Here is a 111,437-nt window from a genome sequence, read left to right on the forward strand (position 1 = left end):
GTAAAAAACTTTCACGGCTAATCGCCTGGCCTTTCCAAAGCTTACATGCAAAGCATTTCGGCCTCGCCACGGTTAACGGTTAAACTAGCGCCCTCGCCCACCATCTCCGAGGTCCGTGATGAGCTCCCACCTGCTATCCGTCGATTCCCTGAACCGTGAAAGCGTCGATCATCTTCTGCGCGTGGCCGCGCAGATGGAGCCGATCGCCAGCCGCCGGCAGGTTACCCGCGTACTGGAAGGCGCGGTGCTGGGAAACCTGTTTTTCGAGGCCAGCACCCGCACACGGGTGAGCTTCAACGCCGCATTCTGCCGGTTGGGAGGGAGCGTCTGCGACACGACGGGCTTCACCTTCTCTTCCATGGCGAAGGGTGAGTCGCTTTACGACACCAGCCGCGTGATGAGCGGCTACTGCGACGCGATCGTGATGCGCCATCCGGAGCAGGGGTCGGTGGCCGAGTTCGCCGAGGCGACCAATGTACCGGTGATCAACGGTGGCGACGGCCCGGGCGAGCACCCAAGCCAGGCGCTGCTGGATCTTTATACGATCAACAAGGAGTTCGAGCGGTTGGGTAAACGCCTGGGCGGCGCGCATATCCTGCTGACCGGGGATTTGAAGTACGGGCGCACGGTGCACTCGCTGATCAAGCTGCTCTCACTCTATGATCCGCTGCGTATCACGCTGGTGTCGCCGCCCGGCCTCGAAATGCCGACCCGGCTGGTGGATCTGGTCACTTCTCGCGGCCACCGGGTCGAGATGCGCGAACACCTGGGCGTCGATTTCAGCGATCTGGACGTGGTCTACACCACGCGCATCCAGAAGGAGCGCTTCACCGAGGAGATGAACGAGAGCTTCAAGGGCGTCTCCGACGACTTCGTGGTCAACAAGCACTTTCTCGATCAGCACTGCGGGCGCTCTACCGTCGTCATGCACCCGCTGCCTCGCGACAGCCGCCCCGGCGTGAACGATTTGAACGTGGATTTGAACGGCGACCCACGGCTTGCGATCTTTCGCCAGACCGATAACGGCATCCCGATGCGCATGGCGATCTTCGCCACGCTGCTGAAGGTCGATGAGCTGATCAAGGATAACCTGCGCCCGGTGCGCTGGTTCGTGCCGTCTCAAACCGGCACGCTGGATCGTTAGGCGTTAAAGCGACGCCCGCCCGCCGGGGAGGCCTTCCCGGTGGGCGAACCAGCCTTCCAGAATGAGCACCGCAGCGATGCCGTCGACGCTCTCTTCGCGGTAGTTGCCGCGGTGGCCGGCGTCGCGGGCGATACGTTTGGCCTCGCGGGTCGAGCCGCGCTCGTCGACCATCTCGACGGGTTTGCCAAAGCGCCCGTGAAGCCGATTACCGAACTTGCGCGCGCGCTTGCTCATGTCCGATTCGCTGTCGTCCATATTGAGCGGCAGCCCGACCACCAGCAGATCCGGCTGCCACTCTTTCAACAGCGCCTCGACGCGCTGCCAGTCAGGAATGCCGTCGCGGGCGGTGAGTGCTTCGAGCTCGCGGGCGCTTTGCAAAAGCTCGTTGCCCACCGCCACGCCGATACGCCGCGTACCGTAGTCGAAGGCGAGCACCAGCCGCTGGCCCGGTTGCGCCACTAGGCGTGCCCCGCGTCACGCGTCATGAGGTTAAGATCCACGCCGAGAATGCCCGCCGCGCCAGCAAGGCGCTCCGCCGGCGGCGTGTCGAAAATCACGCCTTCGTTTCCTTCCACGGTCAGCCAGCTGTTCTCCTTGAGCTCCTCTTCGAGCTGGCCGACTTCCCAACCGGCGCAGCCCAGGCAGACCAGAAACTGCTCGGGTCCTTCACCGTCGGCCAGCGCCTTGAGGATATCCATCGAGGTGGTGAGCGCGATGTTATCGTCGACCTGAATGCTCGAATCCCACTGCTGGCTATCGCCGATATGCAAAATGAAGCCGCGGTCCTTGTGCATCGGGCCGCCGTAGTATACCGGCGCATTGCGGTGCGGGCTCTCGTCGCCGCCCAGCGAGAGCTGCTCGAACAGCGTGTCGAGGGTGATATCGAGGGTATGGTTGACGATCACGCCCATGCAGCCGTTGTGATCGTGATCGCACAGGTAGATCAAACTGCCGGCGAAGTTGGCATCGTCGAGATGCGGCATGGCCAACAAGAAGTGGTGCTTTAAGCTTTGCATGCGTCTCCTACGGCGCGCCGAACGTCGGCGCGCCTCGCGTGATGGGCAAATGGTGGGCGCTACGAGGCAAGCCGGCGCTCGACGGCGTCCAGCAGCAAGCCCGCGATATCGGTACCGCGCTGATCGTCGATTTCGCGCACGCAGGTGGGGCTGGTGACGTTGATCTCGGTGATGTAATCGCCGATCACGTCGAGCCCCACGAACATCAACCCCTTCTCCTTGATGATCGGCTTGACCTGATCGATCAGCCAGTGATCGCGCGCAGTGAGTTCGCGACTCACGCCGCGCCCGCCAGCGGCCAGGTTGCCGCGGGTTTCACCGGCGGAGGGAATACGCGCCAGACCAAACGGCACCGGCTCACCGTCGACCAGCAGAATGCGGGTGTCGCCATCCTTGATTTCAGGCAGATAGCGCTGAGCCATGATCTGGCGCTGGCCGCGCAGGCTAAGCTGCTCGATCACCGCGCCGATGTTGCGCCCGTCCGGGCCGATATGAAAGATACCGGTGCCGCCCATGCCGTCGAGCGGCTTGAAGATGACGTCGCCGTGCTCGGCGTGGAAAGCGCGAAGGACGTCATCGCGGCTGGCGACCACGGTCGGTGCGCAGCACTCGGGGAACTGCTGAGCGAAGAGCTTCTCATTGCACTGCAAGAGCGCCTGGGTCGGGTTGACGATCAGCACGCCTTCGCGCTCGGCGAACCCCAGCAGGTGCACCGCATTGATGAACTCGGCGTCCACCGGCGGATCCTTGCGCATCAGGATCGCATCGAGGCTTGCAAGCGGGCGTGACTCGGTGTCACCCAAATCGAACCAGTGACTGGGGTCGCGATGCACGCTCAGTGGGCGCATACGCGCGTACGCCTTGCCCGCTTGCAGGAAAAGGTCGCTCTGCTCCATGTAGTAGAGCGTATAGCCGCGCTCCTGGGCCGCCCACAGCATGGCCAGGGTCGTATCCTTCTTGTAGGCGATGTCGCCGATGGGGTCCATGACGACGCCCAGCTGCAGATTCGATTGGCTCATCAAACACTATCCATTGGTAAGCGGTTAAAAACGCAGTATGCCGCACCCACGGGGCGGCGCAAACCTCACGGGGCGAGCGCCCCGGGCACCAGGCGGATCGCATGGGGCTCGAGCGAAATCAGCTCCTGCTTGTAAAGCCGACCGATCGCCTGCTTGTAGGCGCTCTTGCTCACCCCCAGCCGCGCCTTGATCGCGTGAGCGTCGCTCTTGTCGCCCAGCGGCAGGTAGCCGCCGCTCTCTCTCAGCGCGGCGAGCACCTTCTCGCCCACCACGTCCAGCCGCGCCGCGCCCGGTGGCAGCAGCGAAATATTCACCCGCCCATCGTCGCGGCGCTGCTTGACGTAGCCGGTCACCGCTTGGCCTCGGCGCAGGGGTTGGGTGATGTCGTCCTGGTAGATCAGCCCCCAGTAGCGGTGGTTGACCACGACCTTCAGCCCAAGGTCGGTGCGGTCAGCGACGATAATGGCGACCTCCTCGCCATTTTCAAGGCTTGATGCCTCGTCGCTGAGAAAACGGTCGAGCCGCTGGGAGGCGACCGGGCGGCCCTGGTCGTCTTCGTAGAGCATCACCAGCACGCGCTTGCCCGGGTCCGGGCGAAAGCGCTGCTCGCTGTAGGGTAACAGCACGTCCTTGGGCGGTCCCCAGCGCAGAAACGCGCCGGTATTGTTGACGGTCGCCACCGTCAGATAGGCCACCTCCCCGATTCGAGCACTCGCATCGCTTGCCGAGCGGGGAACGGGGCGCGCGTCATCAGCCATGAGCACTTCCTCGATAAATGAGCCTTTATTATGAGCCCAAGGCGATACCGGGGCAAAGCTGGGTAAAAAGCGGGATACAGCAGGGACCGGATCGTAAGGCGAGACACCACTCCGGGCCTTCAACAAGTAAGTAAGCCCTTACAAGTCGCCAAAGTGATGCTGGAGAAGGGTCAGCGCCACGACGGGGGCAGTTTCGGTGCGCAGCACGCGCGGGCCGAGAGTGAGCGGCGTGAAGCCGTGGGACTTGGCGGCGGCGATATCCTGCTCGGTCAGCCCGCCTTCCGGGCCAATCAGAAGCGCCGCGCGTTGGGGGCGCTCGGCGCGCGCGAAGCCGTTGCCGGTGGCCAGGTGCAGCATCAGCTTGAGCGGCTCATCGCGCTGCTCGAGCCACTGGGAAAGCGCGATGGGCGGGTGCACCACGGGCACCGTGGCGCGCCCGCACTGCTCGCAGGCGCTTTCGGCCACCGCCTGCCAGTGGGCGTGCTTTTTGGCTTCGCGCTCGTCTTTCAAGCGCACGTCGCCCCGCTCGGTATAGAGCGGGGTGATCGCCGCCACGCCGAGCTCCACGGCTTTCTGGATGGCGTAATCCATCCGGTCGCCCTTGGAGATCGCCTGACCCAGATGCACCGCGAGCGGCGACTCGCCTTCGCCTGGCCAGACGCTCTCCACCTGAGCCAGCACCCGCTTGCGCCCCGCCTCGGTGATCCGCGCGCCCGCCTCGGCGCCCCGGCCGTCGAACAGCACCAGCGGCGCGCCTTCACTCATGCGCAAAACGCGGCTGACGTGGCGCGCCGGGCCCTCGGGCAGTTCCACCTGCGTACCCACCTCGAGAGTGGCCGGGACGAACAGGCGGGGCATCTTGCCGTGTCGGGCGTACCAGTCGGCTTTCATGGCGTGGCGGGTCACTCGGCTCAGTGGGTGTTTTCAGCGGCGCCCTGGGCCTGCTGCGCTTCGCGCTTTTTACGCTGCGCGTACATGGCTTCGAAGTTGACCGGCGCCAGCATCAGCGGCGGGAAGCCGCCCCGGTTGACCAGGTTGTCGACGCACTCGCGGGCGTAGGGGAACAAAAGGTTCGGGCAGAACGCACCGAGGGTCTGCTCGAGCTGGGCGCCTTCGATGCCGGAGATGCGGAAAAGCCCCGCCTGCTCCACTTCGGCCAGAAAGGAGGTAGTGCCGGATTCGCTGTCGTTGACCTGGGCGGTTACTTTCACCACGACTTCGTACTGGTCGTCATCGATTTTGGTGCTGGTGGTGTTCAGGTCCAGATTGACCTTGGGCTTGAACGACTGCTTGAACACCGCCGGCGAGTTCGGCGCCTCGAAGGAGATGTCCTTGACATAGATGCGCTGCAGCGAAAATTTCAGCTGCGGCTTTTCGCCTTCCGCTGCGCCGGCCTGGGGGGCGTTGTTCTCTTCCGCCATGGGAGTTCTCCTGATAGATCGTTGTTACGTGAATAAAGGGATTAAGTGGATAAAGAAGTGACGAAAAGCGTCGTTACGTCACCAATAGCGCTGGCCTCAAGGCACGCAGGCGGCTTTGCGCTTATTTCTTCACCACCGGAAGGCTATCCGCCTGCCACTGGGCCATGCCGCCCTTGAGCTTGTAGGCGCGCTCAAAACCGGCCTTGCCGAGTTTGGCCTGAACCGTGCCAGCGCTCTGGCCGTGCTTGCACACCACGATGATGGGCTTGTCCTTTACCTTATCAAGCTCCTTCATGCGGGTGTCCAGGTTACTTTGCGGAATGTTGCGCGCCCCGGCGATGTGGCCGGCCTTGAACTCCTTGCTCTCGCGCACGTCGACCACCACCGCGTCTTCGCGGTTGATGAGCTGGGTGGCCTGCGAGGAGGTCACGGCGTGAGTGGACGCACTGCGGGTTTCGTAGATAAGCCACGCCACCAGCACCAGTAAAAACGCGCCCACCAGCAGCGGGTGGTTCATTACGAATTCGAACAGCTGATCGATCATCGCGAACACAATCTCTTGGTCTATGCAAAAAAAGCGGCCAGGCCACCGTCAAACCCGACAAGTATACACATCACGGGCGCCCGCGCGCAGGTCATGACGTCTGGCGAGTGGCTGCGTTATGATGCCCCAAGCGCGCGAGCGTCGCGACCCCGATCCAAGCGGTGTTCGAAAAGGCCCGACCGCCCGGCGCCTTCTCCAACACCTCTTCTTGCGCCGCGCTTTCAAGCCACTTTTTTCGATACCTTTTTCACTACCCTTTTCAATACCTTTTTCACTACGACGAGGTTTCAATGGCGACCACGACCCCGCGCCCGGTAGCGCTGATCATTCTGGATGGCTATGGACACAACCCCGATGCGGCGCACAACGCCGTGGCCGCCGCGCACACGCCGGTGATGGATGCGCTGTGGGCCAAGCGCCCCCACGCCTTTGTGCACACCGACGGCGAGCACGTCGGCCTGCCCGAGGGGCAGATGGGCAACTCCGAGGTCGGCCACATGAACCTGGGCGCGGGGCGCGTGGTGTACCAGGATTTCACCCGTATCACCAAAGCGGTTCGCGACGGCGAGCTTGCGCGCATCGAGGCGCTCACCGCGCCGATCGACGCGGCAGTCGAAAGCGGCCGCGCGGTGCATCTGCTCGGGCTTCTTTCCCCCGGCGGCGTGCACAGCCACGAGGATCACTTTCTGGCACTTGCCGAGCTCGCCGCTGAGCGCGGCGCCAAGCGCATCTACCTGCACGCCTTTCTCGATGGCCGCGACACCGCGCCGAAAAGCGCGCTGGCCTCCATTGAGCGCGCCAACGCCAAACTCGCGGAGCTGGTCGGGGCACAGAACGGCTTCGTCGCCTCGATCATCGGGCGCTTTTACGCCATGGACCGCGACAACCGCTGGGAGCGCGTGGAGAAAGCCTACCGCCTGCTCACCCGGGGCGATGCCGAACACACCAGTGATAGCGCCGAAGCGCTGCTGGAGGCGGCCTACGCCCGCGGCGAAACCGACGAGTTCGTCGAAGCAGGCCAGGTGCGCAAGGGCGATCACGGCGCGGCCATCGAGGATGGCGACGCGGCGATCTTCGTCAACTTCCGCTCCGACCGCGCCCGTGAGCTGACCCGCGCCTTCACCGAGCGCGACTTCGACGGCTTCGAGCGCCAGCGCCGCCCGGCGCTTGCAGGCCAGGGGCTGGTGACGATGACCCGCTACGCCGCCGATATCGACGCCCCCGTCGCCTTCCCGCCGACGGATCTCACCGACACCCTGGGCGAGATAGTGGCCAAGCGCGGGCTCGCTCAGCTGCGCATCGCCGAAACCGAGAAGTACCCGCACGTCACGTTTTTCTTCTCCGGCGGCGTCGAGGCCGAATACGAGCGCGAAGAGCGCATCCTCATCCCCTCGCCGCGGGACGTCAAAACCTACGATGAAAAGCCCGAGATGAGCGCCTTCGAGATCACCGACGCGCTGGTCGAGGCGATCGACGGCGGCACCTTCGATCTGATCGTGTGCAACTACGCCAACGGTGACATGGTCGGCCACACCGGCGACTTCGACGCTGCGGTGAAGGCGATAGAAACCGTCGACACCTGCGTGGGCCGCGTGGTCGAGGCGATCGAGCGCGCCGGTGGGGCGTGCTTGATCACCGCCGACCACGGCAATGCCGAGCAGATGGTTCACCCGGAGACCGGCGCGCCGCAAACCGCCCACACCACCTTCGTGGTGCCGCTGATCTACGTCGGCGAGCGCCAGGCAACGCTTGCCGATGGCCGCCTGTGCGACCTGGCGCCAACGCTTTTGACCATGATGGAGCAGGACGTCCCCGAAGCGATGACCGGCACGCCGCTGCTTACCGTGAAGTCGTGATGCGCTTGTCCGGTGCCTGGAGCGCCGCCGTTCGCTGCGCGCTGCTGTGCATTGGGCTTGCCGGGGCGCTGATGCCCCCGGCCTTTGGGCAGAGCGAGCGCGAGGCGCAGCAGGCGCTCGACGCCCTGGGGCGCGAGATCGAATCGCTCGGCTCGCAGCTTCAAGACACCGGTCAGGCCCGCGACAGCGCCGAGCGCGAGCTGCAAACGGTGGAGACCGAGCTTGCCGCCACCCACCAGCGCCTGGACCAACTGCAGGCCGACCGGCGCGCCCTCGAGGATGAAACCCAGGCGCTGCGCGAGCGCCGCGGCCGCCTCGAAGCGGCGCGCAGCGCCCAGGTCGCAGCGCTGGCCCAGCAGTTCGCCGCGCTCTACCGCCTGGGGCCGACGCCGCAGCTGAAGCTGCTGCTCAACCAGAGCGACCCCGCCGAGCTCGACCGCATGCAGGCGTATCTCAACCGCCTGACCCGGGCGCGCCAGGCAAAGCTCGATGACATCGCCACGCTCGACACGGCGCTGGCCGACAACGAAGCCGAGCTCGATCAACGCCAGGTGCAGCTGGCCGCGCTGCTCGATGAGCTCGAGGCGCAGAGCGCCCGGCTTGCCGAGGCCAGCGCCGAGCGCCAGAGCGTGGTCGCGACCCTTGACGACCGCTACGAAAGCGAAGCCGACCGGCTGGCGGATCTCAACCAGACCCGCGAACAGGCCGAGGCGCAGCTTCGCCGCCTTCAGGCGGAGATGGCACGCCAGGCCACCGCTACGCCCACCACCCATATCGGGCGCACCCAGGGCGATCTGCCCTGGCCAGTGCAGGGCGCGATCAGCGCCGGGTTTAACGGCCAGCAGGGCGTGCACTACAACGGCATCGTCATCGAGGCTAGCGCCAACACCCCGGTCACCGCGGTGCATGCCGGCCGGGTGGTGTTCGCCGACTGGATGCGCGGTTTTGGCAACCTGTTGATCATCGACCACGGCGACCAGGTGATGACGCTCTACGCCCACCTGCAGCAGTTCAACGCCCGCACGGGCCAAGCGGTGAGTGCGGGCGAGGAGATCGGCCGGGTGGGAAATAGTGGCGGGCAGAGCCGCGCCGCGCTTTACTTCGAAGTGAGAAATCGCGGCGAGCCGATTAACCCGCAGCGTTGGATTGCGCGGCGCTGACGGGATAAGCTGACACCAACCGATACACGCGGCGCCCCGGCGCCATTTGCCTTGCGGAGTCTGCATGACGCGAACTGTTAACGAGGTACTGGCCCCCGCCGGGCGGCTGATGGCACGCGGCGTCACGCTGGCGCTGCTGGCCGCACCGCTGCCGCTTCTGGCCCAACCCGCCGCCAGCGGTGACCCGGACGAGCTGCCGCTGGCGGAAATCCAGACCTTCGCCGAGGTGTTCGAGCGCATCAAGCGCGGCTATGTCGAGGAGGTCGACGACGCCACGCTTTTGCGTAACGCCATGCGCGGGCTTCTAAGCGAGCTCGACCCCCACTCCGCCTACCTCGACGCCGACGATTTCCAGAGCCTGCGCGAATCGACCCAGGGCGAGTTCGGCGGCATCGGCATCGAGGTCGGTACCGAAGATGGTCAGCTGATGGTGATCACCCCGATCGACGATACCCCGGCCTCTCGGGCCGGACTGCTGGCTCGCGATCTCATTCTCACCATCGACGGCACGCCCACCGAGTCGCTTTCGCTGCAGGAGGCGGTCACGCTGATGCGCGGCGAGCCGGGAAGCCCGCTGCGCCTCGAGATATTGCGCAGTGGCGAGGAGGCGCCGCGGGAGATCACGCTGACCCGCGAGGTGATTCGAAGCGAGAGCGTCCGCCAGGAGCTGCTGGAGCCGGGCTACGGCTATCTGCGGATCAGCCAGTTTCAAACCCGCACCCCGGAGCAGGCCGGAGAAGCGCTTTCGCGCATGAGCCGCGAGCAGCCGCTCCAGGGGCTGGTGCTCGATCTGCGCAACAACCCAGGCGGGGTGCTTCAATCCGCGGTGGGCGTGGCGGATCTGTTTCTCGACAGCGGCCGTATCGTCTACACCGAAGGGCGCCTGGCCAACACCGAGATGTCGTTTTCCGCCAACCCGGCAACGCCGGCCCGGGACACGCCGCTGGTGGTACTGATCAACGGCGGCAGCGCCTCCGCCGCCGAGATCGTCGCCGGCGCGCTGCAGGATCAGCGCCGGGCGATCATCATGGGCACCGAAAGCTTCGGTAAAGGGTCGGTGCAGCAGATCATGCCGCTGGGCAACGGCGAGGGGCTCAAGCTCACCACCGCGCTCTACTACACCCCCAACGGCCGCTCGATCCAGGCCCAGGGCATCGTCCCCGATGTCGAAGTGCTGCGCGGGCGCCTGGAAGTCGCCGAGCAGCGCCGCGGCATTCGCGAAATCGACCTCGAAGGCCATCTGGATAACCAGAGCGACCGCGCGCTCGAGCGCGGCGAGCTTTCAGAGCGGCTTCGCGACGACTATCAGCTCAGCGAAGCGCTCAACTTGCTCAAGGCGCTCAACGTGGTCGACCGGCGCCGTTGAGCGCCGGCACTTTGCAGGTAGAGACTTCACAGAAAGCGCTAGCGACACGAGCGCGGAAGCCTTCCGCGCTCGCCGGTGGCCTGGCGCATGATCAGCCGCTTGAGCGGCACCGCCTGACTCACCGCGCTCATGCCGAGATTGCGCGCTAGCGTCAGCGCCGGCTGGCGGCTACCGAACAGCGTCTTGAAGCCCTTCATCAAGGCGAGCATCGCGGCGTTATCCGGGCGTCGACGCCGCTCGAAACGCGAAAGCGTCGCCCGCTCGCCAATGCTCGCCCCGCGCCGCCAGGCGTGAATCACCTCGTCGGCCAGTACCGCCGCGTCCATCAACCCCAGGTTCACCCCCTGGCCTGCCAGCGGGTGAATCGTATGGGCGGCGTCGCCCACCAGCGCGAAGTGATCGAGGGTATAGGTCTTCGCGTGGCGCTGAATCAGCGGGAAACGATGCACCCGGTCGATCACCTCGACGCGCCCCAGGCGGTGATCGAGCGTCTCGGCCATTGCCTCGCCCAGCGCTTCATTGGAGAGACCTTCCAGGGTGTCGGCGTGGCGGGCACTGGTCGACCAGACGATCGAGCAGTAGTGCTCGTCGCCCTCCAGGCTCAACGGCAAGAATGCCAAGGGCCGGCCGTCGACGAATACCTGGCGCGCGCAACCGCCGTGAGGCTTTTCGCAGCGCACCGTGGTTACCACCGCATCCTGTTCCATCGCCTGCTCGGCCACTTCGATACCCGCCAGCGCCCGCAGCGCCGAGCGCGCGCCGTCGGCGGCCACGACCAGCGGCGCGTTGAGCTCGCGCCTATCCTTCAAGATCACGCTGCGCCCCTTCGACGCCGTCTGCAGCGCTGCCACCTCGACCCCGTAATAGGCTTGAAGCGTTGGCAGGGTCAACACCTTCTGATTGAGCGCGGCGAGGGTGACGCTGTTTTCGACGATATGCCCGAGCACCGCCGTGCCCGCCTCATCGGCGGAAAAATCGATGTGGCCGCTGCCCTCGCCGTCCCACACCTGCATATAGCGGTACGGCGTCACTCGGGTGCTGGACATGGCCGGCCAAGCGCCGAGGTGGGTCAACAGCCGCTGGGAAACCGGCGTGAGCGCGCTCACCCGCGGGGTGAGCGTTGAGGTGTCGAGGGTTTCAATCATAAGCGGTGCGACCCGGGATTCGACCAGCGCGGTGCGCAGCCCGGCGCCGGCCAAAAGCCCGGCCAGCGCCGTGCCCACCATGCCGGCGCCGACGATGACCGCGTCAAACTGCTCGAAACTCGTGTTCGATGGCGCCTGTTGGCTCTGCATTGCGCTTCCTGTGGTGAGTCGTGAGTCGTGAGTCGTGAGTCGTGAGTCGTGAGTCGTGAGTCGTGAGTGACAGTATAAGCGTTAACGCTCGAGGCCCATGGCGCGGCGCGCGAGGCCCCGGCGCAGCGGGCCGACCAGGTTGAGGCCGATCAGGCCAGCGGCGCGGGCGTGGGGCAGAAGCGGAAACGAAGCGCCGAACAGGCGCACCAGGCTATCGCTGAAGCGGATCACGTTGGCGCGATCCCGGGCGCGATGTCTCTCGAAAGCGAGCAGCGTGTGCATATCGCCTACATCGCGCCCCTGCTGGCGGCCCTCTTCCAGCGCTTCGACCAGGTCCATCACCGAGCGCAGCGCCAGGTTGAAGCCCTGCCCCGCCACCGGATGCAGCGCGTGGGCGGCGTTACCCAACACCGCGAGCCCCGGGCGCACCGTTTCGCGCGCCGTCACCAGCGAAAGCGGATAGCTAAATCGCTTGCCGACTTTAGTGAACCGCCCGACCCGGTCGCCGAAGGCGCGCTGCAGCTGCGCCAGAAACGCGCCGTCGTCGAGCGTTAGCCGCGCCTTTTCATCGCCACTCTGGTGCGTCCAGATCAGCTCCATCGCCTGGTTGGGCAGCGGCAGCAGCGCCATCGGCCCTTCGTCGGTGAAGCGCTCGAAGGCCACGCCGTGGTGGGGCTGGCTGATACCCACGTGGGCGATCAGCGCGGTCTGTTCATAAGAGCGCCGCTGGCTCTCGATACCGAGCTGCTCCTTGAGTCCGGAGCGCCCGCCATCGGCGAGCACCGTTAGCCCGGCGCTCAGCGTCTCGCCGGTAGAAAGCGCCAAGCGGTGGCCGTTTTCCACCGCGGTCATGGTCTCGACCCGCGCCGGGCAGTACCAGTCGATGGGCAGCGTTTCGAGCTTCTGGTGCAGCACCCGCCCCATCCAGGCGTTGGGAATCACGTAGCCCAGCGCCTCGACCCCCATCTCGGAAGCGTTTAGCCGTGTAGCCCCCAGCCGGCCGCGCTCGCTGATATGGATGCGCGCGATCGGCGAGGCCTCTCGCTGCATCGCCTCCCACACACCCAGCTCGCGAAAGCGTTGCGCGGAGCCGGCGGCGATGGCGCTTGCCCGCGCATCGAAGCTCGGCTGCCAAGCCTGCTCGCCGCTATCCGGCAGGGCGGCGGCCTCGATGATCGCCACGCGCAGATTAGAGCGCGCCATCATGGCGGCCAGCGCGCAGCCCAGGCTCGACCCCACCAGCCCGCCACCCACGATAACGATATCGTAAGTCTTCGTTTTAGAAGATTTTTCAGGCATCCGCGTGGTCATCAAACGCTCTCCGCTCACTCGATGTAATTTCGTAAAACATTACATAATAAATATTTTCAGTATTTCGATTCGATCACTTATTGACCATCAGGGCCTCGATTTCTTCCACCTGCTTGGGCACTTCCGAAGTGAGCACCTCTCCGCCGGTCGCGGTGACCGCCACGTTGTCCTCGATACGAAGTCCGATGCCGCGGTAGGCAGCGGGAATGTCATCGTCTTCGGGGATGTAGAGACCGGGCTCGACGGTGACCACCATGCCCGGCGCCAGCGGGCGCGGCGTCTGTTCGTCCAGCCGGTAGGTGCCCACATCGTGCACGTCGAGCCCGAGCCAGTGCGAAGTGGAGTGCAGGTAGAAGCGCCGGTAGCTGTCGTCGTCGATACGCGCCTGCACATCGCCGGAGAGAAGGCCAAGCTCGATGAGCCCGCGGGTCAAATCCTCGACCACACCGGCGTGGATATCGGCAAGCGTGGCGCCTGGAGCAATGGCGGCCACGGCGCGCTCCTGAGCGCCCAATACCACGTCGTAAAGCGCGCGCTGGGCTTCATTGAAGCGCCCGGCTACCGGAAAGGTGCGGGTGATATCGCCGGCGTAAAGGTCGAACTCGGCGCCGGCGTCGATCAGCACCAGGGCGTTCTCTTCGAGCACCGCGCTGTTTTCAATATAGTGCAGCACACAGGCGTTGGCGCCGCCGCCGACGATGGTGCTGTAGGCCGGGCCGCTGCCGCCCTGCCAGACGAACTCGTGTTCGAGCTCGGCCTGCAGCTGATACTCGAAGAGCCCCGGCGTACAGGCGCGCATCGCCCGCCGGTGAGCTCGGGCAGAAATGCGGCAGGCGTGGCGCAAAAGCGCAAGCTCCGCCGGGCTCTTGATCAGCCGCTGGGCGTGGATCAGTTCGCGGCTGTCGAACCAGGCCTCGAGCGCGGGCTTGCCGCGGCGCCGGCCCGCCTGGGCGTCCGCCAATGCGTCTTCGGCAATCGCCATCGCCTCGGGCTCGCCGAGCGGCAGGTAGAGCCGTGTGCGCCCTTCGAGCAGCCCCGGCAGACGCGTTTCGCGCTCGGCGTTCTCGAACGCCTGGTCGACGCCATGCTCGGCCAGCACGCCGCTGGCACCGAGGCGCCGGCCGGTCCAGGCCTCGAGGGTGGCGTCGCGGTCCTGGCAAAACACCACGCTCTGGCCAGAGTCACGCCCGGGCAGCAGCAGAAGCAGCGCATCGGGTTCGAGAATGCCGGTCAGATAATAAAAGTCGCTCTGCTGGCGAAACGGGTACTCGCTGTCGTTCGAGCGGGTCTTGAGCGCGCCGCCGGGCACGATCATCACCGCCCCTTCTGGCAAGTTGGCCATCAGCGCCTCGCGGCGGGCGCGGTACTCATCCACGGTGATCGCGGCGGGGCGCGAAAGCGTATCGGGTAACATCACTGCTCCTTGAAAAAAGCGGTCAGCCGGAGGCCATCAGTGAACCGGGGCGTCGGTCTGCTCGACCTGGGGGCGGCCCGGGTGCTGCTCGGTGTAGAGCAGCATCGCCGCCATGCGCGCGTGCTCGGAGAGCGCAAAGAGGTCGTTCTCGTTCTCGGGGCTGTCGTCGATCTCGGTTTCGATCTGGCCAAAGCCCGCCAGGTCGTCGACCGCCTCCTTGAGCGGCTGCGACCAGCGCTTCTTGAGCGCTTCGTCGGCGACCTCCTCGACGACCTCGGTAAAGCCTAGCGCCCACTCCTTGAGCCCCTGAGCCTGCTCGCCGAGCGAGAAGAGCTCATCGGGTAGCAGCGGCGCGAAGTTCAGATCGCTGGCGCTGAGCGCCTCCAGGGTCTGGCGGCGCCAGCCGAGCAGGCGCTCGGCGCTTTCCGGGTCCCGGGGCTGCTCGACGCCCAGGCTCATGCAGACTTCCTCGAGCCAGGCCTCGGCGGTGACATCCTTGAGCGCCAGCAGCGCGCAGAGCCGGCCGTCGAGAAAGGCGGGCGACTGCATGCTGCCATGAAGAAGGAAGACGTCGGCCACGTCGGAAAAGTCCTGGCGCTGCTCGATGAGGGACATGGTGTTCTCGCTTTGAACTTGAAGATGAACTTGAAAAATGAACGTGAAAAGAGGGTACACGCGGGCGGCGGTCAAGGGGCGAGCCGCCGGCGCGTTGACCCCGCGCAAGCGGCTCTCTTATAGTGAACGCCGACCCGCCTTCCTTGTACCGTGATGTTAACGCATTCGGGCCCTGACGTGCCCGTGCCGGAGTCTTCGATGAGTAACGCCAAGCGGCCGACCAAAGAAATCACCCTGCTGGGTCGCAGCTACATGATCGCCTGCGATACCGGGGAGCAGCCAAAGCTCGAACGCGCCGCTCGCTATCTCGATCGTGCCATGCAGGGCATCCACGCCCAGAGCAGCGTGCTGGGCAGCGAGCGCATCGCCATCATGGCGGCGTTGAACATCACCCACGAGCTTCTGGAGGCGCTCGACGAGCACCGCGCCGGCGAAGCCAACTTGAACCGCTTGCACGACCGCCTGGAAAAGGCGCTACAAAGCGCCCGCCCGGTCGAGGCTAGCGCTGCCACGAAAAACGAACCTGCGGGTTAAAGCCGGGCTGGCCCTATGGCAGCGGCGCGCGCTCTGTTAAGATGAAGGGGTTCTCTGGAGTGTGCGCCAGTCGTTATAGTCCCTCGAGCCTATGCGCAGTACCCAGGGGGCCAAATGCTAGCCAGGCCCGTGTGCATGTCCGTGCGTCGGAAAGCCTGACGGTCTGGCTGCGGCCACCCACCTGAACCAGTAGGTTCAGGGCCAGAACGACAGCGGCACTCTGGGGAACACCTCGATGGATCCTACCGATACGCACTCTCTTGACGAACGTGCTCTCGATAAACGCGCCCTGCGCCGTGAACTTCGCCGCAAGCGCCGCGCCCTGAGCGACGCCGAGCAGCAGACGGCGGCCCATTCGCTTTGTCAGCGCCTCAAGCGACTCCCCGAACTCCAGCGCGCCCGCCGCGTCAGCCTCTACCTGCCGGTCGGCGGTGAGATCGACCCGACGCCGCTTCTGAGCTGGTTTCAAAAGCGCCGCGTGACGGTCTATCTGCCGGTGCTGCGCCCGTTGAGCGCCAACGCGCTCTGGTTCGTTCGCCTGGACGACGACACCCCCATGGTCGAAAACCGCTTCGGCATTCGCGAGCCCAGCACGCGCTTTGGCGCCCGGCGGCAAAACCGGCTGCCCGCCTGGGCGCTGGATACGCTGATCGTGCCATTGGTGGGGTTCGATCATAAGGCCAATCGAATGGGCATGGGCGGCGGCTTTTATGATCGTACGCTTGCCTTCATGCGCCGCCCCGGACCCAGGCCGTCGCTGATCGGCGTGGCCCACGCCTGCCAGCAGGTAGCGCGGCTCGACGTCGAGCCCTGGGATATCCCGCTGGATGCGGTGGTGAGCGACGCGGGTATCGTGCGGCGCGCTGGAACGAGCGACTAAAACGACGAGGGGCCGATCAATGTCGGCCCCTCATTGCGGTGCTTGCGCGCCGCGTATTCAGTTCTTCTTCAGCGATCTATCTTCAACTACCCGATAACGCCTGAGCGTACCCGGTGGCCAACACCCCCAATAAAAACACCACCGTCAACGCCATTACTACGTCAGGCTTCCTGCGCCGCATGCCTTGTCTCCAACGTTTTTTTGGTTACCGATGCCTGAAAGCCAGTCATCGACGTTTTATTTTCAGGATGGCTGGCTTGACTATTTTTCAAAGCCGACTATAGGGCCATAGGCAGGCCGGTGACAATAGCCTTTTACCCCCTTTTTCGCCACTTTTTTTAACGCTGGAAACCTGGCAGCCGTGAGTGCTGGCGTTAGTCAGCGCTTACCTGGCGGCCTTCGAGCATCACGCCATGAACAGGCGGTAGGCAGGGTTGTCGCTTTCGCGCCAGTAGCGGTAGCCAATCGCGTCGAGATGCTCGGCGACGTGAGTGCGATCATCGCCCGGCACCTGCATGCCGACCAGCACGCGCCCGTAGGCGGCGCCGTGATTGCGGTAGTGAAACAGCGAAATGTTCCAGTCATGGGGGAGCTGGGTGAGGAAGTTCATCAGCGCCCCCGGGCGTTCGGGAAACTCGAAGCGGTAGAGCTCCTCCTCGAAGCGCTCGCTGGGGCGCCCGCCGCTCAAGTGGCGAATGTGCAGCTTGGCGAGCTCGTTGTCGGTAAGATCTTCCACCGGATAGCCCGCCTCCACCAGCCGGTCGATGACCGACTGGCGATCCTCACCGCCGGGCTTGACCTGCACGCCGACGAAGATATGAGCATCGTTATCGTCGGCGTAGCGGTAGCTGAACTCGGTGACCATGCGTCGGCCCAGCGCCCGGCAAAATTTCTTGAAGCTGCCGGGTTTCTCCTCGATGGTCACGGCCAGAATCGCCTCGCGCTGCTCGCCAAGCTCGGTGCGCTCGGCGATGTGCTGAAGCCGATCGAAGTTGGTGTTGGCGCCGGAATTGATGCACAAAAGCGTCTCGCCCTCGGCGCCGGTCTGCTGCACGTACTTCTTGAGCCCGGCCAGCGACAGCGCCCCGGAAGTTTCCGACACCGCCCGGGTATCCTCGAAGATATCCTTCACCGCCGCACAGATTTCATCGGTCGTGACGGTGATCACGCCGTCGACCAGCTCGCGGGCCAAGCGAAAGGGCACCTCGCCGATCTGCGACACCGCCACCCCTTCGGCGAAGGTGCCGACCTGGTCGAGCACCACGCGCTCGCCGGCCTCGAGTGCGGCTTTCAGGCAGGCGCTATCCTCGGCTTCGACGCCGATCACCTTGATATCCGGGCGCAGGTACTTAACATAAGCGGCCACGCCCGCGATCAGCCCGCCGCCACCGACGGGCACGAAGATCGCGTCCAGCCGGCCGCTGTGCTGGCGCAGAATCTCCACGCCGATGGTGCCCTGGCCCGCCACCACGTCGATATCATCGAACGGCGGAATGTAGGTGTAGCCGTGCTCTTCGATCAGCTCAGCAGCGTGAGCGGCGGCATCGGCGAAGGCGTCGCCCTTGAGCACCACCCTGGCGCCGCGGGCGCGCACCGCCTGCACCTTGATCTCCGGGGTGATACGCGGCATCACGATGGTCGCCTTCACGCCCATCAGTTTGGCCGCCATGGCCAGGCCCTGGGCGTGGTTGCCGGCGGAGGCGGCGATCACGCCGCGCGCCTTCTGCTCGTCGGAAAGCTGGGCCATCTTGTTGTAGGCGCCGCGAATCTTGAACGAGTAGACCGGCTGCAGATCTTCGCGCTTGATCAGAATCTGGTTGTGAAAGCGACGCGACAAAAAGGGGGCGGGGGAAATCGGGGTCTCGCAAGCCGCTTCGTAGACGCGGGCCTGGAGGATCTTTTTGACGGTAGCTTCGAGCATGCGGATATCCAGAGTTTGAAAAAAACGGCCGGAGCCGAGAAAAGCCTTTATTGGTAGCAGATCAGGCAAGCCAGCGTCCAGCGTTATGCGAGCCCATCAACACGCGTGGCCCAGGGCGTTATACTAGCCGCGCCCCCTACAACCCCGGAGCCCCCATGACCCAGGACGAGCTGAAAGCCGCCGTCGCCGACGCCGCCATCGCCGAAATCACCCCGCATCTCGAGAAGAGCACCGTGCTCGGGATCGGCACCGGTTCGACGGCGAATCTCTTCATCGACCGCCTCGCGCCGCTGCGCGACCGCTTCAAGGGCGCGGTGGCAAGCTCCGATGCCTCGAAAGCGCGCCTTAAGGCGCTGGGTATCGAGGTGTTCGAACTCAACGAGGTCGGTACCGTTCCCTTCTATATCGACGGCGCCGACGAAGTGAACGCTCACCTTCACATGATCAAGGGCGGCGGCGCGGCGCTGACGCGGGAAAAAATCGTCGCCGCCTGCGCCGAGCGCTTCATCTGCATCGCCGATGGCTCCAAGCGCGTCGAGACGCTCGGGCGCTTTCCGCTGCCCATCGAGGTGATCCCCATGGCGCGCTCTTACGTCGCCCGCGAACTGGTCAAGCTCGGCTTCGAGCCGGTCTACCGCCAGGGCGTGGTGACCGACAACGGCAATCAGATCATCGACGGCTTCGAGCGCATGATCGAAGACCCGGTGGAAATGGAGAGGCGCCTGAACGCCATCGTCGGCGTGGTCACTAACGGCCTGTTCGCCAGCCGCGGTGCCGACGTGCTGCTGCTGGGCACCGACAAGGGCGTCGAGCGTAGCGAGCGCTAACTGACTCTCGGCCCGCCGCGCTGTGGCAGCAGCACGTTAAGCCCGTCCAGGGTGCGCGTAAGCGCTCCCTGATGGGCCAAAATAACGGCCCGCCCCGCCTCTCCCCGCCTTTTGGCAAGCACAGGGTCGGCCAGCAGCGTTGCCAGCGCCTTTGCCAGCGCGTCCGGCGTATCGACCCGTTCGAGCGCCCCGGCCTGCAGAAGCGGCTCGGCCACATCACTGAAGTTCTCCAGCGACGGCCCGCAAAGCACCGGCCTCCCTAAAGCCGCCGGCTCGAGCACGTTGTGCCCGCCAAGCGTTACCAGCGAGCCGCCGACGAACGCGACGTCGCCTGCGGCGTAGAGCGTTGCGAGTTCGCCCAGCGTATCGCCCAGATAGACCTCGACGTCGCCCGCGATCGCGGCCTGCTCGCTTCGGCGCACCGTAATAAATTCCTCGCGCCGGCAGAGCGTCGCTACTTCGTCAAAGCGCTGCGGGTGGCGCGGTACGAGTATCAACAGCGCCTCGGGAAAGCGCTGGCGAAGCACTCGGTGGGCTTTCAGGACGAGCGCCTCCTCGCCGTCGCGGGTGGAGCCTGCAACCCACACCGGGCGGCTGCTCTCGCCGAGAAGTGAACGCTTACTGTTTTCGAGATCCGCCTCAGGGAGATCAACGTCGAACTTGAGCGAGCCTACTACCGCCACCCCCCTGGGCGCGCCGAGGGCTTGAAAGCGCTCGGCGTCCACGCGAGATTTCGCCGCCAGCCAGTCGATCTGCGAAAGGGCTGCGGCCATCAGCGGGCGAATCTTCAGATAGCGCGCCAACGCCCGCTCGGAGAGCCGCCCATTGACCACGGCCACCGGCACCCCGCGCCGGGCGCAGGCGTGAAGCAGGTTCGGCCACAGCTCGGTTTCGAACAAAAGCGCCAGCGAAGGCGCTACGCGGTCGATAAAGCACCGCGCCGCGCCGGGAAAATCGAGCGGCAGAAAGCGGTGGGCCAGGCGCGGTTTCACGGCTTCGGTCTGCGCCTCGATCAGCGCCTGAACCTGGGCTGCGCCGGTGGCGGTCATGGTGGTGATCAAGAGGCTATGGCGTGGGTAGCGCGCCAGCAGCGCCTCGATTAGCGAGCGGGCGGCGCGCACCTCGCCGACTGAGGCGCAGTGCAGCCAAAGGCGGGGCGCAGGGGGAAGCGTGCCGAGGCCCACGCCCAAGCGCTGACGGCGCGGGTAAGTGGGCACTTGCTCGCGCCAGATGCGCCGAAAAATCAGCGGTGAAAGCGCGTAGAGCGCCGCCGAGTAGAGCCCCCGGGCAAGCCGGTGCTGGCCCCTGGCCTTGGCCGGCGGCGCCGGCATCAGCGCCCGCGCTCGAGAATGGTGTCGATCATGTTCGAGGTCGAAACGCCGTCTTCGAAGCCGAGCACCTTCACCTCGCCGCCGTTTTCGAGCACCGCTTCGCTGCCGGCAATTTCGTCGACCCGGTAGTCGCCACCCTTGACCAGGATGTCCGGCAGTACCGCTTCGATCAGCCGTGCCGGGGTGTCCTCGTTAAAGGGCACGACCCAGTCAACCGCGGCGAGCCCGGCGAGCACCTGCATGCGTCGATCCAGCGTATTGATCGGGCGGCGCTCGCCCTTCAAGCGGCGCACCGAGGCGTCGTCATTGACCGCGACGATCAGCCGGTCGCCCAGGCGCCGGGCCTGCTCCAGGTAGCTGACGTGGCCGGCGTGGAGGATATCGAAGCAGCCGTTGGTCATCACCACGCGCTCGCCGCGCCGGTGGGCGGCGTTCACCGCCTCGCACAGCGACGCCTCGGCGGTCACGCCGAACTCAGGCGGGCGTTCGCCGTAGTGGGCGCGGGAAAGCTCGGCCACACTCAGCGTGGCGGTACCGGGCTTGGCCACCACCAGCCCGGCGCCAAGGTTGGCGAGCATCATCGCGTCCGGCAGTTCGCTTCCCGCCGCCAACGCCAGCCCTAAAAGCGCGATGACGGTGTCGCCGGCGCCGGTCACATCGAACACTTCCTGAGCCCGGGTGGGCAGGTGAAGTGCGCCGTGGCCTTCGCGAATCAGCGTCATGCCCTTTTCGCTGCGGGTGATCAGAAGCGCCTGGAGATCGAGCTCGGCGCGCAGCGCCTCGCCCTTCTGCTCCAGCGCCGCATCACAGTCGCAGACGCCGGCCACCGCTTCGAACTCGGCCAAATTCGGTGTGATCAGGCTCGCCCCGCGGTAGCGGGTGAAGTCGGTGCCCTTGGGGTCGATCAGTACCGTCTTGCCCTGACGTCGCGCCAAATCGATCAGCCGCTCGACCTGGCTGAGCGTGCCCTTGCCGTAGTCCGAGAGGATCATCACATCGGCCTCGACAAGCGCCTCTTCAACCCGGGTCAAGAGCTCGTCGGTGTCGACCCCGGCCAGGCTCTGCTCGAAGTCGAGCCGGATGAGCTGCTGATTGCGGCTCATCACGCGCAGCTTGGTGATGGTCGGCAGCGCCTCGCTCACCTGAAAGTGAGTGCTTACCTTGGCGTGATCGAGCGCGCTTTTCAGAAGCTCGGCGTGCTCGTCCTGCCCGACCACCCCGGCAAGCCCGGCGTGGGCGCCGAGTGAGGCGACGTTGAGCGCCACGTTGGCCGCCCCGCCCGGACGGTCGTCGGCGCCGTCCACGCGCACCACCGGCACCGGCGCTTCCGGCGAAATGCGTGAGGTGCTGCCGTGCCAGTAGCGGTCGAGCATGACGTCGCCCACCACCAGTACGCGGGCGCAGGCAAGCGCATTCAGATCAACTTTCATTCAAGGGCCCCGTGGTTGGCTGGGTCGCGGTGTGGGCGAGCAGCGCGTCGAGTTTGTCGATGACCTCGTCGGTTCCGATCAGGTCCATGGCGTCGGCGTGGCGCACGCGCTGGCCCCAGTTCACCTCGTCCACCGACTTGTCGAGATAGGTACGCACCGCCCGCGGGTAGGCGTTGACGGCGAAGTCGCGCCACAGATAGGGCGCGGCGCGCTGCGGGTTGGTCGTGGCGTAGAGCCCGAGCGTCGGCGTGCCGAGCGCATTGCCCATGTGCGCAGGGCCGGTATCCGGGGCGATCACCGCCCGCGCCCGGTCGATCAGCGCCAGCACGCCTTTCAGGGAGGTACCGCCTATGGCGTTGATGACGCTGCCGGGCTGGCACAGCGCCTCGATCGCATCGCCCATTTCGCGCTCGGCGGCGCTGCCGCCGCCGGTCAGCACGCTCTTGAGCCCGTGGTACTGGTAGGCATGGTCGATGACGCTGGCGTAGCCCTTTACCGACCAGTTGCGAAAGTTGCGAAGCCGTGGGTTGCTGCACGGGTTGATGACGATGTAGGGCGCTTCACCCGCCAGCGCCTGGGCCTCCTGGTAGGCGGTCGCCGGTACCGGCAGATCCCACTCGAGCCGGTCATCCTCGACGCCGAGCAGGCGGGCAAAATCCATGAACGACTCGAGCACGTGCGGGTGCTCGCGCGGCGCGATCTGGCGCTGGGTGAACCAGTGCTGGAAATCCTTGGCGCGGGCCTTGTCAAAACCCACGCGCAGTCGGGCCTTGAGCCCGAGCGAGAGCACACTTGCGCGAATCGCCTGCTGCATGTGCAACAGCACGTCAAAACGGGTGTCCGAGAGTTCACGCCAGATTCTGCGCATACCGGCAAGGCCGGTCGCTTTGTCGAAGACGACGAACTCGACCCCGGAGAGCCCCGCCAGTAGACTGTGCTCGCCCTTGCCGATGATCCAGGTGATGCGCGCCTTCGGCCACTGGCGCTGCAGCGCGCGCACCGTGGGCACGAGGTTGCACACGTCGCCCAGCGCGGAGAGGCGCAGGATGGCGATATGACGAGGATTTTCAGGCAGAGAGGGCTTCATGCGCTTGGCGGCACTCCGGCAACAAAATTGGCTGATTCTACACGATGTGGACAGTTTAAGTGACGAGGCTCACTCGCACCAACCCGGGGCCTGGCTGTTCGACCCCGAGCACTGGCGTCGCCAGCAGCGCGTGACCGGCCAGGCGCCGGGGCGCGGCGAGAGCCTGTTCATCGACCGCGGCGCCGAGCAGTGGGTGCTGCGCCCCTACCGGCGCGGCGGGCTCGCGGCCCAAGTGAGCGAAAAGCGCTACCTGTGGCTCGGCGCCGAGCGCACCCGCGCCTTTCGCGAGCTGCGCCTGACCGCCGCGCTTTTCGATCAAGGCCTGCCGGTGCCGCGCCCGGTCGCCGCCGGGGTGAGGCGCCTGGGCGCAAGCTACGAAGCGGCGCTGATCACCGTGCGCATCGAAGGCGCCCGGGCGCTCGCCTCGCGCCTGTCCGAGGGCAGCGCCGATGAGGCGCTGCTCGAGCGGGTCGGCGAGATGATCGCGCGCTTTCACAACAGTGGGCTCGATCACGTCGATCTCAACGCGCGCAATATCCTGATCGACGACCAGGACGCGCCCTGGCTGATCGACTTCGACCGCTGCCGGCTCAGAGCGGCGGGCAGCTGGCAAACGAGCAACCTCGAGCGTCTGACGCGCTCGGTGGCCAAATTCAGCCCCGCCTGTGATGCGGCCATGTGCGCGATTTCGGCGGGCTACGACAGGGCGTCGTAGTAGGCCATCAGCCGTTTGACGTGCTGCTTGTGGCTGAAGTGGCGCTCGACCCGCGCGCGCGCCGCGGCTCCCATCGCCCGGCGGCGCGCGTCGTCTTCGATGAGCGAAGCCTGGGCGTCGCGCCAGGCGTTGACATCGAAGGGGTCGACCAGCACGCCGCACTCGGGGCTGACCAGCTCCGGCAGTGAGCCGGTGTTGGAGCCGATGATCGGCATGGCGCAGGCCATCGACTCGATGATGGTCAGGCCAAAGGCTTCGTTTTCCGACGGAATACAGACCAGATCGAGCACCGGCAAAATCTCGGTGAGATCCGAGCGGTGGCCGAGAAAACGGATCCTGTTGGCGAGCGGCGTGCCCTCGATCATCTTCAGAAGCGTTTGATAGAACGTCTCGGTGCCGCCGGAGGCGTAGTCGGTGCCGCCGATCGACACCGCGAAGAAGTCGAGCTCCTCGGGTAGTTGTAACAGCGCCTTCACCCACACGTCCTGCCCCTTGCCCGGCGTCACCCGCCCGGGCAGGCCGATCGCCACCGCCGACTCGGGAATACCGAGCTCAAGGCGTTTGGCCTTGATCGTGTCGGCATCGGTGACCGGGCGGTAAGTGTCGGTATTGACCCCGTGAGGCAGGCAGATCACCCGCTCGCGCGCCACCGGCAGGTTCCTGACGTTGCGCGCATGGGTCGCTTGGCTGATCGAGAGCACGCGGTCGACGTTACCGTAGGCGAAACGGTGATAGGGGCTCTTCTTGGCGCGCTGGCCACCGACGTGGTCGGTATAGAGCACGCGAATGCTCGGCAGCAAAATCTTCAAAAGCGCGGTAAGGCGCAAGTCGCTGGACTTGTGGCAGTGGATGACGCGCACGTTCTCGTCGATCAGCCAGCGGCGGATACGCCACACATTTCTGAGCGCCTCACCGTTGCTCGAAAACGCCTTGAAGGCTACCTGGTTACGTTCGAAGTAGGTCTCGATGCGGGTCTGGCCCAGGCAGATGCCGATCACCTCGACGCCCTCCTCTTTAAGGTCCTCGATCACCCGGTCGACGTAGAGCTCCATACCGCCCTTACCGTCGGACAGGCAAATCTGCAGCACCTTCGCCACCTTGCTGCCCGCGTCGTTGACAGCGTCCGTTTCCACACCCTTGGCCATTACGCCCCGCCTTCTTCGCGCCGTTAAACAAGTTTGCCGTTGTCTTGTAGTATACAGGCTGCAATCAACGGGGTATTCACCATGGCACACAGAGTGCTGGTCGTGCGCAACGACAAGATCGGGGATTTCATGCTCGCCTGGCCGGCGCTCGCCTGCCTGAAAAGCGCCTCACCCACACCGCACGTCAGCGTGCTGGTGCCCGCCTATACCGAGGCGCTTGCCCGCGCCTGCCCCTGGGTGGACGAGGTGATCGTCGACCCGGGTAAGAATGGCGGGAAGAGCGCGCAAAAGGCGCTGCTGGCAACGGTCAAGGCCGCCCGCTTCGATGCGCTGCTCACCCTCTACTCCACCCCACGTATTGGCTGGCTTGGCCTTCGCGCGGGGATTGCGCTGCGCCTGGCGCCGGCGACCAAGTGGGCGCAGATTTTCTATAACGCGCGCATCACCCAGCGCCGCTCGCGATCGATAAAGCCCGAGTATCAGTACAACGTCGATCTCGCCTGCGCGCTTCTGGAGCGGCTTTCGCTCACGCTGAACCGCCTGCCTACGCCGCCCTTCTGGCCACTTGCAAAGGAAGTGATCGCTCACCAACGCCAGGAACTGGCAGGGGAAGCCAACGTCTGCGCGGTGGTCGTCCATCCGGGCAGCGGCGGGTCAGCGGTGAATCTTTCCCTCGAGCAGTACGCCGCGCTGGTGGCGAAGGTGAACCTGCGAACCGATGCCGCCCCGGCCTGGTGGATCAGCGCCGGGCCCGGGGAAGAGACCAAGGCCGACGCTCTGGTCGAGACGCTCACCGCCCAGGGCATGGAGGCCAGGCGGCTCGCGCCGAGCGACAGCATCGAGGCGTTCGCCCACCAGCTGGCAGGCGCCGATCTGTTGATCGCCGGCTCCACCGGGCCCCTGCACATCGCCGGGTGTTTGAACACCGCCACCGCCGGCTTCTACCCGGCCAGGCGCTCGGCCACACCGCTTCGCTGGCAGACCTGCAACGACGCCGACCGGCGCCTCGCCTTCTGCCCGCCAGCAGGTGCCGGCGAGCAGGAGATGGCGGCGATCGATCTCGACACCGCCGCCGAAGAGATCTCAGCGCTCGTGCGGGCCGGGCTTGCCGCGCACCCAGAGCGCGGCGTACTTGTTGAAGGTGGAGTGAGCCGAGAGAATCGCCAGTAAGAGGCCCTGGCCGCCGTCGCGAAAACCTGCCTTGAGCACGTACATCTTGAGAAAGCAGCCCAGCGCGTGAACCACGCCTTGGCCGATGGAAGCCGTCTTGCCCCGCGCGGCGCGCTGCTCGGCCCAGGCGTCGGCGTAGTGGGCGGATTTTTCCAGGTAGTGGCGCACGTCGCGGTAGGTGTAGTGCAACAGGTCTCCTTCGAGCGGCAGCGTCTCGAGCGTGTCCGGCACCACCAGCTTCTCGTGCACCAGCGCCGCGTTGTAGGAGGCGCGCCCGCGCGGATAAAGGCGCTCCACCCGATCCGGGTACCAGCCCGAATGGCGAATGAAGCGCCCGAAACACCAGGAGAGCCTGGCCAGGCGATAAACCGCAGGGCGGCGCTCGACCGCCGCGAGAATGCTCTGGCGGAGCTCGTCGGTGACGCGCTCATCGGCGTCGATCATCAGAATCCACTCACCGTGCGCCAGCGCCTCGGCGCGCTGGCGCTGAACGCCAAAGCCCTGCCAGTCGGCGTTGACGCTGACGTTGTCGGTGAACTCGCGGGCGATCATTAGCGTCTCATCACTGCTTCCAGCGTCGAGCACGACGATCTCGTCGGCAAACGTCAGCGTTTCCAGGCAAGCGCGCAGGTGGTGCGCTTCGTTCTTGACGATCAGTACGGCAGAAATGGCCACAAAACACCCTTGCACAGACCGAGGCCGCGCCTTTTCGATGGGACGGTTCAAAGCCGGGGCGCGCTAATCCAGCCCCCACCCACGGCACATTTGGTAAGCTAGCATACTCATTTGGACAACGATGGAAAGGGATGATGGAAAGGGATACGGCATGGCGTTGATAAGGATCCATCGACTCACCCCGTGGCTGCCGCTTTTGATCATTGGCGCAAGCCTTGGCTACGCCGTCACGGTGGTGACTCGCCTACCCTGGTGGTCGCTTTTTCCGATGGCCGGTGTTTGGCTGGGGCTCGGTGCCTGGCTTCGCTGGGGTAGGCCCCGGCGAGCGCGCTACAAGCGCGTCTGGCCCTGGTCGCTTTTGCCACTGAGCCTTCTCGGGATTTACGTTTATCTGGCCGATAGTTTCGGCAACGTGGATCTGGGCGCGGTGTTTTTCCATCTGCAGGCGGGCATCACCGACCACGGCGGCGGCGGCAAGATGGTCATCGCCGTACTCTACGTGCTGACCATGCTCGCGCTTCTGGCCTCGGTGACCTGGATGAGCCGCCGCGACCCGCGCTGGCGGCTGGCCGAGCGCTTTTTCGCGCTGGCGCTGCTGGCCATCAACCCGCTGCTCTACGGTTTGGGTCAGCGCAGCGCGGCGATCGTCACCGACGACGGCGAGTGGCTCGACCGGCGTTACGTCGCCCCGCCCGTGGTCAACCAGACCGACCCGCCCAACCTTTTGTTGCTGTACCTGGAAAGCCTCGAGCGCACCTACGAAAACGAACAGTTCGGCGACGCCTACGCGGATCTGACTGCGCTTGGCGAGCGCGGCGTGGTGTTCGAAGGCGTGCACCAGATGGACAACACCGGCTGGACCATGGCCGGCATGATCGCAAGCCAGTGCGGCGTGCCCTTGATGCCCGCGGGGCTCTTGCACGACACCCAGTTCGAGCCGCTCCAGCAGGTGGTGCCCGGCGTCGACTGCCTGGGCGATCTGCTCGCAGGCCAGGGGTATCGGCTGAGCTATCTGGGCGGGGCGAGCTCGCAGTTCGCCGGCAAGGGGCTTTTCTACCGCGGCCATCAGTTCCAGACGGTGAAGGGCAAGGAGGATTGGCTCGCCGAGCTCGACGACCAGGAGTACGTCAACAGCTGGGGCGTGTATGACGATACCCTTTATGAGCAAACCGAGCGGGAGATCCGCCGGCTCGCCACCGAGGACGATGGCCCCTGGGCGGTGGTCAACCTGAGCCTCGCCGGCCACGCGCCCCACGGCTTTCCCTCGCAAACCTGCACCGACCGCCAGGGCGATTTCGACGGCCAGGACATTCTTTATTCGGTGAAGTGCTCCGCCTGGCAGGCGCGGGACCTGATCGAGCGTCTCGAGGCCGAGGGCCTGCTCGACAACACCCTGGTGGTCCTGCAAAGCGATCACTTGACCATGCGCGTCTCGGTGTGGGATCAGCTTACCGCACTTGACCGGGACAATACGCTGATCATGCTGGGCGACGGCCTCGAGCCGCAGCGCATCCGCCGCAACGCGACCATGCTTGACGTCTTCCCGACGATTCTGGAAGCGATGGGTATCCCGCTCGATGACCACCGCGCGGGCCTTGGGGTATCGCTGTTCGGCGACCGCTCGACGCTGGCCGAAGCCCACGGGCTGAACGTGATCAACGAGCGCCTGCGCGAAGAGACCGCGCTGCAGCACCGGCTGTGGGAAGGGCTCGCCCCCCAGCGCCAGCGCGCCCCGGCAGGCCCTGCCGAGCAGGTCGTCGAGACCCCGGCGGACAGTGTTTCTGAAGATATTGTTTCTGAAGCGGACACCCTCAGCCGCTGACCACCACGCCCGGCGGTGCGTCGTCCTGCACCGCCTTGAGCGCGTGATATACGCTTTCATCGGTAAGCTGATTCAAACAGTTGGTATGGCCCAGCGGACACACGCGCTTGAAGCAGGGTGAGCAGGAAAGCCCCAGGTAGTGAACCGTGGCGCTGTCGCTGAGCGGCGGCGTATAGCGCGGCGACGACGAGCCGTAAAGCGCATGGATCGGTACGCCCACGGCGGCGGCCACGTGCATCAGCCCGGAGTCGTTGGTGATCACCTGGCGGCAGTCGGCGAGTAGATCCACCGCATCGGCAAGCGCCGTTTGCCCGCACAGGTTGTGCACGTGGGCAAGCTCGCCGCGAATCTGCTCGCCCACCGGCTGATCCTTGGGCCCACCGAAAATGCGCACCTCGTAGCCGTCGTCGACCAGCCGGCGGGCCAGCCCGTGAAAGTACGCCGGCGGCCACTGCTTGGCCGGGCCGTACTCCGCGCCGGGCATCATCCCGACCGCCGGGCGCGACGACAGCTCATGCTCGAGGCGAAGATTCACCAGGTTATCGTGGTCGACCGTAAGCCTGGGCGGGGCGATGGCAAAGTCCCCCTGGCGCGCCGCGTCATCGGGCACGCCGAGCGACACGAAGCGCTTCACGGTCTGGTCGAGCACGCCTTTATCGAGCTTGCGCGCCTCAGTCAGAAGCCCGTAGCGGTACTCGCCCAGAAACCCGACCCGCTCGGGGATGCGCGCCAGAAACGGTATCAGCGCCGCTTTCCAGGAGCGCGGCAGCACGATGGCGCGGTCGAACCGGCCCTTCAGCTTTGCGGCCAGCGCTCGGCGGCTTTTGAGCCCGAACTCGCCGTGGCCGACCGCCAAAGGCAGCACCTCGTCGACCTGAGGCATGCGCTCGAGAATCGGCTGCGACCAGGCGGGCGCCACGACGCCGAGCGTCGCCTGCGGGTGGCGCGCCTTGAGCGTGATGAACAGGCTCTGGGCCATCACCATATCCCCCACCCAGGAGGGCCCCACCACCAGCAAACGCGGGGCGCTAGCCATTGAGCCACTCCAGGTAGGCTTTTACGCCCTCGGCGACGGTCTTGAACTCGACGTCGCAGCCGGCCTCGCGCAGGCGGGAAATGTCCGCGCGGGTGTAGCTCTGGTAGCGCCCCTTGAGCTCGTCGGGGAAGTCGATGTACTCGATGTTGCCCTTGCCGTAGTAGTCGATCACCGCCTCCCCGATCGCCTTGAACGGCTCGGCGCGGCCGGTGCCCAGGTTGAAGATGCCGGAAACGTTCGGGTGGTCGAAAAACCACAGATTCACGTCCACCACGTCGCCGACAAAGACGAAGTCGCGGCTCTGCATGCCCGCCTCATAGCCATCGAAGGCGCCGAAGAGTCTCAAGTCGCCGCCGGCGCTGACCTGGCCGTGGTTATGGAAGGCGACGCTCGCCATCTTGCCCTTGTGCTGCTCCCGCGGCCCATACACGTTGAAGTAGCGAAAGCCGACCACCTGGGTGGTGAGCGTATCCATGCGCGCACGCACATGCTGGTCGAACAGAAGCTTCGAGTAGCCGTAAACGTTGAGCGGTTTTTCGAACTCCGGCGACTCCTTGAATACTTCGCTGCCGCCGTAGGTCGCCGCCGAGGAGGCGTAGAGAAAGGCGATGCCGTGCTGCTCGCAGTACTCGAGCAGCACCTTCGAGTACTCGAAGTTGTTCTCCATCATGTACTGGCCGTCCCACTCGGTGGTGTCCGAGCAGGCGCCTTCGTGAAAGATCGCCTCGATGGCGGGCAGGTCATTGGGCTCGCCGCGAAGCGAAGCCTGAACCTCCATCAAAAAAGCGTCCTTGTCGCGGTAGTCATACAGCGTGCAGTCGACCAGGTTCACGAACTTCGTGCCATCGCTTAAATCATCCACCACGATGATGTCGGTGCGCCCGCGCGCGTTGAGCGCCTTGACGATGTTGGCGCCGATGAAGCCGGCCCCACCGGTGACTACGATCATAAGAACTCCTTGAAAAGCGGCTGGGTTGGCCTGGGTGCCTATAACCCATCTGCCTGGGATTGTATACTTGACGGCTTCTGAATTCATGGCCAATGGTGCTTTTTGCGATGAGTGTCTCGACGAACCAATCGACGCCGGATGTGTCGACTTTTCAAGGCTTGATCCTTGCGCTGCAGCAGTACTGGGCGGAACAGGGCTGCGTGATTCTTCAGCCGCTGGACATGGAGGTGGGCGCGGGGACGTTTCACCCGGCCACCTTCCTGCGCTCGATTGGCCCGGAGACCTGGAACGCCGCCTACGTGCAGCCTTCCCGGCGCCCCACCGACGGCCGCTACGGTGAAAACCCCAACCGCCTGCAGCACTACTACCAGTTCCAGGTCGTAATGAAGCCCTCCCCGGCTAACCTGCAGGATCTCTATCTTGGCTCGCTCAAGCGCCTCGGACTCGACCCGCTGGTGCACGACGTGCGCTTCGTCGAGGACAACTGGGAGTCGCCCACCCTCGGCGCCTGGGGCTTGGGCTGGGAGATGTGGCTCAACGGCATGGAGGTGACCCAGTTCACCTACTTCCAGCAGGCCGGCGGCATCGAGTGCTATCCGGTGACCGGCGAGCTCACCTACGGCCTCGAGCGCATCGCCATGTACCTGCAGGATGTCGACAGCGTCTATGACCTGGTCTGGGCGATCGCCCCGGACGGCAGCAAGGTCAGCTACGGCGACGTCTATCTGCAAAACGAGCGCGAGCAGTCCGCCTACAACTTCGAGCACGCCGACGTCGACCAGCTCTTCGCCAACTTCGACCATCAGGAGAAGGAGTGTGCGAAGCTGCTCGAAGCGCAGCTCGCGCTGCCTGCCTACGAGCAGGTGCTCAAGGCCTCGCACACCTTCAACCTGCTGGATGCCCGCCACGCGATCTCGGTCACCGAGCGCCAGCGCTTCATCCTGCGCGTGCGCACCATGGCCCGCGACGTGGCCCACGCCTATTACGCGTCGCGCAAGGCCGAAGGCTTCCCCATGGCCCCCGAGGCACTTCGCCGTGAACTACTAGACGACCAGGGAGACGCATAAATGGCCGTTGATACGCTGTTACTGGAGTTGGGCGCCGAAGAGCTGCCCCCGACTGCCCTCAACGCCCTCTCGGACGCCTTCGCCGCCGGTATCGAAAAGGGTCTTCAGGAGGCCGAAATCGACTTCGGCCGGGTTGTTGGTTACGCCACGCCGCGCCGGCTGGCCGTGCGCGTCGAGCAGCTTGCCGACAAGCAGCCGGACCGCGAAGTGGAAAAGCGCGGCCCGGCGCTCGCCGCCGCCTTCAAGGACGGCGCGCCGACCAAAGCCGCCGAAGGCTTCGCCCGCTCCTGCGGGGTGAGCGTCGACGAGCTGATCCAGCTGGAAACCGACAAGGGTACCTGGCTTGGCTACCGCGAGCGCCAGAGCGGTGAAAGCGTGCAGGCGCTTTTGCCGGACCTTCTACGCAAGGCGCTGAGCACGCTTCCGGTGCCCAAGAACATGCGCTGGGGCGCTTCGCGCATCGAATTCTCGCGCCCGGTGCACTGGCTTTTGGCACTCTATGGCAGCGAAGTGATCGCTGCCGAAGCGCTGGGTCTGGAATCGAGCCGTACCACCTACGGCCACCGCTTCCACGCCCCGGACGCCATCCAGCTGACCCACGCCGACGACTATCTCGAGGCGCTCGAAAACGCCTACGTGCTGGCGGATCGCGCCAAGCGCCGCGAGCGAATCCGCGAGCAGGTGCTGGCGGAAGCCGAGGTTCAGGAAGCCACCGCGGTCATTGATGAAGATCTGCTTGCCGAGGTGAGCGGGCTGGTGGAGTGGCCGGTGGCGCTGACCGGCACCTTCGATGAGCGCTTTCTCAAGGTGCCTGACGAGTGCCTGATTTCGTCGATGAAGGCGAACCAGAAGTACTTCCACCTGCTGGACGATCAGGGCAAGCTCAAGCCGCTGTTCATCACCATTTCCAACATCGAAAGCCAGGACCCGCAGCAGGTGATCGCGGGTAACGAGAAGGTGATCCGGCCACGCCTGGCCGACGCGGTGTTCTTTTATGACACCGACCGCAAGCAGCGTCTGGCGTCGCGCATTCCTCAGCTCGAAAGCGTCGTGTTCCAGAAAAAGCTCGGCACGCTGGCGGACAAGGTGCGCCGCAGCACGGCGATCGCCACCTTCATTGCCCAGAAGATCGGCGGCGATACCGGCCACGCCCAGCGCGCCGTGGCGCTGGCCAAGTGCGACCTGGTCACCGAGATGGTGCTCGAGTTCCCCGAGCTTCAGGGCATCATGGGCCGCTACTACGCCGAGCAGGACGGCGAGCCTGCCGAAGTCGCCCAGGCGCTCGAGGAGCAGTATCTGCCCCGCTTCGCTTTGGATGACATTCCACAAAGCCAGGCGGGCATGGCGCTGGCGCTGGCGGATCGTCTCGATACGCTGGTGGGTATTTTCGCCATCGGCCAGCGCCCCACCGGCGCCAAGGACCCTTTCGCTTTGCGCCGCGCTTCAATTGGCGTGTTGAACATTCTGATCAAGGGCGAGCTCGATCTGGATCTGGCCGAGCTTCTTACCGTGGCCGCGGAGCAACATCGCGACGTTGCAGGAAGCGAGGTAGCCGACGAGGTGCTGACCTACATGCTCGACCGCTTCCGCGCCTGGGGCCAGGACGAGGGCATTACCGCCGAGATGTATCTTGCCGTACGTGCCCGCCCGGTGACGCGCCCGCTGGACTTTGCCCGCCGCCTGCGCGCGGTGAAAGCATTCACCCAGCGCGAGGAAGCCACCGCCCTGGCCGCGGCCAACAAGCGGGTGTCCAATATCCTCGCCAAGCAGGAGCACGACGGCAGCACTCGCGTCGATAGCGCGCTTTTGCAGGAAAAGGCGGAACGGGCGCTGTTCGAAGCGGTCTCTCAAAGCCAGACCCGCGTGGCGCCGCTGTTTGCCGAAGGCCGCTATCAGCAGGCGCTGGACGCACTCTCGTCGCTCAGAGCACCGGTCGACCGGTTCTTCGACGAGGTCATGGTCATGGCGGAGGATCCCGCTGTCCGCCAGAACCGTCTTGCACTGCTGGCGAGCCTTCAGGCGCTGTTTCTGGAAGTGGCGGATATTTCGCTACTGCCCCAGTAGGTTTTCCGTTGTTATCTCAGGGGGCCTCGCGCCCCCTTTTTTTGTCTTTTTCCCTATAGCCCTCGCTGACGAATCCACTGTTTCACGTGAAACACCGGGTATAATCTGGCACCTTGTACTCCTTCGAGCCCCGCCGGCAGCGCAGCATCCCCATCGACGAAAAGAGAGATTCGATGTATCAGGAATTTCTGGAAACCACCTACCCGAACCAGCAGGCGACGATAGCCGCGTATACGCTCGCCGGCGAACAGGTGTGGCTCAAGCGCGCTGCCAAACGCAATTCGCGGCTGGCCTATGCACCGCTCACCTGGCTTGCCACCCTGATGCGTGTCGAGGCGTTGAGGCCGGTACCCAACCTGGGCGGCGAGCAGAGCATTCGAACCGAGGCGGCGCGACTGCGCGCGCTGGCAGACGCCGGTATCCGCGTGCCGCCGCTGCTCGCTACCCACCCCCAGGCGCTGCTGTTGGCGGATGCCGGCGCTCCCGGTGCGCCGGCGCCTACGCTGCTCGAGGAGCTCAAACGCGCCCCGAGTGAGCAGGAAATAGACGCGCTATTGGCACTGGCGACCGATGCGCTGATCGACGTTCATCGCAAAGGCGCCTACCTGAGCGAAGCCTTTGGGCGCAACGTGCTCGTGACCCAGGGGCGTGTCGTTTTCATCGACTTCGAGACCGACCCGGGCGAGGTACTCAGCCCGGTGAACTGCATGGTGCGCGACTGGTACTGCTTCATCTTCTCGCTCTATGGCAGGTTTCATAAAAAGCCACTTCAGCGCGAGTGCCTGGCGCCGGCGCTGCGCGACGCGCTTTCCCATGAGCGCGAAGACGTACGCCAACGCTTCAAGGCCGCACTGCCCTCGCTTTTACGCCTGAAGTGCCTTCCGTTTCGCTACTTCGGTAGCGATGGAAAAAAGATTCACGTTACGCTGGCCGCGCTTGCCGAGCTGAACGATCATCTTCCCTGACCCTGCCCGAGGATCCCCATGCCGCTTTCCGCCGACCGACTGGTCATTCTCGACCGTGACGGGGTCATCAATCAGGACTCCGATCACTACATCAAATCGCTCGAGGAGTGGATCGCCTACCCTGCCTCGATTGCCGCCATCGGCGAGCTGACCCGCGCGGGTTATACCATCGCCATCGCTACCAACCAGTCGGGCCTCGGCCGGGGCTATTTCGACGAGCAGACGCTCACGACCATGCACGACAAGCTCGAAGGGTTGGTCGAAAACGTGGGCGGCCGCATTGCCCGTATCGCGTACTGCCCCCATGAGCCCGGTGACGACTGTAAATGTCGCAAGCCGCTGCCGGGGCTTCTGTTTCAGATTCAGCAGGCACTGGGGCTCGACACCCTGGAAGGCAGCTGGATGGTCGGCGACAGCCTGCGCGACTTGCAGGCCGGCGAAGCGGCGGGTAGCCGCCCGGTGCTGGTCAAGACCGGCAAGGGCGCGGCGACCCTGGAAAAAAAAGAGCTTCCCACGGGCACGAAGGTCTTCGACGATCTAGCGGCATTCAGCCGCTGGCTGCTCGGAATCGAATAGCGCGATTTCATATTTTGCGAGCTGCCATAAAGATCACGCTGCGCTTATCAATGAAGGAGTTCCCATGTATCGGTCCATTCTGATGGCCCTGGCGCTATCTACGCCGTTAATGTCGCTGGCGGACAGCAATACGCCCGTGATCGACGCGGTCGAGCGTACCGCCGCCGAGCTCGACGCGCGTGTAGGCTTCGCCGCCCACGATCTGCAAACGGGGCAGCGCTGGGCGTACAACGCCGATCACCGCTTTGCGCTCTCCAGCACCTTCAAGACGCTCGCCTGCGCCGATCTGCTCTACCGCGTTGACAAGGGTGAACGCGTGCTGGATGAAGAAATCGTGATTTCCCGTGAGGATCTGGTGACCTACTCCCCGGTCACCGAGCACCGCGTCGATGAATCGATGACGCTCGATGCGCTCTGCGAAGCCACACTTACGACCAGCGATAACACGGCCGCCAACCTGATCCTGCAAGCGCTCGGTGGGCCCGGCGCCGTCACGGCATTGACTCGTGTTTTAGGCGACGATACCACCCGTCTCGACCGCTTTGAAACGCAGCTCAATGAGGCCCAGCCGGGAGATATCAGAGATACCACCACCCCCAACGCGATGGTGCATAACCTGACCGAACTGTTACTGGGCGATACTCTATCGAGGGGCTCGCGAGAGCAGCTTCGCGAATGGCTTGTGGGGAATCAGGTAGCGGATGACCTGTTTCGCGCCTCTCTTCCCGATGGCTGGGTGATCGCCGATAGAACTGGTGCCGGCGGTTTTGGCTCTCGCTCGATAACGGCGGTAATCTGGCCGCCCGAGCGCGAGCCGCTAGTCGTGGCTTTTTACATTACCGAAACCGGGGCATCTTTTGAGGCGAGAAATGAGGCGATATCGCGGGTCGGCGCCGCCCTTGTCGAAGCCATTCAGGCGGCTCAATGAACCCCGTATAGGTAGGCCGTGTAAGCTAAAGGCGGCTTACTTGATCGGCACCAGCGCTTCGCTTACTACAGATTTCAATCCAAAAAAACGCCGCGATAAACGCGGCGTTTTTGATGTTTCACGTGAAACATCGGATCAGATATCGAGGTTCGCAACCAGCGCGTTGGTTTCGATAAAGTCGCGCCGCGGCTCGACCTCGTCGCCCATCAGCGTGTTGAACATCATGTCGGCGGCGACCGCGTCTTCGATGGTGACGCGCAGCATGCGGCGGCTGTCCGGGTCCATGGTGGTTTCCCACAGCTGGTCCGGGTTCATTTCACCCAGGCCCTTATAGCGCTGCACAGAGAGCCCACGCTGGCCTTCCAGCATCAACCACTGTAGTACTTCAGCGAAGTCCGCTACCGGCTTCTGGCGCTCGCCACGAGCGATATAGGCGCCCTCTTCCAGCAGGCTATTGAGTGTGTCGCCGAGGCCGGACATGGCGCGGTAGTCGGTGCTCTCGAAGAAGTCGAGCCCCCAAACGTACTCGGTGGTCACGCCGTGAGCGATCAGCGACACCGCCGGCAGCTGCAGGCCGCGCTCGCTGTCCTCCTTGAGGTAGAACTGGTAGCGCGGGCCGCCTTCGTAAGCCACGCGCTCGTCCATGGCGGTTTGTAGCTCGCCAATCCAGTTCTCCATGGTAACGCGATCCTTGAGACTCGCCTCGCCCTGCAGGGCGCTTGCGTAGATCGTCTGGCGCAGCACCTCGATCGGGAAGACCCGGCCGAGACGGTCGATGCGCTTCATCACGTTGCGGTACTGGTTCACCAGCGCTTCGAGCTGCGAGCCGGTAATCGCCGGCGCGTCGGCGTTGACGTGCAGTCCGGCACCGTCGAGTGCGGTGGTGGTCAGGTAGTCGATCATCGCCTGCTCGTCCTTCAGGTAGAGCTCCTGCTTGCCGCGCTTGATCTTGTAAAGCGGCGGCTGGGCGATGAAGACGTGGCCGCGCTCGATCAGCTCCGGCATCTGGCGGAAGAAGAAGGTCAGCAGCAGCGTACGGATGTGCGAGCCATCGACATCGGCGTCGGTCATGATGATGATCGAGTGGTAGCGCAGCTTGTCCGGGTTGAACTCTTCGCGGCCGATACCACAGCCAAGCGCGGTGATCAGCGTGCCCACTTCCGCAGAGGAGAGCATCTTGTCGAAGCGCGCCTTCTCGACGTTGAGGATCTTGCCCTTGAGCGGCAGGATCGCTTGGGTACGCCGGTCGCGCCCCTGTTTGGCGCTACCGCCGGCGGAGTCACCCTCCACCAGGTAGAGCTCGGACTGGCTCGGGTCTTTCTCCTGGCAGTCAGCGAGCTTGCCTGGCAGCCCCGCGATATCGAGCGCGCCCTTGCGCCGGGTCATGTCACGTGCCTTGCGCGCGGCCTCGCGGGCGCGGGCGGCGTCGAGCATCTTGTTGACGATCGCCTTGGCTTCGTTGGGCTTTTCGACCAGATAGTCGGCGAACAGCCGCCCCATCTCCTGCTCCACGGCGGTCTTGACCTCGCTCGAGACCAGTTTGTCCTTGGTCTGAGAGGAGAACTTCGGATCCGGCACCTTCACCGAGACGATTGCGGTCAGGCCTTCGCGGGCGTCGTCGCCGGAGGTATTGACCTTGGCCTTTTTCAACAGGCCTTCGGCTTCGATGTAGTGATTGAGCGTACGCGTGAGCGCGGCGCGAAAGCCGGCCAAATGGGTGCCGCCGTCGCGCTGGGGAATGTTATTGGTGTAGCAGAAGATGCTTTCAGTGAAGGAGTCATTCCACTGCATCGCCACTTCCACCTCGACCCCGTCTTCGCGGCTGGCGGTAAAGTGGAACACCGGGTTCAGCGTCGACTTGTTCTTGTTGACGTGATCGACGAAGGCCTTGAGCCCGCCTTCATAGTGGAAAAGCTCTTCGCGGCCGTCGCGTTCGTCCATCAGGCGAATCGCCACGCCGGAGTTGAGAAACGAAAGCTCGCGCAGGCGCTTGGCCAGGATGTCGTAGTGAAATTCGATGTTGGCAAAGGTGTCCGGCGACGGGCGAAAATGCACTTTTGTCCCGCTCTTCTCGGTCTTGCCGACCACATCGAGCGGTGCCTGGGGCACGCCGTGGCTGTAAAGTTGCTCGAACACGTCGCCCTGACGCCAGATGGTCAGCTTGAGCTCGGAAGAAAGCGCGTTGACCACCGATACGCCGACGCCGTGCAGACCGCCGGAGACCTTGTAGGAGTTGTCGTCGAACTTGCCGCCGGCGTGGAGCACGGTCATGATGACCTCCGCCGCGGACACGCCCTCTTCTTTGTGAATCTCGGTCGGAATACCGCGGCCGTTGTCGCTCACGGTGATGGATTCGTCCGGGTGAATGACCACGCGAATTTCACTGCAGTGGCCCGCCAGCGCCTCATCGATGGAGTTATCCACCAGCTCGAAAACCATATGGTGCAGCCCGGTGCCGTCATCGGTGTCGCCGATATACATGCCGGGACGTTTGCGTACCGCATCGAGCCCTTTGAGCACCTTGATGCTTGATGAATCGTAAGCCTGCTCGCTCATTGACCACTCCGTCGTGAAGTCTGTCTCGTTCCGTGTCGTCTACCCGTCAACGCTTAGTCGACCGATGCCCTGATCGTCCTGTTTCACGTGAAACATCTTGAGCCGGGTTGGCGCCTGCCATATGCGGCTCAATACGTCCGGGTCGACGCTGGTAATAAACATCTGGCACTGCATCTGTTCAAGCAGCTCGCAAAAAAGCGCGCGGTGCTTTGCGTCGAGCTCTGCCGGTAAATCGTCTATCAGATAAATACAGCGCCGTCCGACACTGCTTTCCAGAAGCCGGCCCTGGGCGAGCTTCAGTGCGCTGACAACCAATTTCTGCTGGCCTCTGGAAAGCACTTCGATGGCGGGCTGTTTGCCTACGCGTATTCGCAGGTCCGCCCGCTGCGGCCCCTGCTGGGTGAAGCCCATTTGCTGATCCGATTCACGACCGGCCTTGAGTACCTCGGCAAGCGAGCGTTTGACGTCCCAGCCCCGCGCGTAGCGCAATCCAAGCGAATCGACACCTATCAATCTTGCCAGAGTCTCTTCGAACACCGGCAAAAAAGCGCTGAACCAGGTGTGGCGAAGCCGATCCATACGCTCGCCGGATTCGCTGAGCTCCTGCTCCCAGACGCTCATTTCGGCATCGGTTATTCTACCACGCCTGAGCAGCGCATTCCGATGTTTCACCGCGCGGCGGGCGCGCTTCCATGCATCGAGAAACTCGTGTTTCACGTGAAACACTCCCCAATCCATGAATTCGCGCCGGCCAGCCGGAGAGCCTTCGAGCAGGCGGAAGGCATCTGGGTTGATCAGCTGCAGCGGCATGGCATCGACCAGCTCCGCCAGACGCACCCCTTTCTGCCCCCGCAGGCGCAGCTCCAGCTCGCGCTCGGCACGCAGGCGGCGTAGCCCTAGCGCCACCTCCGGATCACCTGACAGGCGCCCATACAGCGTCATGTGTGGGGCATCGGCCTGAATGGCGTGCTTGAGCTGTCGGGTGCGAAAGGAGCGCCCCATTCCGAGAATGTGAATGCCCTCCAGCAAGCTGGTCTTGCCACTACCGTTGGCGCCGTGAATCAGGTTCACCTGAGGGGACGGTGCCATATCCACCGGCGCCAGATTGCGAATGCCTTGTAGATTGAGCTGGATCAGGCTCATGAACGTTGACTGCCCTTATATCGCGCGGAGAAAAACGGCGCCTTGTCAAAAGGCGCCGCGAAGAGAAGGATCAGAGGCGCATCGGCATGACCACGTAGAGCGCGTCGCCGCCGCCGGGTTCTTCCAGCAGTGCACTGCTGTTGGGATCGGCCAGGGTCATCTGCACGCGATCCTCATTGAGCACCGCCAGCACGTCGACCAGGTAACCCACGTTGAAGCCGACCTCCATGGTCGGGCCGGTGTACTCGATCGCCACGTTCTCCTCGGCCTCTTCCTGCTCGGGGTTGTTGGCCATGACCTTGAGGTTGCCCTCTTCCAGATAGAGCCGTACGCCGCGGTACTTCTCGTTGGAGAGAATCGCGGTGCGCGATAGCACTTGCCTGAGCTCGGCGCGCTCGGCGATGAGTACCTTGTCGCCGTTTTTCGGCACCACGCGCTCGTAGTCCGGGAACTTGCCGTCTATCAGCTTCGAGGTAAAGGTGAAGTCGCCGGTGTGGGCACGCAGGTGCGTGGCACCGAGGGTCAGGCTCACCGGCTCGTCGCTATCGTCGAGCAGGCGCGAAAGCTCGAGAATACCCTTGCGCGGCACGATCATTTTCTGCGGCTCGGCGACGCTGACATCGACTTCCCGCGAGCACATCGCCAGCCGGTGGCCGTCGGTAGCCACGGCGCGCAGCAGCTGGCTCTGGATATCCAGCAGCATGCCGTTCAGGTAGTAGCGCACGTCCTGCTGCGCCATGGCGAAGGAGGTCGCCTCGATCAAATGCTTGAGCGTGCCGCGGGGAATGCTCAGCTCCTGGCTACCCTCGCCATCCTCGATATTGGGAAACTCCGCCACCGGAAGCGTAGAGAGCGTAAAGCGCGAGCGACCGCTACGCAGCACCGCGCGCCCCTCTTCGAGGGCCAGCTGGATCTCGGACTGATCCGGCAGCGACTTGCAGATGTCCATCAGCTTGCGCGCGGGAACGGTCGCGCCGCCCTCCTGCTCTACCTGGCTTGCCACCGTGCGACCCACCAGCTCGACTTCCAAATCGGTACCGGTCAGCGCCACCTGGTCGCCTTCGACCTGGATCAGCACGTTGGAAAGCACCGGCAGCGTCTGACGGCGCTCGACCACGCCGGCCACCAGCGTCAAGGGGCGTAGCAGCGCCTCTCGGGAAATTGAAAACTTCATCACTACTCCGGGTTAAAGGGTCGTCAGCCGCGTGCGGCCTGTTGATGGATGGATATCGATGCCATGTTCCTACGGATCAGCTGGTGAGCAAACGCAGAAGATTCTTGTAATCCTCGCGAATGTCCGCGCTCTCTTCCTGCAGCGTTTTGACCTTACGACAGGCGTGCAGCACCGTAGTGTGATCACGCCCGCCGAAAGCGTCGCCGATTTCCGGCAGGCTATGGTTGGTCAGCTCCTTGGCCAGCGCCATCGCCACCTGGCGCGGCCGCGCGACCGAGCGCGAGCGGCGCTTGGAAAGCAGATCCGCCACCTTGATCTTGTAGTACTCCGCTACCGTGCGCTGAATGTTGTCCACGCCCACCTGCTTGTCCTGAAGCGCCAGCAGATCCTTGAGCGACTCGCGGATGAAGTCCTGAGTAATCGGTTTGCCCATGAAATGGGAGTCGGCAATTACCTTCTTGAGCGCGCCTTCGAGCTCGCGCACGTTGGAGCGAATTTTCTGGGCAATGAAGAACGCCGCGTCGTGGGGCAGATCGACACTCGCCTGGTCGGCCTTTTTCATCAGAATCGCGACCCGGGTCTCGAGCTCCGGTGGCTCGATGGCCACGGTCAACCCCCAGCCGAAGCGCGACTTCAGACGCTCTTCTACACCGTTGATTTCCTTGGGGTAGCGATCCGAGGTCAGGATCATCTGCTGGCCACCTTCGAGTAGCGCGTTGAAGGTGTGGAAAAACTCCTCCTGGGAGCGCTCCTTGCCGGCAAAGAACTGAATGTCATCGATCAAGAGCGCATCGACGCTGCGATAGAAACGCTTGAAATCGTTGATGGCGTTGAGCTGAAGCGCCTTGACCATGTCGGCGACGAAGCGCTCGGAGTGAAGATAGACCACCCGCGCGTTTTCGCGCTTGCCCGCCAGCGCGTTCCCCACCGCGTGCATCAGGTGAGTCTTACCCAGACCCACGCCGCCGTAAAGAAACAGCGGGTTATAGGCGCCGCCCGGGTTTTCCGACACCTGCCGGGACGCAGCGCGGGCGAGCTGGTTCGATTTACCCTCGACGAACTTGTCGAAGGTGAAGTTCGGGTTGAGCCCGCTTGAGTGCTTGAGACTGCCCTCGACCTGTACCTGGCGCTCGCCGGGGCGTTTGCTTGCGGCCTCATCGCGCTCGCTATCGATTTCGCGCTCGTCGGCAATATCACCGCGCGGCGGCGTATGCACCGCCGGTGCTGCCGGACGTTGAGGCGTCGCGGAGACCGGATTACCCAGATCCCGGGGCGCAGGTGCGGCGGCCACGCGGCGGCTACCGACGGTCAAGCTGACCTTGGGCGGCTTGGCCGGGGAGAGCTCTCGTATCAGCTCGCTGATCCGCTTGGCGTATTTATCGCTCACCCAGTCGCGCACGAAGCGATTGGGCGCCAGCAAGCAGAGCTCGTTGGCACCTCCCTCTTCGGCCTGCAGGGGGCGAATCCATGTATTGAACTGCTGGGAGCTTAGTTCGTCCTGCAGATAATCCAGGCACTGCTGCCAAAGCGCGAGTGACACTCATCTCACCATCAGTTGAAAACGGCCGACTATTGTAGCGTCCAGGGAAGCGGTTATCCACACGTGCAAGCGTCCCTTTTAAGCCTGTGGACAACTCATCATGAGCCGTTGGGACAAACCGCGCACCGCCTGAGGACAGATCGTCGCAGGGGCGATTTATCCCGCCTCGTCCACACACCGCACACACCTTCCACGCCTCTTTTCTACTGTTTATACACACATTTTTTATCGTTTTAAGCATTTGTTAATAAATAGCAAAAATGACTTATCCACAATAAGTATCCCCACTATTAATAACAACAGGTTTTAAATAACTTCATTAGTAATGATAGTGGTGGCATAGCGGGCGTTTGAAGACACGTTGCGGGGCGTTAGCCAGTTTTTAGCGCTTTTTGTACGCAGAAAAATTGCACCTTGACCGCGAAGTCTCTACAATTTCCGGTCTTGAATTGGATCTCCCCGGCTAGTTGCTCACTGGACCGGGTCGTTTGGAATTCACTTTCGTCCTAAACCACGTGGGAATAACGAGTTATGAAACGCACTTTTCAACCCAGCGTTCTCAAGCGCAAGCGCGCGCATGGCTTCCGTGCTCGTATGGCAACCAAGAACGGCCGCGCCGTGATCAACCGCCGTCGCGCCAAGGGCCGCAAGCGTCTGAGCGCCTGATTTCAGATTGCGTGTGTCGCATCAAGGCTTTCCCCGGGATTTGCGCTTACTGAATGCCGGGGATTTCAGCCACGTATTTGAGCAGGCAGACCTCAAGGTTCACGGTAAAGGCATGATGGCGCTCGCACGATTCTCCACTCGAGGGCATCCTCGCGTCGGTTTCGTGGTCAGCAAGAAAAACGTCAAGCTCGCCGTTGATCGTAACCGCTTCAAGCGTCTCGTTAGAGAATCCATCCGTCTTCGTCAGCAGCGCCTTCCCTCGATGGACATCGTGGTACTGGCCAAACGCGGCGTACAGGATATCGACAATGACACCCTTGCCCGCCAGCTACACGGCATGTGGAAACGACTCGCGCGCGAAGCCTCGGCTGCTTCTCCATCACCTCCCCCGCTTGCTAACGCTACGCATGGCGCTTGATACACTCTCTCGCCGCTCGGTCTCGGCCTGCCTTCCGGCAGGCTTTCGTGTGTATTGGGCCGAGTAAACGACGCTGCGCCATTGGCATGTTCACCACCCATCGGGCAGAACCCTCATGGACGTAAAACGACTTTTATTGCTGATTCCACTGGCTGTACTGGCCTACCTACTGGTGATTCAGTGGAATCAGGACTACGGGCAAACCAGTTATGATTCGACCCCGGAAATCACCCAGCGCGGCAGCGCCGGGCCCGCGGGTGAAAACGATGCCAGCGATGAGCTGACCGTTCCCAGCGCCGGCGCCCCTCAGGGCGAGGTCGATAACGCAATACCGGCCCAAACCGCCGACGAGTCTGCCAGTCGTGACTTCATCGCCGTCACTACCGACGTGCTCGACGTACGCATCGACCCCTACGGTGGTGACATCGTCTTTGCCGCCCTCCCCCAGCATGAAATGACGCTGGACTCCGGGCGCAACTACGTGCTGCTCTCGGACAACGCCACGCGCAGCTATGTGGCGCGCTCGGGTATTCAGCTCGACGGCCAGGCGAGCCGCATCGCCTTCACTCCGGAGCGTACCGAGTACCGCCTGGGCAACGACGAGCAGTCCCTCGAGGTGGATCTTCGCGCCGAGGTCAACGGCGTCGATGTCACCAAGCGCCTGACCTTCGAGCGCGGCAACTACGCGGTCGACGTCAGCTATTTTGTCGCCAACAACACCGAGAATCCGGTGACCGCGCGCTTCATTGGTCAGCTCGCTCGCGACAATAGCCCCGACCCCTCCAGCGGCGTGACCCTGGGCATGAACTCCTACATGGGCGCGGCGTTCTCGACCCCGGATACGCGTTACGAAAAGATCGACTTCGACGATATCAGAAGCCGTAACTTCCAGAACCGTGAAGCCGAAGGTGGCTGGATCGCGATCATTCAGCACTACTTCGTTTCCGCCTGGGCGCCGCAGCAGAATCAGCAGAACCTTTTCTATGTCACCACCGACGCCCGCGATCGCAACGTGGTGGCCTTTGCCGGCCCCAACAGCACCGTCGCCGCGGAGGGCACCGCCACGCTCGGCGCGACGCTCTACATGGGCCCGAAGGTGCAGGACTACCTCGAGCAGGTAGCGCCGAACCTTCAACTGACCGTGGATTACGGCTGGCTCTGGTTCATCGCCAACCCGCTGTTCTGGCTTTTGGATCATATCCAGAACATCGTCGGCAACTGGGGATGGTCGATCGTGCTTCTGACCGTGCTGGTCAAGGCCGTGCTCTTCCCGCTCTCCGCCAAGGCGTACAAGTCGATGGCGCGGATGCGCAAGCTCGGCCCGGAGATGCAGCGCCTCAAGGAGATGTACGGCGACGACCGTCAGAAGATGTCTCAGGAGATGATGAAGTTCTACCAGAAAGAGAAGATCAACCCGCTCGGCGGCTGTCTTCCGATTCTGGTGCAGATGCCGGTGTTCATCGCGCTCTACTGGATGCTGCTGGAGTCCGTCGAACTTCGCCACGCGCCGTTCATCTTCTGGATTCAGGATCTCTCGGTGAAGGATCCTTACTTCATCCTGCCGATTCTGATGGGCGCTTCGATGTTCGTGCAGCAGATGCTCAACCCGACCCCGCCGGACCCGATGCAGGCGAAGATCATGCGGCTTCTGCCGATCATCTTTACCTTCTTCTTCCTGTGGTTCCCCGCGGGTCTGGTCATCTACTGGGTGGTCAACAACATCATCTCGGTGGCGCAGCAGTACTTCATCACCAGGCGCATCGAGAACGACCCGAGTGTCGGCAAGGGCATGCGAACCAGGTAATCGCCCTTCTCGCCTGAACCACTAGACCCCCGCCCCGTGCGGGGGTCTGGCGTTTTGGGTGCGGCGAATTCACACTAGCGCCATTTATCCAAGAGACGCGTCATGGCATCAAGACTCTACACCCAGGATACGATTACCGCGCTGGCTACCCCGCCCGGGCGCGGCGGCGTCGGCATCATTCGGGTCTCCGGGCCCGCCTGCGGCGATATCGCCAACGCCATGCTGGGCAGCCGCCCGGCCAACCGCTACGCCCACTACGGGCCGTTTCACGGCGCGGATGGCATCATCGACGAAGGCATCGCGCTGATTTTCCAGGGCCCGAACTCCTTCACCGGCGAGGACGTGCTGGAGCTTCAGGGCCACGGCGGGCCGGTCATCATGGACATGCTGCTCGAGCGCTGCGTGGCCCTCGGTGCGCGCCTGGCGCGGCCCGGCGAGTTCTCCGAGCGCGCTTTTTTGAACGACAAGCTCGACCTCGCCCAGGCCGAGGCGATCGCCGATCTGATCGACGCCTCCTCCCGCTCGGCGGCCGAGAACGCGGTGCGCTCGCTGCAGGGCGAGTTCTCCCGCCGCGTGGCCGCGCTGGTCGAGCGCCTGATCGAGCTACGCGTTTACGTGGAAGCCGCCATCGACTTTCCCGAAGAGGAGATCGACTTTCTCGCCGACGGCCACGTGGCGGCGCGGCTGGTGGCCGTACAGCAGGAGCTATCTGAGGTGCGCCGCGCCGCAGGCCAGGGGGCGCTATTGCGCGAAGGAATGAGCGTGGTGATCGCCGGGCGGCCCAACGCCGGCAAGTCGAGCCTCTTGAACGCCCTGACCGAGCAAGAAACCGCCATCGTCACCGACATCGCCGGCACCACCCGGGACGTGCTGCGCGAGCATATCCACATCGACGGCATGCCGCTTCACGTCATCGATACCGCCGGGCTCAGGGACACCCCGGACGCGGTAGAGAAAATCGGCGTCGCCCGCGCCTGGGCAGAGATAGAAAAAGCCGACCGGGTGCTGCTGATGGTCGACGCGGCGACGACCGAGGCCACCGACCCGATGGCGATCTGGCCGGAGTTCGTCGAACGCCTGCCCGATCAAACGCGTCTGACCCTGGTGCGCAACAAGGTCGACGAAAGCCAGGAAACCCCGGGTATCGACTTATCCACAGCCACCCCGACGCTGCGCCTCTCGGCGAAAACCGGCGCGGGTGTGGATAGTTTGAAAGAGCACCTGAAGAGTGTAATGGGCTTCGCCGCGACTACCGAAGGTCGCTTTTCGGCGCGCCGGCGCCACCTGGACGCACTGGATAGGGCCCGCGCCGCGCTGCACGCTGGCCGTGCCCAGCTAGAAGGCATGGGCGCCGGCGAGTTACTCGCCGAGGATCTGCGCGACGCCCAGGCCTCGCTTGGCGAGATCACCGGCGAGTTCAGCGCCGACGACCTGCTGGGTGAGATCTTCGGCAGCTTCTGTATCGGCAAGTGAGGCCGTTAACTCCGGGCCCTACCGAAGGAGTGATTCATCGTTTCAGGCTGACTCGGCGGCACCCGCCGGGTAAGCAACACTCTGCTCCTTCCGGCTGGCATGCCAGCAAAGTACCAGCGCCAGCGCGCCGCAAAGCGCAATGGTGGCCGGCAGCTGGCCGGGGCTGATCACCGTCAGGCTGACCACAAAGCCGACCACCGCAGAGAGCAGGTACTGAAGCACGCCCATCAGCGCCGAGGCGACCCCGGCGGGTGAGTCCGCCGCGTTCATGGTCAGCGCCATCACGTTGCCGAACACCATGCCGAGCGAAGCGATCGCGAGCCCCAGAATCAGACCGTAGGTAACAAGCGTCGTCGCGATGAGCGTATTGACGCCCCAGAGCACCGCACCGGCCAGGGTATAGATCATCGTGCCGGCCATCATGACGCGAAACGTCGACCACCCGCGCTTGATGAGCGCATTACTGACTGCCCCGCCGACCACCAGACCCACGGAGTTGGCGGCGAAGAGCTGGCTGTACTGAGTGGAGCCGAGCTCGAAATGTTCCATGAACACGAACGATGAGCCGCTGATATAGGAGAAGAACGCCCCTAGCACTAGCCCGCCTGCCACGCTGTAGAGCATGAATACCGGCTGTTTGAGAAGCCTTGCGTAGCCTTTGACGATGCTCGCCGCGCTGAGTGCCACGCGCTGCTCATGAGCAAGCGTATCCGGCACGCTGACAAGCCCCCATATCAGCGTGATCAGCGCCAGCGCCGCCATGGCCCAGAAGATCATGTGCCACTCGGCGTAGATCAGAATCAGTCCGCCCAGTACCGGCGCGACGATCGGAGCGACCATCATCACCTGCATGAGGACGGATAACTTCTGCGCCGACTCCTTGAGCTCATGGACGTCATCGATGATCGCCCGTGGCGCTACCAGCCCCGCGGAAGCACCCAGCGCCTGCAAGAAGCGTGCGGCAATCAGGGTTTCAAAGGAGTGGGCCAACGCCGCCAGTATTGATCCCGCGATGAAGACGCAAAGCCCTATCAGCAGCGGCCAGCGCCGCCCGAAGCGGTCCAGCAGCGGGCCGTAAATCGCCTGCCCCACCGCCAGGCCGATCAGAAACACCGCCAGCGTCTGCTGGATGTGGCCTGCCGATACGTTCAGATCCTCGGCGATGTCCGGCATACCCGGTAAATACATGTCGATCGCCATGGCATCCAGCGCGGTGATCAGTGCCAGCAGGATCAAAAGCCCCGTACCGATGGCGACTTGTTTGTTGTCACGTGTCATGGCGTATTTCCACTCTTGCAGTGCTGAATCAGGGAATCTTCGAAAATGCTCGAAAGCGCCTCAAGGCGCGCTAGAGCGAGCTCGGCGGTGGTGTAGATCAGTTTGACCTGAAGGCTATCGACGATACCGAGATAGGCCAGCGCGAAGCGCTCGCGCTGCATGGCACAGAGCGCTCCCTGCGCCCCCTGCCAGTCATCGAGCCTTGCCAGAAAGCGGTCATTGAGCTGGGCCAGGTACGCCTCGTGCCGCGCATCGACCCATTCGGCCAGCGTGCCTGGCGGCATATAGCCCGCGCGCAGTAAAAAGCGCAGGTGGGCGCTTTCACCGAAGCGGCGAATGAGCGCATGGCAGTAGCGCAACCCGGGAAGCGCCCGGTCGCTTTCATCGTTGAAACAGTCGTCGGCGAAGGTGCGCTCGATGCCCAGCGCCTCCTCGAAGGCGGCCATGAACAGCGCCTCCTTCGAGGCAAAATGCGCATACAGCGACGCCTTGCGAATACCCACCGCCTCGGCGATGGCGGAAAGCGAGGCACCGTCGTAGCTCGCCTCGGCGAAGTGCGCGACCGCAGCACAGACGATGCGCTGGGTAGCGGGTGAGCGTGTCATGCTCGGCTCCTCTTGGCATGTAAGGCGACGCACAATACTACCTACCGATAGGTAGGGCAACGATTTGAAGGTAACTTCAACGAGTCGGGTGCCTCAATGCAGGGAGCATGGCGATAAAAAACCCCGCCGGAAGGCAGGGTTGGAGCACAGCGGGAAGAGCGCCGTGGGCTTTGTCCGGGCGCTATTCGCCCCAGACGTCGCGAGCGACCTGGACCACCAGCGCGAGCTTGGCCTGCTGCTCGGCCTCGGTCAGCGAGTTGCCCTCCTCCGTAGAGGCGAAACCGCACTGAGTGCTCAGGCAAAGCTGATCGAGGGGCACAAAGCGCGCCGCCTCGAAAATACGCGCCTTGATCGCCTCCGGATCTTCGAGATCGCCGCTCTTGCTGGTCACCAGGCCCAGCACCGCCTTCTGATGGCCGGGCTTGATGAAGCGCAGCGGAGCAAAATCGCCGGCACGGTCGGTATCGTACTCGAGAAAGTACGCATCGATGTTCACCGAGCCGAACAGAAGCTCGGCCACCGGCTCGTAGCCGCCTTCGGAGATCCAGGTAGAGCGGAAGTTGCCGCGGCAGACGTGCATGCCGACCACCAGGTCGTCGGGCTTTTGCTCGAGCGCCTTGTTGATGGTGCGCGCGTAGGCGTTGGCCAGCTGGTCCGGATCCTCACCGCGCTCGACGACGAGCGCTCGCTGCTCGTCGGAGCACAGGTACGCCCAGACGGTATCGTCGAGCTGCAGGTAGCGACAGCCCGCCTCATAAAACGCCTTGATCGCCTGTTGATAGACCAGGGCCAGGTCATCGAAAAAGTCGTCGATATCCGGGTAGACCTCGGCGCTGACCGCCTTGCGCCCGCTTCGAAAGTGCAGCACGCTGGGGCTTGGAATGGTCATCTTGGGTGTGGCGCTGCCGCTGACGCTGGCGAGATACTTGAAATCCTCGAGCATCGGATGCTCGCCAAAACCGAGCTTATTCGTCACTTTCACGCTGCGCGATTTGGTCTGTACCCCGTTGAACTGGATACCCTGGTCAGCCTCATACCCTTCGACGCCTTCTAGCCCCTCGAAAAAGTCGAAGTGCCACCAGGCGCGTCGAAACTCGCCGTCGGTGACCACCTGGAGGCCGCACTGGCACTGGCTTTCGACGGCGTGGCGAATGGCATCGTCCTCCACGCGGCGAAGCTCGCGGGTATCGATCTCGCCAGTCTGACGCGCCAGGCGGGCCTTCCTGATCGAATCCGGACGCAACAGGCTGCCAACGACATCGGCGCGAAAGGGGGCGGTCTGGGCGTTCATGGTGTTCTCCTTCAAACTTTGATTAGTCGGCTAAACATTAGCGTTATCTTCCCGCAAGCCAACTTGTCGGAAAAGTGATCTTTTCGCGATCACGTATGAATACGATTAATGCTGGACCTTTTGCTTCTTTACCAGCTTACTCCTCCACCAGCCAGCGCGTATCGAAGCGGCTCTCGCCGCCGAGCAGTGTGGTGATCTCGGTCATCGCGCCTTCCATCCGCTCAGAGAGTCCCCAGGGTGGGTTTACCACCAGCATTCCGCTTCCGTACATGCCGTGGCGCTCGGTTTTGGGCTCGCGAAGCTGGAGTTCGCTTTGCCAGATCTTGCGCACGCCGCTGGCTTTCAGCGCGTCGAGCAGCGTGTGATGAGCGCCTGACGGCAACAGCGGGTACCAGATCAGAATCACCGCGTGGCGCGCCTTCTCGAGCGCGTAAATGACGCTATCCGCCACTTCCTGATACTCCGTCTTGCGCTCAAAACTCGGGTCGATCAGTACGCACAGCCGGGGCGTTCTCACCGGCACGCGCCTTTCGAGTTCGGCCAGCCCATCGCCGTGGATACGCAGCGCCGCCTCGGGCAGCGTTTGGCCGTCGAGTTCGGCGTGCTCGCCCGGGTGCAGCTCGCAAAGGCGCAGCGCATCCTGTTCGCGAAGCTCAAGGCTTAGCCACCAGGGCGACCCCGGGTAGAGGCTCAGTTCGGCGGCGTTGGGCTGCGCGCGAGCAACGCTTGAAAGCCACTCGGACAAGAGCGGGTCACTCACGCCTTTTCGCGCGGCCCATAGCGGCTCGATGCCTTTGCGATGCTCCTGGAGCTTCAGCGCCTCTTTCGACGCAAGTGGATAGAGCCCTCGACCCGCATGGGTGTCTATATATGTAATAGCGCTTTTTTTACGTAATAGATGATTATTGACTGCGTAAAGGGTCAAATGCTTGTGAACGTCGGCAAAGTTACCGGCGTGATAGGCGTGTTGATAGGAGAGCATGGCGATCCGCATGGAGTAATAAAAAAGCCCGCTATCCATGATAGCGGGCTCGAGGGTTAGACCCTACCAATCAAATCAGCTATCGATCAGTAGTTGCCCTGGCCTTGCATCTGGCCTTGACCCTGGCCGTCGCCGGTAGGCGTCAGGGTGATTTCGACACGGCGGTTCTGCGCACGGCCCTGGTCGTTATCGTTACTGGCGATCGGCTGGGTCGCGCCGTAACCACGGGTGACCAGGCGTGACGAGGAGACGCCATTCTGGCTCAGGTAGCTGCCAACGGACTGGGCGCGGCGCTCGGAAAGGCGCTGATTGTAGTCGGCGGCACCGGTGCTGTCGGTGTGGCCGGCGATGTTGACGCGGGTATCGGTATACTGGGTGAGGACGTTGGCGACTTCGTTGAGCGCGCTGCGCGCCTGGCCGGTCAGCTCGGCGGAGTCGAAGCCGAAGGTCACGCTGCTGGGCATGTTGAGGACGATGTCGTCGCCGCGACGGTCGATCTCGATGCGCGAGCCCTGCAGGCTTTCGCGCAGCTGATTCTCCTGACGATCCATGTAAGCACCAACGCCAGCACCGGCGGCCGCACCTACGGCGGCACCAATCAGCGCGCGGTCGCGGCGGCTGGTCGCGCCGTCACCGGAGAGCGCGCCGGCCGCGGCACCTACCGCAGCGCCGATGCCGGTACCGATACCGGTGTTGGAGCGCTGCGTTTGGCCACCGTAGGGGTCAGAGGTTGCACAGCCCGCAACGAGAAGGGCGGCGGCCACCGGGGTCAGCAGTCGGGAAATACGCATCACTCACTCCTTTTGAAGCTTATTGGGTTAAACCAAACCGTGGGTCAATCGTCACTGATCAACGCCAGCAGCTCGTTCAAGAATAATAGACCATGAGGCGATGCACGCAGTCTTTCCGGCATTTCCATCAAAAGTCCTTTTTTCTCGGCGCTTTGTAATCGCTCTAAAAGCACTTCAGGCGCCTGGCCGGTGTGCGCGGGCCATAGCGCCATATCCACGCCTTCGGTCAGGCGTAGCGCATTCATGGCAAACTCGAGCGCCATCTCCTGCTCCTCGATGGGGGCCTTGCCGGCGATGAATCCGCGCGGGTCGTTCAAACGGCGAAGGTAAGCCTCGGGCTGGCGGGTCTTCCAGCGTCGCTCGATCGAAAGGCGGCCCTGCTCGTCGATGCGCGAAAGCTTGCCGTGAGCACCGGCGCCGATACCCAAATAGTCGCCGAACTGCCAGTAGTTGAGGTTATGGCGGCTCTGACGATTTGGCCGAGCGTAGGCGGAGATCTCGTAGCGCGAAAGCCCCGCCTCGCTCAGCCGCTGGTGGCCCAGTTCCTGGATATCCCAGAGCGCCTCTTCCTGGGGCAGCGTTGGCGGGTGTGAGTGAAAGGCGGTGTTGGGTTCCAGCGTCAGCTGATACCAGGAGAGGTGCTCCGGCGATAGCGCCAACGCCTGGTCGATGTCGGCAAGCGCCAGCTCCGGCGTCTGACCCGGCAGGCCGTGCATCAAATCGATATTGAGATTATCGAAGCCCGCCGCCCGCGCCTGGCCGACCGCCCTGATCGCCTCGTCGGCGCTGTGAATCCGGCCAAGCGCTTCAAGCTGCTCGCCTTGAAAACTCTGGGTACCGATGGAGAGCCGGTTGATGCCGGCGTCCCGGTAGCCAAAAAAGCGCGCCTGCTCGGTGGTACCGGGGTTGGCTTCGAGGGTGATCTCGATGGTCGGCGCGAAAGGCAGCCGAGCGCGCACTTCAGCCAGCAGGCGCTGGTAAAACGCCGGCGACAGAAGACTCGGCGTGCCGCCGCCAATGAAGATCGACTCCAGCCTGCGCCCATTTGCCAGCGCCAGATCGCCATCCAGGTCAGCAAGCAGCGCCTTGAGATACGCCTGTTCGGGCAGCTCGCGGCTGCCCGGCTCGTGAGAGTTGAAGTCGCAGTAGGGGCACTTTCTGACACACCAGGGGGTATGGATGTAGAGCGACAGCGGCGGGGTGTCACCCATGCGCCACCTTTAAAAGCTCCACCAGCCCCTGTAACGCGCGGCCGCGGTGGCTCAATCGATTCTTGGTTTCCGCGGGTAGCTCGGCCACGCTCATGCCCTGCTCCGGCAGCCAGAAAAGCGGGTCGTAGCCAAAGCCGTTGTCGCCGCGCGGATGGGCGAGCACCTCGCCTTCCCAGCTGCGCTGGACAATGATCGGCACCGGGTCGTCGGCATGGCGCAGATAGACCAGCACGCACCAGTAGCGCCCGGTGCGCTGGCCTTCGGCGCAGTCGGCCAGCGCCGCCAGAAGCTTCTCGTTATTGCGCGCGTCGCTTTTGGGTTCGCCAGCGTAGCGCGCCGAATAGATGCCCGGTGCGCCATGAAGCGCATCTACCTCGAGCCCCGAGTCGTCGGCCAGTGCCGGCAGGCCGCTGACCCGGCTCGCCTCGCGCGCCTTGAGCAGCGCATTCTCCACGAACGTAAGACCGGTCTCCTCGACGTCGTGAACGCCAAACTCCGACTGCAGGCGTACATCGAGCATGAGCGGCGTAAGAAGCTGTTTGAACTCTTTCAGCTTGCCAGCGTTGGCGCTGGCCAGAACCAGGGTATCGGCCGAGGACATGAGTAATCTCCAGTAGGAACGCGTCAGTTTACGCCGAACGCGGCTCCGACTAAAGATGCCTTGAGCGTGGAAGACGATGAGTCGACCCACTATTATTAATCAGTCCTGACTCATACTTTCGGGTCAGTTTTACCTAAGGAAAGTGAACATTCGGTTACCCTTAGGAACATTTTTAGTAACATATCTTTACTAAAATAGTCTTCTGGGTAACAATCTGCTCAATAGCGTCTCACACTTTATTTGCAGCTGGAGGGTTTATCGATGGTGCAGGAGAAAACCTCGGGCGTGGTGTATATCATCACCGAAAAAAGCCCTCAGTCTCAGTTATTTGCCGAGTACCTGAATAAAAAGACGGGGTATACGATCCACCTCTACTCCCCGGACACCGCACTTCCTAATTCCGACATCGAAAGACAACTCCTGTTGGTAGACGCCGATCATATCAACGTCGATGCGATTCCTGACTGGCAGGACAAGTTGCCGGATTCTCTGGCACGCATGCCGCTGGCGGCGTTCAACATCCGCGATATGGACCACGCGCTCGAGGCGCTTTCGTGCTCGCAGCTCAAGGGGGTTTTCTACCGTAACGAGAACCTCGAGGTGATCTGCAAGGGGATTCACGCGCTGCTCAACGACGAGCTCTGGATGTCACGGGATTTGATGGCGCGGCTGATCATGTTCTATCGCAAGTATCAGAGCAACGCCTTCCGCCCGGCGTGTGGTCTGACCAACCGCGAAATGGAGATCATTTCACTTCTGAGCGCGGGCTCCTCCAACCAGCAGATCGCCGAAAAGCTCTTCGTCAGCGAGCACACGGTCAAGTCGCACCTTTACAACATCTTCAGAAAGATCAACGTGCACAACCGTATTCAGGCGCTGAACTGGATTCATCAGAATCTGGGGCCGATTCTGCCCAATATCGAGACCGCGCGTAGCCTTCAGCGCGGACGCTAACTCTCTACCGAGTACACGGCCATGGTCATGTATCGCACGCTACTGCTACTGGGTGCCCTGACGGTTTCGCTGATGGCTCATGGCAGCGAAGAGCTGCCCACTCAGCCGGTATCCCCAAATCAACCGGCCTCGCCAAGCGAGACGCTGCCGGAAAACGAACAGGAAGCGGTGGATGCGATCAACCGCCTTTCCGGCCCCGACGGCGCCGAGGTCGAGCCCCGTGGCTACGGCAGCAGCGAACTGACCGGTGTCATGATCGATCGCACCATCACCATGGCCGGGCGCTCGTTCTATCGCGCGTTCAGCCAGCGCGCCATGGACAATCCGCTGATCAACAGCGCCACGATTACGATTCAGGAGCGCCCGGACGCCCGCTGGGGAAGCCAGCTCTGGATCACGCAGGGCAATCAGATGTATTTCCGCACGCAGCTTTCGCCCAGGATCACGCAGGCGGATGAAGTTGCCGATGAGGCGGTACAAGTGGTTCAGGAGGCGCTACTGCAGGAGCAGTTGGCAACGGCGCTAACGTCGGACAAAGACCTGGGAAGCGAGGAGTTACGATAATGAAAGGCAAACAACGTGGTTTCGTATTGGGCGCTATCACGGCGCTGGCGCTGGCGGGCGGTACACAAGCCCTTGCGGGGGAGCTGGTATACCAACCGATGAACCCCTCCTTTGGCGGCGACCCCTTCGTGGGGAATTACATGCTGAACAAGGCGCAGGCCCAGGACACCAACACCGACCCGAACGCGCGCAGCTTCGACCGGCTCTCGTCCACCGACCGCCTGGTGCAGAGCCTGGAAAGCCGGCTCATCTCGCAGCTGATCAACGATGTCGGCGCGGGCAACGTCAACCAGGGCGCCTTCGACAGCGGCGAGTTCAACGTGGTGGTCAGCGATGATGGCGGTCAGCTCTCGGTGCGGGTAGTGGATAAACTCACCGGCGACGTAACCAATATCAACGTCGGCGGGTTGTTCAATCCATAATCGAACGATCAACAAAATTACCAAAAAAATCAATCGTCCAGGCTGTCATAACGCTTGATAGCGTCGTCAGGGGATCACAATGAAAATCATCGCTTCACTCATGCTGGCTGCGCTCTTGAGCGGCTGTGCTGGCATGGTCGCCAATTCTGAAAACCTCGAGGGCGCCCAGGCGACGCTCACCCCGCGCGGGGCCACCTACCAGGACCTGGTATCGCTGCCGCCACCGGCGGGCAAGATCTTCGTCTCGGTCTACGACTTCCGCGACCAGACCGGTCAGTACCGCCCGGCCCCGGCCAGCACCTTCTCCACCGCCGTAACGCAAGGGGCCGCGGCGATGTTGACAGGGGCGCTTGCAGACTCCGGATGGTTCATTCCGCTCGAGCGGGTGGGGCTACAGAACCTTCTGACCGAGCGGCGCATCATCCGCGCCGAGTTCGAGCGCTTCGGCCAGCCGGATACGCTCCCTTCGCTGCGCGCGGCGTCGGTGATGCTCGAAGGCGGCATCATCGCTTATGAGTCGAACGTACGCACCGGCGGGGCGGGCGCCGAGTACTTCGGCATCGGTGCCTCGGGTCAGTACCAGGTCGACCAGGTCACGGTGAACCTGCGCGCCGTCGAGATCTCCACCGGCGAAATACTCGCCAACGTCACCACGACCAAAACCATCTACTCCCAGGAGCTTCGCGCGGGCGTTTACCGCTTCATCGACTTCCGCCGCCTGCTGGAAGCCGAAGCGGGTATCACTACTAACGAACCGGTGCAGATGGCGGTCATGTCCGCCGTGGAGTCTGCGGTCATTCACCTGATCGCCCGCGGGGTGGAAAACAACCTGTGGAACCTGGCGAGCGGCAATAACATTCAGAATACGGTTCTTGCAGATTACCTGAATGCGCCCATTCCCGCTTTGTAAAGATACGTGACCGGTGTTTCTGGTATCCACTTTCCATAAATTGCTCTATTAGCCTGCTTACAATAACGCGATATTTAGCTCGATTACCTTAAAAAGCGGTACTGCTCTCCTGCAGTACCGCTTTTTATTCGTAAAAATAATAACTTGCATGAATATTATAAAACTAGTACCCGCCTTCTTTAAAGCGCTTAAAAAGTTAATCGCATCTCCAGGAAAAAAGCTGATAGCGCATTTCTACAGATAAGCCAAACTCAACCTCATAAATACATTTTGATACAAAAAATTTCAAAGGGTATGAGGATGGCTACCAATCAGGCGTTTTCAGCAGGTGAAGCGCGCGCTACCCAAGCGGTGCCGATGGCCCTCGCGCTGTCGCTGATGGCCCTCACCCTGGCGCTCTCGCCAGCGGCAAACGCCGCTCAGGATCATCGCGTCGAGCAGTACGTACACAGTATTCAGACACCGATGAGCGCTGCCAACGTCAGCGTCATCAGTCAGGTCGGTAACGATAACCGGGTATCGGTTTCGCAGTCCTACTCGGCCCAGTATCAGCGCGGCAATTTTTCGAGCATTCGACAGATCGGCAATGGCAACGAAGCCTCCATCACCCAGATCGGCGGCAACAACGTAAGCCAGGTGGCGCAAAACGGCAACGGCCACATCGTTTCGATCGTACAGGACTTTGGCCACCAGGGGGCGGAAGCCTTCGTCAATCAGTCAGGCCAGCAGAGCAATATCGCGATTTCACAATCGGGTAGTGGCTACCGCAGCATCAGCGTCGAGCAACAGTCGTTCTCGGGCAGTGCGCTACCGGTCACTGTCGATACCTACTGAGCAAACCATCTTGCTCAGTCACCACCAAAGCAAGTCATCGTCATAAAGGGGAATTAAATGAAAACTCAAATCACTACCATCGCCGCCGCTATCGCTCTTGCACTGAGTACCGCTGCTTCCGCTCAAGTCGCCAGCGACTCCTACATCAACCAGACTGGTAACGATAACGTCAACAACATCGAGCAGTACGGTCACCAGGAGTCGCGCGTTCAGCAGAATGGCGGTAACGGCAACCGTGCCACCGTAACTCAGGACGACGTGATTGGCAGCGCTCCGACTCCGTTCGGTACCGCGAACGTGTCTACCATCGACCAACACGGTCATGAAAACGACACAACCGTTAGCCAAGTGGGCTACGGCAACGACAGCTACGCTATGCAAAGAGGTAACGGCAACGAAGCCACCATCACGCAACGCGGCGATGCCAACGAATCGGTTTCCAACACTGACGGCCACAATAATGAAGTGATGGTTAGCCAGAAAGGCGACATGAACGACAGCACCATCAACATTCATGGCAACGATAACTACGCTGACGTTTCCCAGAACGGTGATGAACTCCTGAGCGTTATCGAAAACCAGGCTGGCTACAACAACGAATACAAGGTCATGCAGAGCGGCGACCGTCATGACTCTTACATCTTCACCAACGGTTCTGATAACTATCAGCAAGTTAGCCAAAGCGCCCTGTACACTCAGAACGCACACAAGTCTGTCATCCAGACTTACGGCAACGGCAACCACAACGTTGTAACTCAGGCCCGCTAAGCTCTAACGCTTGAATGCCTGAACATGTGAAACCGCCCTTCGGGGCGGTTTTTCGTTTGTTAGTAAAAAAGGCACTTTATGTGCCTTTGATCGTTTTAGGTTTGAGGGGATCACTTAACGTATATGCAGCGTTAGCTTGCCACCCTTGCCCTGGGTCGAGGAGCGCGAGCGGTTGCTGCCCTTGAGAATATCCACCTCGAGACGCTCGTTGTCGGTCAAAAGCGTCACCTCGCCTTCGAGCTCGGAGCCTTCGTAATTGAACTCTGCCGGCACGCTCATACGCTCTTCCGAGTACTCGGTGACCTCGTCGCCGTCGCTTACCCGCCAGTGGGCGGAGAACTCCGCACCTTCCGTGCCGCTGATATTGATCTGAATCCGGGTCATGTCCTGCTCCTGAAAGGCCAGTGCGCCTGTGGATAAAACACCCATCAACGCCGCAACGCCCAATGTGTAAGACCAAACCGATCGCCGTTTCATGGTGCGTAACCTCGTCAACCATAAACGCCGCCATCGTGGGCGGCGCTTTGAGTGTAGCAGGCATTTGCCTCTGACTTTCCGACTACTCGCAGATCAGAGCAGCGCAAACGCCTTCTCGGCGGCGTCCAGGGTTTTCTGGATATCCTCCGGGGTGTGGGCGCTGGACATGAAGCCCGCCTCGAACGCCGAAGGGGCAAGATACACGCCGTGATCGAGCATCGCGCTGAAAAAGCGGCGGAAGATTTCCGGGTCGCAGGCGGTCGCCTGGGCAAAGTTATCCACCCGCGACTGCGAGGTGAAAAAGAGCCCGAACATGCCGCCGGCGGACTGGGTCATCATCGGCACGCCTGCAGCATCGGCGCGCTCCTGAAGGCCATTGCACAACGTCTGCACCCGCTGAGAGAGCGCTTCGTGGAACCCGGGTTCACGCAGCTTTTGTAGCAGCGTAACGCCGGCGGCCATGGCCAGCGGGTTACCGGAGAGCGTACCCGCCTGGTAGACCGGGCCCATGGGCGAGATGTTCTGCATGATATCGCGCTTGCCGCCAAAGGCGCCGACCGGCATACCGCCGCCGACGATCTTGCCAAGGCAGGTCAAATCCGGGGTGATCCCGTAATGCGCCTGGGCGCCACCGAGTGCGACGCGAAAGCCGGTCATTACCTCATCGAAAATAAGCAGGCTGCCGTGCTCGTTGCACACCCGGCGAAGGGTTTCCAGAAAGCCGGGCTGGGGCGGAATGCAGTTCATGTTACCCGCCACCGGCTCGACGATGATGCAGGCGATCTGGCTTCCGATCTCGGCAAAGCAGGCTTCCACGCCTTCCGGGTCGTTGTAGGAGAGCGTGATGGTGTGCTCGGCAAGCGAGGCCGGCACCCCCGGTGAACTCGGCTCGCCGTGGGTCAGCGCGCCGGAGCCGGCCTTCACCAAAAGCGAGTCCGAGTGGCCGTGGTAGTTACCCTCGAACTTGACGATCTTGTCACGGCCGGTGCTGCCGCGGGCCAGGCGAATCGCCGACATGGTCGCCTCGGTACCGGAGCTGGTCATGCGCACCATCTCCATCGAGGGGATCATCTCGCAGATCAGATCCGCCATGGTGGTTTCGATCGCCGTAGGCGTGCCGAAGGAGAGCCCATTATCGAGGCGCGCGCGCACCGCGGCCAGCACGTCCTGGTCGGCGTGACCGGTGATCATCGGCCCCCAGGAGCCGACGTAGTCGATATATCGGTTGCCCTCGACATCGAACAGGTAGGCGCCCTGGGCGCGCTCCATGAACACCGGCGGCCGGTGCAGGCCCTTGAACGCGCGCACCGGCGAGTTGACGCCACCGGGAATGTGGCGGGTGGCTTGCTCGAAGAGTTCGGCTGATGTGGTCATGGCATCCTCAACGTGAGTGGCTCGGTGACAAAAGCGTCATTGGCAGAAAGATGGGGGCGCAGTCGTTGAACTTAAACCGGCGCTTGCGGGCGCGCATCACAGTCGGCTACGCGGCAAGCGCCCGGGCAGGTGCTGCCCGCTTGGCGGCTCGAACGCGTTCGACAGCGCCTGCCAGGTATAGTGCTGGGCCTGTTCGCAGGCGGTGGGTAAGCGCTCACCCACCGCCATGCGCGCGGCAATGGCGGAAGCCAATGTACAGCCGGAGCCGTGAAAACGCTGAGCAAGCCTTGGCCACTGCCACTGGCGGGTGGTGTCCGGCGAGTGCAGCGTATTGACGACCTGGCCTGAATTACCCGGCAGCGGATCGTCGGTGGCGGTCACCAGCACCGCCTGACAGCCCCGGGAGATCAGCGCCACCGCACGAGCCGTGTCGTCTTCACTTTCGTCGATTTCAGGCGCCAGCTCGGCCAGCTCGAAGCGGTTGGGTGTGAGGATATCCACAAGCGGTAGCAGCCGGTCGACGTAGAGCCGTTTCAAAGCGGCGGTGGATAACTCGGCGCCGCCGCCGGCCTTGAGCACCGGGTCCGCGATCACGGGCACGCCGGGAAAGCGGCGGATGATGCGCTCGGCGGCCAAAAGCGTCGCCTCACTAGCCAGAAGCCCCAGCTTGATCGCGCCGATGGAGAACGCCTCGAGGGCGCGGGCGGAGTGGCACATGAGTTCCGGGTCGGCGGGCAGCACGCGCTCGACGTCGTGACAGTTCTGCACCGTGAGCGCGGTGGGTACGGTCAGCGCCCAGCCGCCGCAGCCGGTAATGGCTTCGCTGTCGGCGATCAGGCCCGCGCCGCCGGTCGGGTCATGGCCCGCCAGTACTAGAACGGTAGGAGGAAGCGGGCGACTCATCAAAAGGGCTTCAACACGGCGAGCAGCACTACCGCGATCAGCGCAATCACCGGCGCTTCATTGAAAAAGCGAAAAAATCGGTGACTTTTGGTGCAGCGCCCCTGGGCGAACTGCTTGAGATAGATCAGACACACGTGATGGTAGGCGATCAATAGCGCCACCAGCGTCAGCTTGGCGTGCATCCACCCCTGGCTTAGCCAGCCGGGCACAAGATAGAGCATGGCCCCACCGAACACCAGCACCAGAATCATCGACGGCGTCATGATGCCGCGGTAGAGCTTGCGCTCCATGGTCGCGAAGTAAGTAATCGCTTGCTCATCGCCCTTGTCGCGGGCCATGGCGTGGTAGACGTAAAGCCTGGGCAGATAGAACAGCGCGGCAAACCACGTCACCATGGCCACCAGATGCAGGGCCTTCATCCACAAATACATGGGGTCTCCTTACGCGGTAGGCTCGTTGTCACGGGGGTCCGAGTAGTAATAGTAGCGCTCGATCGCCCCCCGGGTAATGATACCTGAAATTCGCTGCTGCTTCGGTCGATAGCCGTGCACCACGTAAAGCCCGCCCAGCGCCTTATCCTGAAGTTTGACGAAGGCCTCTGAAAGCGTGGCCTGAAGCGCGATCGGCGCCATTTCGATGCGCTGGCCGGGTATCTCGAGAAGATCCACCAGCTCGTCCTCCGGCGGCGGCTTGACCTCGAGCGCCTCGTCGTGCTCCAGAAGCCAGCGCGCCAGCGCCGCCGCCTTCATCCCCAGCGCCGGCTTCTCTTCGCTGGAGCGCTCTATCAGAAGCCACACCGGGTTGGTTTCCAGAAGCTTGCGCGCCTGGTCCGGCGTCACTACGCGCGGCGTGCGCACCAGCTGGCGCTCCATTACCGCCGGCACCGATACGCGGGAAAGCGCCTGCATCAAGGGCTGCTGTAAGGGGTGCAGGCCGTAGCGCACCGAGCTTACGAAAAAGCCCTCGCAGCCGGTGAGCTGGCGCGAGGTCAGACACGCCACCACCACCACCAGCATCCCCGGTAACATGATGTTCGGCGTATGGGTCAGCTCCAGAAGCGCCATGAGTGCGGCCAGCGGCGCCTGAAGCACCGCGCCCATCATCGCCGCCATCCCCAGCATGGCGAACACGCCGGGGTCGGCGGCGGGCGCGGGCCAGAGCCAGAGCCCTAGCGAGCCGCTGAGCGCCCCGGCGGCGGCGCCCACCACCAGCACCGGGCCGATGATACCAATCGGCACGCCGCCAGCCACGGTCAGCGCGGTGATCAAAAGCTTGGTCACCACCAGCCCCAGCAGCACGCCGACGCCCAGCTGGTTATTGAGCGCCGCCGCAAGGCTGTCGTAGCCGATGCCCTGCACCTGGGGAAACCAGAAAGCAACGGCGCCGGTAGCCAGCCCCACCGCCGCCAGGCGCAGCCAGAGCGGCAGCCGACTCAAGCGCTGGTTATGTGCGATATGGATGAAAAGCCCGGCAAGAAGTCCGATGAACAGCCCGGTAATCACCACCCAGGGCAGGTTCATCAGCGAGCCCAGGGTGACTTCGGGAATGCGAAAGGCGGGTTCACTGCCGTAAACCACCTGGGCGACCACCGCCCCCATGGTCGAGGCCAAAATCACCGGCATGAAGCTCATCAGGGTGTACTCCATCATCACCACTTCCATGGCGAAGATGACCCCGGCGATCGGCGTATTGAAGGAGGCCGAGATGCCCGCGGCGGTACCGCAGGCTACCAGCACACGCAGGCTGTTGTTGGGCAGGCGAAGCTTCACCCCGAGCCCGCTCGAGGCCGCCGCGCCCAAATGAATGGCGGGGCCCTCACGCCCGGCGGAGAGCCCGCCTAGCACCGAAACCACGCCCACCCACCACTGGTTGAGCCAATTGCGCAGCGGAAAGCGGCCCTGATGATAGGAGAGCCGCTCGATCACGTGGCCCACGTCGAGCTTTTGCGCCGCCGCCTTCTGGCGATAGAGAAAGATCCCCATCAGCGTGACCGCAAAAAGCGGCAACGATGCGCGAAGCCAGGGCGCCAGGCCCTCGAACGCCTCGGGGTCGGCGCCTGGCATGTAAAGCGCCGCGCCCGCCTCGAGCAGCAGGCGAAAGCCCACCATGACCGCCCCGGTAATGAGGCCGGACAGAAGCCCCAGCACGCAGAGCTGCGGCAGCGCATCGACATTGGCCAACTGACGCCGAAAGGCCTCGAGAGTGAAATCAGTGCGTGAAAAGCGTGCCACGACCGCGATCCTTGCCTTCAGCTTTTTATAAAAGACGGCATTCAACGCCGACCCGTGCGACGAGTAAGCATTTACCAACGCCGCCATGATCAATGATCGTGACACTTGTGTATCATGGTTTGCGGCGCTTAGACAGCCCGCCGCCGGTTTATTAGGCTGTTAACGACGAATTCGAATCAACGTGTGAAAACGACGAGAGGTGGCTTGTGATCAAGGTCGGCATCGTGGGCGGTACCGGTTACACCGGCGTGGAGCTTCTGCGCCTGCTCGCCCAGCATCCAGAGGTAAGCGTCGAGGCGATTACCTCGCGCTCGGAAGCCGGGGTCAAGGTCAGCGACATGTACCCGAATCTGCGCGGCCACTATGATGCGCTCGCCTTCAGCGAACCCGATGCCCGCGCCCTTGGCGCGCTGGACGCGGTGTTCTTCGCCACCCCCCACGGGGTGGCCCATACGCTGGCCGGCGAGCTTTTGGACAACGGCACCCGCGTGATCGACCTTTCAGCGGATTTTCGCCTGCGCGACGCAGATGAGTGGAGCCAGTGGTACGGCCAGCCCCACGGCGCACCGGCGCTGCTCGAGGAAGCCGTCTACGGGCTGCCCGAAATGCACCGCGAGAAGATCAAGACCGCGCGGCTGATTGCGGTGCCCGGCTGCTACCCCACCGCGGTGCAGCTTGGCTACCTGCCGCTGCTGGAAGCGGGGCTGGTCGACCCGACTCGGCTGATCGCCGACTGTAAATCCGGGGTGACCGGCGCCGGGCGCGGCGCCAAGGTACCGTCGCTTCTCGCCGAGGCGAGCGAATCCTTCAAGGCCTACGGTGCCTCGGGCCACCGCCACCTGCCGGAGATTCGTCAGGGCCTTGGCGACATGCAGGCAGGCGCTGTCGGGCTCACCTTCGTGCCGCACCTGACGCCGATGATTCGCGGTATCCACGCCACGCTCTACTCCACGCTTAATGCTGGCGCCGAGGACCTGCAGGCGCTTTTTGAAGCGCGTTACAAGAACGAGCCCTTCGTCGACGTAATGCCCGCCGGCAGCCACCCGGAAACCCGCAGCGTTAAGGGTAACAACACTTGTCGCATCGCCGTTCACCGCCCGGAAGGCGGCGACACCGTGGTGGTACTCTCGATCATCGACAACCTGGTCAAGGGCGCCTCGGGCCAGGCGATTCAGAATTTGAACCTGATGTTCGGCTTCGACGAGAAGCTCGGCCTCAACGCCCCGGCGCTTATGCCTTGAAGGCGTGCTCTTGCGATAGGGTTCTTTGCGATAGGGTCGAGCAATAGTTGACCCTTTTGCTGGGAATTACCCATAATTGCGCTTTCATTCAGTCATTCAAGCTCGCGGGAGGTACCCATGAGCGGTGCAGAAGCTTTCGTACCCACCCCTTTGCTGCTCTCCGACAGCGCTCGCAAGCGCATTCAGGCGCTCAAGGCCGAAGAGCACAACGCCGCGCTGAAGCTGCGCGTTTATGTCACCGGCGGGGGCTGTTCGGGCTTTCAGTACGGGTTCGACTTTGCCGAGAACGTCGCCGACGACGACACGCTGATCGAATTCGGCGACGCCACGCTGGTGGTCGACCCGCTGTCGTATCAGTATCTGGTCGGCTCCACGGTCGACTTCGAAGAGGGCTTGGCCGGCGCGCGTTTTCGTGTGCAAAACCCCAACGCCACCACCACCTGCGGTTGCGGCGCCTCGTTCATGGTTTGAGCGCCGGCCCCGGCGCCTGCGTTTACACCTCGCACTCCCCGCGACTTGACGCCTTGGCGGTTTCTCGCCAAGGTTGATAGGTCGATAACGGCAGCCGCGGCGGGCAATTCATGTCCGTCTCGCAGGCCTTACATAACAGTACGGGGAAACACATGAACAAATCGCTTACCTACGGCGCCCTTACCGCCGCCTTGACCCTCGGTCTTGGCAATACCGCTGCATTTGCCCAGACCCCTTCGGTCAACGTTGCCACCGACCCAAGCTTCGTTCCCTTCGAGATGATGGACCCGGACTCCGGCGAAATGATCGGCTTCGACATGGACATCATCAACGAAGTCGCCGAACGCGCGGGCTTCGAAGTCAACCTCACCACCATGGAGTTCTCCGGTATCATTCCGGCGGTGCAAACCGGCAGCCAGGAGATCGCCATCGCCGGAACCACGATCACCGACGAGCGTGCCCAGGTCGTCGATTTTTCCGACCCCTACTACGACTCCGGCCTGCAGATCATCGTGCGCGCCGACAATGACGAGGTCGAAGGCGTCGAGGATCTGGAAGGCATGAGCATCGCCACCAAGATCGGCTCGACCAGCTACAACTTCCTGCAGCAGGAGCTCGGTGAAGACGCCGACATTACGCCTTACCCCGGCACCGCCGACATGTACATGGCGCTTCTGGGCCGCAACGTCGACGCGGTGCTGTATGACGCGCCCAATGTCGCCTACTTCTCCCAGACCCGCGGCGAAGGCCGTACCAAGGTGGTCGGCCCGCTCTACGAAGGCCAGCAGTACGGCATCGTTTTCCACAAGGGCAGCGAGTGGCTCGAGCCGACCAACGAGGCGCTGGCCGCCATGCGCGAAGACGGCACCTACGACGAGATCTATGAAAAGTGGTTCGGCGAAGCGCCGACCGCCGACTAAGCCGCACGTTCAACGCAGCCAAACTCCTGCAGGGTCGGACGGATTCGTCCGGCCCTTTATGTTGTGACTTCCATTTGGAGATAACGCGTGGACGTTAACTTTGAGTTCGACTGGTCAGCGGCGTTCGCCTCGATCCCTCATCTGCTGCCCGGTATCCCCTGGACGCTGGCGATCTCCTTCGGGGGCTTGGCCATCGGCTTTTTCATCGGCATCTTCTTCGGCCTTCTGCGCATCAGCCCCGTCGCCTGGATGCGCTGGGTGGCGAGCATCTATATCGAGGTGTTTCGCGGTACGCCGATTCTGGTGCAGGTGCTGTTCATCTTCTACGGGTTGCCCCAGCTTCTGGGCGGGCCGATCAACGCGCTGGTCGCCGGTATCGCCGCCATCGCGGTCAACTCCGGCGCTTACATTTCAGAAATCGTGCGCGGCGGCGTGCAGTCGATCGAACGCGGCCAGCGCGAGGCCTCGTTGTCACTCGGGCTCTCCCGCGCCCAGGCGTTTCGCTACGTGATCTGGCCTCAGGCGCTCAAGCGCATGGTGCCGCCGCTGGGCAACCAGGCGATCATCAGCATCAAGGACACCTCGCTTTTCTCGGTAATCGGGGTGGGCGAGCTGGTGCGTCAGGGCCAGATCTACATCGCCACCACCTTCACCGCGCTCGAGGTCTACTTCATGGTGGCACTTCTGTATCTGGCCATCACCTGGACGCTCTCCATGGTGCTACGCCTGGTCGAGCGCTCGAATCTCGCCGGACAATAAGGAGCGCGCCATGACAGCGAACCGATCCTCAAGCGATCACACCTCCAGCAATGCCCCCATCGTGCGCATGGAAAAGCTCAACAAGCACTTTGGCGCGCTGCACGTTTTAAACAATATCGACCTCGAGATCACCGCCGGCGAAGTCGTGGTGATCATCGGTGCCAGCGGCTCGGGTAAATCCACCCTGATCCGCTGCATCAATGGCCTCGAGGAGTTTCAGGCCGGCCGGCTCGAGGTGGATGGCAAGAGACTCGAACCCCATGGCAAGAGCGCCAGGGCACTGCAGGCCATTCGTACCGAAGTCGGCATGGTGTTTCAGCAGTTCAACCTGTTTCCGCACCTGAGCGTGATCGATAACGTCACCCTGGCGCCGGTCAAGGTGCGCGGCCAGCGCCGCGATCAGGCCGCGCATACCGCCAAACGCCTGCTCGACCGGGTGGGTATCGCCGACCAGGCGAACAAGTACCCAAGCCAGCTTTCCGGCGGCCAGCAGCAGCGTGTGGCGCTGGCACGTGCCTTGGCCATGGAGCCTCGACTGATGCTCTTCGACGAGCCTACCTCGGCGCTCGACCCGGAGATGATCGGCGAAGTGCTCGACGCCATGCGCGAGCTGGCCAAAGAGGGCATGACCATGGTGATCGTCACCCACGAAATGGGCTTTGCCCGCGAGGTGGCCGACCGGGTGATCTTCATCCACAAGGGTGAAATCACCGAGCAGGGGCCGCCGGAGCAGCTGTTCGACGCGCCCCAGCACGAGCGGACGCAATCGTTTCTGGCGCGGGTTCTCAAGCACTAACATTGGCGCTTTGAGCGCACTTCAATCGCTTTAATCGACCGCTCTAACGGGCCTGTCATCACGACAGGCCCTTTTTTGTGCCTGTGGATACTATTTTTTCGAATTTCTTCATCCATTGCTGTACCGCCCGCCATCAGCGCTTTTGGTGGATTCAATGTAGTGTGACCGCCTTGTTCACAGTCAGGCGCACAGCGTCGGTATGCATCGGTGGATAACCCGTGCTTTTCTCACGCTGTGTATAACCCGCCATTCGATCCACAGCCTCGTCACCGCTTGCGCGCAGCCACTACGCCGTTTAATCACTGTTCGGTCAACAATATAGTGTTTTGAATATGTTGGATAAAAATGCCTTATTCACAGATTTTATCCACACCAGTAGTTACAACATCAACAGAACTTCTTTCTCTATTTTTTATTTTGTTATTAGTAAGAGAAGTGACCCGAAAGCGGGGTGTGGAAAAACCTGACTGTTATTCACAGGAGGTTTATACTGGCGGGCTTATCGAGGCCTGCCTCGTTCTCAAACGATCCATCGGCGCTCTTTGAAGGGCCAAGTTGAGGTGCCAATTGAATTACCCCGACCGCTTTGACGTCATCGTCATCGGCGGTGGCCATGCGGGAACCGAAGCCGCGTTGGCCTCTGCCCGCATGGGTTGTCAAACCCTGCTGCTCACCCACAACATCGAAACCCTGGGCCAGATGTCGTGTAATCCCGCCATTGGCGGTATCGGCAAGAGCCACCTGGTCAAGGAGATCGATGCGCTGGGCGGTGCCATGGGGCTTGCCACTGACCTGGGCGGTATTCAGTTTCGCGTGTTGAACGCCCGCAAGGGGCCCGCGGTGCGCGCCACCCGTGCCCAGGCGGATCGTATTCGCTACAAGGCCGCCATTCGCGGCATGCTGGAAAACCAGCCGAACCTGACGCTCTTTCAGCAGGCGGCCGGCGACCTGATCGTGGATAACGACACCGTGCGCGGCGTGGTCACCGAAACCGGCATTCGCTTTTTGAGCGACACCGTGGTGCTCTCGACCGGTACGTTTCTGGGTGGGGTCATCCACATCGGACTCGATCAAAGCCGCGGCGGCCGCGCCGGTGATCCGCCCTCCAACGCCCTGGCCGAACGCCTGCGTGCGCTACCGTTTCGCGTCGACCGGCTCAAGACCGGCACGCCGCCGCGCATCGACGCCAAAAGCGTGGATTTTGGCCAGCTCGAGGAGCAGCCCGGCGACACCCCGACGCCGGTGATGTCCTATCTCGGTACCCGGGAAATGCACCCGCAGCAGGTAAGCTGCCATATCGCCCACACCAACGAGCGCACCCACGAGATCATCATGGCGAACCTGGATCGCTCGCCGATGTACTCCGGTGTCATCGAAGGCGTGGGACCGCGCTACTGCCCGTCGATCGAGGACAAGGTCCACCGCTTCGCCGACAAGTCGAGCCACCAGGTCTTCATCGAACCCGAAGGCCTCGACACCCACGAGCTCTACCCCAACGGTATTTCTACCTCGCTGCCGTTTGATGTGCAGCTTCAGGTGGTGCGCTCGATCAAGGGCCTGGAAAACGCGCACATCACGCGCCCGGGCTACGCCATCGAGTACGATTTCTTCGATCCACGCGATCTCAAGCACTCGCTGGAAACGAAATTTATCCACAACCTGTTTTTCGCCGGGCAGATCAATGGCACCACCGGCTACGAAGAAGCCGGTGCCCAGGGGCTTCTGGCCGGACTCAACGCTGCCCGCCGGGCGAAGTCCCTCGAGGCCTGGCACCCGCGCCGCGACGAGGCGTATCTGGGCGTGCTGGTCGACGACCTGATCACCATGGGCACGAAAGAGCCCTACCGCATGTTCACATCAAGAGCGGAGTACCGCCTGATGCTGCGCGAGGACAACGCGGATCTGCGCCTGACCGAGAAGGGTCGCGAACTTGGCCTGGTCGACGACGCGCGCTTTGAAGCGTTCAGCGAAAAGCGCGAGGCGATCGAGCGCGAAAGCGCGCGGCTCAAGGCGGTGTGGGTACAGCCCAATACCGCCGCCGCCGAGAAGCTTGCCGAGAAAACCGGCCACCCGCTCAATCGCGAGTACTCGCTGGCGGATCTCTTGAAGCGCCCGGAGCTGACCTACGCCGATATCACCGCACTGCCCGGACTCGAAAGCGACGCGGTGCAAAGCGGTGCCGTTGCCGAGCAGGTGCAGATCCACGCCAAGTACCAGGGCTACATCGACCGTCAGCAGGACGAGATCGACAAGCTCAAGCGCCACGAGGCGACCCCCCTGCCGGCGGAGCTTGACTACCAGAAGGTCGAAGGGCTCTCCAACGAGATTCGCCAGAAGCTTTCCGAGGCGCGCCCCGAGACGCTGGCCCACGCCGCGCGCATCTCCGGCGTCACCCCGGCGGCGGTGTCGATTCTGTTGATTCACCTGAAAAAGCGCCGGTTGATCGACATTAGCGAGGTGGCGAGCGCATGAGTTCGCTCGACGCCCTTTTGAAAACGCTGCCGCTCGAGGCCGCTTCAAGGCTGGACCAGGGGCTGGCAACGCTCGGTCTCGACGTGACGGCGGCCCAGCGCGAGCGGCTTCTGGGGCTGGTCGCGCTGTTGCACAAGTGGAACCGGGCTTATAACCTCACCGCGGTACGCGACCCGCTCGAGATGGTGGCTCGCCACGTGCTCGATAGCGCCGCGATCGCGCCTTTCGTACGCGGCAAGGCGCTTCTGGACGTGGGCGCAGGCCCAGGCCTTCCGGGGCTGGTCATCGCTATTTTAAAGCCCGAGGTCCACGTCACGCTGGTCGACAGCAACGGCAAGAAGGTGCGCTTTCAGCGCCAGGCGGTGATGGAGCTTGGCATCGACAACGCCACCCCGACCCAGACCCGGGTCGAGGCCTTCGAGGGCCAGACCTTCGATCAGCTGGTGTCGCGCGCCTTTGCCAGCATCGCGGATTTCGTCGAGCTGACCCGCGCGCTCATCGGCCCCGGCGGGCAGTGGCTCGCCATGAAAGGCCCCGGCGCCGACGATGAACTGTCGGCACTTTCCGCCGATGTCGTGCTCAGCGCGCGGCACCGGCTCGACATCCCCTTTGAGACGGCGAAACGGCAGCTGTTGATTCTGACCCCTGAAGGAGCCTCGTAGTGAGCCAGATCATTGCCCTGACCAACCAGAAAGGCGGCGTGGGCAAATCCACCTCGGCCGTCAACCTCGCGGCGAGCCTTGCAAGCCTGGATCGCCGCGTGCTGCTGGTGGATTTGGACCCCCAGGGCCACGCCAGCATGGGCAGCGGTATCGACAAGTACGAGCTCGACAAGAGCGTGCTGGACGTACTGCTCGGCGAGGCGAGCGCTAGTGACGCCATTATCAAGGGGCTGCCGGTCAACTTCGACGTCCTGCCGGGCAACGGCGATTTGACCGCCGCCGAGGTCGAGCTTCTGGATCGTGACGAGCGCCAGAGCCGGCTCTCCACGGCGCTGGCCTCGGTGGCCGAACACTACGATGTGGTGCTGATCGATTGCCCGCCGTCGCTGAACATGCTGACCGTCAACGCGCTGACCGCCGCCGACGGCGTACTGATTCCGCTACAGTGCGAGTTCTACGCCCTCGAAGGGCTTTCGGCGCTTCTCGATACCGTCGAGCAGATCAAGGAGAGCGTCAATCCAGCGCTGTCGATTTCGGGTATATTGCGCACCATGTACGACAAGCGCACGAGCCTGACCCGCGAAGTGGACAAGCAGCTGCGCGACTTTTTCGGCGATGCGCTGCTCAAGACCACCATTCCGCGTAACGTGAAGGTGGCCGAGGCGCCGAGCCACGGGCTGCCGGTCACCCACTACGCACGCTTTTCGCGGGGCAGCCAGGCATATCGCGTGCTGGCCAAAGAGATGATTCGCAAGCTGTCGCTTTGAAAGCGATGGGCGGCCGGCGATAGGGCCAAACGCCTTTGGCCGCGTTCTTTTCGATGTTCATGATTCGACGTTCATGATTCAAAGTTCAAGGGGAAACGCATGACGCGTAAACGCGCGCTGGGACGCGGCCTGGACGCCCTCATCGGAGCGGGCGCTCGCCGCCGTGACACGCTGGAGCTGACCAGCGACGAGACGTTTGAAAGCGTCGACGCCGAAGCGTCGAGCGTGTTGTCCGAACCCGCCGCCGGCGAGCGCCTGGAGCGGCTGCCGCTGGGGCAGCTGAGCCGCGGCAAGTACCAGCCGCGCCGCGATATCCAGCCCGAAGCGCTCGAAGAGCTGGCCGACTCGATCCGCGCCCAGGGCGTCATGCAGCCGATCGTGGTGCGCCCCGTTGGCGAGGCGCGCTATGAGATCATCGCCGGTGAGCGCCGCTGGCGCGCCGCCCAGCTTGCCGAGCTCGACGTCATTCCCGCGGTGATCCGCGAGGTCAGCGACGAGGTGGCGCTGGCGCTCGCGCTGATCGAGAACATCCAGCGCGAAAACCTCAACGCCGTGGAAGAAGCAATGGCGCTTAAGCGCCTGGGCGAGGAGTTCGAGCTGACCCAGCAGCAGATCGCCGACGCAGTGGGCAAATCGCGCACCCAGGTGGCGAATCTGCTGCGGCTTTTGAGCCTGGACAGTGAGGTGCAGACGCTTTTGGAGCGCGGCGATCTCGACATGGGCCACGCGCGGGCGCTTTTATCGTTAACAAGCGCTCAGCAGCGGCGCATCGCCCATGAAGTGGTCAATGGGGATCTGACCGTGCGCGCCACCGAAGCGCTGGTCAAGAAGCTCGGTAGCGACGAAGCGGCGAAAGCCGCTCCCAAACGTACAAGAAAGACCGCCGATGTCACGCGGCTCGAGACTCAGCTGGGCGAGCTGCTCGGTGCGCCGGTGTCGATCGACCACGGCCAGCGCGGCAAGGGTAAGGTCACCATCCGCTATACCAGTCTCGAGGAGTTGGACGGGATTCTTGGGCATATCAAATAGGCCACATAAGTAAATAGCAGGCTCATTAAATAAGCGCACGATAGGCTCATTTTTTCGCCCTTTGGTCACATCTGCGCGCGTAAACCCGCAAATTAGACGCAACTTCGGTTGAAGGTGCGATAGCGCTTCCCTATAATCGCGCAAGATTTGTGCAGGCCGTTTCGATCGACGAACGGCCTGGCCCGGATGAAACCACTCGTGGCTCTATGCCTGAGTACAGGTGCCGAGACGTCATGCAGCGATTTGAAATACGGCGCCGCAGGGCCTATAGCGTGGCGCTTTTACGTGCTCAGCTGGGGCTTTCGCTTCTGGGAACGGGCGGTGCGTATTGGCTTTCCCAGACCGGCGGCGCTATCTCCTTCGCGCTTGGGGCGCTGGTGGCAGTACTGCCCTACGTGTTTTTCATCCAGCGAATGGGTATTTTCTCATCGCACCGGGTGCGCGGCGCCAATGTCTTGCTGCGCGCCGAGGCGGGCAAGTTCGGTTTGACGGTGGCTCTTTTTACGCTGGTTTTCGTGGCAGTGCCTCCCTCAAACCCAACTTTATTTTTTAGCGCTTACGTTGCGGTCATTTCGACGCATTGGCTGGCCCCCTGGCTGATGCTCGATAAACCGCACAATCAATTGAGGTGACATCTCCATGGCCGCAGGAAACGAAGTCTCGACGACTTACTATATCCAGCACCACTTGCAGAACCTGACCTTCGGGCATCATCCGGTCAACGGCTGGTCGCTGGCGCACTCGTCCGAAGAAGCGGTGGAGATGGGTTTCTGGGCGATCCACCTTGACACCATGGGCTGGTCGATCGGCATGGGCCTTCTGTTCATCTGGCTGTTTCGCAAGGCCGGTCGTGTCGCTACCTCCGGCGTACCCGGTGGGCTTCAAAATGCCGTCGAGATGGTCGTCGAGTTCATCGAGAACCTGACCCGCTCCACCTTCCACGGGCGCAACCCCAATATCGCGCCGCTGGCGCTGACGCTGTTCGTCTGGATCCTTCTGATGAACACGCTCAAGATCATCCCGGTCGATTTCTTCCCGGTGCTGTTCGCCAAACTCGGCGTCGACTACATGAAGATCGTGCCGACCACCGACGTCAACGCCACCCTCGGTATGGCGCTGGGCGTGTTCGGTCTGATCCTCTATTACAACTTCAAGGTGAAAGGCGTAGGTGGCTTTGCCCGCGAGCTGTCGCTGACTCCGTTCAACCACTGGGCGCTGATCCCCTTCAACCTGGTGCTCGAGATCGTCTCTCTGCTGGTCAAGCCCTTCAGCCTCGCGATGCGTCTGTTCGGCAACATGTTCGCCGGCGAGGTGATCTTCATCCTGATCGCGATGCTGCCCTTCTGGGCCATCTGGGTGCTGGACGTGCCCTGGGCTATCTTCCACATTCTGGTCGTCACGCTGCAGGCGTTCATCTTCACCGTACTGACGGTGGTGTACCTGAGCGCGGCGCACGAGCATCACTAGACGTTTACTCAACGTCAACGATTTCGAATCACCCGTAACTTCAACCCTCAACCCTTAACCACCACTTGAACTCAGGAGCAACATCATGGAAATGGTTTACCTCTCAGCTGCCATCATCATCGGTCTGGGCGCTCTGGCTACCGGTATCGGCTTCGCCATTCTGGGCGGCAAGCTGCTCGAATCCACCGCGCGTCAGCCGGAACTGGGCGACCAGCTGCAAACCAAGACCTTCATCATGGCCGGTCTGCTCGACGCCGTGCCGATGATCGGTGTCGGTATCGCGATGTACCTGATTTTCGTTGTCGCCGGTTAAACAAGCCTGACCGGGCGGATCACCGCTCGGTTTTGTTTTACCCCGGTCGCCACGAACTTGTCAGAGGTACAGTCCTGTGAATATCAACATGACGCTTATCGGGCAGACGATCGCCTTCGCGATCTTTGTCTGGTTTTGCATAAAGTACGTGTGGCCTCCGATCAGCAACGCGCTTCACGAGCGCCAGAAGAAAATTGCTGATGGTTTGGACGCAGCCAGCCGTGCAACGCGCGATCTCGAGCTCGCCCAGGAGCGCTCCGAGCAGACGCTCAAGGAGAGCAAGGAGCAGGCTTCACAGATCATCGAGCAGGCCAACAAGCGCTCTGCCCAGATGATCGAAGAGGCGCGCCAGGAAGCGCGGGCCGAAGGCGAACGCATCGTTGCCAGCGCCCGCTCCGAGATCGAGCAGGAAGTCAATCGCGCCAAAAACGAGCTTCGCGCTCAGGTGTCTCACCTGGCGATCATCGGCGCCGAGCGTATCCTGCAAGAGTCGGTCGACGAGTCTGCGCACCGCAAGTTGCTTGATGAGCTTGCCGCCGAACTGTAAGGAGGTGATCCATGGCGGAACTACTGACCGTCGCTCGTCCTTACGCCAAGGCGGCGTTTGAATACGCGCGTGACCAACAAGCATTCGATAGCTGGTCCCAGGCGCTTGGTTTTCTAAGCGTGGCGGCTGCCAACGACGACCTGCGTCGTGTGTTGGGTAGCCCCAGAATCGCCAACGAGCAGAAGGTCGCGCTTCTGGCCGATCTTTTGTCGGAAAAGCCCGACGGTATCGAGCGCTTTCTGGCCTCTTTGGCGTCTCAGGGGCGCTTGTCGGCCTTGCCCTCCATCGCCGATCAGTTCGAGCGCCTGCGCGCCGAATTCGAACAGCGGGTCGAGGTACTGGTCACATCGGCCTACAAGCTGACGGCGGCGCAGAAGACCAAATTGGCAAACGCGCTTAAAAAGCGTCTGAATCGCGAAATCTCCATTACTACTCAGGTCGACAAGTCGCTCATTGGCGGTGTCATCCTGCGTGCCGGCGACACCGTCATCGACGGGTCGGTACGCGGTCGATTGAACCGCCTTTCTGACGCGCTCACCGCCTGAGTTCGAGGGACATGGCATGCAGCAACTGAATCCTTCCGAGATCAGCGACATCATCAAGCAGCGTATCGAGAAGCTTGACGTCGCATCCGAAGCCCGTAACGAGGGCACCATCGTCACCGTTTCCGACGGTATCGTGAAAATTCACGGCCTCGAAGACGCGATGTTCGGTGAAATGATCGAATTCCCGAACTCCGTGTTCGGTATGGTGCTCAACCTGGAGCGCGACTCCGTGGGCGCCGTGGTACTCGGCGACTACCTGCTTCTCGAAGAGGGCATGACCGCCAAGTGTACCGGTCGCATCCTCGAAGTGCCGGTGGGTCCGGAGCTCGTTGGCCGCGTGGTCGACGCACTCGGTAACCCCATCGACGGCAAGGGCGACATCGACGCCAAAATGACCGACGCGGTCGAGAAAGTCGCACCCGGCGTCATCACGCGTCAGTCCGTCGACGAGCCGATCCAGACCGGCCTGAAGTCGATCGACTCCATGGTGCCGATCGGTCGCGGTCAGCGTGAGCTGATCATCGGCGACCGTCAGATCGGTAAGTCGGCGATCGCCATCGACGCGATCATCAACCAGAAAGGCAAGGGCGTCACCTGTGTCTACGTCGCGATCGGTCAGAAGCAGTCGACCATCGCCAACGTGGTGCGCAAGCTCGAAGAGCACGGCGCCATGGGCCACACCATCGTCGTCGCCGCCGGCGCCGCCGACCCGGCCCCGATGCAGTTCCTCGCCGCCTACTCCGGCTGCACCATGGGCGAGTACTTCCGCGACCGCGGTGAAGACGCGCTGATCGTCTACGACGATCTCTCCAAGCAGGCCGTGGCGTATCGTCAGGTATCGCTGCTGCTGCGCCGTCCGCCGGGCCGTGAAGCCTACCCGGGTGACGTGTTCTACCTCCACTCGCGTCTGCTGGAGCGCGCCGCGCGCGTCAACGCCGACTACGTCGAGAAGTTCACGAACGGCGAAGTGACCGGCAAGACTGGCTCCTTGACAGCACTGCCGATCATCGAGACCCAGGGCGGCGACGTCTCTGCGTTCGTACCGACCAACGTGATCTCGATCACCGACGGTCAGATCTTTCTGGAAACGAACCTGTTCAACTCCGGTATCCGTCCGGCGATCAACGCCGGTCTCTCGGTATCGCGCGTTGGCGGCTCGGCCCAGACCAAGATCATCAAGAAACTCGGTGGTAGCGTGCGTCTGGCGCTCGCCCAGTACCGTGAACTGGCGGCGTTCTCGCAGTTCGCATCTGACCTGGACGAAGCCACGCGCAAGCAGCTCGAGCACGGTCAGCGCGTCACCGAGCTCATGAAGCAGAACCAGTACTCGCCGATGTCCGTGGCCGAAATGGCACTCACGCTGTACGCCGCCAACGAAGGTCATCTGGATGACGTCAGCGTCGACAAGGTGCTGGACTTCGAACGTGCCCTGCACGACTACATGAAGTCCGAGCACAGTGACCTGATCGACAAGATCAACCAGACCGGCGACTACAACGACGAGATCAAGAGCGGCTTGAAGTCGGGTCTTGAGCAGTTCAAGGCGACTCAGAGCTGGTAATGGTCGGCCCGCCTACGGGCGGGCTTCGCTACTTTCTGAGAGCCACGAACGAAGGGTAGATCGCTATGGCAGCTGCAAAAGAGATACGCACCCAGATCGGGAGCATCAAGAATACGCAGAAAATCACCAGCGCCATGGAAATGGTCGCTGCGTCGAAGATGCGTAAAGCGCAAGATCTGATGAAGGCCGGCCAGCCCTACGCCAGGCAGATCCGTAACGTGGTAGGCCACATTGCCGACGCCAACCCCGAGTACAAGCACGACTACATGGTCGAGCGCGAGGTTAAGCGCGTAGGTTACATCGTGGTCTCCACCGACCGCGGGCTGTGCGGTGGCTTGAACGTCAACCTCTTCAAGGCCGTGCTGAAAGACGCTGCGGGCTGGAGAGAGCAGGGCGCCGAGCTCGACTTCTGCGCCCTGGGCTCCAAGGCCAGCGCCTTTTTCCGCAAGTACGGCGGCAATCTGGTGGCGGCGAAGAGTGGGCTTGGCGAGAAGCCGACCGTCGAAGGTCTGATCGGAAGTGTCAAGGTCATGCTCGAAGCGTATGACGCCGGCCGTCTTGACCGTCTGAACGTGGTGTACAACGAGTTCGTCAACACCATGACGCAAAAGCCGGTGGTTCGTCAGCTTCTGCCGCTTTCGCCCGATATGGGCGAAGACGCCGGACATGACAACGAAGAAAACGCCCGTCCCGGAAGTTGGGACTACCTGTATGAACCGGATGCCAAGGCGTTGCTGGACAGCCTGCTGGTTCGTTTCATCGAATCCCAGGTGTATCAGGCGGTGGTCGAAAACGGCGCGTGCGAACAAGCCGCCCGGATGATCGCCATGAAAAGCGCAACCGACAACGCGGGCAATCTGATCGACGATCTGGAGATGGTCTACAACAAGGCCCGCCAGGCCGCCATCACCCAGGAAATTTCCGAGATTGTCGGCGGCGCTTCAGCCGTATAACGCCTTTAAAGCCGCCAGGCGGCTCAGGCAGACAGGTTTCATTTGCAGGTTTTAAAGAGGAACCAAGATGAGCGGACGTATCGTACAAATCATCGGCGCGGTGATTGACGTAGAGTTTCCGCGGGACTCCGTGCCCAAGGTCTACGACGCGCTGAAAGTCTCCGACAAGGAGACCATCCTCGAAGTCCAGCAGCAGCTGGGCGACGGCGTGGTGCGCACCATCGCCATGGGCTCCACCGAAGGGCTCAAGCGTAATCTGGACGTGACCAACACCGGAGCCGCCATTTCCGTGCCCGTGGGTAAAGAGACCCTGGGCCGGATCATGAACGTGCTCGGCGAGCCGATTGACGAAGCCGGTGAAATCGGCGAAACCGAGCGCATGCCGATTCACCGCAAGGCGCCGAGCTACGCCGACCAGGCCGCATCCAACGAACTGTTGGAAACTGGCATCAAGGTCATCGACCTGGTCTGCCCGTTCGCCAAGGGCGGTAAGGTGGGTCTGTTCGGCGGCGCCGGTGTAGGCAAGACCGTCAACATGATGGAGCTCATCCGTAACATCGCCACCGAGCACAGCGGTTACTCCGTGTTCGCCGGTGTCGGTGAGCGTACCCGTGAGGGTAACGACTTCTATCACGAGATGACCGAATCCAACGTTATCGACAAGGTATCGCTGGTCTACGGTCAGATGAACGAGCCGCCGGGCAACCGCCTGCGCGTGGCGCTGACGGGCCTGACCATCGCGGAGAAATTCCGTGACGAAGGCCGCGACGTGCTGCTGTTCGTCGATAACATCTACCGCTACACCCTGGCGGGTACCGAGGTATCGGCGCTTTTGGGCCGTATGCCGTCGGCGGTAGGTTACCAGCCGACCCTGGCCGAAGAGATGGGCGTTCTGCAGGAGCGTATCACCTCCACCAAGAACGGCTCGATCACCTCCGTGCAGGCGGTCTACGTCCCCGCGGACGACTTGACCGACCCGTCGCCGGCGACCACCTTCTCGCACCTGGACGCCACCGTGGTACTGGCGCGCTCCATCGCCGAGCTGGGTATCTATCCGGCGATCGACCCGCTGGACTCCACGTCGCGTCAGCTCGACCCGCTGGTGGTCGGTGAAGAGCACTACAACATCGCCCGCGGTGTTCAGGGTGTGCTTCAGCGCTACAAGGAGCTCAAGGACATCATCGCCATCCTCGGGATGGACGAGCTGTCCGACGAGGACAAGCAGGCCGTGGCCCGCGCGCGTAAGATCCAGCGCTTCTTGTCCCAGCCGTTCTTCGTCGCCGAGGTGTTCACCGGCTCGCCGGGTAAGTACGTGTCGCTGAAAGACACCATTCGCGGCTTCCAGGGAATTCTCGCCGGCGAATACGACGATATGCCCGAACAGGCCTTCTATATGGTCGGCTCCATCGACGAAGCGGTCGAGAAAGCCAACCAGATGAAGAAGTAATCCCGTTGACCAGGGGGATTCGCTATGGCGAATAGCTTCACTTGCAACATCGTCAGCGCCGAAGCGTCCATTTTCTCGGGCAGCGCCGAGCAGGTCATCGCCTCCGGGCTGATGGGTGATCTGGGCATTCTGCCCGGTCACGCGCCGCTTCTGACCGAGCTTCAGCCAGGGCCGATCCGGGTAATCATGGACGGCGGCAAGGAAGAGAACTTCTTTGTCTCTGGTGGCTTCATGGAAGTCCAGCCCGACGTGGTGACGATTCTGGCCGACGCCGCAGCGCGGGCGGGCGATCTCGACGAGGCCGCCGCCGAGCAGGCGCGTCAGGACGCGCTCAAGGCCTTCAACGAGAAGTCCGCCGAGCTCGACTACACCCGCGCCTCGGCGGAGCTTGCCGAAGCCGTGGCCCAGCTGCGTACCATCCAGCAGCTGCGCAAGAAGGCGGGCAAGGGCTGATAAAAAGGTCCGACCCAGAGCGCCCCTCGAACCTCCGGGTTCCTGGGGCGTTTTTTTTCTCTGCTACTATAGTCTCGTCACTTGGATAGAGTCTCGTCGCCTGGAGGCGCGTTGACCTGGCCAGGTCGAACGCCTCTGGCGATAACCGAGCCGGCGCCACGTTAAGGGCGCCGGCATTTCAACGTTAAACCTTTTGCAAACAACGGCACTGACAGGGAGATTGCGATGTCGCTGAACGAAGAAACCCTGCGGGCGCTGAAATCAGAGCTACTGGACGCGCTGGAGCACAACGACGCCCAGCAGGAGCCGCTGGCCGGGCGGCTGGCGGAAATTCGCTCTGCGGATATCGGTCAGGTACTCGAGGAGTTCATCGAGGATGACGAACAGCTGCACGCGGCGATCGCCATCCTCGATGTGCTCTCTACCGAGCGCGCTGCCAACGTGCTCGGCTATCTGCCCGGTGAAAGCCAGCTCGAGGTGGTCGGTGAGCTCTCCGACACCCAGGTACTGAAGCTGCTCGAAGAGATGGGCTCCGACGAGCGGGCGGATCTTTTCAACCTGCTCGACGACGACCGCCGCGAGGCGCTCTTGCGGCGCATGGCCCACCAGGAGCGCGAGGATCTCAAGCGCCTGGCAAGCTACGAGGAGGGCACCGCCGGGGCGATCATGACCTCCGACTACGTGGCGATCGCCAGCGGCATGACGGTCTCGCAGGCGCTGATGCGCGTTCGCCAGACCGCACCGGACGCGGAAACCGTCTACCAGCTCTACGTGCTCGACGGTGACGGCGAGTTGGTCGGCACCATGTCGCTGCGCCAACTGATGGTGGCGCGCCCGGGCGCGGTAGTCGACGACATCATGATCAAGGATGTGATCAAGACCGCGGTGGACAAACCCCAGGAGGAGGTGGCGCGGGTCGTCGCCCGCTACGACCTTCTGGCGCTGCCGGTGATCGACGTCGACGGGCGCATGGTCGGCATCGTCACTCACGACGACGCCATGGACGTGGCGGAGTCCGAGGCGACCGAGGATATTCACAAGGGGATGTCGATCGGCCAGCTCGAGGATGGCGTCAGCCGAGTCAAGCTCTGGAGCCTCTATCGCAAACGGGTGACCTGGCTGGTGCTGCTGGTGTTCGCCAACCTGTTTTCCGGCGCCGGGATCGCCTACTTCGAAGACGTGATCGCTTCTCAGGTGGCGCTGGTGTTCTTTTTACCGCTTTTGATCGGCAGCGGCGGCAACGCCGGTGCCCAGGCGGCGACGCTGATGGTGCGCGGCATGGCGACCGGGGATGTCGGGGTGAAGGACTGGAGCAAGATGCTCGGCCGGGAGCTTCTGGTGGCGGGCTCTTTGGGGCTCACCATGGCGATCGCCGTGGCGCCGATCGGCATCATGCGCGGCGGTGAAGCGGTAGCGGTGATCGTGGCGCTGAGCATGGTCGCGATCGTGCTGTTTGGCAGCCTCATCGGCATGTGCCTGCCCTTCGTGCTCGAGCGCTTCAAGGTCGACCCGGCCACCGCCTCGGCGCCGCTGGTGACCACGCTGATCGACGCCACGGGCGTGCTGATCTACTTCACCATCGCCACGATGATTCTCGCCTCGGTCTGAATCAACGGCGCTGCCCATGTTGCAAAAGGCAGCGCCCCCACTACCCTCCCTGGATTCACGACTCACGACTCACGACTCACGACTCACGACTCACACCTCAGCGAAGCGCACTACTCGCCGCCCGCGTAATGTAAAGAATCTCGACGTGGCCCAACCACTCGATGTCGCTGGCCATGGCCTTGAGCTGGCTTGCCAGGCACTGGGGCGGTTGGTGGACCGGGTCGCTGATGATGAGTGACACCGATACCTTGCTGTCCAGGTAGTGAAGCTGTAGCTCGGTTAGTGTGCGCCAGACCGGATGGGCGTACCAGCGCGCGTCGAGCGCGGCTTCCACTTCCGGGCGCAGCGGTAGCCCGGGTAGCTTGCTCGGGTCGCCTTCGCCGGCGTCGTCTTCCGGGTCGATGTGGAAAATCACGTCGGTGAGCAGCGGAAACTCGTGGCGCAGCCGGCGGCTCACTTCGTTGCCGATTTCGTGGGCTTCCGACACGGTGATCGTCGGCCCGACCACGATATGCAGATCGACCATCACCCAGCCCGCCGACTGGCGCGTGCGCAGATCGTGGACGCTGTCGACGCCGGCCACGCTGCAGGCCACGTCGTGCATTTGCTGCTGGACGTTTTCCGGCAGTGCGGTGTCGACCAGCTCGCGGGCGGATTGCCACAAGAGATCCCAGCCCACCTTGCCGACCAGAAGCCCCACTACCACGGCAGCCACGGCGTCCAGCCAGCCGGCGCCGAACTGCGCGCCGAGAAGCGCTACCAATACCACGGCGGTGGAGAGCGCGTCGCTGCGCGAGTGCCAGGCGTTGGCCTCTAAAAGTTTCGATTTCACTTCTCGCGCTACGCGCATGGTGTAGCGGAATATCCACTCCTTGCTCGCGAGCGCGGCGACGGTAATGGCGATCGCGACCACCCCCGGGGCGTTGACGACTTCGCCGGTGATCAGCCGGTCGACGCTCGACCAGGCGATTGCCCCGGCCACGAAGATCAAAATACTGCCGAGTAGCAGCGTGGTCAGCGTTTCGATGCGCCCGTGGCCGTAGTGGTGGTCGTCGTCCGGCCCCTGACGGCCGTAGTGAATACCGGCGAGCACGAAGCCGTCGGTGACCAGATCCGAAAGCGAATGGATACCGTCGGCGATCAGCGCCGCCGAGCCGACCAGAAAACCAACCGCGACCTTCACTACGCTCAGAAGGGCGTCGAGCCAGGCGCCGACGTAGGTCACCCGTTTGGCTTTCTGGTGATCGAGTGTATGGTTTTGAACCACTGGCGATTCTACGGTCTCAGACATGGGGTCCCTGCAGGGGCGTACACGTTTGATGGCTCTTTTCTTGATAGATCTTTGTCGATAGCGCTTTGTTGATAGGGCTTGATCGACAGGGATCCATTGTAGCGTAAAGCGGCGTTATCCATACCCCCGACGCTTGTTTCCGGACGGACAAACGCCGGGGGTATGTGTATTCTTGCGCCTCTGCAGGGGCATGTCGATTAGATAAAGAAACGCAATAGGATCCTCGATGGATTGGCTTCAGGTGGTAGTGCTGGCGGTCGTACAGGGGCTGACCGAATTCTTGCCCATTTCGAGCTCTGCTCACCTCATTCTGGTTCCGGTATTGACCGACTGGGACGATCAGGGCTTGGCCTTCGACGTCGCCCTTCACCTGGGCAGCCTGAGCGCCGTCATCGTCTACTTTCGCCATGAGCTATGGCGAATGACCGCCAGCACGCTGGCAACGCTTGGCGGGCGCGGCGTCAACCGTGACGCTGCGCTGGCGCTCTGGGTCGTGGTGGCAACGCTTCCGGTCTGCGTGGTCGGCTTTCTGCTTCAGGACGTGGTCGAAGGCTACATGCGCTCGACCCTGGTGATCGCCGCGGGCCTGATCGTCTTCGGCCTGGCGCTGGGCTACGCCGATCTGAAAAAGCGCGGCGCTCGCTCGGAGTACGACATGGGCCTGAAAGACGCGCTGGTGATCGGCGTCGCCCAGGTACTGGCGCTGATCCCCGGCACCTCGCGCTCGGGCATCACCATCACCGCCGCGCTGATGGTCGGGATGAGTCGCGAAGGCGCCTCTCGCTTCTCGTTTCTGCTCTCCATTCCTGTCATCATACTCGCCGGCGGGCTCGAGGCCTTCAAGCTGGCAAGTGCTCAGGTGGCGGTCGATCTCACGGCCATGTTCTGGGCCACGCTCCTCTCCGGGGTAAGCGCCTACCTGTGCATCCACTACTTTCTGGCGGTGATCAAGAAGCTCGGTATGCAGCCCTTCGTGATTTATCGCGTATTATTCGGCCTGTGGCTTTTATGGTTTTTCTATTTTTAACCGCCGATGTCAGCGGCTGATTTTTCCAAAAGAGATTCTGCATGAACACATCTTCGCCGAGCGCTGCCCGGGTCGCGCGTACTCTCCCCCTCGTTTGGCTTCTCGCGCTCGGGCTCCTGGCGGGCTGTTCGGAAAGCGACCGGCCGCTCGAGTCGCCGGTACGCCTGGAAGGCGGCATCTTCGGCACCTTCTATCAGGTCACTTTGGTCGACCCGCTTACCCAGGGTGAGGCTCAGGCGCTCGAGGAAGGCATTCTCGCCGAGCTCGAAAGCGTCGATCAGGCGATGTCGACCTACCGCGACGACTCGGAGCTGATCGCTTTCAACCAGGCGCCGCTCGACGAGTGGCAGCCGCTCTCCAACGAGCTGATCGAGGTGATGGCGATCAGCCAGTCGGTGGCCGAGGCGAGCAACGGCGCCTTCGATATCACCATTGGCGAACTGGTCAATCTGTGGAGTTTCGGCCCCGAAGCGCGCCCTCAGGAGATACCCTCCGAGCAGGAGCTCGATGAGCGGCTTTCGCGTATCGGCTTCGATGCCCTCGAGGTGGACACCCAGGCCATGCAGGCACGGCGTACCCGCGATGTCTTCGTCGATCTTTCCGGGGTCGCCAAGGGCCACGCCACCGACCGGGTGGCGGCGTATCTCGACCGCGAAGGGATCGAGGACTACCTGGTCAACCTGGGCGGCGATCTGATCTCTCGCGGCCATCGTAACGAGGCCGACCAGGAGCCCTGGCGCATCGGCATCGAAGTGCCGCGCGACGGCCGGCCGGAGGCTCAGCACATCATTCCGCTGGAGTCGCTGTCGGTGGCCACCTCCGGGGACTATCGCCACTACTTCGAGGCCGACGGCCAGCGCTACTCGCACACCCTGGACCCGCGCACCGGGCGCCCGATCACTCACCGTCTGGCGTCGGTGTCGGTGTTTCACCCATCGAATGCCTGGGCGGATGCCTGGGCGACGGCGCTGTCCGTCGCCGGCGAAGAGGCCGGCATGCAGATGGCCGTGGACAACGAGCTGAGCGTGCTCATGTTGGTCAGCGACGGCGACGGGCAGTGGCGTAGTCTCGCAAGCCCCGCGTTTGCCGACTACTTCGGCGACGACCTGATACAGACGCTGGGCGTGGAGACCTGGCACGCTGAACCGACCCCCGCTTCAACAGGGAATTAACATGCAGGAACTCGATATCGTCATTCTCGCCGCCGGCAAGGGCTCGCGCATGCGCTCGCAAACGCCCAAGGTGCTGCACACCCTGGCCGGCAAGCCGCTGGTCCAGCACGTGCTCGACACCGCCGCCGAGCTTTCCCCCACCCGCACCCACGTGGTGATCGGCCACGGCGGTGAGGCGCTGCGCCAGGCGCTCGCGGGCCAGAACGTCACTTTCGCCGTTCAGGCCGAGCAGAAGGGCACCGGCCACGCCGTGGCCCAGGCCCAGGCGCAGTGGGGAAGCGGCAAGGTGCTGGTACTCTACGGCGACGTGCCGTTGATCGAGATTGATACGCTCTCGGCGCTGCTCGAGCGGGTCGACGATAGCCACATGGGGCTTTTGACCGTGACCCTGCCCGACCCGACCGGCTACGGGCGCATCAAGCGTAACGCGCAGGGCGAGGCGGTGGCGATCGTCGAGCAGAAGGATGCAAGCGCTGACGAGCTTGCCATCACCGAGTGCAACACCGGCATCATGGCGATGACCAGCGCGCAGCTGACGCGCTGGCTGCCCAGGCTTTCCAATCAAAACGCTCAGGGCGAGTACTACCTGACCGACGTGATTGCGCTGGCAAGCGAGGAGGGCACCCGGGTGTGCACCGCCCAGCCGCAAAGTGCGCTCGAGGTCGAAGGCATCAACAACCGCGCCCAGATGGCAAAACTCGAGCGCGCCTACCAGCGCCGGCTCGCCGAGGCGCTGATGGAGCAGGGCGTGGCGCTGGCCGACCCGGCGCGGCTTGACGTGCGCGGTACGCTGACCTGCGGCGAAGACGTCTTCATCGACGTCGGCTGCGTGTTCGAAGGTAACGTGGTACTGGAAAACGGCGTAAGCGTCGGCCCCTACAGTGTGATCAAAAACAGCACCCTGGGCGCCGGGAGTAGGATTGACAGCCACAGCGTGATCGAGAATACCGTAAGCCTTGGGAGCAACCAGGTCGGCCCCTTCGCCCGGCTGCGCCCGGGCACGCGGCTGGCGAAAGACGCCAAAATCGGCAACTTCGTCGAGACCAAGAATGCCGAAGTGGGTGAAGGCAGCAAGATCAATCACCTGAGCTACGTCGGCGATGCCACCCTGGGCCAGGGCGTGAACGTAGGCGCGGGCACCATCACCTGTAACTATGACGGCGCCAACAAGCACCGCACCGTGATCGAGGACGAGGCGTTCATCGGCTCCAACAGCGCGCTGGTAGCGCCGGTTCTGATCGGCAAGGGCGCAACGGTCGGCGCCGGCTCGACGGTGACGCGCGACGTCGACGACCACGCGCTGGCGCTGACGCGTAGCCCACAAACCCAGAAAACGCCCTGGGCTCGCCCGGTCAAAAAAACCTCTTGATCACTAAAAACGCCAAGGAGTAAGCCATGTGTGGCATCGTCGCCGCGGTTGCGCAGCGCAACGTACAGGAAATTCTGCTGGAAGGGCTCCGACGCCTGGAGTACCGCGGCTATGACTCCGCCGGCATGACGGTGCCCAACGGCGGCCACCTCCACCGTCACCGGGCGGTGGGCAAGGTGGCCGCGCTTGCCGAAAAGCTCGAGCGCGAGCCGCTTGCCGGCACCTTCGGCATTGCGCACACCCGCTGGGCGACTCACGGCACGCCGGTCGAGGCCAACGCGCACCCGCACCACAGCTCGGAGCGAGTCGCGGTGGTGCACAACGGCATCATCGAAAACTTCGAGCCGATCAAGACGCGCCTTGAAAGCGACGGCTATGCGTTCAGCTCGCAAACCGATACCGAGGTCATCGCTCACCTGCTCGACGAGCAGATTCGGGGCGGCGCGGACGTCTTCGAGGCGACCCGCGAGATCGTCTCCCAGCTCGGCGGTGCCTACGCGCTGGGTGTGATCTCGAGCCAGCAGCCGGGTGTCGTGGTCGGCGCCCGTCAGGGAAGCCCTCTGGTGGTGGGCGTGGGCATCGACGAGGCGTTTCTCGCCTCGGACCCGATGGCGCTATTGCCGGTGACCGACCGCTTCATCTACCTCGAGGAAGGCGATCTGGTGGTGCTGCGCGAGCACGGCAGGATTCAGGTGGTCGATTGCGAGGGCAACCCGGTCGAGCGATCGATTCAAACCTTCGAGCACGGCGACGGCGCGGCGAGCAAGGGCGAGTACCGCCACTACATGCTCAAGGAGATCTTCGAACAGCCCAAGCTGATCGGCGCGGCGCTGGAAGGTCGGCTGGGCCGTGACGGCGTGCTGATCGAAAGCTTCGGCCCCGAGGCGCTTGCGCTGTTCAAGAATACACGTCAGATCCATATCGTCGCCTGCGGCACCAGTTTTCATGCCGGGATGGTCGCGCGCTACTGGCTCGAGCGCTACGCCGGCGTGCCGGTACAGGTCGAGGTCGCTTCGGAGTATCGCTACCGCTGCCCGGTGGTGCCCGAAGGCACGCTGTTCGTCACCCTCTCCCAGTCCGGCGAAACCGCCGACACCATGGCGGCGCTGCGCTTTGCCAAGACGCTTGGCTACGTGGGCACGCTTGCGATCTGCAACGTGCCGGGAAGCTCGCTGGTGCGCGAATCCGACGTGGCGCTGATGACCCGCGCCGGCCCCGAGATCGGCGTGGCCTCGACCAAGGCGTTCACCACCCAGCTCATCGCGCTGATGCTGTTGACGCTGTCGCTCGCCAAGGCGAAGCAGCGCGGCGACTACCCCGAGATCGTCGAAGTGCTGCGCACGCTGCCCACGCTTTGCCAGCAGGTGCTGGCGCTGGATGGCCAGATCGAGACGCTCTCCCAGGCCTTCGCCGAGAAGCACCACGCGCTGTTTCTCGGCCGTGGCGCCCACTACCCGGTGGCATTGGAAGGCGCGCTCAAACTCAAGGAGATCTCCTATATCCACGCCGAGGCGTACCCCGCCGGCGAGCTCAAGCACGGGCCGCTGGCGCTGGTGGATAGCGAAATGCCGGTGATCTCGGTGGCGCCCAATGACGATCTGCTCGAGAAGCTCAAGTCGAACCTGCAGGAAGTGCGCGCCCGCGGCGGGCAGCTCTTCGTCTTCGCCGACGAGAACGTCGGCATCACCGAGCAGGAGGGCGTTCAGGTACTCACGCTGCCCCACGTACACGAAGCGCTGGCGCCGCTGCTCTACACGCTGCCGCTACAGCTTCTGAGCTACCACGTGGCGGTGTTGAAGGGCACCGACGTCGATCAGCCGCGCAACCTGGCCAAGAGCGTCACCGTCGAATAGCGTTTATAAGAATAGCGCTTATAAATAGCGACTAATCGACTTTGCAAGACGCAGCGAATTGGCGCATCGTAGGCGCTACCGCTGCGTTGCAACACGTCGTTAGTGTGCTTATCATTTGGCGGTGTCTCCCTCAAAATAAGCCCAGGATCTCGCCGCCATGACTCCATCGAACGTCCTCGCAACCCGGTGCTCCAACCGCCGGGGCGCTTGGCTGTTGATTTCGTTTCTGCTTTTCGCCTTCCCTTCGCTCGCCCTCGCCGCCCCCGGCTCCATCGATCTCACTACCACCGCCGCCGGTATTACCGCCGTCGTGCTGTTTATTCTCGCCTACGCGCTGGTGATGTCGGAAGAGATCATTCACATGCGCAAGTCCAAGCCGGTGCTGGTGGCGGCGGGGCTGATCTGGGCGATCATCGCCTGGGTCTACGTACAGGCGGGCCTGCCCGAGGAGTCGGAAACGGCGTTTCGTGAAACGCTTCTGGAGTACACCGAGCTTCTGCTCTTTTTGCTGGTGGCGATGACCTACATCAACGCCATGGAAGAGCGCCGCGTATTCGATGCGCTGCGCGCGTGGCTGGTGCGCAAGGGCTTCAGCTACCGCAGCCTTTTCTGGATCACCGGCGTGCTCGCCTTTTTCATCTCGTCGATCGCCAACAACATGACCACCGCCATGCTGATGTGCGCCGTGGTGCTGAAAGTGGCCGAAGGCGACAACAAGTTCATCGGCCTTTGCTGTGTCAACGTGGTGGTCGCCTCCAACGCCGGCGGCGCTTTCAGCCCCTTCGGCGATATCACCACGCTGATGGTGTGGCAGGGCGGCCAGGTGCCGTTCATGGGCTTTTTCGTCCTGTTGATCCCGGCAATCGTCAACTTCGCCGTGCCGGCGGTGATCATGAATTTCTTCATTCAGAACCGCCAGCCTGCCGCACTTACCGAGAACGTCTGGCTCAAGCGCGGCGCGCGGCGCATCATCGCGCTGTTCTTGCTCACCGTGGCCATTTCGGTGCTGTGCCACTCGATTCTCTACCTGCCGCCGGCGATGGGCATGATGTTCGGCCTCGGTCTTCTGCAGTTCTTCGGCTACTACCTGCGCCGCAGCCTTCCGCGCTCGCTCGAGCGCAAGCGCGAGCGCTACTCGCGCCGCGGCGACTGGAAAAAGCTCGAACAGCTCGGAAGCGTAGTGCCTTTCGATATCTTCAGCCGGATCGCCCGCTCCGAGTGGGACACGTTGCTGTTCTTCTACGGGGTCGTTTTGTGCGTCGGCGGCCTTGGGTTCATGGGCTATCTCGCGCTGCTCTCGGAAACCCTCTACGGCGGCTGGAACCCGGTCTGGGCCAACGTAGTGCTGGGGCTGATATCGGCGGTGGTCGATAACATCCCGGTGATGTTCGCCGTGCTCTCGATGGCGCCGGACATGTCCGAAGGCAACTGGCTTCTGATCACCCTGACCGCCGGCGTCGGCGGTAGCCTGCTCTCGATGGGCTCGGCGGCGGGTGTGGCGCTAATGGGCCAGGCGCGCGGTATCTACACCTTCGCGGTGCATCTGCGTTGGGTGCCGGCGATTCTGCTCGGCTACGCCGCCAGCATCGCCGCCCACCTGCTGATCAACGCCTCGCTGTTCTAGGGCCCGCTGGTCGGGGCCTGACAGGCCATGGTGGAGGTGTCGTCGTGGAAGGGCGCTTGTGCTCATGAATGTTCCAGGTATGGCTACCCGCTAACAAAAAACCGCCCTCGATCGAGGGCGGTTTTCGTATGCGCGTACCGGACCGGGCTTACAAATCGTGGCCGGTGATCACCTGGCAGATATCGGCGAAGCTGCTCGCCATGGGCACGACGGTGTTGGAAATCTTGCCGCTTTCGCCCTTGCCAATGGCGTTCTGAATATCGGTGACCGAGATCAGACCGCGTACGCTGAGCGCGTGTTCGTCGTTATGCTCGGTGACCAGCAGGTGCTGCTCGGTAAAGCTCTCCATCGACAGGATCAGATCCTGAATGCTTTGCGACTTGAGGTGCTCCAGTGGCATGGCGCTGAGCTTTTCCCAGGGCGTCATGATCATCTCCGCAGTCACTTCTTCGCGGTCGATCTGGCGCTGCTGCATGGCCAGATTGACGCGGCGGGTGCCGATCACTTCCTTGGACGTCAGTACGCCGATGCAGTGGCCTTCCGGGTCGATGACGAACAGCAGCCGCACGCCGCCGTGACGCATCTTCAGATGGGCATCAGTGATCGGCGTGTCCGAGGCGACCGACTGCGGGGCGACCTGCTGGAAATCGGTGAGCAGTGAAAGCGCGGGGCTTTCCGGCGTCAATTCTTTCGCCCTGGGGGTCGTCAGAAACGGGGTCTGGCCGAACTGGACAAGGGGTTTGGGCGTGCGAACCATCAGATTCATGACAGTAACTCCGTAGCAATCAATGACAGGCAACCAATCCTGTTTCCGTACTTTCAGAGTTACACGAAATTCTTATCGCAACCTTAAGGGTGTCCAAACTTTGTTAAATGGTGGTGATAACCTCGCGCTATGACGGTGGCAGTGGCGCCTGACGCGGCAAACTCACGCGCACGCGAAGCCCGCCGCCGGGCGCATCCTCCAGGCTCAGCTCGCCGGCGTGGCGCTTGACCAGGCGCTCGACGATCGAAAGCCCGAGGCCTGCACCGGCACCGGGGCCGCCGCGCTGGAAGCGCTCCATGACGCGCTGACGCTCGCTCTCGATAATCCCCGGCCCCTGATCGTCGACGATCACGGTGATGACCTGGGGCGATGATGTCAGCGTCACGGTGACGGTGCTTTGGGGCGGGGCGTGCTGTAGCGCGTTGCCCACCAGGTTCTGGATCAGCGTTTCGATGGCGCCGGGCTCTTCGTCGAAGGGAAGCGCCTGATCGCTTGCGTTGAGCAGAAGCTGCTGGCCGCGCCGGGCGGCGAGCGGCGAAAGTTTCGCCAGCGTCTCGCGGGTCTCGAACGCTACGTCGACCCGGCGAGCCGGGGCGGCGTCCACGTCCGGGTCGAGCCGCGCCAGGGTCAGCAGCTGGCCGACCAGCCGGGTGGTGCGGGCGACGCCGTCGCGCAGCAGCGTCAGCGACTCCTTGCGATCACGAGCGTCGTTCGAGGCGAGCGCGTTCTGGGCGTGCAGGTCGAGCACCGCCAGCGGCGTGCGAAGCTCGTGGGCGGCGTCGGCAATGAAGCGCTTTTCACGCACGCGAAGCCGTGCGATGCGCGCCAATAGCCGGTTGATCGCGCCGGCGATGGTGTCGAGCTCCAGCGGCAGTGGGGTGATCGAGAGCGGCTTGAGGTTGTCCGGGTCGCGGTTTCTGATCTGCTCGGCCATGCGCGAAAGCGGCGAAAGCCCCCAGCCGATCGCCCACCATAAAAGCGCCGTGAGAAGGGGAAGACCCAGCAGATCCGGCAGCAGGGTGCGAAATGCCACCCGGCCGATCAACTCATCGCGCAGATCCTCGCGCTCGCCGACGATCACCCGCCGCTCGCTGCCTGCCACGTCAAGCGCGAACAGGCGCCACTCCTGGCCCTCGATGAAGCGCGAGGAGTAGCCTAGCGGCTGCTCGCTGAGTGGCGCCTGGGGCGCTCCCATCGAGCGCAGCAGCAGCGTATCGGCTTCCCAGAGCTGAAAGACCAGCTGGCTTTCGTAGCGGTGGCCGGGCGCGGCGTTCGGGGTGCGCTGCGCCTCGCGCAGCGCGCGGGAGAGGCTTTCGAGCAGCACCGCTCGGTCGGCCTCGGGCAGCGGCGCCTGTAAAAGACCCTCGAGCAGGCGCGCGTTCTGCGAAAGGCTGGCGTCGTAGAGCTCCTCGATCTCCTGAGCGGCGTAGCGGTAGCTGATGAAACCGATGATCAGCATACTGAGACCGAACACCAGCAGCGTCAGGCCCAGGGTGCGCTGGCGAATCGACTTCACGAGGCGGCCTTGTCCATCACGTAGCCAATGCCGCGCACCGTGCGCACCGCATCGCTGAAGAGTTTCTTGCGCAGGTGGTGCACGTGGACCTCGATGGCGTTGCTCTCGACGTCCTCCTCCCAGCCGTAAAGCAGCTGGGTGAGCGTGTCGCGGGTGAACACGCGCCCCGGATGGCTCATGAACTCCTGCAACAGCGTGAGCTCGCGGCGCGATAGCGCCACCTCCTGGCCCTGATAGGTGACGCTCAGCGTATCCGGGTCGAAGACGATACCGCGGCAGGTGAGCTGCGAGCTGGCCTGGCCCTGGCTTCGGCGCAACAGCGCGCGCAGGCGCGCCTTGAGCTCCTCGACCTCGAAGGGTTTGGTGAGGTAGTCGTCGGCGCCGGCGTCGAGCCCGGCGATGCGGCTATCGACGCCGTCGCGGGCGGTCAGTACCAGCACCGGCACCTGCACGCCGGCGCGCCGGGCGCCTTCGAGCACCGTCATGCCGTCGAGCCGGGGAAGGCCCAGATCCAGAATGACGGCGTCGAAGACTTCCCTTTTTAAAGCGTTCAAGGCCTCGGCGCCGTCGGTAAGATGGTCGACGGTATAGTGTTCGGGCTTCAGCGCCAGGCGAATCCCCGACGCCAGGCTGGGGTCGTCCTCGACCAGCAGTATACGCATATAAGCCCAGCACTCCTTTCATTCACGGCGGGCTTCCGCCTCCTGTCGGAAAAGCTAACATGCCATGTCACGAGACGTTCGACCACTGTTGCGTCACGCCGTGCCCTTTCGAGCGCCGCCGTGAAGCGCTGTTGCAGCTGGCGGCGGTGCATGACCCGGCGCAACAGCCGGCGCTTTCAGCGGCGCTGGCCCAGGCCAAGGCCACACCAACCTTCGACTGGCAGGGGCTTTGGGTGATCATGTGCGGTGCGCGCATCGAATCCGCGCTCTGGATCGAGCCGCTGGCAGAAGCGACCGCCAGGCTCTGGCTGCCCGCCTCACGCCACGACGGGCTCCAGGCGCTTTTGAGCGCCGCCTGGCACTGGGCCCAGACCCGCGGCGTCACGCTTTGTCACGTCATTCTCGACGCCGGGCAGTTCGGAGTTGAAGCCGCGCTCAAGGCCAGCGGCATGGCGCTTCTGAGTACCCTCGAGCAGCTTCAGGCTGCGCTTTCACCGCCGCCGCCGACGGGGCACATGCTCGCGCTTTCACCCTTCGATGCGCTCTCTCGCGACCAGCAAAAAGCGCTTTTACAGGGGATCGGCGAAGGCTCGCTCGACTGCCCGGCGCTGCGCGAGGCGCTGTCGGTCGAGACGTTGCTCGGCGGCTTCGAGGCGCGGGCAGCGCCGTCGGCGCGGCACTGGTACCGGGTGACACGGCGTGGCGACACTATCGGCGCGCTGCTGCTCAACGCTCACGATGCCAGGCATTGGGAGCTGCAGCTGATGGGGCTTTTTGAACGCTGCCGAGGTCAGGGGCTGGGCGCCGAGCTTCTGGCGCTTTCGAAACGCGTCGCTTTTGACGACGGGGCGAGCACGCTTTCGCTGACCCTCGATGCGGGCAATCTGCCTGCCCGAAAGTGCTATGCGGCGGGCGGATTCGCGGTGCAAGCGCGTCAGCGGCTCTGGGCGTGGAAGCGCTAAGGTCTTGCTTGTGTGAAGGATTCGTCAACATTTGGATTTTTACTCTATACTGAGGGCGTTCCAACGGACGGCTTTTTCACTCATGGAGGACATCCAATGAAGATCATTCTCGGTATTATCGTATTCATCTTTCTCGTCGGCCTTCTGACGCTGACCGGCGTGTTCAAGCTCATCTTCTAGCAACTGAACGGCCCTGGCCGGCGCAAGGAGTCGACGGTGAATCGCAACCGTATGGCGGGGCTTTGGTTGGTCGTTCTATCCGGCACGGCCCTGGCCGACGAGGCGCGCTTGCACGAGGGCGAGGCGGTGTACGACCGGCTCTGCATGGCGTGCCACCAGACCGGCGTGGCCGGTGCCCCGATATATGGCGATGAAGAGAGCTGGTCAGCGCGCCTGAACCAGGAGTTCGAGACGCTTTCACAACACGCCATCGACGGCATCGGCGCCATGCCGCCGCGCGGCGGTAACCCCAATCTGAGCGACGATGAGGTACGCGCGGCGACGTACTACCTGCTCGAGCCGGTCATGGCGGCGCCTCTGGAAGCAGAACCGCTGGAAGCAGCACCTCTGGAAGAGGACGAGCCTTCCGAGGCGCTGGATTCCGAGACGCCTGAACCCGAAGCCCCACCTTCCGCTTCTACCGCTACCCGTAACGAGAGCGCCGCCGCGCAGGATACGCTCGATGGCGAGGCGCTCTATTCCCGCGCACGCTGCGCTACCTGCCACGCCACCGGTATCGCCCGCTCGCCGAAGCTGGGCGACCGGGATGCCTGGGGCGAACGGCTGGAGCAGGGGCGCGAGGCGCTTTATAACAGCGTGATCTTCGGTAAAGGCGTGATGCCGCCGCGCGGCGCGAGTACCGCCAGCGACGACGAGCTCAAGGCGATGGTGGACTACATGATCGAGCGCGCCCGCTGAGTTTCGGGTCAAGCGTATTCAAATTATCCACACCCGTTCATTTCAAAGTGGATGTGGATAACTTCTTTTTCTTCGCACCTACCCTAACAGCGAGCGCAGCCCGGCGATCGCGTCCTTGCCGCGCGCCTGTTTCTTGTCCGGGTCCTCCTTGTCGGCGCGGCCTTCCCACTCCAGATCCGCTTCGGGCAGCTCGTCGAGAAAGCGGCTCGGCTGGCAATCCATCAATTCGCCATAGGCCTTGCGCTGGCGGGCGAGCGTCATGGTCAGCGTGCGCCGGGCGCGGGTAATGCCCACGTAGGCCAGCCGCCGCTCCTCCTCCACCGTGCCGACCTCGATGGCGTTTCTGTGCGGCAGAAGATCTTCCTCGAGCCCCATCAGGTAGACGTGGGGAAACTCCAGCCCCTTGGAGGCGTGCATGGTGAGTAGCTGTACCCGGTCGGAGTCGTCCTCTTCGGCCTGCTGCTCGAGGATGTCGCGCAGTACCAGCCGCGATATCGCCGCTTCGACGCCGTCGGTTTCCGTGGCGGTCGAATCGGCGTCCTCTTCCGGATCACGATTGAGCGACTTCTCCAACTGATCGATCAGAATCCAGACGTTGGCCATGCGCCGTTCGGCGACGGTCGGGGCGCTGGCGTTCTGGTAAAGCCAGGCCTCGTAATCCATGTCGCGCAGCATGTCGCGGATCGCGGCGATGGCGTCGCCCTGGTCCATGCGTTTTCGCACGCCGTCGATGAAATGGGTGAAGCGGGCAAGGCGCTCCGTGGCGCGGGTCGGCAGCACCTGCTCGAGCCCCAGCTCATGGCAGGCGGCGAACAGCGAGATCGAGCGCTCGGTGGCGTAGTTGGCGAGCTTCTCGACGGTGCCTGGCCCCACCTCCCGGCGCGGCACGTTGACGATGCGCAGAAAGGCGTTGTCGTCCGCCGGGTTGATCAGAAGGCGCAGGTAGGCCATGGCGTCCTTGATCTCGTTGCGCGAGAAAAACGACGTGCCGCCGGAGAGCTTGTAGGGAATCTGGTAGTGCTGCAGCTTCAACTCCAGAAGCCTGGCCTGGAAGTTGCCCCGGTAGAGCACCGCGAAATCGCGCCATTCGGCGGACTCCTTGATGCGGCGGGTGAACATGTCGCTCGCCACCCGTTCGGCCTCGGCCTCCTCGTGGCGGTTGACCACCACACGAATCGGCGCGCCGTCGCCCATTTCCGACCACAGCGTCTTGTCGTAAACGTGGGGGTTGTTGGCAATCAAGGTGTTGGCCGCGCGCAGGATGGTGCCGGTGGAGCGGTAGTTCTGCTCGAGCTTGATCACCTTGAGCCGGGGGAAATCCTCGCCCAGCGTCACCAGGTTTTCCGGGCGCGCCCCGCGCCAGGCGTAGATCGACTGGTCGTCGTCGCCGACCACGGTGAAGGTGGCGCGCTCGTCCATCAGAAGCTTTACCAAAAGATACTGCGAGACGTTGGTGTCCTGATACTCGTCCACCAGCATGTAGTGGATCTTGCGCCGCCAGCGGGCCAGTGCCTCGGCATCGTTTTGCAGCAGCACCACCGGCAAGAGGATCAGATCGTCGAAATCCACCGCGTTGTAGGCCTTCAGATGGCGGTTGTAGGCCTCGTAAACGCGGGCGGCGAACTGCTCGTCCTCGTCCTCGGCAAAGGAGAGCGCGGCACCCGGCAGCACCAGGTCGTTCTTCCAGGTGGAGATCCTGCCCTGCACCGCGTTGATCTGCTCGGCGTCGACCTGGGCGTCCTTGTTCATCAGGTCGCGCAACAGCGCCTTGGCGTCTTCCGGGTCGAACAGCGAAAAGCCCGGCTTGTAGCCAAGCGTTTTCAGCTCGCCGCGGATGATATTGAGCCCCAGGGTGTGGAAGGTGGAGACGGTCAGCCCGTGACCTTCGCGGCCCTTGAGCATCTGGCCCACGCGCTCTTTCATCTCGCGGGCGGCCTTGTTGGTGAAGGTGACCGCGGCGATTCGGCGCGCGCTCATCCCGCACTCCTTCACCAGGTAGGCTATCTTGGTGGTAATGACGCTGGTCTTGCCCGAGCCTGCCCCGGCCAGCACCAGACAGGGGCCATCGATGTACTTCACGGCCTCACGTTGGCGGGGATTCAAGCCGTTCAGACGAGACGCGATCGAGGACATGGCGACAGTACCAGGCAGGGAAGAGTGGGCCGTATCATACAGGCCACCCCGTACGCGATGAAACGCCCGGGAATTTGAAAATTATTTACCGATATAAGGCGAAAGTCCTACAAGAGCTTGTATAATGCGCGCCCAGCAAATGATCAACCCGAATGATCAAGCCCCGTAGACTTTGAATGACCGCCGGTCGACTCTTCGATCCGGCGGTCATGCGTATTGAAAGCCCAGGGCGCGTTCTGACCCTGTCGGCGCGATGGCCTGGAAGGAGACCGTGATGAACCGACGCGAAGCACTTCGCTCTCTGGGGGCGATGACCGCCTCCGTAACCGTCGCCCCCTATCTGGGCGCCGACGAAATCCGTAACTTTCCCCAATCGACGCAGCTCGACGGCGAGTTCATTCCCACGCCCTCCCACGTGGGCGGGCTGCAGGTACTCAACGACGACGCACGCCGGCGCACTCTGGCCGCTGCTTTTGATCGTTTGATTCCCGGTGATGAGCTCGGCCCGAGCGCCACCGAGGCGGGCTGCATCGAGTTTCTCGACGGCCAGCTCGCTGGCCCCTGGGGCGAAGGCGCGACCATGTACCGCGAAACGCCGCTTCAACCCCACGCCGAAGAGCTCACCCAGGCGCCGCAGTTCATCGCCACGCCGCGCGAGCGCTACGAAACCGGCCTCGATGCGCTCAATGACTGGACCCGCGACAACGACGGCGCCGAGTTCGCCGAGCTTGCGCCCGAGCGCCAGGATCAGATTCTGAGCGACATGGAGCAGGGCAACATTGATCTTGGTCAAGGCGTTCACACCCAAGCGTTTTTCGAAATGATGCTGGTCAGCGTGCGCGAAGGTTACTTCTCCGACCCGATCTACGGCGGGAACCGCGACATGGCGGGCTGGAAGCTGATCGGCTTCCCCGGCGCGCGCTACGACTACCGCCTCTACGCCGATCACACCGGTGAAAAGCTCGACCTGATTCCGGTGAGCCTGATTCCCCAGGATTGATCGAGCGGCGACAACGCAACGCATACTTAAAAAAATTCAGTAGGAAAAGACCATGGCAAGCAAGCGACCCAAAGCCGACGTCGTCATCGTCGGACTCGGCTGGTCCGGCGCCCTGATGGCGGAAGAACTGACTCGCGCGGGGCTCAACGTCGTCGCGATCGACCGTGGCGCCTGGCAGGACACCTCGACCCATACGCCGCCGGCGGTCGACCCGGACGAGCTGCGCTGGAGCAGCCGCAAGGAGCTTCTGACCCCGCCGCGCGACAATACCCTCACCTTCCGCAACCGGCTGGACCAGGTGGCCGTGCCCCAGCGCGACTACGGCATCTTCGAGCTGGGCAAGGGGGTCGGCGGCGCCGGTTTCCACTGGGCCGGCATGGCCTGGCGCTTCTCGCCCTGGGATTTCGAGGTGCGCACCCGCACCATCGAGCGCTACGGCATGGAGCGCGCCGAGGACGGCGAGCTACAGCTGCAGGATTGGGGCATCACTTACGACGAGCTCGAGCCGTTTTACGATCGCTTCGAGCGCATCGCCGGGATCTCCGGCACCGCGGGTAACCTCAACGGCGAGATCAAGGCGGGCGGCAACCCCTACGAGGGTGCGCGTACGCGGGATTACCCGACGCCAGCGCTCAAGACGCTGCGCATGATGGAGATCTTCAACGACGCCACTAACGAGATGGGGTACACCCCGTTCACCATTCCGGCGGCGAATCTTTCCGAGCCCTGGGTGAACCCCTTGGGCGTGGCGATGGGCGCGTGCACCTACTGCGGTTTTTGTCTCGCCTACGGCTGCGGCAACTACTCCAAGTCCTCGCCCCAGGCGTGTATTTTCCCGGCGCTGATGCGTCGCCCCAACTTCAGCGTCATCACCAAGGCGTGCGTGACCCGCGTCAACAAGGCCGCCGACGGCGAGACCGTGACCGGCATTACCTACATCGACGAAGGCGGCCGCGAGATCGAGCAGCCGGCGGATATCGTCTGTCTGACTGCGTTCATGATCGACAACACCCGCATTCTGCTCAACTCTGAAATCGGCCAGCCCTACAACCCCAATACCCGCGAAGGCGTGGTAGGGCGCAACTTTTCGTTCCAGACCATCTCCGGCACCCATATGTGGTTCGAGAACGAGCAGATCAACCCCTTCGTCGGGGCGGGGGCACTTGGCTCGCAGATCGACGACTTCAACGGCGACAACTTCGACCACTCGGATCTGGACTTCATCGGCGGCGCCGGCATTCTGACGCTTTCGCGCGATGGCCTGCCGATCGCCCGTGCCGAGAGCCTGCCCGAAGGCTCGCCGCGCTGGGGGCAGGGCTTCAAGCAGGCCTACGCCAAGTACTACCAGAACTACGGCATCCTGTTCAATCAGGGTAGCTCCATGCCCACGCGCACCGGCTACCTGGATCTCGACCCGAACTACAAGGACAAGTTCGGCGTGCCGCTTCTGCGTTTGACCTACGACTACGCCCAGAACGATCGCAACATGGCGGCTTTCACCATGGAGCGCTCCAACGAGATTGCCCGTCAAATGGGTGCTTCGCACATCACGCCGTTCAACTACGCCGACAAGCCCTTCACCACGGCCAAGATCGCCTCGGATCACGTCATCGGCGGCGTACCGATGGGCGCGGACCCGGCGACCTCCGCGGTCAACCCGTGGCTACAGAGCTGGGATGCCCACAACCTGTTCGTGGTCGGCGCCTCCGCCTTCCCCAACAACGCAGGCTACAACCCCACCGGCACCGTCGGCGCACTGGCGATTCGTACCGCTCGCGCGATCCACGAGCGCTACGTTCAAAACCCCGGCCCCCTGGCGGAGAGCTAAACGATGTCGACATTCAAGAAAACGGCGATCGTCGTTGGCGTTGCCGCGGTAGTGGCGGCAGTGGGGGTCGGCGTGTGGGCCTGGCCCACCTTCGATACCTCGCGCTCGGATGTGGCCGACGACCAGACGCGGCTTGCGGACTTCACCAGCGACGACCAGGAGGCGATCGCGCGCGGCGAGTACGTGATGCGCCTGGGTGACTGCATGGCGTGCCATAAGGAGGATTTCGGCGGCGGCTACACGGTCTCCACGCCGTTTGGCGGTATCGTTGCCTCCAACATCTCGCCGGACATCGACACCGGCATCGGCGAGATGACCGAGCGCGACTTCTTCAACGCCCTGCGCCAGGGTATTGGCAGCGACGGCTTTCTCTACCCGGCGATGCCCTACACCGCCTACGCCAAGCTGACCGACCAGGATATGCACGACCTGTGGGCCTACATGTCCACCGTCGAGCCGGTCGATCAAGAGATCAGCGAACTCGACGATCTCGGCTTCCCCTACAACATTCGCCTGGCGATGCTGGGGTGGAACGCGCTGTTCTTCGACAACGAAGGGTTCGACGAGCGTCCGGACCAGGCCGAGATGATCGAGCGCGGCCGCTATATCGTCGACGGCCCCGGCCACTGCGCGACCTGCCACACCGCACGTAACGCCCTCGGTGGGCCGACAAGCGACGGCTACCTGGCCGGCGGGCGCCTCGATATCTGGTACGCGCCGGACATCTCCTCCAACCCGCACACCGGCGTGGGCGCGACCAGCGCCGACGAGCTGGTCGAATACCTGAAAACCGGCGCCAACAGCGTAAGCTTCGCCACCGGCCCGATGGCCGAGGCGGTCGAGCACTCGACCCAGTACCTGACCGACGAGGACCTGCAGTCGGTAGCCGAGTACCTGCTGAGTACGCCTGAGTCGAACAACGCGCGCCCGGAGCCGATGACCCTGGACGATCAGGGCCCCAAGAGTGGCGCGCTGGCCTATGAAGTGAACTGCTCGGCGTGCCACGGCGTGGCCGGGGAAGGCATGGCCAACGTGGCGCCGGCGTTTGCGGGTAATAACGCGCTTCTGGCTGCTGATGCCACCAACCTGATCCACGTGATGCTGATGGGCGGGCGCGCGGCGCACACTCAGGCGCGCCCGACCGGCGCCGGTATGCCGTCGTTTGCCTGGAAGATGAACGACGCCGAGATCGCCACGGTGCTGGATTACATCCGCAACAGCTGGGGCAACGCCGCCGAGCCGGTCGATGTCGAGCGCATCAGTGAGCTGCGCACGCAGCTCGATGCACGCGACAAACTGCCCACTCCCCAAAACGCCTCGCGCGGGTAGACTAGCGCGGGCTCAAGACGTCTCCCGGGCCCGCTCTGGAGGCGAAAAGGGCAGAATCATGTTCGACGTAGCGCTGTTCGAGCCGCGCATGGCGCCCAATACCGGCAACATCATGCGGCTGGTGGCCAACAACGGCTGCCGGCTGCACCTGATCGAGCCGCTGGGCTTCGATCTCGAGGAGAAGAAGCTGCGCCGCGCTGGGCTTGACTACCGCGATCTGGCCAACGTCACGCGCCACCGCGATTTCGCCGCTTTCCTCGAGGCGATGGGGGAGCGCCGCCTCTGGGCGATCACCACTAAAGGCACCAGGGCGCACAGCGAGGCGACTTTCGCGCCGGGTGACGTGCTGCTGTTCGGCTCGGAAACCGGCGGGCTTTCGAGCGAGGCCCACGCCGCGATCGCCGATTCCCGGAAGCTGCGCATTCCCATGCAGCCGAACAACCGCAGCCTCAATCTCTCCAACGCCGTAGCGGTGGTGAGCTATGAGGCCTGGCGCCAGCAGGGCTACGCTGGCGCCGAGGATTAGTCGGCGCTAACGCCGTAACGGTCGCGATAGGCGCGCACCGCCTCGGCGTAGGCGAGCATCTCGCCGCCTGCGTGCTCTTCGAGATATTCAAGTACCTGCTCGAGAGTGACGATACTCACCACGGGCATGGCGTATTCGGCGGCGACCTCCTGCAGCGCGCTCTTCTCGCCTTGGCCGCGCTCCTGGCGGTCCAGCGCGATGATCACGCCGGCGGCGCGGGCGCCTTCGGCGTCGATCAGCGTCATCACCTCGCGAATGGCGGTCCCGGCGGTGATCACGTCGTCGATGATCAGGATGTCGCCGGCAAGCGGCGCGCCGACGATATTGCCGCCTTCGCCGTGGGCCTTGGCTTCCTTGCGGTTGAAGGCGTAGGGCATGTCCCGGTCATGATGGTCGGCCAGCGCCGCGGCGGTGACGGCGGCCAGCGGAATGCCCTTGTAGGCCGGGCCGAACAGTACATCGGCGGCCAACCGGCTCTCCTCGATCGCCTGGGCGTAGAAGCGGCCGAGCTTGGCAAGTGCCCGTCCGGCCTGGAACAGGCCGGCATTGAAGAAATAGGGGCTGACACGCCCGGACTTGAGCGTGAACTCGCCGAATTTGAGAACGCCCTGCTCGATAGCGAAGGCAATGAAGTCGCGCTGGTAGGGTTGAAGGGTCGAAGCCACGGCGGTGTTCTCTCGAGAGTAGGTGGGTGAGCGTAACGATATTAAACGGGCAGACAGGCCGATTGAGCCTGCCTATTTACCCAAACGTCTAAACGTCGGGTATCATACCGCAGCGACGCAAAAGGGACGATTTATGAAAATTGCCAGCATTAATGTCAACGGTATCCGCGATGCCGTCGACCGAGGCTTCCTGGACTGGCTGGCTCAGCAGGACGCCGACGTGGTCTGCGTGCAGAACCTGAAGGCCAAGAGCTTCGAGCTCGGCGACCATATCCTCTATCCGGAAGGCTACGAAGGCTACTTCCTGGACGCCGAAGAGGACGGGTTTTCAGGTGTAGGGCTTTACTGTCGCAAGATTCCCAAGGCGATCATGTACGGGCTGGGCTTTCCCCAGTGCGACCACGAAGGGCGCTTTCTGCAGGCGGACTACGACCGCTTCAGCATCGCCACTTTCCTGATGCCGGACGGCTCGGATCAGAAGGCCAAGCACGCCTTCATGGAGCAGTACCAGGAGTACCTGACCAAGATGTCGCGCAAGCGCCGCGAGTACATCATCTGCGGTACCTGGCACATCGCCCACAAGACCGTGGATCTTGCCAACTGGTCCGACAACCAGCTCACCTCCGGCTTTCGCCCGGAAGAGCGTGCCTGGATGGATCAGGTGCTCGGCCCGACAGGTTTCATCGACACTTTCCGCGAGATCAACCGCGACGCCGGCGAGTACACCTTCTGGCCGAAGCTCGACCAGGACGTGCCGCGTAGCCGTCAGGAAGGCTGGCGCCTCGACTACCAACTGGTCGGCCCCAACTTCCGTCGCCACGTGGTCGACGCCTGGATCGACTACGACGCTACCTTCTCCGAGTACGCCCCGCTGATCGTCGAGTACGATCTGGCGCTGTAAGGGCGCGACTTCCCGCGTCGCACCGGCCATGAGTCGCCAGCAAAAGGCCAGTATTACGCTGGCCTTTTGCCCATCCGGCGCTAACGCCTAGCCGCGAATCCCCAACGCCTCGCGCTGGTGGCTGCGTAGTTCCTCGCCGGCCTTTTCGGCAAGATCGAGCATGGCGTTGAGCTCGGCGCGGTTGAACGCCTTGGCCTCGGCGGTGCCCTGCACCTCGATCAGCTCGCCACTTTCGGTCATCACCACGTTTAAATCGGTCTCGGCCTTGCTGTCTTCCGGGTAGTCCAGATCCAGCACCGCCGCGCCCTGGTAGATGCCCACCGAAATGGCGCTGATCAGCTGCTTGAACGGGTCGCTCTTGATCTTCTTCTCGCGCTGCAAGTAGCGGATCGCATCGACCAGCGCCACGCAGCCGCCGGTGATCGCCGCGGTGCGGGTGCCGCCGTCGGCCTGGATGACGTCGCAGTCCAGGGTAATGGTGAACTCGCCGAGCTTTTTCAGATCGACCGCCGCGCGCAGGCTGCGCCCGATCAGCCGCTGGATCTCGAGCGTGCGCCCGCCCTGCTTGCCGCGGCTGGCTTCGCGTCCGCCCCGGGTGTGGGTGGCCCGCGGCAGCATGCCGTACTCGGCGGTCACCCAGCCCTGATTCTTGCCGCGCAGCCAGCGCGGCACGCCGGCCTCCACGCTTGCGTTGCACAGCACTCTGGTATCGCCGAACTCCACCAGCACCGAGCCTTCGGCGTGGCGGGTGTAGTCGCGGGTCAGGCGAATATCGCGCAGCTGGTTGGCCTCGCGGCCGCTGGGTCGAACAACGTCGGGTCGCATGGTACCTCTCTAACGCGCGTTGAGCGCATGATGCGTAAAAGGCGCCCATTGTACACGCCCGCGCCGCGCAAACCCGCCTCATCGGGTAGACTGGCGCAAATGGGCTCTCAAAAGGATCGCTTCGATGAGCACTTCCCGCCACGTACACAGCATGACCGCCTTCGCCCGCGCCGACCACGCCGCCGCCTTCGGCACCTTCCAACTCGAGCTGCGCTCGGTGAACCAGCGCTACCTGGACCCGCACTTTCGCCTGCCCGACGCCCTTCGCGAGCTCGAGCCCGCCTTTCGCGACGCGCTGCGAACGCGCCTGGCCCGCGGCAAAATCGAGTGCACGCTGCGCTTTGAAGCCCTCGCCGAAAACGCGGCCCCCAGGGTCAACCACGCCCGCCTGCAAGAGCTCGCCGACGTGCTCGCCACCGTTCAGGCCCAGGTACCCGCCGCCGAGGCGCCCACCACGCTTGCGCTTCTGAACCACCCCGGGGTGCTGGAGACCCCGCACCAGGACATGGAGGCGATCAAGGATGCCGCACTTGCGCTGTTCGACCAGGCGCTCGATGAACTGATCGAGGCCCGCGCCCGCGAAGGCGAAAAGCTCGGCGAAATGATCGTGTCACGCCTTCACGCGGTCGACGAGCAGGTGCGCCGGGTGCGCGAGCTGCTGCCGCAAATTCTCGAACGCCAGCGGACGCTTCTGCTCGAGCGTCTGGAGGCCGCCAGAACCGAACTCGACTCCCAACGCCTGGAAGCGGAGCTGGTGATAGTGGCGCAAAAGCTGGATGTCGCCGAAGAGCTCGACCGCCTCGACACCCACGTCCAGGAAGTGCGCCGCCAGCTCACGCAAAAAGGCCCCCAGGGCCGTCGGCTCGATTTTCTGATGCAGGAACTCAACCGCGAAGCCAACACGCTCTCATCGAAATCCGCGGTCGCCGACACCACTCGCTGCGCGGTGGAACTCAAGGTGCTGATCGAACAGATGAGGGAGCAGATTCAGAATATTGAGTGATAGCGCTGTGTTTGCTCCCTGTATCTCATGAGGTGACCGCCACATCGAGCGTTTCAACTGGATGGTTAACAGGAATATATGGACCTATAATCCGTTTAACAAGATCATTTTCCTTCCCGGGAGTCGCTCATGAATCAAGCAGAACTAAATAAAGAAGAGCTATGCCGCTATATTTGCCAAGAATTACCTCGCCATCGCTTGCAGCAAATGCTCGAAAGCATTGAGGCAGCTTTTCTGAAGAGCGATAGCCATCTCAGGGAGACTTATAAGCATGTACCGCTGGCTGGGCCTGGGCCGCAGTCACATCATTTTACGGTGCAGGAAGCCCTGCTGAGCCTGGCCAAGGACGAAAGTTTTGAAGTCAGCAACCAGATAACCAGGCCCGCTGGAGGGCATTACGCGCTGGTTCGTGCGGGTGGCATGCAAATCACCACCAGCGTGATCACCATGGGAAGGACGCCTCCTATTCGCGATGCTCGTTTTAGACGTTTGCTTGGACTCATTAATAAAAGACTGGAGAAACAGCACCCTGACCTTTTCAAAGCGCCTGCTTCCCCTTTAGGGCCCAGCCAGGAAGCGCTCCATGCGTTATTACTTCCCCACACAACGAAATGGACAGACAGTAACGACCAGAGTAGCCCAATCGGCGTGGCCATCGCAGTGCCTTACTCTGACCCTCGGGCTGGGTTCCATCTGTTCATGGATATAGGCCAGTTATGGCCGTACTACAGTGAAGCAGGCAGTGAAGTGGAAGATATTGCCTATCCGACCCTGCGTGATAGGATGCGTCGCGCCGAGAGTCTGGATCAACGTGAAGGTGGGAACGAGTGACATGAGAACAGGGGTGGATGGCTTTCAAGGTCAGCGGTTGAACCAACTGCGCATGGCCCAGAATCTGACCCTCGCGGAGCTGGGTGAGCAGGTAGGACGCTCTTCCAGCACGGTATCGGCTTGGGAAAAAGGCTCCCAGCTACCTGAAGTCGAGTCCTTTGATCGCCTTTGCCAACTGTTTCAAGTGTCGCGCATGTGGTTTTTGAAGCCTGTTCCTCCCGTTGTTGAGGAAAGCCAACGACCTTACTTTTTCCGTTCACAAGCCTCTGTTCATAAACAGGCGCGTGAAAGATCACAGCTCTATTTAGCGTGGCTACAAGAGATTTCTGACTTCTTCCAGCAAGCGATGGAGTGGCCAGAGGTCAATGTGCCGATGCTGAACGCGAACGATTGCCGGTTGATCAGCGACGAAGAGATCGAAGACATCGCCAGAGAGTGCCGAGATGTCTGGAAGCTAGGCTCTGCTCCTATCCCAAATGTTATCCAGGTCATGGAAAATGCAGGAATCATTTGCACTCGGGCTACCCTTGGGCACGTCAAAATGGACGGTGTTTCCCATGTCTCCGTTTTAGATGGCCGGCCCTATGTGTTGATCGCTGAAGATAAAGCCAATGCCATACGCAACCGCTTTGATGCCGCACACGAACTTGGGCATGTCGTGCTGCACGCCAAAATACCAGCTGCGCAATACGCTAAAAAAGAGTTGTATGGCCTGCTTGAAGCGCAAGCAAATCGCTTCGCCAGTGCTTTCTTGATGCCGCCCGAGAGCTTTGCCCAAGAGGTCGTATGGCCAACGCTGGATAACCTGCTTTCGCTCAAATCGCGCTGGAAAGTCTCGGTCGCATCAATGATCGTTCGCTGTCGAGACTTATTGCTGCTGTCGGAGCCATTAGAGCTAAGGCTCTGGAAAGGGCGCTCGGCACGCAAATGGACGAAAGGCGAGCCTGGCGACGATGCTCTGGCTTTCGAGCAGCCCAAGCTGATGATGCGCGGCGCGCACCTTCTGGTAGATAACGGCATCTTCGAACGCACTGAACTGGTTCACCAGATTGGCCTGCCGTCAGAGACGATTGAGATGCTGTGTAATTTACGCCCAGGTTACCTGAGTGTTCAGCCTGACGCTGTAGACAACGTAGTGCCTCTCAAGCTCAAACGGGATACGGCAAGGTCTGGCCGGACGAGGCGAGCGGATGTGTTGCCGTTCCAAAAATAGCGTGATTGTTGCGGATGTGGCGATGGCATCGTCCATTTTTACGAGGATCAGATAGCCACTGCCAAGTTCTGCCAGGGTGGCTGGCAAGCGAGGTGCGTTAAACGTGAAATGTAAACGTGGCCTCGAACAGGGGCTGAATCTCGGCCTTGCGTTTGATGGGCTCTCCGTTTGAAACACGTAAAGGGTCGATGATGACGAACCCCCAGAACTGCAAAAACCGTTCGATAAAGCGGGATTCGATCATGTGGCCCAATTGCTTGGTGGGCGTGGTGTAGGAATAAGTTGGCAAGTGAGCCAGTAAAGCCGGAAATGTCGTGATGACCTCATCGGTCAGTGTGTCCACTCGGGTGTGGGTGTGCAGGCGCCACAGCATGAACAGCCAAACGCTGGCAAGGTCGACGCTCTCTTCCCATCCATCGAAATAGCCCCAGTTATAGCGCTGCGTTGCGGCCTCAAGCATGGGAATGAAAAAGGCCTGAAGCCCTTGGGTCTGGTACTGTTTTCGGGCGCTTTTCTTGACGTGAAAATGGCCCTTGCGGCGATAGAGAATGCCGGCGACTTCTGCCAGTACGCGGGTATAGTGCAGCGCGTTGATACTCTCTTCGTTGTGCCCGGCAAAGTCGCTGATGCTGATGTGGCCGGCGTATCGAGCGACCGCAAACTCGGGCAAGAGTGCGCTTGCCTGCTTGACCAGTTTGGCGGGCAGGTTGCCCCTGGGAGTCGCCTTGAACGCGCCGCCGTGGTGTTCGGCTTCGTCCAGCATCAGGGCCAGATAGCGCATCACCGGGCTGGATGAAAGCGTATCCGGCGTATTGATGGTCACGCCCTGCAGTTCCTGCCACGGGGCGTAAAGCCAGTTGGTCATCTGTTCCGGCGATAATCCACAAAAATCCGGGTTGGGCTGCTGGTTATGCGCTGCAAACGTGCGTTGCACGAATGTCTCGAAATCTTCCTGCGTCAAGCCGGGGTTCGATTCGTAATATCGCTTGATCTCGCTCAGCACGTCCTCAGCCGAGGTAGCTGGGTCTTTCCCCATGGAGAGCGTTTATCTTTCTTTTGGCTGCCACAGGGGCAGGCATCGTTGCGTTCTGGTTTCATGAAAGTGGCCTGGTATCGGTCAGTACCCAGAAGATAAAGACACAGCTTTTGGGCGTCTAGCGTATTGGCGCGGCTACTTACCAAGGACGGTCGGCAGCGTGTCGCGCGCCTCGCAAAAATACGCTTTATCTGCCTATCGGGTCCCGCGTGATTAACTACCCATCCGTCTAAAGTCGCATATCAACCATGACTTGCCGATCTGTGCTAACACCCATCTCTTCTCGGCTGCATCATGAAACGTAACGTATCCAATAAAAACTCTGCCGAGGACTCGAAACATGCACGATACCAGGATCGATTTCATCTATCTCTCCGAACAGGACATGATCCGCGCCGGTGTCACCGATATGGCCGCCTGTGTCGACACCATGGAAGAGATGTTTAACCTTCTGCATATCGGCGATTACCGTATGGCTGGCCCCAATAACGATTCCCATGGGGCGATGATCATGTTTCCTGAGGAGTCGCCTTTTCCCACCATGCCCAAACCGACGGCCGATCGGCGCATGATGGCGATGCCGGCCTATCTGGGCGGCAGCTTCTGCACCTCGGGCGTGAAGTGGTACGGCTCCAACATCGCCAATAAGGAGAAGGGGTTACCGCGCTCCATTCTGATGTTCACTCTGACCGACCCGGACACCGCCGCGCCGCTGGCGTTCATGTCGGCCAACCTGCTGTCAGCCTATCGCACCGGCGCCGTGCCCGGCGTTGGCGCCCGTTATCTGGCACGTAAGGACTCGCGCGTCATTGGTCTTTTAGGGCCTGGCGTGATGGGGCGTACCAGCGTAGCCGCCTTCATGGCGGTTTGCCCCGGTATCGATACTCTCAAGGTCAAGGGGCGTAGCGGGGAAAATCTCACCACCTTCTTGAACTGGGTGAAAGAGCACTACCCGCAGATCGCCAATATCGAGCTCGTCGATTCCGAAGAGGCGGTGGTACGCGGTTCCGATATCGTGACCTACTGCGCCTCCGGCGAGGTTGGCGATCCTTCCAAATACCCGCTGGTCAAGCGCGAGTGGGTCAAGCCCGGTGCTTTTCTGGCCATGCCCGCACCGTGCAATTTCGATGAAGGCATGGAAGCGAGTGACGTGCGCAAGGTGCTCGATGACACCGGTCTTTATGAAGCCTGGTATGAGGAGGTGCCCAAGCCCGCGCATAACGTGATTCCACTGGTTGGCGTGAAGTTCATGGACATGATCCATGCTGGCACCCTCGAGGCCAGCGCGCTGGAAGACCTGGGCGCGATCGTCTCCGGCGATAGCCCTGGGCGTCAAAATGACGACGAGATCATCATGATGTCGGTCGGCGGTATGCCGGTCGAGGATGTCGCCTGGGCCACGGTGGTTTACCGGCGGGCCCTGGAGCAGGGCATCGGCGTCAAACTGAATCTCTGGGACGAGCCCGTACTGAGATAACGTACTGGCCATGTGCTTGACGAGTGCCCCGGCTCGGGGCGCTCTTCCTTTCATCGACTTCAACGCGAGCGTTTAACCATGAGCACGATTACCAAAGTCAAGACCGGTTCAAAATTCGAAGAGCACGCCAGCTATTCCCGCGTGGTGGCTGTCGATAACTGGATCCTCGTGTCCAACACCGCCGGGCGTAATCCGGAGACCAAGGAAATTCCCGACGACGTCAGCGAGCAGCTGAAACAGGTATTTGCCAACATCGAAGGTGGTTTGGCCGCCGTCGACAGCAGCCTGGCCGATGTCGTTGCGGCGAAGATCTTCATTCAGAACCCGGCGGATACCGAAACCGTCATGACGCTGTTTGGCGAAACCATGCGCGGGATCGATCCGGTCATCACCGTGACCTGCCCACCGCTGGGTTCTGAAGTCTATAAGGTCGAGCTCGAAGTGACCGCCTATCGAGGCGCCGGTAGCGCCGAGACCCGTCGGATCGATACCTCCGCACAGTGAAACCGTGCCCGGCCCGCTAACCGAGCGTTCGAACCGCGACTGGCATCGTCCGGTCGCTTCGGGTTTACCGATCCACTGCTCAGGACTCTGTCATGGCACCGACCATCGCACCCGTTGATACCTCCAACGAATTTCCCGCCTCGACCACCGTGGTCATCATCGGTGGAGGCATCATCGGCTTGACCGCGGCGCTGACCCTCGCCGAGCGTGGCGTTTCTGTCACGGTACTGGAAAAGGGACGGCTCGCAGGTGAGCAGTCCTCGCGAAACCTGGGCTGGATACGCAAGACCAGCCGCCACGGAGAGGATGTGCCGCTGGCGCTCGCCGCCGACCGGCTATGGGCGAAAATGGCCGAGCGCACCGGCAGCGACGTGGGTTATCGCCAATCGGGCATCATGTTTCTGTCGCGTACGCCAGAGCAGCTCGCGGTGCACGAAGCCTGGCTCAAGTCGGTTGCCGATCTGTCGCTGGACTCGAAAATCCTGAGCGCACGGGAGATCGATGCCCGGGTGCCGGGTGGGCGAGGCGATTGGGCCGGGGGGATCTTCACGGCTTCGGACGGCTGCGCCGAGCCGACGCTGGCCTCCAGCGCCATCGCCAAGGCGGCGATCGCCCGCGGAGCGGTGATCGTCGAGAACTGTGCGGTGCGCAATTTGACGCGTACTGGCGGCCGAGTGAGCGGCGTCGTGACCGAGCGCGGTGAAATCGAGTGCGATCAGGTATTGCTGGCCGGCGGCATGTGGTCGCGACGTTTTCTGGGCAATATCGGGATATCACTGCCGACGCTGCCGCTGGTGCTGTCGGTGTTTCGCACTGGCGCCATGGAAGGGCCGACCGATACCGCCGTGGGTGGACCGGACTTCTCCTTTCGCAAACACAAGAATGGCGGTTTCATCGTCACCCAGCGCGGCGCGCTCGATGCGCCGCTCACACTCGACCATCTATTGGTCGGCTCCAAATATCTGAGCGCGCTACGCGCTCAATGGGGGCTCATGCGGATATCGCTGGGCAAGCATTTCTGGCGTGATCTAACGCTACCGCGGCGCTGGAAAAACGGCCATTCACCCTTCGAGCGCGTGCGCACCATGGACCCGCCGATTAACCAGGCGCTCAACGATGAGGCCTCACGCAACCTATCGGCGGCCTGGCCGGTGTTCGAGAACATGACCGTCGAGGAGTCCTGGGCGGGGATGATCGATATCACCCCAGATTCGAATCCGGTCATTGACGGCGTACCCGGCGTGCCGGGCCTTACGCTCGCCACCGGCTTCTCCGGGCATGGCTTTGGCACCTCACCGGCGGCGGGCCAACTGGCCGCTGATCTATTGATGGGAAGTGATCCGATCATCGACCCAAGGCCCTATCGGTTCGGACGATTCTAGACTCATCGGTGCGGCCAGGCCGTACTTTGTCGCCCGGCGTCGATCGCTCGTGCGCAGGTCGTCGAAGGTGGCTCCTGGAACAGGCGGCGATACTCGCGGCAAAAATAGCTTTGGTGAAAAAAACCCTGGGCGGCGGCGGCGTCAGCCAAACGCTGTGTGGGGTCTTGAAGGAGGCTACGGCGCACTGCGTTGAGGCGCATGGCGCGCAGGTAGGTAACCGGGGAGTGGCCGACCTCGGTCTGAAAACTGTATTGCAGCGTACGCCGCGAGATCTTCAGCTGACTACAAAGCGTGAGCAGCGAGGGCGGCTCCTCGGGATACTGGCGCATCAGATCGTGACAGCGCTCGACGATATAGCGGCGGGTCCGGTAGTTAGCAATATTGGGCTCTCGACCGAGTTCGCCGTCGTCGAGCAGCAGTGAAATGCTCTCTTCGAGCTGGACGATCAGCGCCTGCTGAAGTACTTCTGGTACGGGGTCGTCCTGCGGGCGCTGGCGCAGGTAATCGGTCATTGCCCGCCACTGTTCGCGCAATTGGCGCAATCGTTCGGTCGGTACGTTCAGGCGCCTCAAGCGGCGCTCATGATGGCCAAGCCACTCATG

At 62.8% G+C, this 111,437-nt stretch carries 107 protein-coding genes and 1 other RNA gene (1 of these 108 running past the window's edge); 63 read left to right on the forward strand and 45 right to left on the reverse strand.

The window, feature by feature from the left end; all coding sequences use genetic code 11:
- Nucleotides 1–118 precede the first annotated feature (118 nt).
- Complete coding sequence (gene pyrB, locus ACGK9R_RS13440; protein ID WP_394582049.1) at nt 119–1,144, forward strand: aspartate carbamoyltransferase; 1,026 nt, start codon at nt 119–121, stop codon at nt 1,142–1,144.
- Between the two features lie 3 nt (nt 1,145–1,147).
- Here the strand turns inward: pyrB and ruvX are convergent, their stop codons facing one another.
- The 7 genes from ruvX to ACGK9R_RS13475 all read right to left on the reverse strand — a co-directional run bounded on the left by ruvX (nt 1,148) and on the right by ACGK9R_RS13475 (nt 5,902).
- Nucleotides 1,148–1,603 carry a Holliday junction resolvase RuvX gene (gene ruvX, locus ACGK9R_RS13445; protein WP_394582051.1) on the reverse strand — a complete coding sequence of 152 codons (456 nt, stop codon included), beginning with the start codon at nt 1,601–1,603 and terminating at the stop codon, nt 1,148–1,150.
- Nucleotides 1,603–2,160 carry a YqgE/AlgH family protein gene (locus ACGK9R_RS13450; protein WP_394582053.1) on the reverse strand — a complete coding sequence of 186 codons (558 nt, stop codon included), beginning with the start codon at nt 2,158–2,160 and terminating at the stop codon, nt 1,603–1,605. The genes ruvX and ACGK9R_RS13450 overlap by 1 nt, the downstream gene beginning before the upstream one ends.
- A 59-nt stretch (nt 2,161–2,219) precedes the next feature.
- Nucleotides 2,220–3,179, reverse strand: coding sequence for a glutathione synthase (gene gshB / locus ACGK9R_RS13455; RefSeq protein ID WP_394582055.1), 960 nt, complete (start codon nt 3,177–3,179; stop codon nt 2,220–2,222).
- A 65-nt stretch (nt 3,180–3,244) separates the two neighbouring features.
- Nucleotides 3,245–3,937 (reverse strand): S1 RNA-binding domain-containing protein, encoded by a 693-nt coding sequence (locus ACGK9R_RS13460; RefSeq protein WP_394582057.1) that lies wholly within the window; start codon nt 3,935–3,937, stop codon nt 3,245–3,247.
- A gap of 138 nt (nt 3,938–4,075) precedes the next feature.
- Complete coding sequence (locus tag ACGK9R_RS13465) at nt 4,076–4,828, reverse strand: 16S rRNA (uracil(1498)-N(3))-methyltransferase (protein ID WP_394582059.1); 753 nt, start codon at nt 4,826–4,828, stop codon at nt 4,076–4,078.
- A 20-nt stretch (nt 4,829–4,848) separates the two neighbouring features.
- Nucleotides 4,849–5,358 (reverse strand): protein-export chaperone SecB, encoded by a 510-nt coding sequence (gene secB, locus ACGK9R_RS13470; protein ID WP_394582061.1) that lies wholly within the window; start codon nt 5,356–5,358, stop codon nt 4,849–4,851.
- Nucleotides 5,359–5,479: 121 nt separating this feature from the next.
- Nucleotides 5,480–5,902: a rhodanese-like domain-containing protein gene (locus ACGK9R_RS13475; RefSeq protein ID WP_394582063.1), complete on the reverse strand. Its 423-nt coding sequence runs from the start codon at nt 5,900–5,902 to the stop codon at nt 5,480–5,482.
- A gap of 290 nt (nt 5,903–6,192) precedes the next feature.
- On the opposite strand from ACGK9R_RS13475, the gene gpmI reads away from it, so the two are divergent.
- The 3 genes from gpmI to ACGK9R_RS13490 all read left to right on the forward strand — a co-directional run bounded on the left by gpmI (nt 6,193) and on the right by ACGK9R_RS13490 (nt 10,284).
- The gene (gene gpmI / locus ACGK9R_RS13480; protein ID WP_394582065.1) at nt 6,193–7,758 is read left to right on the forward strand and encodes a 2,3-bisphosphoglycerate-independent phosphoglycerate mutase; all 1,566 of its coding nucleotides are present in this window, start codon (nt 6,193–6,195) and stop codon (nt 7,756–7,758) included.
- The gene (locus tag ACGK9R_RS13485; protein WP_394582067.1) at nt 7,758–8,918 is read left to right on the forward strand and encodes a murein hydrolase activator EnvC family protein; all 1,161 of its coding nucleotides are present in this window, start codon (nt 7,758–7,760) and stop codon (nt 8,916–8,918) included. Before gpmI ends, ACGK9R_RS13485 begins: the two co-directional genes overlap by 1 nt.
- Before the next feature lie 64 nt (nt 8,919–8,982).
- Nucleotides 8,983–10,284: a S41 family peptidase gene (locus ACGK9R_RS13490; RefSeq protein WP_394582069.1), complete on the forward strand. Its 1,302-nt coding sequence runs from the start codon at nt 8,983–8,985 to the stop codon at nt 10,282–10,284.
- Nucleotides 10,285–10,322: 38 nt separating this feature from the next.
- Here the strand turns inward: ACGK9R_RS13490 and ACGK9R_RS13495 are convergent, their stop codons facing one another.
- The 4 genes from ACGK9R_RS13495 to ACGK9R_RS13510 form a co-directional block, all read right to left on the reverse strand.
- Nucleotides 10,323–11,579, reverse strand: a complete 1,257-nt coding sequence (locus ACGK9R_RS13495) for a UbiH/UbiF/VisC/COQ6 family ubiquinone biosynthesis hydroxylase (protein ID WP_394582071.1) — start codon at nt 11,577–11,579, stop codon at nt 10,323–10,325.
- 81 nt (nt 11,580–11,660) lie between these two features.
- The gene (ubiH, locus tag ACGK9R_RS13500; protein ID WP_394582073.1) at nt 11,661–12,890 is read right to left on the reverse strand and encodes a 2-octaprenyl-6-methoxyphenyl hydroxylase; all 1,230 of its coding nucleotides are present in this window, start codon (nt 12,888–12,890) and stop codon (nt 11,661–11,663) included.
- A 73-nt stretch (nt 12,891–12,963) separates the two neighbouring features.
- Nucleotides 12,964–14,304, reverse strand: coding sequence for a Xaa-Pro aminopeptidase (pepP, locus tag ACGK9R_RS13505; RefSeq protein WP_394582075.1), 1,341 nt, complete (start codon nt 14,302–14,304; stop codon nt 12,964–12,966).
- 36 nt (nt 14,305–14,340) lie between these two features.
- On the reverse strand, nt 14,341–14,919 hold the full coding sequence (locus ACGK9R_RS13510; protein WP_394582077.1) for a UPF0149 family protein: 579 nt from the start codon (nt 14,917–14,919) through the stop codon (nt 14,341–14,343).
- A 198-nt stretch (nt 14,920–15,117) separates the two neighbouring features.
- Here ACGK9R_RS13510 and ACGK9R_RS13515 point away from each other — a divergent pair, with 198 nt between their 5' ends.
- From ACGK9R_RS13515 to ACGK9R_RS13525, 3 genes are all read left to right on the forward strand, one after another.
- A complete protein-coding gene (locus ACGK9R_RS13515) occupies nt 15,118–15,453 on the forward strand; it encodes a cell division protein ZapA (protein WP_394582079.1) in 336 nt (111 codons plus the stop codon).
- Between the two features lie 48 nt (nt 15,454–15,501).
- A non-coding RNA gene (ssrS, locus tag ACGK9R_RS13520) (6S RNA) lies at nt 15,502–15,684 on the forward strand.
- A 4-nt stretch (nt 15,685–15,688) separates the two neighbouring features.
- The gene (locus ACGK9R_RS13525) at nt 15,689–16,333 is read left to right on the forward strand and encodes a 5-formyltetrahydrofolate cyclo-ligase (protein ID WP_394582081.1); all 645 of its coding nucleotides are present in this window, start codon (nt 15,689–15,691) and stop codon (nt 16,331–16,333) included.
- A gap of 406 nt (nt 16,334–16,739) precedes the next feature.
- On the opposite strand, the gene ilvA is transcribed toward ACGK9R_RS13525, so the two are convergent.
- Nucleotides 16,740–18,254 (reverse strand): threonine ammonia-lyase, biosynthetic, encoded by a 1,515-nt coding sequence (gene ilvA, locus ACGK9R_RS13530; RefSeq protein WP_394582083.1) that lies wholly within the window; start codon nt 18,252–18,254, stop codon nt 16,740–16,742.
- Between the two features lie 155 nt (nt 18,255–18,409).
- Here ilvA and rpiA point away from each other — a divergent pair, with 155 nt between their 5' ends.
- Nucleotides 18,410–19,081, forward strand: coding sequence for a ribose-5-phosphate isomerase RpiA (gene rpiA / locus ACGK9R_RS13535; RefSeq protein ID WP_394582085.1), 672 nt, complete (start codon nt 18,410–18,412; stop codon nt 19,079–19,081).
- On the opposite strand, the gene waaA is transcribed toward rpiA, so the two are convergent.
- From waaA to ACGK9R_RS13550, 3 genes are read right to left on the reverse strand one after another with little or no spacing between them, the layout of a single operon-like run.
- Nucleotides 19,078–20,412 (reverse strand): lipid IV(A) 3-deoxy-D-manno-octulosonic acid transferase, encoded by a 1,335-nt coding sequence (gene waaA / locus ACGK9R_RS13540; protein WP_394582087.1) that lies wholly within the window; start codon nt 20,410–20,412, stop codon nt 19,078–19,080. The two genes, rpiA and waaA, sit on opposite strands and share 4 nt — an antisense overlap.
- On the reverse strand, nt 20,412–21,842 hold the full coding sequence (gene hldE / locus ACGK9R_RS13545; protein WP_394582089.1) for a bifunctional D-glycero-beta-D-manno-heptose-7-phosphate kinase/D-glycero-beta-D-manno-heptose 1-phosphate adenylyltransferase HldE: 1,431 nt from the start codon (nt 21,840–21,842) through the stop codon (nt 20,412–20,414). The genes waaA and hldE overlap by 1 nt, the downstream gene beginning before the upstream one ends.
- Nucleotides 21,832–22,929, reverse strand: a complete 1,098-nt coding sequence (locus ACGK9R_RS13550) for a glycosyltransferase family 9 protein (RefSeq protein ID WP_394582091.1) — start codon at nt 22,927–22,929, stop codon at nt 21,832–21,834. The genes hldE and ACGK9R_RS13550 overlap by 11 nt, the downstream gene beginning before the upstream one ends.
- On the opposite strand from ACGK9R_RS13550, the gene ACGK9R_RS13555 reads away from it, so the two are divergent.
- Complete coding sequence (locus ACGK9R_RS13555) at nt 22,928–23,644, forward strand: 3-deoxy-D-manno-octulosonic acid kinase (RefSeq protein ID WP_394582093.1); 717 nt, start codon at nt 22,928–22,930, stop codon at nt 23,642–23,644. The two genes, ACGK9R_RS13550 and ACGK9R_RS13555, sit on opposite strands and share 2 nt — an antisense overlap.
- On the opposite strand, the gene ACGK9R_RS13560 is transcribed toward ACGK9R_RS13555, so the two are convergent.
- Nucleotides 23,626–24,789 (reverse strand): glycosyltransferase, encoded by a 1,164-nt coding sequence (locus tag ACGK9R_RS13560; RefSeq protein WP_394582096.1) that lies wholly within the window; start codon nt 24,787–24,789, stop codon nt 23,626–23,628. The genes ACGK9R_RS13555 and ACGK9R_RS13560 overlap by 19 nt on opposite strands.
- A gap of 81 nt (nt 24,790–24,870) precedes the next feature.
- On the opposite strand from ACGK9R_RS13560, the gene ACGK9R_RS13565 reads away from it, so the two are divergent.
- On the forward strand, nt 24,871–25,959 hold the full coding sequence (locus tag ACGK9R_RS13565; protein ID WP_394582098.1) for a glycosyltransferase family 9 protein: 1,089 nt from the start codon (nt 24,871–24,873) through the stop codon (nt 25,957–25,959).
- Here ACGK9R_RS13565 and ACGK9R_RS13570 read toward each other — a convergent pair.
- Entirely contained in the window at nt 25,873–26,634 is a 762-nt protein-coding gene (locus ACGK9R_RS13570) for a glycosyltransferase family 2 protein (protein WP_394582099.1), read from the reverse strand. The two genes, ACGK9R_RS13565 and ACGK9R_RS13570, sit on opposite strands and share 87 nt — an antisense overlap.
- Before the next feature lie 151 nt (nt 26,635–26,785).
- On the opposite strand from ACGK9R_RS13570, the gene ACGK9R_RS13575 reads away from it, so the two are divergent.
- A complete protein-coding gene (locus tag ACGK9R_RS13575; RefSeq protein WP_394582101.1) occupies nt 26,786–28,456 on the forward strand; it encodes a sulfatase-like hydrolase/transferase in 1,671 nt (556 codons plus the stop codon).
- Here the strand turns inward: ACGK9R_RS13575 and waaF are convergent.
- Both waaF and rfaD read right to left on the reverse strand, forming a co-directional pair.
- Nucleotides 28,446–29,492, reverse strand: a complete 1,047-nt coding sequence (gene waaF, locus ACGK9R_RS13580; protein ID WP_394582103.1) for a lipopolysaccharide heptosyltransferase II — start codon at nt 29,490–29,492, stop codon at nt 28,446–28,448. The two genes, ACGK9R_RS13575 and waaF, sit on opposite strands and share 11 nt — an antisense overlap.
- Complete coding sequence (gene rfaD / locus ACGK9R_RS13585; protein WP_394582105.1) at nt 29,485–30,441, reverse strand: ADP-glyceromanno-heptose 6-epimerase; 957 nt, start codon at nt 30,439–30,441, stop codon at nt 29,485–29,487. The genes waaF and rfaD overlap by 8 nt, the downstream gene beginning before the upstream one ends.
- Before the next feature lie 107 nt (nt 30,442–30,548).
- Here rfaD and glyQ point away from each other — a divergent pair, with 107 nt between their 5' ends.
- From glyQ to bla, 5 genes are all read left to right on the forward strand, one after another.
- Entirely contained in the window at nt 30,549–31,508 is a 960-nt protein-coding gene (gene glyQ / locus ACGK9R_RS13590) for a glycine--tRNA ligase subunit alpha (protein ID WP_394582107.1), read from the forward strand.
- Entirely contained in the window at nt 31,509–33,572 is a 2,064-nt protein-coding gene (glyS, locus tag ACGK9R_RS13595) for a glycine--tRNA ligase subunit beta (protein ID WP_394582109.1), read from the forward strand.
- Between the two features lie 173 nt (nt 33,573–33,745).
- Nucleotides 33,746–34,537 (forward strand): hypothetical protein, encoded by a 792-nt coding sequence (locus tag ACGK9R_RS13600; RefSeq protein WP_394582111.1) that lies wholly within the window; start codon nt 33,746–33,748, stop codon nt 34,535–34,537.
- A gap of 18 nt (nt 34,538–34,555) precedes the next feature.
- The gene (gene gmhB, locus ACGK9R_RS13605) at nt 34,556–35,113 is read left to right on the forward strand and encodes a D-glycero-beta-D-manno-heptose 1,7-bisphosphate 7-phosphatase (RefSeq protein WP_394582113.1); all 558 of its coding nucleotides are present in this window, start codon (nt 34,556–34,558) and stop codon (nt 35,111–35,113) included.
- 64 nt (nt 35,114–35,177) lie between these two features.
- Complete coding sequence (gene bla, locus ACGK9R_RS13610; RefSeq protein WP_394582115.1) at nt 35,178–36,041, forward strand: class A beta-lactamase; 864 nt, start codon at nt 35,178–35,180, stop codon at nt 36,039–36,041.
- 135 nt (nt 36,042–36,176) lie between these two features.
- Here the strand turns inward: bla and gyrB are convergent, their stop codons facing one another.
- The 4 genes from gyrB to dnaA all read right to left on the reverse strand — a co-directional run bounded on the left by gyrB (nt 36,177) and on the right by dnaA (nt 42,454).
- The gene (gene gyrB, locus ACGK9R_RS13615; protein WP_394582117.1) at nt 36,177–38,597 is read right to left on the reverse strand and encodes a DNA topoisomerase (ATP-hydrolyzing) subunit B; all 2,421 of its coding nucleotides are present in this window, start codon (nt 38,595–38,597) and stop codon (nt 36,177–36,179) included.
- 39 nt (nt 38,598–38,636) lie between these two features.
- Nucleotides 38,637–39,740, reverse strand: a complete 1,104-nt coding sequence (recF, locus tag ACGK9R_RS13620) for a DNA replication/repair protein RecF (protein WP_394582119.1) — start codon at nt 39,738–39,740, stop codon at nt 38,637–38,639.
- Between the two features lie 70 nt (nt 39,741–39,810).
- Nucleotides 39,811–40,914, reverse strand: a complete 1,104-nt coding sequence (dnaN, locus tag ACGK9R_RS13625; protein WP_394582121.1) for a DNA polymerase III subunit beta — start codon at nt 40,912–40,914, stop codon at nt 39,811–39,813.
- A gap of 76 nt (nt 40,915–40,990) precedes the next feature.
- Nucleotides 40,991–42,454: a chromosomal replication initiator protein DnaA gene (gene dnaA, locus ACGK9R_RS13630; RefSeq protein ID WP_394582123.1), complete on the reverse strand. Its 1,464-nt coding sequence runs from the start codon at nt 42,452–42,454 to the stop codon at nt 40,991–40,993.
- 531 nt (nt 42,455–42,985) lie between these two features.
- On the opposite strand from dnaA, the gene rpmH reads away from it, so the two are divergent.
- The 4 genes from rpmH to mnmE all read left to right on the forward strand — a co-directional run bounded on the left by rpmH (nt 42,986) and on the right by mnmE (nt 46,815).
- Nucleotides 42,986–43,120 (forward strand): 50S ribosomal protein L34, encoded by a 135-nt coding sequence (gene rpmH, locus ACGK9R_RS13635; RefSeq protein ID WP_227391295.1) that lies wholly within the window; start codon nt 42,986–42,988, stop codon nt 43,118–43,120.
- A gap of 13 nt (nt 43,121–43,133) precedes the next feature.
- Complete coding sequence (gene rnpA / locus ACGK9R_RS13640) at nt 43,134–43,538, forward strand: ribonuclease P protein component (protein WP_394582126.1); 405 nt, start codon at nt 43,134–43,136, stop codon at nt 43,536–43,538.
- 115 nt (nt 43,539–43,653) lie between these two features.
- Nucleotides 43,654–45,342, forward strand: coding sequence for a membrane protein insertase YidC (gene yidC, locus ACGK9R_RS13645; RefSeq protein ID WP_394582128.1), 1,689 nt, complete (start codon nt 43,654–43,656; stop codon nt 45,340–45,342).
- Between the two features lie 102 nt (nt 45,343–45,444).
- A complete protein-coding gene (gene mnmE, locus ACGK9R_RS13650; RefSeq protein ID WP_394582130.1) occupies nt 45,445–46,815 on the forward strand; it encodes a tRNA uridine-5-carboxymethylaminomethyl(34) synthesis GTPase MnmE in 1,371 nt (456 codons plus the stop codon).
- A gap of 42 nt (nt 46,816–46,857) precedes the next feature.
- Here the strand turns inward: mnmE and ACGK9R_RS13655 are convergent, their stop codons facing one another.
- The 7 genes from ACGK9R_RS13655 to rdgB all read right to left on the reverse strand — a co-directional run bounded on the left by ACGK9R_RS13655 (nt 46,858) and on the right by rdgB (nt 53,574).
- Nucleotides 46,858–48,093, reverse strand: a complete 1,236-nt coding sequence (locus tag ACGK9R_RS13655) for a multidrug effflux MFS transporter (protein ID WP_394582132.1) — start codon at nt 48,091–48,093, stop codon at nt 46,858–46,860.
- Complete coding sequence (locus tag ACGK9R_RS13660) at nt 48,090–48,698, reverse strand: TetR/AcrR family transcriptional regulator (protein WP_394582133.1); 609 nt, start codon at nt 48,696–48,698, stop codon at nt 48,090–48,092. The genes ACGK9R_RS13655 and ACGK9R_RS13660 overlap by 4 nt, the downstream gene beginning before the upstream one ends.
- Nucleotides 48,699–48,879: 181 nt before the next feature.
- Nucleotides 48,880–49,989 (reverse strand): cobalamin-independent methionine synthase II family protein, encoded by a 1,110-nt coding sequence (locus tag ACGK9R_RS13665; RefSeq protein ID WP_394582136.1) that lies wholly within the window; start codon nt 49,987–49,989, stop codon nt 48,880–48,882.
- 136 nt (nt 49,990–50,125) lie between these two features.
- Entirely contained in the window at nt 50,126–50,971 is an 846-nt protein-coding gene (locus ACGK9R_RS13670) for a 23S rRNA (adenine(2030)-N(6))-methyltransferase RlmJ (RefSeq protein ID WP_394582455.1), read from the reverse strand.
- Nucleotides 50,972–51,057: 86 nt separating this feature from the next.
- Nucleotides 51,058–51,762 (reverse strand): OmpA family protein, encoded by a 705-nt coding sequence (locus ACGK9R_RS13675; RefSeq protein WP_394582138.1) that lies wholly within the window; start codon nt 51,760–51,762, stop codon nt 51,058–51,060.
- Nucleotides 51,763–51,806: 44 nt separating this feature from the next.
- The gene (gene hemW, locus ACGK9R_RS13680; RefSeq protein ID WP_394582140.1) at nt 51,807–52,973 is read right to left on the reverse strand and encodes a radical SAM family heme chaperone HemW; all 1,167 of its coding nucleotides are present in this window, start codon (nt 52,971–52,973) and stop codon (nt 51,807–51,809) included.
- Nucleotides 52,966–53,574, reverse strand: a complete 609-nt coding sequence (rdgB, locus tag ACGK9R_RS13685) for an RdgB/HAM1 family non-canonical purine NTP pyrophosphatase (protein ID WP_394582142.1) — start codon at nt 53,572–53,574, stop codon at nt 52,966–52,968. Before rdgB ends, hemW begins: the two co-directional genes overlap by 8 nt.
- Before the next feature lie 261 nt (nt 53,575–53,835).
- On the opposite strand from rdgB, the gene ACGK9R_RS13690 reads away from it, so the two are divergent.
- The 6 genes from ACGK9R_RS13690 (at nt 53,836) to ACGK9R_RS13715 (ending at nt 58,026) form a co-directional block, all read left to right on the forward strand.
- Entirely contained in the window at nt 53,836–54,528 is a 693-nt protein-coding gene (locus ACGK9R_RS13690) for a LuxR C-terminal-related transcriptional regulator (protein WP_394582144.1), read from the forward strand.
- A gap of 21 nt (nt 54,529–54,549) precedes the next feature.
- Nucleotides 54,550–55,092: a CsgE family curli-type amyloid fiber assembly protein gene (locus ACGK9R_RS13695; RefSeq protein ID WP_394582146.1), complete on the forward strand. Its 543-nt coding sequence runs from the start codon at nt 54,550–54,552 to the stop codon at nt 55,090–55,092.
- The gene (locus ACGK9R_RS13700) at nt 55,092–55,514 is read left to right on the forward strand and encodes a curli assembly protein CsgF (RefSeq protein WP_394582148.1); all 423 of its coding nucleotides are present in this window, start codon (nt 55,092–55,094) and stop codon (nt 55,512–55,514) included. Before ACGK9R_RS13695 ends, ACGK9R_RS13700 begins: the two co-directional genes overlap by 1 nt.
- Nucleotides 55,515–55,593: 79 nt before the next feature.
- Nucleotides 55,594–56,424 (forward strand): CsgG/HfaB family protein, encoded by an 831-nt coding sequence (locus ACGK9R_RS13705; protein WP_394582150.1) that lies wholly within the window; start codon nt 55,594–55,596, stop codon nt 56,422–56,424.
- A gap of 300 nt (nt 56,425–56,724) precedes the next feature.
- On the forward strand, nt 56,725–57,258 hold the full coding sequence (locus tag ACGK9R_RS13710) for a hypothetical protein (protein WP_394582152.1): 534 nt from the start codon (nt 56,725–56,727) through the stop codon (nt 57,256–57,258).
- Nucleotides 57,259–57,315: 57 nt separating this feature from the next.
- Nucleotides 57,316–58,026 (forward strand): curlin subunit CsgB, encoded by a 711-nt coding sequence (locus ACGK9R_RS13715; RefSeq protein WP_394582154.1) that lies wholly within the window; start codon nt 57,316–57,318, stop codon nt 58,024–58,026.
- Between the two features lie 114 nt (nt 58,027–58,140).
- Here ACGK9R_RS13715 and ACGK9R_RS13720 read toward each other — a convergent pair whose 3' ends face one another.
- The 5 genes from ACGK9R_RS13720 to ACGK9R_RS13740 form a co-directional block, all read right to left on the reverse strand.
- Nucleotides 58,141–58,410 (reverse strand): hypothetical protein, encoded by a 270-nt coding sequence (locus ACGK9R_RS13720; protein ID WP_394582156.1) that lies wholly within the window; start codon nt 58,408–58,410, stop codon nt 58,141–58,143.
- A 186-nt stretch (nt 58,411–58,596) separates the two neighbouring features.
- On the reverse strand, nt 58,597–59,877 hold the full coding sequence (gene hemL / locus ACGK9R_RS13725) for a glutamate-1-semialdehyde 2,1-aminomutase (RefSeq protein WP_394582158.1): 1,281 nt from the start codon (nt 59,875–59,877) through the stop codon (nt 58,597–58,599).
- A gap of 96 nt (nt 59,878–59,973) precedes the next feature.
- Nucleotides 59,974–60,780, reverse strand: coding sequence for a hydroxymethylpyrimidine/phosphomethylpyrimidine kinase (locus ACGK9R_RS13730; RefSeq protein ID WP_394582160.1), 807 nt, complete (start codon nt 60,778–60,780; stop codon nt 59,974–59,976).
- Entirely contained in the window at nt 60,780–61,211 is a 432-nt protein-coding gene (gene hemJ, locus ACGK9R_RS13735; RefSeq protein WP_394582162.1) for a protoporphyrinogen oxidase HemJ, read from the reverse strand. The genes ACGK9R_RS13730 and hemJ overlap by 1 nt, the downstream gene beginning before the upstream one ends.
- Nucleotides 61,212–61,220: 9 nt before the next feature.
- Nucleotides 61,221–63,011 (reverse strand): chloride channel protein, encoded by a 1,791-nt coding sequence (locus ACGK9R_RS13740; protein WP_394582164.1) that lies wholly within the window; start codon nt 63,009–63,011, stop codon nt 61,221–61,223.
- 206 nt (nt 63,012–63,217) lie between these two features.
- On the opposite strand from ACGK9R_RS13740, the gene argC reads away from it, so the two are divergent.
- The 19 genes from argC to mgtE all read left to right on the forward strand — a co-directional run bounded on the left by argC (nt 63,218) and on the right by mgtE (nt 81,022).
- Entirely contained in the window at nt 63,218–64,252 is a 1,035-nt protein-coding gene (gene argC / locus ACGK9R_RS13745) for an N-acetyl-gamma-glutamyl-phosphate reductase (RefSeq protein ID WP_394582167.1), read from the forward strand.
- Between the two features lie 117 nt (nt 64,253–64,369).
- Nucleotides 64,370–64,723 (forward strand): iron-sulfur cluster insertion protein ErpA, encoded by a 354-nt coding sequence (gene erpA, locus ACGK9R_RS13750; RefSeq protein ID WP_394582169.1) that lies wholly within the window; start codon nt 64,370–64,372, stop codon nt 64,721–64,723.
- 152 nt (nt 64,724–64,875) lie between these two features.
- Nucleotides 64,876–65,643, forward strand: a complete 768-nt coding sequence (locus ACGK9R_RS13755) for a transporter substrate-binding domain-containing protein (protein ID WP_394582171.1) — start codon at nt 64,876–64,878, stop codon at nt 65,641–65,643.
- Between the two features lie 87 nt (nt 65,644–65,730).
- Nucleotides 65,731–66,402, forward strand: a complete 672-nt coding sequence (locus ACGK9R_RS13760; protein ID WP_394582173.1) for an amino acid ABC transporter permease — start codon at nt 65,731–65,733, stop codon at nt 66,400–66,402.
- Nucleotides 66,403–66,412: 10 nt separating this feature from the next.
- Nucleotides 66,413–67,198, forward strand: coding sequence for an amino acid ABC transporter ATP-binding protein (locus tag ACGK9R_RS13765; RefSeq protein WP_394582176.1), 786 nt, complete (start codon nt 66,413–66,415; stop codon nt 67,196–67,198).
- Nucleotides 67,199–67,765: 567 nt separating this feature from the next.
- Nucleotides 67,766–69,670, forward strand: coding sequence for a tRNA uridine-5-carboxymethylaminomethyl(34) synthesis enzyme MnmG (gene mnmG / locus ACGK9R_RS13770; protein ID WP_394582179.1), 1,905 nt, complete (start codon nt 67,766–67,768; stop codon nt 69,668–69,670).
- The gene (rsmG, locus tag ACGK9R_RS13775) at nt 69,667–70,332 is read left to right on the forward strand and encodes a 16S rRNA (guanine(527)-N(7))-methyltransferase RsmG (protein ID WP_394582181.1); all 666 of its coding nucleotides are present in this window, start codon (nt 69,667–69,669) and stop codon (nt 70,330–70,332) included. The genes mnmG and rsmG overlap by 4 nt, the downstream gene beginning before the upstream one ends.
- On the forward strand, nt 70,332–71,099 hold the full coding sequence (locus ACGK9R_RS13780; protein ID WP_394582183.1) for a ParA family protein: 768 nt from the start codon (nt 70,332–70,334) through the stop codon (nt 71,097–71,099). The genes rsmG and ACGK9R_RS13780 overlap by 1 nt, the downstream gene beginning before the upstream one ends.
- A gap of 99 nt (nt 71,100–71,198) precedes the next feature.
- Nucleotides 71,199–72,128 carry a ParB/RepB/Spo0J family partition protein gene (locus ACGK9R_RS13785; RefSeq protein ID WP_394582185.1) on the forward strand — a complete coding sequence of 310 codons (930 nt, stop codon included), beginning with the start codon at nt 71,199–71,201 and terminating at the stop codon, nt 72,126–72,128.
- A 233-nt stretch (nt 72,129–72,361) separates the two neighbouring features.
- Nucleotides 72,362–72,760 (forward strand): ATP synthase subunit I, encoded by a 399-nt coding sequence (locus ACGK9R_RS13790; RefSeq protein ID WP_394582187.1) that lies wholly within the window; start codon nt 72,362–72,364, stop codon nt 72,758–72,760.
- A 7-nt stretch (nt 72,761–72,767) separates the two neighbouring features.
- Nucleotides 72,768–73,595, forward strand: a complete 828-nt coding sequence (gene atpB, locus ACGK9R_RS13795; protein WP_394582189.1) for a F0F1 ATP synthase subunit A — start codon at nt 72,768–72,770, stop codon at nt 73,593–73,595.
- An 85-nt stretch (nt 73,596–73,680) separates the two neighbouring features.
- On the forward strand, nt 73,681–73,908 hold the full coding sequence (gene atpE / locus ACGK9R_RS13800; RefSeq protein WP_018918432.1) for a F0F1 ATP synthase subunit C: 228 nt from the start codon (nt 73,681–73,683) through the stop codon (nt 73,906–73,908).
- Nucleotides 73,909–73,984: 76 nt separating this feature from the next.
- The gene (locus ACGK9R_RS13805) at nt 73,985–74,455 is read left to right on the forward strand and encodes a F0F1 ATP synthase subunit B (RefSeq protein WP_394582192.1); all 471 of its coding nucleotides are present in this window, start codon (nt 73,985–73,987) and stop codon (nt 74,453–74,455) included.
- Nucleotides 74,456–74,466: 11 nt separating this feature from the next.
- The gene (locus ACGK9R_RS13810; protein WP_394582194.1) at nt 74,467–75,000 is read left to right on the forward strand and encodes a F0F1 ATP synthase subunit delta; all 534 of its coding nucleotides are present in this window, start codon (nt 74,467–74,469) and stop codon (nt 74,998–75,000) included.
- A gap of 16 nt (nt 75,001–75,016) precedes the next feature.
- The gene (atpA, locus tag ACGK9R_RS13815; RefSeq protein WP_394582196.1) at nt 75,017–76,561 is read left to right on the forward strand and encodes a F0F1 ATP synthase subunit alpha; all 1,545 of its coding nucleotides are present in this window, start codon (nt 75,017–75,019) and stop codon (nt 76,559–76,561) included.
- 65 nt (nt 76,562–76,626) lie between these two features.
- On the forward strand, nt 76,627–77,514 hold the full coding sequence (atpG, locus tag ACGK9R_RS13820) for a F0F1 ATP synthase subunit gamma (RefSeq protein WP_394582198.1): 888 nt from the start codon (nt 76,627–76,629) through the stop codon (nt 77,512–77,514).
- 67 nt (nt 77,515–77,581) lie between these two features.
- Entirely contained in the window at nt 77,582–78,961 is a 1,380-nt protein-coding gene (gene atpD / locus ACGK9R_RS13825; protein ID WP_394582200.1) for a F0F1 ATP synthase subunit beta, read from the forward strand.
- 24 nt (nt 78,962–78,985) lie between these two features.
- Entirely contained in the window at nt 78,986–79,414 is a 429-nt protein-coding gene (locus ACGK9R_RS13830) for a F0F1 ATP synthase subunit epsilon (protein ID WP_394582202.1), read from the forward strand.
- Between the two features lie 225 nt (nt 79,415–79,639).
- Nucleotides 79,640–81,022: a magnesium transporter gene (gene mgtE / locus ACGK9R_RS13835; RefSeq protein ID WP_394582204.1), complete on the forward strand. Its 1,383-nt coding sequence runs from the start codon at nt 79,640–79,642 to the stop codon at nt 81,020–81,022.
- Between the two features lie 97 nt (nt 81,023–81,119).
- On the opposite strand, the gene ACGK9R_RS13840 is transcribed toward mgtE, so the two are convergent.
- Complete coding sequence (locus tag ACGK9R_RS13840) at nt 81,120–82,313, reverse strand: cation diffusion facilitator family transporter (RefSeq protein ID WP_394582206.1); 1,194 nt, start codon at nt 82,311–82,313, stop codon at nt 81,120–81,122.
- Between the two features lie 226 nt (nt 82,314–82,539).
- Here ACGK9R_RS13840 and ACGK9R_RS13845 point away from each other — a divergent pair, with 226 nt between their 5' ends.
- The 5 genes from ACGK9R_RS13845 (at nt 82,540) to nhaD (ending at nt 89,358) form a co-directional block, all read left to right on the forward strand.
- Nucleotides 82,540–83,340: an undecaprenyl-diphosphate phosphatase gene (locus ACGK9R_RS13845; RefSeq protein ID WP_394582208.1), complete on the forward strand. Its 801-nt coding sequence runs from the start codon at nt 82,540–82,542 to the stop codon at nt 83,338–83,340.
- 41 nt (nt 83,341–83,381) lie between these two features.
- Nucleotides 83,382–84,512, forward strand: coding sequence for an FAD:protein FMN transferase (locus tag ACGK9R_RS13850; RefSeq protein ID WP_394582210.1), 1,131 nt, complete (start codon nt 83,382–83,384; stop codon nt 84,510–84,512).
- A gap of 1 nt (nt 84,513) precedes the next feature.
- A complete protein-coding gene (gene glmU, locus ACGK9R_RS13855; RefSeq protein WP_394582213.1) occupies nt 84,514–85,881 on the forward strand; it encodes a bifunctional UDP-N-acetylglucosamine diphosphorylase/glucosamine-1-phosphate N-acetyltransferase GlmU in 1,368 nt (455 codons plus the stop codon).
- Nucleotides 85,882–85,907: 26 nt separating this feature from the next.
- Nucleotides 85,908–87,734, forward strand: coding sequence for a glutamine--fructose-6-phosphate transaminase (isomerizing) (gene glmS, locus ACGK9R_RS13860; protein WP_394582215.1), 1,827 nt, complete (start codon nt 85,908–85,910; stop codon nt 87,732–87,734).
- Nucleotides 87,735–87,891: 157 nt separating this feature from the next.
- Nucleotides 87,892–89,358: a sodium:proton antiporter NhaD gene (nhaD, locus tag ACGK9R_RS13865; RefSeq protein ID WP_394582218.1), complete on the forward strand. Its 1,467-nt coding sequence runs from the start codon at nt 87,892–87,894 to the stop codon at nt 89,356–89,358.
- 148 nt (nt 89,359–89,506) lie between these two features.
- Here the strand turns inward: nhaD and ACGK9R_RS13870 are convergent, their stop codons facing one another.
- The 3 genes from ACGK9R_RS13870 to ACGK9R_RS13880 form a co-directional block, all read right to left on the reverse strand.
- Nucleotides 89,507–90,124 (reverse strand): CBS domain-containing protein, encoded by a 618-nt coding sequence (locus tag ACGK9R_RS13870; RefSeq protein ID WP_394582220.1) that lies wholly within the window; start codon nt 90,122–90,124, stop codon nt 89,507–89,509.
- A gap of 127 nt (nt 90,125–90,251) precedes the next feature.
- Complete coding sequence (locus ACGK9R_RS13875) at nt 90,252–91,640, reverse strand: ATP-binding protein (RefSeq protein WP_394582222.1); 1,389 nt, start codon at nt 91,638–91,640, stop codon at nt 90,252–90,254.
- Nucleotides 91,637–92,302 carry a response regulator transcription factor gene (locus tag ACGK9R_RS13880; RefSeq protein WP_394582224.1) on the reverse strand — a complete coding sequence of 222 codons (666 nt, stop codon included), beginning with the start codon at nt 92,300–92,302 and terminating at the stop codon, nt 91,637–91,639. The genes ACGK9R_RS13875 and ACGK9R_RS13880 overlap by 4 nt, the downstream gene beginning before the upstream one ends.
- 59 nt (nt 92,303–92,361) lie before the next feature.
- Between ACGK9R_RS13880 and ACGK9R_RS13885 the strand changes: the two genes are divergently transcribed.
- Nucleotides 92,362–93,264 (forward strand): GNAT family N-acetyltransferase, encoded by a 903-nt coding sequence (locus ACGK9R_RS13885; RefSeq protein ID WP_394582226.1) that lies wholly within the window; start codon nt 92,362–92,364, stop codon nt 93,262–93,264.
- Nucleotides 93,265–93,480: 216 nt separating this feature from the next.
- On the forward strand, nt 93,481–94,182 hold the full coding sequence (locus tag ACGK9R_RS13890; RefSeq protein WP_394582228.1) for a c-type cytochrome: 702 nt from the start codon (nt 93,481–93,483) through the stop codon (nt 94,180–94,182).
- A 78-nt stretch (nt 94,183–94,260) separates the two neighbouring features.
- Here ACGK9R_RS13890 and rep read toward each other — a convergent pair whose 3' ends face one another.
- Entirely contained in the window at nt 94,261–96,315 is a 2,055-nt protein-coding gene (gene rep / locus ACGK9R_RS13895) for a DNA helicase Rep (protein ID WP_394582230.1), read from the reverse strand.
- A gap of 274 nt (nt 96,316–96,589) precedes the next feature.
- Here rep and ACGK9R_RS13900 point away from each other — a divergent pair, with 274 nt between their 5' ends.
- Genes ACGK9R_RS13900 through ACGK9R_RS13915 form a run of 4 tightly spaced genes read left to right on the forward strand, consistent with a single transcriptional unit; the run spans nt 96,590 to nt 100,998 of the window.
- Complete coding sequence (locus tag ACGK9R_RS13900; protein ID WP_394582232.1) at nt 96,590–97,315, forward strand: gluconate 2-dehydrogenase subunit 3 family protein; 726 nt, start codon at nt 96,590–96,592, stop codon at nt 97,313–97,315.
- Nucleotides 97,316–97,367: 52 nt separating this feature from the next.
- Nucleotides 97,368–99,143, forward strand: a complete 1,776-nt coding sequence (locus ACGK9R_RS13905; protein ID WP_394582234.1) for a GMC family oxidoreductase — start codon at nt 97,368–97,370, stop codon at nt 99,141–99,143.
- A gap of 3 nt (nt 99,144–99,146) precedes the next feature.
- A complete protein-coding gene (locus ACGK9R_RS13910; protein ID WP_394582236.1) occupies nt 99,147–100,472 on the forward strand; it encodes a c-type cytochrome in 1,326 nt (441 codons plus the stop codon).
- 58 nt (nt 100,473–100,530) lie between these two features.
- Nucleotides 100,531–100,998: a tRNA (cytidine(34)-2'-O)-methyltransferase gene (locus ACGK9R_RS13915; protein ID WP_394582238.1), complete on the forward strand. Its 468-nt coding sequence runs from the start codon at nt 100,531–100,533 to the stop codon at nt 100,996–100,998.
- On the opposite strand, the gene pyrE is transcribed toward ACGK9R_RS13915, so the two are convergent.
- The gene (pyrE, locus tag ACGK9R_RS13920) at nt 100,995–101,663 is read right to left on the reverse strand and encodes an orotate phosphoribosyltransferase (protein ID WP_394582240.1); all 669 of its coding nucleotides are present in this window, start codon (nt 101,661–101,663) and stop codon (nt 100,995–100,997) included. The genes ACGK9R_RS13915 and pyrE overlap by 4 nt on opposite strands.
- 133 nt (nt 101,664–101,796) lie before the next feature.
- On the opposite strand from pyrE, the gene ACGK9R_RS13925 reads away from it, so the two are divergent.
- The gene (locus ACGK9R_RS13925; RefSeq protein ID WP_394582242.1) at nt 101,797–102,564 is read left to right on the forward strand and encodes an exodeoxyribonuclease III; all 768 of its coding nucleotides are present in this window, start codon (nt 101,797–101,799) and stop codon (nt 102,562–102,564) included.
- 87 nt (nt 102,565–102,651) lie between these two features.
- Here ACGK9R_RS13925 and rph read toward each other — a convergent pair whose 3' ends face one another.
- Nucleotides 102,652–103,389: a ribonuclease PH gene (gene rph / locus ACGK9R_RS13930; protein WP_394582244.1), complete on the reverse strand. Its 738-nt coding sequence runs from the start codon at nt 103,387–103,389 to the stop codon at nt 102,652–102,654.
- Between the two features lie 124 nt (nt 103,390–103,513).
- On the opposite strand from rph, the gene ACGK9R_RS13935 reads away from it, so the two are divergent.
- The 3 genes from ACGK9R_RS13935 (at nt 103,514) to ACGK9R_RS13945 (ending at nt 106,436) form a co-directional block, all read left to right on the forward strand.
- On the forward strand, nt 103,514–104,392 hold the full coding sequence (locus tag ACGK9R_RS13935; RefSeq protein WP_394582246.1) for a YicC/YloC family endoribonuclease: 879 nt from the start codon (nt 103,514–103,516) through the stop codon (nt 104,390–104,392).
- Between the two features lie 129 nt (nt 104,393–104,521).
- Complete coding sequence (locus tag ACGK9R_RS13940) at nt 104,522–105,223, forward strand: hypothetical protein (protein ID WP_394582248.1); 702 nt, start codon at nt 104,522–104,524, stop codon at nt 105,221–105,223.
- A 1-nt stretch (nt 105,224) separates the two neighbouring features.
- Complete coding sequence (locus tag ACGK9R_RS13945; protein WP_394582250.1) at nt 105,225–106,436, forward strand: helix-turn-helix domain-containing protein; 1,212 nt, start codon at nt 105,225–105,227, stop codon at nt 106,434–106,436.
- A 97-nt stretch (nt 106,437–106,533) separates the two neighbouring features.
- Here the strand turns inward: ACGK9R_RS13945 and ACGK9R_RS13950 are convergent, their stop codons facing one another.
- Nucleotides 106,534–107,370: a hypothetical protein gene (locus ACGK9R_RS13950; protein WP_394582252.1), complete on the reverse strand. Its 837-nt coding sequence runs from the start codon at nt 107,368–107,370 to the stop codon at nt 106,534–106,536.
- Nucleotides 107,371–107,432: 62 nt separating this feature from the next.
- Complete coding sequence (locus tag ACGK9R_RS13955) at nt 107,433–107,534, reverse strand: SEC-C metal-binding domain-containing protein (protein WP_394582254.1); 102 nt, start codon at nt 107,532–107,534, stop codon at nt 107,433–107,435.
- Between the two features lie 278 nt (nt 107,535–107,812).
- On the opposite strand from ACGK9R_RS13955, the gene ACGK9R_RS13960 reads away from it, so the two are divergent.
- The 3 genes from ACGK9R_RS13960 to ACGK9R_RS13970 all read left to right on the forward strand — a co-directional run bounded on the left by ACGK9R_RS13960 (nt 107,813) and on the right by ACGK9R_RS13970 (nt 110,835).
- Nucleotides 107,813–108,949 carry a tyramine oxidase subunit B gene (locus tag ACGK9R_RS13960; protein ID WP_394582256.1) on the forward strand — a complete coding sequence of 379 codons (1,137 nt, stop codon included), beginning with the start codon at nt 107,813–107,815 and terminating at the stop codon, nt 108,947–108,949.
- A gap of 78 nt (nt 108,950–109,027) precedes the next feature.
- A complete protein-coding gene (locus tag ACGK9R_RS13965; protein ID WP_394582258.1) occupies nt 109,028–109,453 on the forward strand; it encodes a Rid family hydrolase in 426 nt (141 codons plus the stop codon).
- A gap of 92 nt (nt 109,454–109,545) precedes the next feature.
- The gene (locus tag ACGK9R_RS13970) at nt 109,546–110,835 is read left to right on the forward strand and encodes an NAD(P)/FAD-dependent oxidoreductase (protein WP_394582260.1); all 1,290 of its coding nucleotides are present in this window, start codon (nt 109,546–109,548) and stop codon (nt 110,833–110,835) included.
- Between the two features lie 2 nt (nt 110,836–110,837).
- Here the strand turns inward: ACGK9R_RS13970 and ACGK9R_RS13975 are convergent, their stop codons facing one another.
- Nucleotides 110,838–111,437: the 3' portion of a helix-turn-helix domain-containing protein gene (locus ACGK9R_RS13975; protein ID WP_394582262.1), read on the reverse strand. Its footprint extends 342 nt past the window's final position; 600 of the gene's 942 nt are visible here — the last part of the coding sequence; its start codon lies beyond the right edge, outside the window; its stop codon occupies nt 110,838–110,840.

Source organism: Halomonas sp. HNIBRBA4712, assembly GCF_043558675.1.
In the GTDB taxonomy this organism is placed as follows: domain Bacteria; phylum Pseudomonadota; class Gammaproteobacteria; order Pseudomonadales; family Halomonadaceae; genus Vreelandella.

What these genes read in the sequence shown, in the direction of transcription:
- pyrB (WP_394582049.1), top strand. Translation starts at nt 119, where the DNA reads ATGAGCTCCCACCTGCTATCCGTCGATTCCCTGAACCGTGAAAGCGTC.
- ACGK9R_RS13450 (WP_394582053.1), bottom strand. Translation starts at nt 2,160, where the DNA reads ATGCAAAGCTTAAAGCACCACTTCTTGTTGGCCATGCCGCATCTCGAC.
- gshB (WP_394582055.1), bottom strand. Translation starts at nt 3,179, where the DNA reads ATGAGCCAATCGAATCTGCAGCTGGGCGTCGTCATGGACCCCATCGGC.
- ACGK9R_RS13460 (WP_394582057.1), bottom strand. Translation starts at nt 3,937, where the DNA reads ATGGCTGATGACGCGCGCCCCGTTCCCCGCTCGGCAAGCGATGCGAGT.
- ACGK9R_RS13465 (WP_394582059.1), bottom strand. Translation starts at nt 4,828, where the DNA reads ATGAAAGCCGACTGGTACGCCCGACACGGCAAGATGCCCCGCCTGTTC.
- secB (WP_394582061.1), bottom strand. Translation starts at nt 5,358, where the DNA reads ATGGCGGAAGAGAACAACGCCCCCCAGGCCGGCGCAGCGGAAGGCGAA.
- ACGK9R_RS13475 (WP_394582063.1), bottom strand. Translation starts at nt 5,902, where the DNA reads ATGATCGATCAGCTGTTCGAATTCGTAATGAACCACCCGCTGCTGGTG.
- gpmI (WP_394582065.1), top strand. Translation starts at nt 6,193, where the DNA reads ATGGCGACCACGACCCCGCGCCCGGTAGCGCTGATCATTCTGGATGGC.
- ACGK9R_RS13485 (WP_394582067.1), top strand. Translation starts at nt 7,758, where the DNA reads ATGCGCTTGTCCGGTGCCTGGAGCGCCGCCGTTCGCTGCGCGCTGCTG.
- ACGK9R_RS13490 (WP_394582069.1), top strand. Translation starts at nt 8,983, where the DNA reads ATGACGCGAACTGTTAACGAGGTACTGGCCCCCGCCGGGCGGCTGATG.
- ACGK9R_RS13495 (WP_394582071.1), bottom strand. Translation starts at nt 11,579, where the DNA reads ATGCAGAGCCAACAGGCGCCATCGAACACGAGTTTCGAGCAGTTTGAC.
- ubiH (WP_394582073.1), bottom strand. Translation starts at nt 12,890, where the DNA reads ATGACCACGCGGATGCCTGAAAAATCTTCTAAAACGAAGACTTACGAT.
- pepP (WP_394582075.1), bottom strand. Translation starts at nt 14,304, where the DNA reads ATGTTACCCGATACGCTTTCGCGCCCCGCCGCGATCACCGTGGATGAG.
- ACGK9R_RS13510 (WP_394582077.1), bottom strand. Translation starts at nt 14,919, where the DNA reads ATGTCCCTCATCGAGCAGCGCCAGGACTTTTCCGACGTGGCCGACGTC.
- ACGK9R_RS13515 (WP_394582079.1), top strand. Translation starts at nt 15,118, where the DNA reads ATGAGTAACGCCAAGCGGCCGACCAAAGAAATCACCCTGCTGGGTCGC.
- ACGK9R_RS13525 (WP_394582081.1), top strand. Translation starts at nt 15,689, where the DNA reads ATGGATCCTACCGATACGCACTCTCTTGACGAACGTGCTCTCGATAAA.
- ilvA (WP_394582083.1), bottom strand. Translation starts at nt 18,254, where the DNA reads ATGCTCGAAGCTACCGTCAAAAAGATCCTCCAGGCCCGCGTCTACGAA.
- rpiA (WP_394582085.1), top strand. Translation starts at nt 18,410, where the DNA reads ATGACCCAGGACGAGCTGAAAGCCGCCGTCGCCGACGCCGCCATCGCC.
- waaA (WP_394582087.1), bottom strand. Translation starts at nt 20,412, where the DNA reads ATGCCGGCGCCGCCGGCCAAGGCCAGGGGCCAGCACCGGCTTGCCCGG.
- hldE (WP_394582089.1), bottom strand. Translation starts at nt 21,842, where the DNA reads ATGAAAGTTGATCTGAATGCGCTTGCCTGCGCCCGCGTACTGGTGGTG.
- ACGK9R_RS13555 (WP_394582093.1), top strand. Translation starts at nt 22,928, where the DNA reads ATGCGCTTGGCGGCACTCCGGCAACAAAATTGGCTGATTCTACACGAT.
- ACGK9R_RS13550 (WP_394582091.1), bottom strand. Translation starts at nt 22,929, where the DNA reads ATGAAGCCCTCTCTGCCTGAAAATCCTCGTCATATCGCCATCCTGCGC.
- ACGK9R_RS13560 (WP_394582096.1), bottom strand. Translation starts at nt 24,789, where the DNA reads ATGGCCAAGGGTGTGGAAACGGACGCTGTCAACGACGCGGGCAGCAAG.
- ACGK9R_RS13565 (WP_394582098.1), top strand. Translation starts at nt 24,871, where the DNA reads ATGGCACACAGAGTGCTGGTCGTGCGCAACGACAAGATCGGGGATTTC.
- ACGK9R_RS13575 (WP_394582101.1), top strand. Translation starts at nt 26,786, where the DNA reads ATGGCGTTGATAAGGATCCATCGACTCACCCCGTGGCTGCCGCTTTTG.
- waaF (WP_394582103.1), bottom strand. Translation starts at nt 29,492, where the DNA reads ATGGCTAGCGCCCCGCGTTTGCTGGTGGTGGGGCCCTCCTGGGTGGGG.
- rfaD (WP_394582105.1), bottom strand. Translation starts at nt 30,441, where the DNA reads ATGATCGTAGTCACCGGTGGGGCCGGCTTCATCGGCGCCAACATCGTC.
- glyQ (WP_394582107.1), top strand. Translation starts at nt 30,549, where the DNA reads ATGAGTGTCTCGACGAACCAATCGACGCCGGATGTGTCGACTTTTCAA.
- glyS (WP_394582109.1), top strand. Translation starts at nt 31,509, where the DNA reads ATGGCCGTTGATACGCTGTTACTGGAGTTGGGCGCCGAAGAGCTGCCC.
- ACGK9R_RS13600 (WP_394582111.1), top strand. Translation starts at nt 33,746, where the DNA reads ATGTATCAGGAATTTCTGGAAACCACCTACCCGAACCAGCAGGCGACG.
- gmhB (WP_394582113.1), top strand. Translation starts at nt 34,556, where the DNA reads ATGCCGCTTTCCGCCGACCGACTGGTCATTCTCGACCGTGACGGGGTC.
- bla (WP_394582115.1), top strand. Translation starts at nt 35,178, where the DNA reads ATGTATCGGTCCATTCTGATGGCCCTGGCGCTATCTACGCCGTTAATG.
- gyrB (WP_394582117.1), bottom strand. Translation starts at nt 38,597, where the DNA reads ATGAGCGAGCAGGCTTACGATTCATCAAGCATCAAGGTGCTCAAAGGG.
- recF (WP_394582119.1), bottom strand. Translation starts at nt 39,740, where the DNA reads ATGAGCCTGATCCAGCTCAATCTACAAGGCATTCGCAATCTGGCGCCG.
- dnaN (WP_394582121.1), bottom strand. Translation starts at nt 40,914, where the DNA reads ATGAAGTTTTCAATTTCCCGAGAGGCGCTGCTACGCCCCTTGACGCTG.
- rpmH (WP_227391295.1), top strand. Translation starts at nt 42,986, where the DNA reads ATGAAACGCACTTTTCAACCCAGCGTTCTCAAGCGCAAGCGCGCGCAT.
- yidC (WP_394582128.1), top strand. Translation starts at nt 43,654, where the DNA reads ATGGACGTAAAACGACTTTTATTGCTGATTCCACTGGCTGTACTGGCC.
- mnmE (WP_394582130.1), top strand. Translation starts at nt 45,445, where the DNA reads ATGGCATCAAGACTCTACACCCAGGATACGATTACCGCGCTGGCTACC.
- ACGK9R_RS13655 (WP_394582132.1), bottom strand. Translation starts at nt 48,093, where the DNA reads ATGACACGTGACAACAAACAAGTCGCCATCGGTACGGGGCTTTTGATC.
- ACGK9R_RS13660 (WP_394582133.1), bottom strand. Translation starts at nt 48,698, where the DNA reads ATGACACGCTCACCCGCTACCCAGCGCATCGTCTGTGCTGCGGTCGCG.
- ACGK9R_RS13665 (WP_394582136.1), bottom strand. Translation starts at nt 49,989, where the DNA reads ATGAACGCCCAGACCGCCCCCTTTCGCGCCGATGTCGTTGGCAGCCTG.
- ACGK9R_RS13670 (WP_394582455.1), bottom strand. Translation starts at nt 50,971, where the DNA reads ATGCTCTCCTATCAACACGCCTATCACGCCGGTAACTTTGCCGACGTT.
- ACGK9R_RS13675 (WP_394582138.1), bottom strand. Translation starts at nt 51,762, where the DNA reads ATGCGTATTTCCCGACTGCTGACCCCGGTGGCCGCCGCCCTTCTCGTT.
- hemW (WP_394582140.1), bottom strand. Translation starts at nt 52,973, where the DNA reads ATGGGTGACACCCCGCCGCTGTCGCTCTACATCCATACCCCCTGGTGT.
- rdgB (WP_394582142.1), bottom strand. Translation starts at nt 53,574, where the DNA reads ATGTCCTCGGCCGATACCCTGGTTCTGGCCAGCGCCAACGCTGGCAAG.
- ACGK9R_RS13690 (WP_394582144.1), top strand. Translation starts at nt 53,836, where the DNA reads ATGGTGCAGGAGAAAACCTCGGGCGTGGTGTATATCATCACCGAAAAA.
- ACGK9R_RS13695 (WP_394582146.1), top strand. Translation starts at nt 54,550, where the DNA reads ATGGTCATGTATCGCACGCTACTGCTACTGGGTGCCCTGACGGTTTCG.
- ACGK9R_RS13700 (WP_394582148.1), top strand. Translation starts at nt 55,092, where the DNA reads ATGAAAGGCAAACAACGTGGTTTCGTATTGGGCGCTATCACGGCGCTG.
- ACGK9R_RS13705 (WP_394582150.1), top strand. Translation starts at nt 55,594, where the DNA reads ATGAAAATCATCGCTTCACTCATGCTGGCTGCGCTCTTGAGCGGCTGT.
- ACGK9R_RS13710 (WP_394582152.1), top strand. Translation starts at nt 56,725, where the DNA reads ATGGCTACCAATCAGGCGTTTTCAGCAGGTGAAGCGCGCGCTACCCAA.
- ACGK9R_RS13715 (WP_394582154.1), top strand. Translation starts at nt 57,316, where the DNA reads ATGAAAACTCAAATCACTACCATCGCCGCCGCTATCGCTCTTGCACTG.
- ACGK9R_RS13720 (WP_394582156.1), bottom strand. Translation starts at nt 58,410, where the DNA reads ATGACCCGGATTCAGATCAATATCAGCGGCACGGAAGGTGCGGAGTTC.
- hemL (WP_394582158.1), bottom strand. Translation starts at nt 59,877, where the DNA reads ATGACCACATCAGCCGAACTCTTCGAGCAAGCCACCCGCCACATTCCC.
- ACGK9R_RS13730 (WP_394582160.1), bottom strand. Translation starts at nt 60,780, where the DNA reads ATGAGTCGCCCGCTTCCTCCTACCGTTCTAGTACTGGCGGGCCATGAC.
- hemJ (WP_394582162.1), bottom strand. Translation starts at nt 61,211, where the DNA reads ATGTATTTGTGGATGAAGGCCCTGCATCTGGTGGCCATGGTGACGTGG.
- erpA (WP_394582169.1), top strand. Translation starts at nt 64,370, where the DNA reads ATGAGCGGTGCAGAAGCTTTCGTACCCACCCCTTTGCTGCTCTCCGAC.
- ACGK9R_RS13755 (WP_394582171.1), top strand. Translation starts at nt 64,876, where the DNA reads ATGAACAAATCGCTTACCTACGGCGCCCTTACCGCCGCCTTGACCCTC.
- ACGK9R_RS13765 (WP_394582176.1), top strand. Translation starts at nt 66,413, where the DNA reads ATGACAGCGAACCGATCCTCAAGCGATCACACCTCCAGCAATGCCCCC.
- rsmG (WP_394582181.1), top strand. Translation starts at nt 69,667, where the DNA reads ATGAGTTCGCTCGACGCCCTTTTGAAAACGCTGCCGCTCGAGGCCGCT.
- ACGK9R_RS13785 (WP_394582185.1), top strand. Translation starts at nt 71,199, where the DNA reads ATGACGCGTAAACGCGCGCTGGGACGCGGCCTGGACGCCCTCATCGGA.
- ACGK9R_RS13790 (WP_394582187.1), top strand. Translation starts at nt 72,362, where the DNA reads ATGCAGCGATTTGAAATACGGCGCCGCAGGGCCTATAGCGTGGCGCTT.
- atpB (WP_394582189.1), top strand. Translation starts at nt 72,768, where the DNA reads ATGGCCGCAGGAAACGAAGTCTCGACGACTTACTATATCCAGCACCAC.
- atpE (WP_018918432.1), top strand. Translation starts at nt 73,681, where the DNA reads ATGGAAATGGTTTACCTCTCAGCTGCCATCATCATCGGTCTGGGCGCT.
- ACGK9R_RS13810 (WP_394582194.1), top strand. Translation starts at nt 74,467, where the DNA reads ATGGCGGAACTACTGACCGTCGCTCGTCCTTACGCCAAGGCGGCGTTT.
- atpA (WP_394582196.1), top strand. Translation starts at nt 75,017, where the DNA reads ATGCAGCAACTGAATCCTTCCGAGATCAGCGACATCATCAAGCAGCGT.
- atpG (WP_394582198.1), top strand. Translation starts at nt 76,627, where the DNA reads ATGGCAGCTGCAAAAGAGATACGCACCCAGATCGGGAGCATCAAGAAT.
- atpD (WP_394582200.1), top strand. Translation starts at nt 77,582, where the DNA reads ATGAGCGGACGTATCGTACAAATCATCGGCGCGGTGATTGACGTAGAG.
- ACGK9R_RS13830 (WP_394582202.1), top strand. Translation starts at nt 78,986, where the DNA reads ATGGCGAATAGCTTCACTTGCAACATCGTCAGCGCCGAAGCGTCCATT.
- mgtE (WP_394582204.1), top strand. Translation starts at nt 79,640, where the DNA reads ATGTCGCTGAACGAAGAAACCCTGCGGGCGCTGAAATCAGAGCTACTG.
- ACGK9R_RS13840 (WP_394582206.1), bottom strand. Translation starts at nt 82,313, where the DNA reads ATGTCTGAGACCGTAGAATCGCCAGTGGTTCAAAACCATACACTCGAT.
- ACGK9R_RS13845 (WP_394582208.1), top strand. Translation starts at nt 82,540, where the DNA reads ATGGATTGGCTTCAGGTGGTAGTGCTGGCGGTCGTACAGGGGCTGACC.
- ACGK9R_RS13850 (WP_394582210.1), top strand. Translation starts at nt 83,382, where the DNA reads ATGAACACATCTTCGCCGAGCGCTGCCCGGGTCGCGCGTACTCTCCCC.
- glmU (WP_394582213.1), top strand. Translation starts at nt 84,514, where the DNA reads ATGCAGGAACTCGATATCGTCATTCTCGCCGCCGGCAAGGGCTCGCGC.
- glmS (WP_394582215.1), top strand. Translation starts at nt 85,908, where the DNA reads ATGTGTGGCATCGTCGCCGCGGTTGCGCAGCGCAACGTACAGGAAATT.
- nhaD (WP_394582218.1), top strand. Translation starts at nt 87,892, where the DNA reads ATGACTCCATCGAACGTCCTCGCAACCCGGTGCTCCAACCGCCGGGGC.
- ACGK9R_RS13870 (WP_394582220.1), bottom strand. Translation starts at nt 90,124, where the DNA reads ATGAATCTGATGGTTCGCACGCCCAAACCCCTTGTCCAGTTCGGCCAG.
- ACGK9R_RS13880 (WP_394582224.1), bottom strand. Translation starts at nt 92,302, where the DNA reads ATGCGTATACTGCTGGTCGAGGACGACCCCAGCCTGGCGTCGGGGATT.
- ACGK9R_RS13885 (WP_394582226.1), top strand. Translation starts at nt 92,362, where the DNA reads ATGCCATGTCACGAGACGTTCGACCACTGTTGCGTCACGCCGTGCCCT.
- rep (WP_394582230.1), bottom strand. Translation starts at nt 96,315, where the DNA reads ATGTCCTCGATCGCGTCTCGTCTGAACGGCTTGAATCCCCGCCAACGT.
- ACGK9R_RS13900 (WP_394582232.1), top strand. Translation starts at nt 96,590, where the DNA reads ATGAACCGACGCGAAGCACTTCGCTCTCTGGGGGCGATGACCGCCTCC.
- ACGK9R_RS13905 (WP_394582234.1), top strand. Translation starts at nt 97,368, where the DNA reads ATGGCAAGCAAGCGACCCAAAGCCGACGTCGTCATCGTCGGACTCGGC.
- ACGK9R_RS13910 (WP_394582236.1), top strand. Translation starts at nt 99,147, where the DNA reads ATGTCGACATTCAAGAAAACGGCGATCGTCGTTGGCGTTGCCGCGGTA.
- ACGK9R_RS13915 (WP_394582238.1), top strand. Translation starts at nt 100,531, where the DNA reads ATGTTCGACGTAGCGCTGTTCGAGCCGCGCATGGCGCCCAATACCGGC.
- ACGK9R_RS13925 (WP_394582242.1), top strand. Translation starts at nt 101,797, where the DNA reads ATGAAAATTGCCAGCATTAATGTCAACGGTATCCGCGATGCCGTCGAC.
- rph (WP_394582244.1), bottom strand. Translation starts at nt 103,389, where the DNA reads ATGCGACCCGACGTTGTTCGACCCAGCGGCCGCGAGGCCAACCAGCTG.
- ACGK9R_RS13935 (WP_394582246.1), top strand. Translation starts at nt 103,514, where the DNA reads ATGAGCACTTCCCGCCACGTACACAGCATGACCGCCTTCGCCCGCGCC.
- ACGK9R_RS13940 (WP_394582248.1), top strand. Translation starts at nt 104,522, where the DNA reads ATGAATCAAGCAGAACTAAATAAAGAAGAGCTATGCCGCTATATTTGC.
- ACGK9R_RS13945 (WP_394582250.1), top strand. Translation starts at nt 105,225, where the DNA reads ATGAGAACAGGGGTGGATGGCTTTCAAGGTCAGCGGTTGAACCAACTG.
- ACGK9R_RS13955 (WP_394582254.1), bottom strand. Translation starts at nt 107,534, where the DNA reads ATGAAACCAGAACGCAACGATGCCTGCCCCTGTGGCAGCCAAAAGAAA.
- ACGK9R_RS13960 (WP_394582256.1), top strand. Translation starts at nt 107,813, where the DNA reads ATGCACGATACCAGGATCGATTTCATCTATCTCTCCGAACAGGACATG.
- ACGK9R_RS13965 (WP_394582258.1), top strand. Translation starts at nt 109,028, where the DNA reads ATGAGCACGATTACCAAAGTCAAGACCGGTTCAAAATTCGAAGAGCAC.
- ACGK9R_RS13970 (WP_394582260.1), top strand. Translation starts at nt 109,546, where the DNA reads ATGGCACCGACCATCGCACCCGTTGATACCTCCAACGAATTTCCCGCC.